Genomic DNA, 111854 nt, shown 5'->3' on the forward strand with positions numbered 1-111854 from the left:
TTTCTCTATGCCCCACCCCGGGTGGTGGGGGTGCCCGCCTTTCGGGGGAGAGACGTCAGATCGCCGAGCGGATCTTCCGGCGCAGCCGGGTGAGCGCCGTGGGGCGGGCCACCAGGCCGAGGGTCTCCAGGCGCTTGCGCTTGAAGTAGCGGGCGTCGAACTCGATGCTCGCCGGCCGCAGCTCCGGGTACGTCTCGGCCTGCATGCAGTAGCCCACCGCCCGGACGAGCCCGCGCAGGTCCACCGCCGTCGGGTGCTCGATGCCGCCGTCCGGCGACAGCCGGGGCAGCAGCGCGTCCACGATCGTGACGGGGATCCGGTTGCTGTTCTCGTACGGCGCCAGCCGGTCGAGCACCAGCTCCGTGCCGTACGCGGCCACCTGCAGCCCGAAGTAGCGCTGCGCGGTCAGCAGCCCGGTCGAGAAGCAGCCCACGACCAGTTCGGGCCGCAGCGCCGCGAAGCACACCTCGGCGGGTACGCTCTCGGCGGCCACCGACAGCCGCACGCCCAGGGGTTCGGCCGCGGCCCGCAGGAGCTGGGCGTGCCGCCGTCCCGCGGCCGGGTGCGGCTTGAAGACGATGTCGGTGTAGCCGCGCGCGGCCAGGGCCTTGAGCATCGTCTCGTGCAGCGCCGCCTCCTCCTCCGGGGTGACGATCTCCAGGGCCGACAGGTACTGGCCGAGGATCATCGCCTGCCCGGGCAGCATGTCGGGGGCGGTGGCGGTGACCTCGTGCACGACCGACATGAACCGCTCGTCCGGCAGGATCGAGGGTGCGACGTCGTACTCGCTGAGCAGCAGCGGGGTCAGGCCCGGCACGAGGTCCAGGTGGAACAGGCGGCCGATGCGGCGGTAGATCTCCGCCGGCAGCGGGTCGCGGGTGGGGCCGTAGCTCATCAGGCCGTCGGAGTAGACGGTGATCGGGCAGTCGCGCACCAGCCCGGCGATGGTCCGGGCCGGGGGCACCGCGATGGACTCCAGCACCAGCTCCTCGACCCCGTCCAGGCCCCAGACGGAGCGGATGAGGCGCTCCATCATCGGCACCTCGATGACGCGGGCGCGCCAGTCGGAGGGGTGCAGCGGCGCGATGAGGTCGTTCCACGAGTGCACCGCGTCGAAGCGCGAGCGCAGCACGGCGAAGCCGGGCGACCTGTCGAGCGGCGCCGTCACCTCGGGGATGGCCGCGTTGTTCGACACGATCAGGACGCGGCGCCCGTCGCCGAAGCGGCCGTCGTCGATGGCGGCGGCCAGCGACATCGCGCCGAACAGCGTCGAGGCGTAGAAGACCTTCACTATGTCTCCTCCCGGTCGCGGCGGACCCGGACGTGCGGGCTGGGCGGCAGGTCGGGCACCAGGGCCCGCAGCGTGGTCTCGCGTTCGACGGACATGCGCGCCACCGACTCCGACACCAGCTCGGCGGGCAGGGCGCGCACCATGTGGGCGCCGCGCTCCTCGAAGCGGGAGCGCAGCGCCGGGGTGAACCGGTCGGCGATCTCCAGGTGGTGGGCGAGCAGCGCGCAGAAGTTCCGCACCGCCTTGGGCAGGAACTCCGGCTCGAGATCCTTGAACACCAGGTCGAACGCGTCGAAGAAGTGCAGCTGGCGCTCGTCGCCGACCTGGGTCAGCGACCCGGACACCAGTCGGCGGTAGAACACTCCGGCCAGCGACACCACCGCGAACGTGGCGGCCTCCCGGTGCAGGCGCCAGATCCACGGCCGGTCCTCGGCGGTGTGCAGGGAGCCGGGGAAGTGCAGCAGGTCGCGAAGGGAGCGCCGGTAGATCCCGGCCCACGCGTACGGGTAGTCGACCATGGTCCGCACGCCGGCGGGCAGGATCACCTCCCGTGGGTCGAGCACCACGCCCCTCCGCGCCATGGGGGCGCGGTGCACGACCCGTTTGCGGCCCTCGACCTGCACGTGGTCGGCGCGTACGAAGTCGCAGCCGAGCCCGTCGATCGCCTCGACGAGCCGTGCCAGGTAGCCCGGGGCGAGCCAGTCGTCGGCGTCCATGAACGTGACATACCGGCCGGAGGCGGCCGACAGGCCCGTGTTGCGGGCGTCGGCCAGCCCGACGGGGGCCGGGTTGCGCAGCATGGTCAGCCCGGGCAGGTCGCGGGTGAAGTCGTCGACGATGTCCGCGGTGGCGTCCGTGGACCCGTCGTTGACGACGATGAACTCGAAGTCGTGCCGGGCGTTGCGGCAGAGCGACGACAGTGTGTCGGCGATGTACTTCTCGCCGTTCAGCACCGGCACGACGACCGAGAGAGTGATCAAGAGTGGTCTCTCCAGAGTGCGGACGAGGTCAGACGGTCACCCGGCGCAGGCGGGCCTTGGGAGCCTCCTCGCCGGGGAAGACGCGCTTGACGCCGTCGCCCATGGCCTGCTCGATGATGCGGATGTCACGGACGAGGTGCTCGAGGCCGGCCGGCTCCAGCGAGGCGGCGTGGTCGGAGCCCCACATGGTGCGGTCGAGCGTGATGTGCCGCTCCACGGTGACCGCGCCGAGCGTGACCGCGGCCAGGGAGATCTGCAGGCCGCGCTCGTGGCCGGAGTAGCCGACGGGCACGCCGTAGCGCTCCTTGAGCGTGGTGATCGTGCGCAGGTTCGCCTCTTCCGGCGGCAGCGGGTACGTGGACGTCGCGTGCATCATGATCAGCTTGTCGGTGCCGAGGATCTCGACGGCCGCGTCGATCTCCGACAGCGTGGACATGCCGGTGGACAGGATGATCGGCTTGCCGGTGGCGGCCAGGACCCGCAGCAGCTCGTGGTCGGCGACGCTGGCCGAGGCCACCTTGTGGACGAGGACGTCCATCTCCTCCAGGAACTCCACGGAGGGAACGTCCCACGGCGAGGCGAACCAGTGCAGGCCGCGCTCGTCGCAGTATTTCGCGATCTGCCGGTACTCGTCGTAACCGAACTCGGTCCGCTCCTTGTACTCCAGGTACGTCATCTCGCCCCACGGCGTCTGCCTGATCTGGCCCTTCTGCTCCTCGGGCACGCAGATCGCGGGGGTGCGCTTCTGGAACTTGACCGCCTGGCAACCGGCCTCGGCCGCCACGTCGATGAGGCGGCGGGCGATGTCGATGTCGCCGTTGTGGTTGATGCCGATCTCGCCGATCACGTACACGGGCTCGCCGTCGCCGACCAGGACGTCGCCGATCGCGACGGGGCCGAGCCTGGGCCGCGTGCGGACCTCGGCCGCGGGCGGCTCGGGCCGGGCGGCCACGACGCGGTCGCACAGCTCGCGCACGGCGCCGGACCCGCCGGCCCTGGTCAGCACGACCCTGGCGGCGGCGCGCACGCGCGGGTGGGCGTCGGGGGTGGCGATGGCCCAGCCGACCTCGGCCATCGGGCCCAGGTCGTTGACGTCGTTGCCGACGTAGGCGACGCGGGCCGGGTCGAGGCCCTCGATGGTCAGCCAGTCGCGCAGCACGGTCCGCTTCTCGGCCAGGCCCTGCAGCACGGGGACGCCGAGCTTGCGGGCGCGGGCGGCCACCACCGGGTTGTGCTCGGTGGACATGACCAGCACCTTCACCCCGGACCGCTTCAGCAGCGCGATGCCCATCCCGTCGGAGCGGCTGACGAGCACCATCTCGCGGCCGTCGGAGTCGACGTAGGCGCGGTCGTCGGTGTGCACGCCGTCGAAGTCGGTGATGACGGCGTCCACGTCGATCGGCTCGGGCTCGTCGATGAACGGGGCGAGCGCGCGCACCAGCTCCAGGTCATCCGGGTTGTCGATCTCGACCGCGTGCTTGGGCGACACCGGCTGGACGGCGACCTGGCCGAAGAAGCGGTGGCCGTGCTCGCGCAGGCCGGAGGTGCGCATGACGTAGAAGGCGCCGTTCTCGCGGAACTCGGGGTCGCGGTCCTGGCGGCGCTGCCGGACGGCGGGGTCGTGGTTGATGCCGCCTCCGGCGGCGGTCCACAGGAACTCGTGCGTCGGCAGCCCCGACACGACCGAGTCGGCCTCCCCGTCCAGCACCTTGCGCACGGCCTCGGACAGGTTCTCCGGGTCGATGAACGCGCTGGTGCACTGCACCAGCACGACGACCTCGGGGTCCTCGCCGAGGACGTCGAGCGCGTGCAGCACCGCCGACTCGCTGGAGGCGGTCGCGCCGCTCAGCTCCTCGGGCCGCTCCACGACGATCGCCCCCGCCTCACGGGCGGTCTCGGCGATGCCCGCGTGGTCGGTGCTGACCACGACCTGGTCCACGAGCTCGGCCCGCCGGGCGGCCCGTACCGCTCGGGTGACCAGCGGGACGCCGCCGACCAGGGCGAGGTTCTTCAGGGGTACGCCCGCCGAACCTCCGCGGGCGGGAACTACGGCCAGGACTCGCAAGATCTGTCTCCTCAGTGCATCGGACTGCACCAGAAGCTAGAGGCCCGGATTGAACGGCCAGCGTCACCATCATTAACTTTCCATGGGGATCCGGTAGAGGAGTTCTGGCCGGCCGACTCCTCCGTATTGCGGGATGCGGGCGGCCACCCCCCGCTCGACCAGGTATTCCAGGTAGCGGCGGGCCGTCACGCGGGACACTCCGATCGCGTCGGCCACGGCTTGGGCGGCCATGCCCTCGGGGCTGTCGCGCAGCTTCGCGGCGACCGTGTCGAGGGTGTCGCGCGCCATGCCCTTCGGCAGCTCTGAGCTGCCCCGAAGGGTGCCGAGGACCCGGTCCACGTCCCCTTGCCCGACGGCAAGGCCCGCCTCGTCCTTGAACCGGGCGTAACGCGTCAGCTTTTCGGAGAGTGTCGCGTAGGTGAACGGTTTGAGCAGGTACTGGGAGATGCCGAGGGAGACCGCGGAGCGCACCATGGCCAGGTCGCGGGCCGAGGTGACGGCGATCACGTCGCACATGAGCCCGCCCGCGCGGATCGCCCGGCACACCTCCAGCCCGTGCATGTCCGGCAGGTACAGGTCGAGCAGGACGAGGTCCACGGGCTTGCCGCGCAGGAACCGCAGGGCAGCGCCGCCGGTCCTGACCACGCCGGCCACCTCGAAGCCCGGGGTCCGCTCGATGTAGATGCGGTTGGCCTCGGCCGTGATCTCCTCGTCCTCCACGACGAGCACGGATATCTTCGCGCCCGATCCCGGCGCCGAGATGGTCATCGCACCCGCTCCGGCACCGGCAGTCGCACGGTGAACACCGAGCCCTTCACGTCGATGGTGCCGCCCAGCCGCCGCACCGCCTGCCCCACCAGCGCCAGCCCCAGCCCGCGCCCGTCGCCCTTGGTGGTCCAGCCCTTCGCGAACGCCTGCGGGTCGGCCAGCCCGGGGCCGTTGTCGGCGACCCTGATGAGGACCGCGCCGCCGCCCGCGCTGAGGTGGACCTCCACCCGGGAGGCCGCCTCGATGGCGTTGTCGATCAGGTTGCCCACGATCGTGACGAGCTCGCGCGGGTCGAGGCCCAGGTCGTCGAGCTCGCTGTCCTGGCTGATCACGAGCTCGGCGCCGCGTTCGGCGGCCTCGGCGCTCTTGCCGAGCAGCAGCGCGGCGAGCACCGGCTCGCGTACCGCGCCGACCACCCGGTCGGTCAGCTCCTGCGCGGCGCGCAGCTCCGCCGTGCCGAGCGCCACGGCCTGTTCGGTACGGCCCAGCTCCACCAGCGTGATGACGGTGTGCAGCCGGTTGGCGGCCTCGTGGGCGGCCGAGCGCAGCGAGTCGGCGAAGTCGCGCTCGGCGTTGAGCTGCCCGGTCAGCGCCTGGAGTTCGGTGTGGTCGCGCACGGTCACGACGGTGCCGAGCCGGCTGGCGGCGCTGTTGACCGCGAGGACGCGGTCGCCGACCAGGTGGACGCGCTCGTCGTCGTCGGCCAGCACCTCCGAGAGGCCGAGTTCGTCCACGTGCCGCCCTTCGGCGTCGGCGGGCAGGCCGAGCAGCATCCTGGCGGCGTCGTTGCAGAGCGTCAGCGTGCCGTCCTTGCCCACCAGCAGCAGGCCCTCCCGGACGGCGTGCAGGACGGCGTCGTGGTGCTCGTGGATGCGGCCCAGCTCCACCGGGCCGAGGCCGTGCGTCTGGCGGCGCAGCCGCGCGGTGACCAGCCAGGTGCCGGCGGCGCCCAGCGAGAGCGCGAGCGCGACGATGAGGCCGCCCCAGGCGAGCTGGTCGCGGACCCTGGCGCTGATCTTGTTGATCGTGATGCCCGCGCTGACCAGCGCCCGGACCCGGCCGTCCGACATGACGGGGGTCACCACCCGCCTGGACTCGCCGAGTGTGCCGGGGTAGGTCTCGGTGAACGTCTCGCCCGCCAGCGCCCGCTCGGTGTGGCCGAGGTAGTGCTTGCCGATCTCGGCGGGGTTCGGGTGGGTGTAGCGGGTGCCGTCGGGTTTCATGATGGTGATGAAGTCGACGCCCGTCTGGTGGCGTACCTGCTCGGCGTACGGCTGCAGCCGTACGGACGGGTTCGGGTCGTCGAGGGCGGCCAGCACGCTGGGCGAGGCGGCCACGCTCACCGCGACGGCCCTGGCCTTGCTGCTCGCCTCGTCGGTGAGCAGCTCGTGCGCCTGCACGAGCGCGAGCACCGCGAGGCCCGCCACCGTGACGGCGACCACGAGCAGCTGCAGGACCAGCATCTGGCCCGCCAGGCTCCAGCGCCGCATCTGACATCTCCCCTGTGAACGAAACTTACTCAATGGTGACCTATGTCACTGTGAGGGGCATACTCGGGCGTCTAGAAGGTCATTCCATCACCGCTGGAGAGCCCCCCATGCGTGATCGCACTCGCTACCTCTATCTGGCCGTCATCGGGGCGGTCCTACTCGGCATCCTGGTCGGATTCGTCTGGCCGGATGTGGGCAAGGAGCTCAAACCGCTCGGCACCGGCTTCGTCGCGCTCATCCAGATGGTGATCGGGCCGATCATCTTCTGCACGATCGTGCTGGGCATCGGCTCGGTACGCCAGGCGGCCAAGGTCGGCAAGGTCGGCGGCCTCGCGCTCGGCTACTTCATCGTCATGTCCACGGTAGCCCTGCTCATCGGCCTGCTGGTCGGCAACGTCATCGACCCGGGTTCGGGGCTGCACCTCAGCGACGCCGCCAAGCAGGCCGCGGAGGCGCAGGCGGCCAAGGGCGGCGAGTCCACCACGGTCGACTTCCTGCTCGGCATCATCCCGAAGACGCTGGTGTCCTCGCTCACCGGCGGCTCGGTGCTGCAGGCGCTGCTCGTGGCGCTGCTGGCCGGGTTCGCGATCCAGGCCATGGGCGCCAAGGGCGAGCCGATCCTGCGCACCATCGAGCACTTCCAGCGGCTGACGTTCCGCATCCTCGCCATGATCATGTGGGCCGCGCCCGTCGGCGCGTTCGGCGCGATCGCCGCGGTCGTCGGGGAGACCGGGCTGGAGGCGCTCAAGAGCCTGGCGATCATCATGGTCGCCTTCTACATCACGTGCCTGCTGTTCGTCGGCGTCGTGCTCGGCTCGATCCTGTGGCTGGTCGCCCGGATCAACCTGTGGTCGCTGCTGAAGTACCTGGGCCGCGAGTTCCTGCTCATCCTGTCCACCTCCTCGTCGGAGACGGCCCTGCCCAGGCTCATCGCCAAGATGGAGCACCTGGGTGTGAGCAAGACCGTGGCCGGCATCACCGTGCCGACCGGCTACTCCTTCAACCTCGACGGCACCGCGATCTACCTGACCATGGCCACGCTGTTCATCGCCGAGGCCACCGGGGCGCCGCTGCAGTTCGGCGAGCAGATCGCGCTGCTGCTGTTCATGATGATCGCCTCCAAGGGCGCCGCGGGCGTGACCGGGGCCGGGCTGGCCACGCTGGCCGGCGGGCTGCAGGCGCACCGTCCCGCGCTGGTCGACGGCGTCGGCCTCATCGTGGGCATCGACCGCTTCATGTCCGAGGCCAGGGCGCTGACTAACTTCGCCGGCAACTCCGTCGCCACCGTGCTGGTCGCCGTCTGGACCGGCGACTTCGACCGGGAGCGCGCGAATGAGGTGCTCGCCGGGAACGCGCCGTTCGACGAGGCCACGCTGCTGGACGAGGACGACGACGACAACCGCCCCGGTCCCGACGAGTCAGGCGACCGGGAGCTGTCGAAGGTCTAGGGCTTGCGGGCGATGCCCGCGTAGCCCAGCCGCGACATGTCCGCGTCGAGGAAGATCGGGATGTCGCGATCGATGTACGGCCACCCGAGCTCCGGCCCGATGCCGTTGGCGAGGTGGCCGGGCGGGATGAACTCGAAGTCACCGAAGAAGGCCGCGATCTCCTTGCCGGGTCGCGGCCTGAACGGCATGTTGGCCCGCTGGTAGAACTCGACCACCCGGTCCGTCAGCGCCGAGTGGGAGTCGCTGCCCACGTGCGAGATGGCCAGATAGCTGCCCGGCGCCATCGCCTCGCGGTAGCCGGCCACGAACGTGCTCGGGTCGTCCTCGTCGGGGATCAGATGCAGGATGAACATCATCAGCACGGCCACCGGCCGCTCGAAGTCCAGGAGCGCGCGCACTTCGGGGTTGGCCAGGATCTCCTTCGGCCGGCGCACGTCGCCCAGCACCATGGCCACCCGCTCCGGGTCGGCCAGCAGGGCCCTGCCGTGCGTGGCCACCACCGGGTCGTTGTCCACGTAGACCACGCGGGCATCGGGGGTGTGGCGGAGCGCGACCTCGTGCACGTTCTCCTGCGCCGGCAGGCCGGAGCCGAGGTCAAGGAACTGCGTGATGCCCTGTTCGCACAGGTAACGCACGAACCGGCCAATGAGCGCCCGGTTCTCCCTGGTGCCTTCACGGGTTTCGGGAACCGCGCTCAGGACCAGCTCGGCCAGATCCCTGTCGGCCTGGAAATTGTCCTTGCCACCCAGGAAGTAGTCGTACATGCGCGCCGCGTTAGGGATGTGAGGGTCGACGCCCTGCGGCGCTTGTTCCGTCATGACACCATGATCTATGACTTGAGCACCGGAAATCTACGAAAAGCGGTCAAACAGCCGGAAGTCTCAACACAAATCGCGCCCCGCCCACACGGTCCTCAACGGTGATCTGGCCCCCATGGGCCACCACGACGTCACGCGCGATGGCCAGGCCCAGACCCGTTCCGCCGGCATCGCGGCTGCGGGCGGCGTCCAGGCGGGTGAAGCGCTGGAAGATGCGCTCGCGATCCTCCTCGGCGATCTCCACGCCGTCGTTCTCGACCGCCAGCAGCGCCGTGTGCTCGCCCTCCCTGCGGACCTCGACCTGGACCGTGTGCTCGGCGTGGCGCTGGGCGTTGTCCAGCAGGTTCGTCAGCACCCTGGCGAGCTGGAGCCGTACGCCCTCGACCACCACCCCCTCGGTCAGTTCCACGTGCACGGGCACCTTGTCGCAGCGCACGGTCAGCTCCTGGCGCACCAACTCGGCGAGGTCCACCCGCTCCTTGGCCACGTCCACCCGGGAGCCGATCCTGGCCAGCAGCAGCAGGTCGGTGATGATGGCCTCCAGGCGGTCGGTGTCGCGCAGCGCGCTGTCCACCAGCGCCTCGACGTCGGTGTCGTCGGGATAGAGCTGGGCGCTCTCCAGCTGGGCGCGCAGGCCCGCGATGGGGGTGCGCAGCTCGTGCGAGGCGTCGGAGGCGAACTGGCGCTGCTGCTGGGCCGAGCGTTCCAGCCGGGCCAGCGTGCCGTTGACGGACCTGGCGAGCTGGGACACCTCGTCCTGGCCCGGCGGCTGCGTGACGCGCCGGCTCAGGTCGCCCGCGTGTACGGCGTCCAGCTCGGCCCGCAGGGTCGCCACCGGCCTCAGCGCGCGCCCCGTGACCAGCCACGTGGCCCACGACGCCAGCCCGATCAGCACCCCGACCTCGATGAACACCACCACTTCCAGGCCGCGGTTGGCCAGCAGGTCGGGTGTGCTGCGGCCCGCGTAGACCACGGGGGAGTCGGCGAACAGGCTCACCCGGACGGCCGTGACGTGGATGCACTCGGTCGGCAGGCAGTTCATCACGCTGACCACCCGGTTCTCGGGCGTGGGGCGGATGTCGCTGAGCGGCGGCAGGTTCCTGGCCGCGTCGCTGCTGGCCAGGATCTGCCCGTTGGGGCCGACGACCTGGATCAGGTCCACCGGCGGGTTGGGCACCGGGATGGCGGCGCCCATGGGCAGCGCGCCGCCGCGCATCTCGTACGCGATCCGCTCGGCCGTGTCCCGGGTGTCGCGGAAGACGCTGGCCGTCATCAGCGATCTGGCGGTGATCACCCCGGCGACGGCCACGGGGATGAGCACGAGGGCGGCTACAGCCGTCGCGATGAGGGTGACGCGTCCGCGCAGGGATCTGGCCCACCAGGGTGGCACCCTGTGAGGTTACCGAGCGTGATTACCGACATTTGCCGCGTTAAGGGAAAGATTCCCCCAACCCCGGGGCCGGATCCGGTCAGCGCTGGATCCAGACCGCGGTGTCCGGCGGGATGGCCCCGTCCTCGGCCAGCGGGCCGCTGGACAGCAGCACCTCGCCGCCCAGGTCGAGCCGCACCGGCTCCTCGCCCGTGTTGAGCACCACGACCAGCCCCGGGTCGCGCTCGATGGCCAGCACGTCCTTGGGGGAGTCGAGCCACGTCACGGTGCCGCCGCCGAGCGCCGGGTGCTCCCTGCGGAGCTTCAGCGCGGCGCGGTAGAGGTTCAGGGTGGAGGCGGGGTCGTGCTCCTGGGCCTCGGCCGACAGCGGCCCCCACGAGGCGGGGATCGGCAGCCAGGGGTCGCGCCAGCCGAAGTCGCCGGAGGCGGTCCACGGGATCGGCACCCGGCAGCCGTCGCGGCTCTCGCCGGTGCGCCGGAAGGCCGGGTCCTGGCGCAGCTCGTCCGGCAGGTCGAGCACCTCGGGCAGGCCCAGCTCCTCGCCGTTGTAGAGGTAGGCCGAGCCGGGCAGGGCCAGCATGAGCACCGTGGCCGCCCGGGCGCGGGCCAGGCCGCCGTGGCGGGTGACGTGGCGGGGCTTGTCGTGGTTCGACAGCACCCACGTGGTGGGCGCGCCGACCAGCTCCGACTCCTTCAGCGCCTTCTCGATGACGGTACGGAACGACTTGGCGTGGAAGTCGGCCATCATGAACTCGAACGAGAACGCCTGGTGCAGCTCGTCGGGCCCGACGTAGCGGGCCAGCCGCTCGGGGGAGGACACCCACGCCTCGGCCACCGCCATCCGGCCGCCGGGGTAGGAGTCGAGGATCGGCCGCCACTCGCGGTAGATCTCGTGCACGCCGTCCTGGTCGAAGTACGGGAGCTGCTCGTCGCCGAGCATCTCGGCCTGGCGGCCCTCCTTCGGCCCCACGTCGGGCAGCCCGGCGGCCTTGATCATGCCGTGCGCCACGTCGACCCTGAAGCCGTCCACGCCCCGGTCGAGCCAGAAGCGCAGGATGTCGCGGAACTCGGCGCGCACGTCCGGGTTCTCCCAGTTGAGGTCCGGCTGCTCGGGGGCGAACAGGTGCAGGTACCACTGCCCGTCCGCCGCCTGCGTCCAGGCGGGGCCGCCGAAGATCGACTCCCAGTCGTTGGGCTCGTCGCGGAAGATGTAGCGGTCGCGCAGCCCGGCCTGGAACCAGGGGTGCCGGTCGGAGGAGTGGTTCGGCACCAGGTCCACGATGACCCTGATGCCCTTGTCGTGGGCGTCGGCGATGAGAGCGTCGAAGTCGGCGAGCGTGCCGAACATGGGGTCCACGTCCCGGTAGTCGGCCACGTCGTAGCCGCCGTCGGCCATGGGGGAGGTGTAGAAGGGGCTCAGCCAGATGGCGTCCACGCCCAGGTCGGCGAGGTAGCCGAGGCGGTCGCGCACGCCGGCGAGGTCGCCCATGCCATCGCCGTCCGCGTCGGCGAAGCTGCGCGGGTAGACCTGGTACACGACGGCGTCACGCCACCAGTCGTCGTTGCCGAGCATGGCTGTCCTTCCCTGGATGCCCGAGATGTCCCGTGAGGTTGTGGTGAAGGATGTCGCGGTCGTTCGGCCGGGGTCAAGCGCAACTTGCGGAAAGTTGCATACGTCACCCTGACCCGCTCGTACTCCTGCCTGAGGCCGCTTGCGGGAGGCGCTTTCGCGGGGTTCGGTGAGGATCACGTAACGCTCTTTCGCAAGTTCTTCCAATTCTTGCAAAGAGCCGCTAACGTCCCGGAAACGTTAGAGCTTTCTTCCGGCGGCGCTCGCGTGGCACCGCCGTTCCTGCGTGACCTCAGGAGGTCCCATGCGCATGCGGGCTCTGGGTGTGGCCGCTCTCGCGACCCTCGCTTTCGCCGCCACGGCGTGCGGCGAATCCCAGCCGGCTTCCCCGTCGGCGTCCCCGGCGGCACCCGGTGCGTCCGCCTCCGCCCCGGCGGCCAAGAGCGGCGGCACGCTCGTGATCTGGGCCGACCCCAGCCGCGTCAAGCCGCTCAAGCCGTTCGCCGACCAGTTCGGCACCGAGAACGGCGTGACCGTCGAGGTGAAGGAGATCAGCAAGGACAACCAGACGACCTTCCTCACCGCCTCCCAGCAGGGCAGCGGCCCCGACATCATGATCGGCGCGCACGACTGGATCGGCAACCTCGTGCAGAACGGCGCCATCGACCCCGTCACCCTGACCGACGAGCAGAAGGCCGCCTTCTCTGCCAAGGCGATGCAGGCCGTGACGTTCAACGGGCAGGTCTACGGCGCCCCGTACGCGGTGGAGAACATCGCCCTGATCCGCAACACCAAGCTCGCCCCCGACGCGCCCGCCTCGATCGAGGACATGATCGCCAAGGGCAAGGAGCTCAAGGCGGCCGGCAAGGTCAAGGAGGTGCTCTGCATCCCCGTCGGCCAGAAGGGCGACGCCTTCCACGTCTACCCGATCTTCGCCTCCGCGGGCGGCGCGCTGTTCGGCGCCACCTCCACCGGCGACCCCGACCCCAAGCAGGTGCTGGTCGGCTCGCCCGACTCGGTCAAGGCGTTCGGCAAGCTCAAGGACCTGGGCGAGAAGGGTGACGGCGCGCTGCGCACGTCGATCACGAACGAGAACTACATCGTGAACTTCGCCGGCGGCAAGTGCGCCTACCTGATCTCCGGCCCGTGGGCGATGAGCGAGGTCAAGAAGGGCGGCATCACGTACGACATCACGGCCGTCCCGTCGTTCAAGGGCGGCAAGCCCGCCACCCCGTTCGTCGGCGTGCAGACGTTCTTCGTGGCCTCCAAGGGCAAGAACAAGGCCCTGGCCCAGGAGTTCGTCGCCAACTACGTGACCAACAAGGACGTCGCGAAGGCGCTCTACGAGGCCGACCCGCGGCCCCCGGCGCTGACCGCCGCCCTCCAGGAGGTCCAGGCGAGCGACCCGGACGCCGTCAAGTTCATGGAGGCGGGCAAGGACGGCCTGCCGATGCCGGCCATCCCCGAGATGGCGGCCATCTGGGAGCCGTTCGGCATCGCCGAGAACGCCGTCGTCAAGGGCGGCGACGCGGCCAAGGCCGCTGCGGCCGCGCAGAAGGCCATCGACGGCTCGCTCAAGCACTGATCATGACCCTCGACGTGCGCGAGGCCCCAAGAAAAGGCGGGGAGCCCAAGGCGGCTCCACGGCCCCGCCGGGAGATCACCACGGCGTTCGTGGTGAGCAGGATCGCGGTGCTGGCCGTGGCCGCCGCGATCCTGCTCTACGCCGCGCCGCCGCTGGTCGCCGCCGAATCATGGGTCTCGCTGGGGCTGCTGGGCGCCGTCAGCGCGGCCATCGCCTACCTCTACCTGACCCGCCGCTTCATCCCGGCCAAGTATCTGGTCCCCGGCACCGTCTTCCTGATCGCGTTCCAGGTGTTCCCCGTGGCCTACACGGTCACCACCGCGTTCACGAACTTCGGCGACGGGCACCGCGGCGACAAGGCCGCCGCCGTCACCGCCATCGAGACCGGCTCGGTGCGCCAGACCCCCGGCTCGCCCGAGTACGCCATGACGGCCGCCCTGCGCGGTGACGAGCTGGTGTTCCTGCTGGTCGACCCCAAGACCAAGCAGGTGCGGCTGGGCGACGCCAAGGGGCTGTCGCCGCTGGCGGGCGCCCAGGTCGGGGTCACCGGCAAGGTGCTGGCGGCCCCAGGGCTGACCGTGCTCAAGACGCCCGAGGCCGCAGCCCGCGGGCAGGAGATCTCCGCGCTGGCCGTGCCGACCGGCGACGGCGTGATCAAGGCGAACGGGCTCAGCCGGGCCGTCGAGGGCAAGGCGGCGCTCGTGTACGACGCCGGCTGCGACTGCGTGCGCGGCAACGGCGACACCTGGACGGCCGACGAGAGCCAGGGCTTCTTCGTCAACGCCAAGGGCGAGCACCTGGCGCAGGGCTGGCAGGTCGGCGTCGGCCTCGACAACTTCGCTCGGGTGCTGACAAATCCGACTATTTCGGGATATTTCGCGGGGGTGTTCGGCTGGAACCTGGTCTTCGCGCTGGCCTCCGTGCTCGGCACGTTCGCGCTCGGCATGTCGGTCGCGCTGGCGCTGCACCACCCGCGGATGCGCGGCACCCGCTTCTACCGGATCGCGCTGATCCTGCCGTACGCGATGCCCGCCTTCGCCATGCTGCTGGTCTGGCGTGACATGTTCAACCGCGACTTCGGCCTGATCAACCAGCTTCTCGGCGCCAACGTCGACTGGCTGGGCGAGACCGGGACCGCCCGGTTCGGGGTGATCCTGGTCAACCTCTGGCTCGGCTTCCCGTACATGTTCCTCGTCACCACCGGCGCGCTGCAGGCCATCCCGCGCGAGCTGACCGAGGCGGCGGCCATCGACGGGGCCACGCCGTGGAAGGCGTTCCGGCGGGTGACGCTGCCGCTGCTGCTGGTGGCGCTCACGCCGCTGCTGATCTCGTCGTTCGCCTACAACTTCAACAACTTCAACGCGATCGCGCTCACCACCGAGGGCGGGCCGTTCCCGGCCGACAACCCGCAGGTGGGCGGCACGGACCTGCTGATCACCTACACCTTCAGGCTGGCGTTCGGGGCGGGCGGGGCGCAGTTCGGCTTCGCCGCGGCGGTCTCGGTGTTCATCTTCACGATCGTGGCCGTCATCTCGGCCGTGGCGTTCCGCCGTACCCGCAAGCAGGAGGAGGTCTACGCGTGAAGCTCGCCCTCAGGCACGTCTTCGTGCTGATCGTGTGCGCGTTCGCGCTCTTCCCGATCCTGTTCGTGGTCTCGGCCGCGATCAACCCCATGGGCACGCTGGCCTCCACCGACCTGCTGCCGACCGGGGCCAGCCTGGCCAACTTCGCCCACCTGCTGACCTCCGACAGCTACCCGTTCGGCCGGTGGTTCTTCAACTCGGTGTTCATCGCGCTGGTGGCGTCGTTCGCGAGCCTGCTGCTGTCGATGCTCGCCGCGTACGCCTTCAGCCGCATGCGCTTCGCGGGCCGCCGGGTCGGGCTGCTGGCGCTGCTGCTCATCCAGATGTTCCCGCAGTTCCTGGCCATCGTGACGATCTTCATGATCTTCACCAGGGTGACCGAGCTGTATCCGGCCTTCGGGTTCAACACCGTGTGGGGGCTGATGCTGCTCTACCTCGGCGGCGCGCTCGGCGTGAACACCTGGCTGATGAAGGGCTTCCTCGACACCGTGCCGAAGGAGCTGGACGAGGCCGCCACCGTGGACGGGGCCACGCACGCGCAGATCTTCTGGCGGGTCATCATGCCGCTGGTCACGCCGATCCTCGCGGTCACGGCGCTGCTGGCGTTCATCGGCACGATGAGCGAGTTCCTCATGGCGAACGTGTTCCTGCGCGACCCCGAGAGCAAGACCCTCGCCGTCGGCATGTACGGGATGATCGCCGGCGACCACCGCAACGCGAACTTCGGCATGTTCGCCGCGGCGACGCTGCTTACCGCGATTCCGACGGTGAGTGTGTTCCTCTGGTTGCAGAAGTACATCGTCTCCGGGCTCACCGCCGGGGCTGTCAAGGGATAGGTGCATTTGCGCTTCATCGGGGAGCCGCATCACGACGGCTCAGCTCTGTACGTCTCCGAGCAGGAGCCCGCACTCGGCTCGCGGGTGACGCTGTGGCTGCGGGCGCCGCTGGCCGCCGGGATCACGGGCGTGCACGTGCGTACCGTGCACGACGGCGAGCCGCGCTACGCCGAGGCGGCGCCGGACCCGTCGCGGCGGGAGGCCGGCGGGTACGGCGGCACGGACGTCTGGTGGCGGGCCGAGATCACCGCGGTCAACCCGGTGACCCCGTACCGGTTCCTGCTCGCCACGCGGGGCGGCCAGGCGTGGCTGACCGCGGCCGGGCTCGTCACCCACGACGTGACCGACGCGGGCGACTTCCGCCTCGTGTGCCATCAGCCGCCGCCCTCCTGGATGTCGGACGCGATCGTCTACCAGATCTTCCCCGACCGCTTCGACCGCTCCCGGCCCATGCGCGACCTGCCCGACTGGGCGCTGCCGCGCGACTGGGACCACGACCCGGTCATCCCCGCCGGCCCCGGCACCGCGGGGCAGTTCTACGGCGGCGACCTCGACGGCGTCGCCCAGCGGCTCGACCACGTCCAGAGCCTCGGCGTGAACACCGTCTACCTGACGCCGATCTTCCCCGCCCGCTCCAACCACCGCTACAACGCCTCCACGTTCGAGCACGTCGATCCTCTGCTCGGCGGCGACGAGGCGCTGCACCGCCTGTCCGGCGCCCTGCACGCCCGCGGCATGCGGCTGCTCGGCGACATCACCACCAACCACTGCGGCGACACCCACGAATGGTTCACCGCGGCCGTCTCCGACGTGAACGCGGTCGAGCGCGAGATGTTCTACTTCGACCCCGACTCCGGCGACTACGAGTCCTGGTGGGGCGTCAAGACGCTGCCCAAGCTCAACTGGGGCAGCGAGCTCGTCCGCGCCCGCATGCGGGCCGTGCTGAAGAAGTGGCTCGGGCCGCTGGACGGCTGGCGCGTGGACGTGGCCAACATGACCGGCAGGCGGGCCGCCGACGACCACAACCACGAGGTCGCCGCCATGCTGCGGGCCGAGCTGGGCCCCGAGGCCGCGTTCATCGCCGAGCACAACCACGACGCCTCCTCCGACCTCGACCGCGACGGCTGGCACGGCACCATGAACTACGGCGGCTTCACCCGCCCCGTCTGGACCTGGCTGCGCGGGCCCGAACTGGACCTCGACCACTTCCTCGGCGTGCCGGGCGGCGTCCCGGCGCGCGACGGGACGGCCGCGCTGGCCACGTTCCGGTCGTTCGCGTCCCACATGTCGTGGCGCTCGCTCGTCCACTCCTGGCAGCTGCTCGACTCGCACGACTCGCCCCGCATCCGCACCGTCACCGGCTCGCGCGAGCGCCACCTGCTCGCGCTCGGCCTGCAGGCCACGCTGCCGGGCACGCCGATGGTGTTCGCGGGCAGCGAGTTCGGCCTGACCGGGGTGAACGGCGAGCACTCCCGTACCCCGATGCCCTGGAACCGGCCCGCGGACCAGGACCTCCCGACGCTGGCGGCCTACCGGGAGCTGTTCGGGCTGCGCCGCGCCGAGCCCGCGCTGCGCCACGGCGGCCTGCGCTGGCTGCACGCCGACGCCGACTGCCTGGTCTTCGCGCGGGAGACGTACGAGGAGTCGATCCTGGTGTGCGTGCGGCGGGCGCCCGGCGCGCCGCTGCGCCTCGGCGTCCACGCGCACGGCCTCTACAACGCCGAGGACGGGGACGTGCTTCCGGGCGACGGACCTTCGGTGCGTCTCTGGCGTCTCGCGCGCTGATCACGCTACCTTGGGCTACCCCCCCCATCCGCTCCAACTCGATAGTGGTGTGCTCGAATGAGGTTGCTGCCCGTAGCCGTCATGGCGGCTGTCCTGCCTGCTTTCTCGCCTGCGGCCTCGGCCCACGCGCTGGCGGGCACCACGTACTACGTGGACTCGAAGTCGGGTAACGACGACGCGGCGGGCACCAGCGCCACCGCGCCGTGGAAGTCCCTTGACAAGGTCAACTCCGCCGACCTCAAGCCGGGCGACGCGGTCAGCTTCAAGCGCGGCAGCTCCTTCACCGGCCCGCTCAAGCTGGAGGCCAACGGCACCGCGGCCAGGCCCATCGTCATCCAGGCGTACGGCACCGGCCCGCTGGCCAGGATCAGCGGCATGGACGACGACTGCGTCGTGCTCAGCGGCGACCACTGGCGCGTCGGCGGCCTGCGGGCCTCCCGCTGCCGCTGGGCCGGCTTCGAGGTCGCCGGCGACAGCAACGAGCTGGCCGGCGTGCAGGCCGACGGCAACATCGCGGGCGTCTACGTCACCCCGTCCGGCTCGCGCAACGTCATCCGCGACAGCGTCCTGACCGACAACAACCGGATGAGCGTCAACGACGAGGGCGGCGACAACGACTCCGGCGCCTTCGGCGTGCTGCTCAACGGCGACGACAACCTCGTGACCGGCAACACCATCACCGGCAGCTACGCCAAGAGCGCCGACTACGGCACCGACGGGGCCGCCGTCGAGATCTTCGACGGCGACCGCAACCGCGTCACCCACAACATCTCCAGGAACAACGAGACGTTCACCGAGCTCGGCGCCCAGAAGGGCAAGACCGCCACCGGCAACGTGTTCGCCTTCAACGTCGTGACCTCCTCCCGCAGCCGCGGCTCGTTCCTCATCACCCGCGGCCCGCGCCACATCGTCGGGCCCGTGAAGGGCACGATCGCCGTCCAGAACTCGGTCTACCTGCCGGCCCGGGACACCATCGGCTGGTCCTGCCACGACGGCTGCGCCCCGTCGATCCTGAAGCTGCGCAACAACGTGATCGTGGTGGGCGGCGAGGCCGGCTGGGAGGACGGCAAGGGGGCCGACGAGGGCGGCAGCGTCTACCAGGGCCGGGTGAACAAGTTCAAGCTGGGGCCGAAGTCGATCGTGGCCGACCCGAAGTTCGTCTCCCGTACCGACCTGCGGCTGCGGCCCGGCTCGCCGGCGCTCGGCCGCGGCCTGACCCTCAACCCCGCGTGGTACGGCGGCAAGGCGCTCGGCAAGGACATGGTCGGCAGGCCCCTGGCCGGCGCGCCCGACGCAGGCGCCTACCAGCGCTGACGCGCCCCTCCTGGCCCTTCCCGCATCGGCGTCGCCCCCTGCGCCGGTGCGGGGACTCCTGGGCCACGTGGCACCGCCATACCCATGGACGCCGGGGGCGCGGTCTGCCGCGCTCCCCATTCCCCCCAAAGGACCGCAACCCCGGACAGTGGGAAAGGCTCCTCCGCCTGGCGAGTGTAAAGATGCAGTGAGTGTAAGCTTGCATGCCATGGAGGAGTCCCGGCGCGAGCGCAAGAAGCGGCAGACCAGGCAGTTGCTCGTCGGCACGGCGCTCAGGCTGTTCGCCGAGCAGGGATACGAGCAGACGACCGTCGCGCAGATCGCCGCCGCGGCCGACGTCGCCACCAAGACGTTCTTCAACTACTTCCCGACCAAGGAAGACGTGCTGTTCGCCGAGGTCCTGGAGTACATGGAGCAGATGGCCGGCGTGGTCGCCGAGCGCGAGCCGTCGGACCGCGTCGCCGACGTGCTGCTCAAGACCTACGACCGGGTCATCGCCCACTACCTGACCAAGGGCCCGCTGGCGGGCGACCGCGAGCTGACGAAGGTCTACGACCACCTGGTCGCGACCGTGCCCTCCATCCAGGCCAAGGCCCTGCACATGATGTTCGGGGTGCAGCGCGAGGTGGCCCGGCACCTGCTGGAGGCCTTCCCCGACGAGCTCGACCCGATCAGCGCCGCGGCGGTGGCGGGGGCGTTCGTGGGCGCGGTCCAGGGGGCGGGCGGCGCCGCCCGCGAGGCCGGCCAGTCCGATGAGGAGATCGTGGCCTCGATGGCCCGCGCCGCCGAGATCGCCATCGGCGGGCTGCGCCCGTTCTAGAGTGGACGGGTGCTTCCAGATCTTCGCCAGCCGCTGGTGCGGCAGCTCGCCGAGTCCGACGTCCCCCGGCGCTACTGGCACCTGGGCGACGAGGACGGGCGGGCCTGGCTGTTCGAGAGCGTCGAGGGCGACGGCCTCGAACAGTGGGCGATCAGGCAGGTGCTGGTGAGCGCCGACCGGACCGCCCGCCGCTACTGGTGGCGCCACCTGCAGGACGAGTACGGCTTCCTCACCGACCAGCCGCTGGAGGTCTGGGAGCTGGCCGAGATCACGGAGCAGGCGTTCGAGGCCGTCTGGGAGGCGAGCGACTGAGGCGTCAGCTGCCGGCGGCCAGCACCGGGTAGAGGTGCTCCAGCTCGCCCGAGAGCCCGGCCTTCGACTGCCGGCTGATGGCGTCGGCCAGCACCTCGTAGGCCCCGGTCTCCAGGGCGTCGAGGGCCTGCGCGACGACCTCCTCGGGGGTGATCTTGGGTCCGGTGACGTGGGCGGCCATGTCGGTGTCGATGTAGCCCGCGTGCACCCCAAGGACGTGGGTGCCCTGCTCCTTCAGCTCCAGCCGCAGGGCGTTGGTCAGGGACCACGCCGCCGCCTTCGACGCGGCGTACCCGCTCGCCTGGGGAAACGTGATGAACGACAGCACCGACAGGACGTTCACCAGCGCCCCGCCGCCGTTGCGGGCCAGGACGGGGGCGAAGGCGCGGCTCATGGACAGCGTGCCGAAGTAGTTGGTGTCCATCTCGGCGCGCGCCGAGTCCAGGTCCGAGCTGCCGGAACGCGAGATGCCGGCGTTGTTGACGAGCAGGTCCACGTCGCCGCAGCGCTCGGCCGCGGCCGCGACGGCGGCCGGGTCGGTGACGTCGAGCTCGATCGGGGTGAGGTTCGTGCCGGTGATCGTGGCGGGGTTCCTGGCGGCCGCGTAGACCGTGCGGGCTCCCCGGTCCAGGAGGGCCTGGGCGAAGGCGGCGCCCAGGCCGCGGTTGGCGCCGGTGACGAGTGCGACGCTGCCGGAGATCTTCATGACGACTGCTCCAAAGGTGTTGTCAGGGACGTTCGAGGATGAGGGCGTTGGCGAGGCCGCCCGCCTCGCACATGGTCTGCAGCGCGTAGCGGGCGCCGCGCTCGGCCATGGCGTGGACCAGGGTCGTGGCGATGCGGGCGCCGCTGGCGCCCAGCGGGTGGCCGAGGGCGATGGCGCCGCCCTTGACGTTGACCTTGGCCGGGTCGGCGCCGGTCTCCTGGAGCCAGGCCAGCACGACGCTCGCGAACGCCTCGTTGACCTCGAACAGGTCGATGTCGGCGAGGCTCAGCCCCGCGCGGCGCAGGACCTTCTCGGTGGCCGGGATGACGCCGGTGAGCATGAGGATCGGGTCCGAGCCGACGACGGCGAAGCTGTGCATGCGGGCCAGGGGCCGCAGGCCCAGGCGGGCCGCCGTCTCCGAGGTGGTGACCAGTACGGCCGCCGCCCCGTCGTTGATCGGGCTGCTGTTGCCCGCGGTCACCGACCAGTCGATCTGCGGGAACCGCTCGGCGTAACCGGGATCGGTGAAGGCGGGCCTGAGCCCGGCCAGGATCTCCGGCGTCGTGCTCGGGCGTACCGACTCGTCCCGGTCGAGGCCGCCGACGGGCGCGAGCTCGCCGGCGAAGGAGGAGGCGGCGGCCTTGCGGTGCGAGCCGGCGGAGAACTCGTCGAGCTGCTCGCGGCTGAGCGACCACTTGGCCGCGATCAGCTCCGCGCTGATGCCCTGCGGCACCAGGCCGCCGGGGAAGCGCGCGGCCAGCGCCGGGCCGAACGGGTCGGCGCCCGCGGGCACGTTCGACCACATCGGCACCCGGCTCATCGACTCCACGCCGCACGCCACCACCAGGTCGTACGCGCCGGACATGACCCCTTGGGCGGCGAAATGCACCGCCTGCTGTGACGAACCGCACTGCCGGTCCACCGTGACCGCGGGCACCGACTCCGGGAGGCCGGCCGCCAGCCAGGCGTTGCGGGTGGTGTTCATGGCCTGCTCGCCCACCTGGTCGACGCAGCCGCCGATCACGTCGTCCACCAGGGACGGGTCCACCCCGCTGCGCTCGATCAGGGTGCGCAGCGTGTGCGCGAGCAGGTCCACCGGGTGGATCGCGGACAGGCCGCCGCCCGGTTTGCCCTTGCCGATCGGAGTACGTACGGCTTGCACGATGACGGCATCACGCACAGCGCCCTCCTCATCAGTTGGAAAACTGAACCCACTCTAAACCCGGTGGGTTTGATTTTCCAACGGACCCCCTTGATCAGGAGGTGGAGCGCGCGAGGCCGTCGATGATCAGCTGGATGGCCGCGTCGAAGGTGCGGCCGATCTCCTCGGGATCGTCCGACATGTGTCCCTCGGTCTCGGCCAGGATGAAACCCGAGACGAACGCGTGCAGGATGTCGCTCGTCCGCCGCAGCTCCGACTCCGGCACCCCCGCCAGCCGCAGGATGCGGTAGAGCGTCTGCCAGACGGGCAGCCGCCGGTCGGCGACGAGCCTCGGATGGGTGTGGACATATCTCCATATGGCGGGGTGTTCTTTCGCGTGCCGGTGATAGTCCAGCGCCAGCGCCATGAGCTGCTCCTCCCACGGGGCGCCGTCGTCCGGCGGGACGTGCATGCGCTCGGCCGTCGTGGCGCAGACCAGCGCCAGCAGCGCGTCCTTGCTCTCCACGTGGTGGTAGAGCGACATCGGGTTGACGTTCAGCTCGGCCGCCAGCTTGCGCATGGACAGCCCGTCCACCCCGCTCTCGTCCATCAGGCGCACCGCCGTGGTGCCGATCTCGTCGAGGGTCAGGGGTGCGCCCCTGCGTGCGCTCACTGCCATACACCGTATGGTAGCGTCAGCCATACGGTGTATGGCTACTCGAAGGGAGCAATCATGGCGGAGATCCCCGCCCCGCAGGGCCTGCCCATCCTCGGCAACACGCTGCAGATTCCCTCTCACTCGCCGATGGAGCACTTCGCCCAGGTCGCCACCCGTTACGACGAGGGCATCTACCGGCTGGAGATCGTCGGCCGCACGGTCGTGGTGGTGTACGACCCCGACCTGGTCGCCGAGGTGTGCGACGAGAGCCGGTTCGTCAAGCGGATCAAGCCGCCGCTGACGATCGTGCGCGACTTCGCCGGTGACGGGCTGTTCACGGCCGACCCGGACGAGCCGGTGTGGGGGCACGCGCACCGCATCCTGATGCCGGCCTTCAGCCAGCGGGCCATGAAGGCCTACTACGGGCAGATGCTCGAGATCGCCGAGCAGCTCGTCGAGTCGTGGGCCGCCCGCCAGGGGGAGGACCTGCCCGTCGCCGACGACATGACCAGGCTGACCCTGGACACGATCTCGCTCACCGGGTTCGGCTACCGGTTCAACTCCTTCGACTCTCCCGAGCTGCACCCGTTCCTGCAGGCCATGGGCGGCGCGCTCACCGAGGCCATGCTGCGCAACCAGCAGCTGCCGTTCGTCACCAAGCTCAAGCGCGGGCGCGAGGAGGCGTACCGGCGCGACATCGCCACCATGCAGTCGCTGGTGGACGACGTGATCACGCAGCGCCGCGCCGAGGGCGTCACCGGCTCCAAGGACCTGCTCGGCCTCATGCTGGAGGCGTCCGACCCGCAGAGCGGCGCCCGCCTGTCCGACGAGAACATCCGCAACCAGGTCCTCACCTTCCTCATCGCCGGCCACGAGACCACCAGCGGCCTGCTCTCCTTCGCCCTCTACAACCTGCTGCGTGAGCCGCACACCCTGGCCCGCGCCTATGAGGAGGTGGACCGGCTGCTGCCGGGCGACGAGCCGCCCACGTACGAGACGATCATGAAGCTCGACGTCATCGCGCGCGTCCTGGAGGAGACCCTGCGGCACTGGTCGCCGATCCCGGGGTTCAGCGTCAGCGCGGTCGAGGACACCACGATCGGCGGCTACCCCATCGCCAGGGACCAGGGCGTCATCGTGCTGCTGCCGGTGCTGCACCGCAGCCCCAAGGCGTGGGAGCGGCCGGACGAGTTCGACATCGACCGCTGGCTGCCGGAGAACAAGCAGAGCCATCACCCCGGGGCGTACAAGCCGTTCGGCAACGGCGAGCGGGCCTGCATCGGCCGCCAGTTCGCGCTGACCGAGGCCAGGCTGGCGCTGGCGATGATCCTGCGGCGGTTCGCGATCTCCGACCCGAGCGTCTACCGCATGAAGATCAAGCAGACCCTCACCCTCAAGCCCGACGGGTTCACGCTCAGGGTCCGCGAGCGGCGGGCGCACGAGCGGACCGTCGTCGTGGCCCAGGAGGTCGAGGAGAGCGCGCAGCAGGAGATCGCCGTCACCGGCGTGCCTCTCACCGTCGCCTACGGCTCCAACCTCGGCACCAGCTCCGACATCGCCGAACGCCTGGCCGAGCGGGCCGGCCGCGCGGGCTTCGCCACGACGCTGACCTCCCTCGACGACATGACGCCGCCGAGCGAGGGCCTGCTGATCGTGGTCGCCTCCTCCTACAACGGCAAGGCCCCCGACAACGCCCAGCGCTTCGACGCGCTGGAGGCGCTGCCCGATCTGTCCGGGGTCCGGCTGGCCGTGCTGGGCTGCGGGAACACGCAGTGGCCCACGTACCAGGAGTTCCCGAAGCGCGCGTACGAGAAGCTGACGGCCGCCGGAGCGGTGCCGCTGATCGAGCGCGGCGAGGCCGACGCGGACGGCGACTTCGACGGCGACGTGACCGCCTGGACGGCCGGGCTGTGGGCGGCGCTGGCCGAGGAGTACTCGGCCTCCACCGAGAGCGCCGGGCCGCGTTACGAGATGGAGGTGCTCAGCGAGGCCGAGGTCAGGCCCTCGGTCGTCTCCTCGCGCGCGTTCCCGCTGACCGTCGTCTCCAACGAGGAGCTGACCTCCGACCCGACCGGCCTCTGGGACTTCTCGACCGAGGCGCCGCGTCCCGGCGTGCGCTCCATCGTGGCCCGGCTGCCCGAAGGAGTCACCTACTCGGCGGGCGACCACGTGGCCGTCTTCGCCAAGAACGACCCCGAGCTGGTGGAGTGGGCGCTGCGCTGCCTGCGCGTCCCCCGCGACCAGGTGGTACGGCTGCGCGCCGCCGGATCCACCCACCTGCCCGTGGACACGGCGGTCACGGCGGGTCTGCTGCTGACCGAGTTCGCCGAGCTGCAGGAGGTGGCCACCAGGTCGGACCTGGAGGCGCTGGCCGCGCACACCGCCTGCCCCTGGACCAGCGGTCAGCTCGCCGAGCTGACCGCGAACTACGCCGACGAGATCCTCGCCAAGCGCGTCTCCCCGCTCACCCTGCTCGACCGCTTCCCCGCGATCGAGCTGCCGCTGCCGGTGTTCCTGGAGATGGCCGGGCCGATCAAGCCGCGCTACTACTCCGTCTCCTCCTCGCCGCTGGCCGACCCCTCGCTCGTACGCCTCACCGTCGGCCTCGTCGAGGGCCCGGCCTGGTCCGGCTCGGGCACCTACCAGGGGATGTGCTCGGCCTACCTCGCCGCCCTCAAGGAGGGCGAGGTGTTCTACGGCTACATCCGCGTGCCCGCGCCGCCGTTCCGGCTGCCGGACGACCCGGCCACGCCGGTGATCCTCATCGGCCCCGGCACCGGCTTCGCGCCGCTGCGGGGCTTCATCGAGGAGCGCCTGCTGGCCGGGGCTCCCGGCCGCGCCGCCGTCTTCACCGGCTCCCGCCATCCCCGGCACGACGAGCTGTACGCGGACGACCTGGCCCGCTGGGGCGTGCCCGCGCACGCCGCGTACTCCGCCGTGCCCGGCCATCCGTACCGGTTCGTCCAGGACGCCGTCGCGGCGCACGCCGAGGAGGTGTGGGAGCTGCTCTCCCAGGGGGCGTACGTGTACGTCTGCGGTGACGGGCTGCGGATGGCTCCCGCGGTGCGGCAGACGCTGCTGGACATCTACCGGTCACGGACGGGGGAGGACGGGGCGGGGTGGCTGGCCGAGCTGGAGTCCTCCGGCCGCTACCAACAGGACGTCTTCGCCTGAACCCCGCCCCCGCCCGCCCCGCCGCCCCTGCCCGCTCCGCGCTCCGGCGGTTCCGCCACCGCCCGCTCCGCGCTCCCGGCCGGTCGGCCCGCCCCGGCGAGCGCGCTGCGGCGCCACGTCCACCGTGCGGAGATCACGGCGGCTGGTCACGGCGGGTGGCCTCCGCCGCGCCGCGTCGGCGGGACGTGGCGCGGTGGGGCTCGGTGCTCTTGTACGGCGGGTGGCGAGGGCGTATTCAAGGGGGTGAGATCGCGTGTCGTGGGGTTGTGATGGATGGCCGGTGCAGGGCGTGAGACCTCGGTCCGGTGGGCGGTTCGGGGTGGTTGGAGGGGCGGGGGAGGGGCGTACCATGACCTGCGGAAACCTGCGACAGCCCTTTATCGACATTCCGGACTTAACGCTGCATGCTGGGATATAACCGCAGCATGCGCGACATATCCGTGGAACATGCTCGAAACTTTTCCACGGCACTGTGAGAGCCTCTGAAAGGGGGCGGCAATGCTGCTGCGACTGAGGGTGTCGCTGCCGGACCGGCCGGGCGGCCTTGGCCAGGTCGCCAAGTCTCTTGGAGCGCTGGGCGCGGACATCCTGCAGGTCACCGTGCTCGAACGCGAGGCCGGACGGGCCGTGGACGATTTCACTGTTTCCTGGCCTGGGCCGGTGACCGCCTCAGAGGCTCGCGATCGATTGTCGGCCATGCCGGGCGTACGGGTGGAGGGCGTCTGGGCGACCAAGGAGGTGCCGGGCTCGGCGCTGGACTATGACCTTCTCATGCACGTCGTGTCCCAGCCCGCCCGGGGATTCGCCGCGCTGGTGGACGCGCTGCCGGGGCTGTGCGGCGCGGAGTGGTCGGTGGCCCTGGCCGACGGTGCCGTACGGCACGCCTCGCTGGCCGCCCCCGAGAAGTTCGAGCTGAACCTGCCGGAACCCCCGCCGCGGGCCGCCACCCTGGACGCCAATGAACTGCGCCTGATGCTGCTGCCGGTGGTGGCGCAGGGGTTGCACCTGGTGGTCGCCAGGGCGGACGGGCCGGTGTTCCACCGCGCCGAGCTGGAGCGCGCCGCCCGCATCGTGGACGTGGTCGCCAAGCTGGCCGCCCGCGCCCGGCCCGGGGCGGCAACCGGCTAGGCGTGGCGGGGCAGGCCGGACACCTCGTGGCCGGCGTGGAACAGGGCCTCCGCTATGAGAGCCCGTACGTGGGAGTCGCGTGCGCTGTACAGCACGCGACGCCCGTCCCTGCGGGTGTCCACCAGTCCCGCCAGCCGGAGCTTGGCGAGGTGCTGCGACACGGACGGGCGGGGCACGCCGATGGCCTCGGCAAGCGAGTTCACATCCTTCTCGCCCGATGACAGCAACCACATCAGCCTCAGCCGGGTGCCGTCGCTGAGCATGCGGAAGGCGTCCACCGCCGCGTTCACCTGAGCGGGAGTGGGTTGCTCTTGCGACTGGTCGGCACCTGAGACGTTTTCGCGTGCGTACATGACTACATATCCTGGTCAAAAGGGTCGAATTGCGCAAGCGAGGAATGCCATGACTGACCACAGAGGCCATACGCCACACGGACATGGACACGGGCATCTCGGAGAGAGCCGCGGGTGGGTCGCCCGGGTAGGGCACGCTGTCGCGGCGCACAATCCGCTCAGCGCCCACACCCACGACAGCGCCGACAAGACCGATGCCGCCCTGGAGACCAGCAGCCGCGGCATGCGCGTGCTGGCCGTCTCGTTCGCCGTCCTGATGGTCACCGCCGCCGTTCAGGCGGTGATCGTCGTGGCCTCCGGGTCGGTGGCGCTGCTCGGCGACACCCTGCACAACGTGGCCGACGCGCTCACCGCCGTCCCGCTGGCGATCGCGTTCTCGCTCGGCCGCCGCGCCGCCAACCGGCGCTTCACCTACGGGTACGGCAGGGCCGAGGACCTCGCGGGCATCGTCATCGTCCTGCTGATCGCCGCCTCGGCGGCCCTGGCCGGATACGAGGCCGTCACCCGGCTGCTGAACCCCCAGGACCTCCGGGCCGTCGGATGGGTGGCCGGGGCGGCGGTGGTCGGGTTCGCGGGGAACGAGTGGGTGGCCCGCTACCGGATCAGGGTGGGCCGGGAGATCGGCTCGGCCGCCCTGGTGGCCGACGGGCTGCACGCCAGGACCGACGGCTTCACCTCGCTGGCCGTCCTCCTGGGCGCGGGCGGCGCCGCGCTCGGCTTCCCCCTGGCGGACCCGATCGTGGGCCTGCTGATCACGTTCGCCATCTGCTTCGTGCTGCGGGACGCCGCCCGCGAGATCTACCACCGGCTCATGGACGCCGTGGACCCCGCCCTCGTGGACCGCGCCGAGAGCATCCTGGGCGCGGTGGACGGGGTGCACCGCGTCGGCTCCGTACGCCTGCGCTGGATCGGCCACGCCCTGCACGCCGAGGTGGAGATCCTGGTAGATCATGACATGTCGGTGGTGGACGCCCACGCGGTGGCGGTGGAGGCCGAGCACCGGCTCATCCACGAACTCCCGCGCCTGAGAGCCGCCACCGTCCACACCGACCCGCACGGCCCCGCGGGCGCCGACCACCACGCCAGCCTGTCCACCCACCGGCCGGGCTGAGCCCGCCGCCGCGCGTCGGGCGACGGGCCCCGGCCACGGAACCCTCCCTTGACCGCACGCCGACCGTGAGGAACGCTGAAGCGGGAGACGATGCCGGGGGCATTACGCGTGAGGCGTCCATTCATCACCTTGCTGTCCGCCAACGCTCTGTCCGTCACCGGAAACGTGCTCTCCATGCTCGCCGTCCCCTGGTTCGTCCTGGAGACCACGGGAAGCGCCGGGCTCACGGGGCTGGCCGCCTTCGCCACCACGTTCCCCATCGTCATCTCCGCCGCGTTCGGCGCCACGCTGGTGGACTGGCTGGGGTTCCGCGGGGCGAGCGTGGTGTCCGACCTGGTGAGCGGGGTGGTCGTCCTCGCCGTTCCGGCGCTGTTCCTGACGACCGGGCTGTCCTATCCGCTCCTGCTGCTCCTGCTGTTCGTACGGTGGCTGGCCGCCACGCCGGGGGAGACCGCGCGCAAGGCCATGCTGCCCGATCTGTCGGCCCTCGGCCGCGTCCGCATCGAGCACGCGACGGCGGCGTACGACGGCGCCAGCCGCGGCGCGACCATGGTGGGCGCCCCGCTCGCCGGCATCCTGATCCTCTGGGCGGGACCGAGCACGCTCCTCATCGTCGACGGCGTCACCTTCCTCCTGTCGGCGGCGCTCATCGCCGGCGGAGTCCCGCGCATCGAGAACGGCGAACGCGAATCCGGCGGCTACATCCGCGACCTGCGCGACGGCCTGGCCTTCCTCTGGCGCGACCGCCTGCAGATGAGCGCCACCAGCATGATCGTGGTCGTCAACATGCTCGACACGGGCGTGACCCAGGTGCTGCTGGCCCTGTACGCCCGCGACGTGGCAGGCGACCCCCGCGCGTTCGGCCTGCTCACCGGCGCGCTCGGGGCGGGCGCCGTGGCGGGGACCATCGTGTACGGGGCCGCCGGCGAACGATTACCCATGAGGCTGACCTACGGAGTGTGCTTCCTCATCGCCGGCGTCCCGCGCGTACTGGTCCTGGCGCTCGGAGCGCCGTTCCCCGTGGCGCTCGCCACGGCCGCGCTGTCCGGGTTCGCGGCCGGCGCGATCAACCCGATCCTCGGCATCCTGCAGTTCGGCCGCATCCCCGCCCCCATGAGAGCGCGGGCGCTCGGCACCATGACGGCCGCCGCGTACGCGGCCATGCCGGCCGGCGGGCTGCTGGCCGGCTCCCTCACCGAGCTGACCAGCTTGCGGACCACGCTCTACGCGTTCACCAGCCTCTACCTGATCACGTCCATCCCGCCGTTCGTCTGCCGGGCCTGGCGGGAGCTGGATCAGTCGTCTACCGCGAAAACGTAGCCAGCAGCGCGGACTCCGTGATCGGGGACTCGTGCGTGCCGGCGACCGTGCACGCGTGCGCCCCGGCTGCCGCGCCCAGCCGTACGCACTCCTCCAGCGACCGGCCGCGCAAGGTGCCGTACAGGAAGCCGGAGACGAACGCGTCGCCCGCGCCGTTGCTGTCGGCCACCGGCCCGGGCAGCGGCGCGGCCGGGAAGGCGCGCACGCCGGAGTCGCGCGTCAGGACGAGGCAGCCGTCGGCCCCGCGCGTGCAGACGACGGTGTGGGCGCGGCCGCGCCCGAGGATGTCGCGCATCGTGGCGGCCGGGTCGGCCAGCGCGGTGGCCGACAGGAACACCAGGTCGGACCGGTAGGCGAAGTCCTTGTGGTAGTCGTTGGCGCCGTCCCAGTCGTGCAGGTCGGTGGAGATCGGCGTGCCGTCGAGGTCGGGGTAGACGTGGCGGCAGAAGTCCATGATCGACAGGTGGACGTGCCGGGCGCGCGTGTTCGCGTACAGCTCGCGCGGCAGCCGCTCGTCCGGCGTGGCCTTCGGGTCGTGGAGCGAGGTGCGGCGGCCGTCCGGATCCACGAGCAGGACGCTGCGCCGGGTGCCCGCCGCGGCGGGCCCGAAGGAGCAGTCGACCTCGCGCAGCGCCTGACGGACCAGGGCGCCCTGCGGGTCGTCGCCGATCAGGTCGGCGAAGGCGACGGCGAGCCCGAGCGCGTGGCAGCCCAGCGCCACGCCCGCGCCGGTGTTGCCGATCCGGTCGACGACGGGGGGCACGTGGTAGGTGTCCCGGTACGGCAGCGGCAGCTCCGGCACGTACACCGTCGAATCGACCCCGGCACCGCCGAGAACCAAGATGTCGTGGGTCACCGGTTGACCAGCGGGCCGGAGCCGGTGGAGCCGCGGACGACGAGCTCCGGCTGGAAGATCAGCTCGACGTGCTTGGCGGGGGCGCCGTTCACCTCTTCGAGCAGCGTCTGCACGGCCGCCGACGCCATCGCGCCGATCGGCTTGCGTACGGTGGTCAGCGGCGGGTCGGTGAACGCGATCAGCGGCGAGTCGTCGAACCCCACCACGGACACCTCTCCCGGCACCGACAGCCCCCGCTCCCGGCAGGCGCGGATCGCGCCCAGCGCCATCAGGTCGCTCGCGCACACGATGCCGGTGCAGCCGCGGGTCAGCAGCTGCGCGGCGGCCGCCTGCCCGCCCTCGACGGAGAACAGCGAGTGGGCGATCAGCTCGTCGACGTCGGTCGCGCCGAGCAGCTGCGCCATGGCCTGCTTGTAGCCCTCGATCTTCCTGATCACCGGCACGAACCTGCGCGGCCCCAGCGCGATCCCGATCCGCTCGTGGCCGAGGTCGACCAGGTGCTGCACGGACAGCCGGGCGGCCATGCGGTCGTCGGGCGAGATGAAGGGCGCGTCGATGTGCTCGCTGTAGCCGTCGACCAGCACGATCGGCAGCCCGCGGTCGGTCAGGCGGGTGTAGCGGTCCATGCGGGCGGTGCTGTCGGCATGGAGCCCGGAGATGAACACGATGCCGCTCACCCCGCGGTCGACCAGCAGCTCGGTGAACTCGTCCTCCGGCGCGCCGCCGGGCAGCTGGGTGCACAGGACCGGCGTGTAGCCGTGCTGGGTCAGCGCCTTCTCGATGGCCTGCGCGAACGCGGGGAAGATCGGGTTGTCCAGCTCCGGCGTCACCAGGCCGACCAGCCCGTTGCTGCGCTGGCGCAGCCGCGGCGGGCGCTCGTAGCCCATGAGGTCGAGCGCGGTCATCACCGCCTGGCGGGTGGCGGCCGAGACGCCGGGTTTGCCGTTGAGCACCCTGCTGACCGTGGCCTCACTCACCCCGGCCTGGGCGGCGATGTCGGCTAGGCGAGCGTGACCGTTCATGCCACTCACTTTACTTTCCACCAGGCCGCCGAATCCCCTGCTCCAGGGACATCCGACGCGATCAGGAGCTCCCCGTCGATCCCGAAGTCCACCGGCGTCGCGGTGAGGTTGACGGCACAGACGTACGGCCCCCTGGAGAACACGAGCGTGCCCTCGGGCGACTCGTGCCAGACGAGGTCCCCGCTGAGCCCGCGCCGCAGCCCCAGCGCCTCCCGGTACAGCTCCAGCGTCGAGCCGGGCGTCCCTTCCTGCGCCTCCACGCTCAGCTCGGCCCACTCGGACGGGATCGGCAGCCACGGGTCCTGCCAGCCGGACTCGCGCGTCCACGGCAGCGGGACGCGGCAGCCGTCCCGGCCGCTGTCGGGGTCGCGCAGCCGCTGCGGGTCCTGGCACACCTCCTCCGGCAGGTCGAGCACCTCGGGCAGGCCCAGCTCCTCGCCCTGGTAGACGTAGACCGAGCCGGGCAGCGCGAGCGTCAGCAGCGCGGCCGCGCGGGCCCTGGCCAGGCCGCCGTAGCGGGTGACGTGCCGCTTGACGTCGTGGTTCGACAGCACCCAGGTGGTCGGGGCGCCCACGGAGCCGGCCGTGGCGAGCGAGGAGTCGATCACCGCCCTGAGCTCGGCGGCGTCCCACGGGGTGAACAGGTAGTGGAAGTTGAACGCCTGGTGCAGCTCGTCCGGGCGGACGTACATCGCCAGCCGCTCGGCCGTCGGCGCCCACGCCTCGGCCACGCCGATGCGCTCGCCGGGATAGGAGTCGAGCACGCGCCGCCACGCGCGGTGGATGTCGTGCACGCCGTCGTTGTCGAAGTACGGCACCGGCTCCTTGCCGATCAGCGTGGTCTGGTTCGGGTGGCCGATGTCGGGCAGGTCGCGCGGCTTGACCATGCCGTGCGCCACGTCCACGCGGAAGCCGTCCACGCCCAGGTCGAGCCAGAACCGCAGGATCGACTCGAACTCGCCGCGCACCTCGTCGTTGTCCCAGTTGAGGTCCGGCTGCGCGGGGTCGAACAGGTGCAGGTACCACTGCCCGTCCTCGACCCGCGTCCACGCCGGGCCGCCGAAGATCGACTCCCAGTCGTTCGGCCGGTCGCGGAAGATGTAACGATCGCGGTGCTCGCCGCGCAACGCCTCCTGGAACCAGGGGTGGGCCGAGGAGGTGTGGTTGGGGACGATGTCCACGATCACCCGCAGGCCGAGGTCGTGCGCCTCGTCGATGAGCGCCTTGGCGTCCGCGAGCGATCCGAACAGCGGGTCGACGTCCCGGTAGTCCGCGACGTCGTACCCGAAGTCGGCCATGGGGGAGGTGTAGAAGGGCGTCAGCCAGATGGCGTCGACGCCGAGCCCGGCCAGGTAGGGCAGGCGATCGCGAACGCCGATCAGGTCACCCACGCCGTCGCCGTCTCCGTCGGCGAAGCTACGCACGTACACCTGGTAAATCGCGGCGTCTCGCCACCATGCGGTCATAGTCTCCCCCTGACGGTCTCGACTATGAAATCCCTTGCCGCAAGTTTACGCAAGCCCTTACATACCCCTCCAATCCGGAAATTTCGGCGTAAGAACCCACAAAGCCCTCGACCGAAACGCCTGCGCAGGAGATTCTTTATGTCAAGGGTGGACATCTAGCGTTAAGGCGCGATGTACTACCTCTTCAATCAGCCCCGTCACAGGTGACACGTGCGCAAGGTGTGGGCCCATGAGCTCGGTCGTTCTCGACAAAGTGTCCAAGGTGTATCCGGGCGACTACCTCGCAGTCGACCGGTTGAGCCTGCGGGCTGAGGACGGCGAGTTCCTCGTCCTCCTCGGACCCTCCGGCTGCGGCAAGTCCACGCTGCTCCGCATGATCGCGGGACTGGAGGAGATCACCGAGGGTGACCTGTGGCTGGACGGCGAGATCGCCAACCATCTGGCCCCGCGCGATCGTGACGTCGCCATGGTGTTCCAGAACGGCGCGCTGTATCCGCACCGGACGGTGCGCGGGAACATCGCCTTTCCCTTGGAGATCGCCAAGTCGGACCCGGCGATGGTGCGCGAGCGGGTGACCGAGCTGTCGAAGGCCTTACACATCGACGAGACGCTGGACCGCCGCCCCGGCACGCTCTCCGGCGGCCAGCGGCAGCGCGTGGCCATGGGGCGGGCCATCGTCCGGCAGCCGAAGCTGTTCCTCATGGACGAGCCGCTGTCGAACCTGGACGCGGGCATGCGCACCGAGCTGCGCATGGAGATCTCGGCGCTGGTCAGGTCGCTCGGCGTCACCACGATCTACGTGACGCACGACCAGGTGGAGGCGCTGACACTCGCCGACCGGATCGCCATCCTGAACCGAGGGGTGCTCCAGGACGTCGGCACCCCCTCCCAGATTTACAACGATCCAGCCACCGCGTTCGTGGCGGCGTTCCTCAACTCCCAGCAGTTGAACCTGTTGTCGGCCACTGTCAGGACGCCGCAGAACCAGTACGTCATGCTCGATTTCGGCCCGCACCAGCTCACGATGCCGTGGAGCGATCCGAGGGCGTACGCGATCTCGCAGCACACCGGCGGGCAGGTGCTGGTGGGCATGCGCCCGGACGGGCTGGCCCCGGTGCAGGAGTCGTACGACGGGCCGTCGTTCTTCGGGCGGGTGCGGGCGCTGGAGTACCACGGGCACGAGTGGCTGGCGTACCTGGCGTGCGGGGTGCCCGCCGTACCGGTGCCGGAGCCGCCGGACCCGCGCCAGCGGAGCAACGGGAACAAGAGCGGCCCGGGGAAGCTGTCGGGGCTGGTACGGCGGATCTTCTCCTCCCAGCGGGAGGAGGAGCACCAGGAGCAGGAGCAGGTCGGCCAGCACCCGAACAGCGGCATCCACCGCCGCTCCGACCTGATCGTCCGCCTGGGCAACCGCCCCGTCTGGCGCACGGGCGACGCCGCCAAGGTCGCGATCGACCTATCCCGCATCATGATCTTCACCCTCGACGGCGCCCGCATCGACCCCCCGCGCCGATAGCCGGCGCCGCGCCGCGGTTCACTGCTGGAGGGTCTGGCTGCGTTCGATGAGGTCCAGCATGCCTTTCTGGATCTGGCGCAGGAAGGCGAGGACCTCGTCGGCGGCCGCGGCGACGGCCGAGTCGGCGGGGGCGACGGCGGGTTCGAGCAGCCGGGCCACGGTGTCGGCGAGGACCTGGTCGGGATCGACGCCGAGGGCGGCGGTGGCCGGGTCGGACAGCGCGGCGCCGAACCCCGTGAGCACGGCGTGCACGGCGTAGGTCAGCTCGGGCAGGGGCCGGTCGTGGCGGATCAGCCCGTGGCGGTGATGGATCGGCATGCCCGCCTCGCACAGGGCGCCGGGTGTGGTGCGGGCGAACAACTCGCGGTCGCCGGCCTGCTGGGTGAGCAGCCGCAGCAGATCGGCGTCGCCGCTCTGCACCCGGCGTGCCAGCGGGAACTTCAGCCCGGTGCGGACCAGCAGCGGGGCCAGGCGGTGCGGCAGCACGGTGGCGGGGTCGGCGCTGACGCGGCTGGTGATCTCGTCCAGGAAGGCCAGCAGTTCGCGGGCGAACAGCCCGAGGATGAGGTCCTCTTTGGCGGGCCAGTACAGGTAGACGGTGCCCTTGCCGACCCCCGCCGCGCGGGCGATCTCGCTGACCGTCACCTTGTGCACGCCATGATCGAGCACCAGCTCCCGCGCGCTGTCCAGGATGCGGGCGGCTTTGCGCGAGTGGCGCTCGATCAGCTGGCTCACGTGGGCTGTCCTCTGCTTTCGGGCTGGGGTCGGGTCACACGGCGGCGACGTCGAAGGTCTTGTTCTTCATGTCCGGGCCGTTCATTATCTTGCCCATGGCCGGCCCGATGACCGGCGTGCGCATGAGGCGCAGCATCGCGCCGCGCATGATCAGTTCCTTGCGGTCGTGCGGCGTGAAGATCCTGCGCATGATCAGCGCGCTGTTCTGCTCGGTCTGGATGAAGGGCCGCATCCGGGCCTCCCAGGCGCGCAGCGCGCCGGGCAGGTCGCCGGGGTGGCGCTGCACCATGGTGCCCAGCAGCTCGCCTCCGGCGATGCCGCTGGAGGCGCCCATGCCCGCGTACAGGGTCACGCACCAGGCGGCGTCGCCGACCAGGACCACCCGGCCGTGGTGCCAGCGCGGCATCTTCACCTGGTTCACCGAGTCGAACAGGGACTCCGGAGCCTGCTCGAACGCCGTGAACAACTTCTCCAGGAGCGGTCCGGCGGGCTGCGGCCCGAACGCGGCGCGGATGGACTCGATCGGCGGGCGGGCGAACTCGGCGTCGATGTCGTCGGTGCGGTAGGAGAACAGCAGGCCCGGCGGGTGGTCGGAGAAGGGGAAGATCCACGCTGAGCGTCCCGGCTCGGCCAGGGTCAGGCCCTGCCCCTGGCCAAGGCCCTCGACCGGCCGGTCCAGCACGGTGGCGCCGATCATGTAGTTCAGCGGGCGCAGGTGCTCCTCGGGGCCGAAGGCCAGCCTGCGTACGGTCGAGCGCATCCCGTCGGCGCCCACCACCAGGTCGAAGCGCTCGGTGACGGTGGCGCCGGAGGCGGTGTCGCGCAGGGTGACCTCCGCCGCGGAGTCGTCCTGGGCGATGCGGGTGGGCACGGTGGAATAGCGGATCTCCACGTCGGCCGGCAGCGCGGAGAACAGCGCCCGCTCGATGTCCCCGCGCAGCACCACCCGTGGCTTGCCTGGCAGGTTGGCCAGGCTCATGCCGGCGGTGTGGCGACCGGCCCGGTTCACCTCGTAGGGGGGAAGCCGCGGAGTGCGGTCGCCGATCGCCTCCAGCGCGCCCAGCCGCTGAGCGGAGGCGAGACCGGTGCCGAACAGCAGGATGAAGTACCCGCCCGAGCGGCGGGCCGGGGCCCGCTCCACCAGCACCGGCTCCCAGCCGACCTGCCGCAGGCGCAGCGCGGTGGCGATGCCCGCGATCCCGAGCCCCACCACCAGCGCACGCCCGACTGCGTCCTTCATTGCCGACTCCCTTTCTGTCGTGTCACCACGACCCTAATAGACAAACTGACCAGATTGGTTCTGTTGGTCAGTTTTTCGGGCCGCAGTCGTAGAGGGTGAGGCCGCCGGTCGCGGGACTTCCTCCATAAGCGGAGGCGGGGACTTCGGCGCAACTCGCCTTGATCCATTGCGAGCGGCTCGTGCTCGACCCGCCCATCATGGAGCCGAAGCCGGATCCCAGTACGAAGCGCAGCTGCCCCGAACCCGTCCAGTCCTTCAGCTGCCGGACGGTCGGGGCGTCGTCGATGCCGATGAAGCCGCCCATGCCGATCACGGTGGCGTCGCTGCCGAGGATGAACGTGGAGGCGAACGTGGCGCCACCCTCGACGGCGAGCTTGATCCGGGCGGAGCCGGAGTTCTTGACGGCATGGTCGAGGATCTTGCGCTGGTCGGAGGTGAGCTCGGCGCCGCCGCCGGGAAAGCCTCCCGGGAAGCCGCCCGCGAGTCCGGATGGCATGTCGCCCGGGCTCCCGCCGGGAAAGCCTTCGGGGAGTTCCATGCCTTCCGGGAGTTCCATGCCTGGCGGGAGCTGCATCCTTCCCGGGAGTTCGCGCCCGCCCGGAGCCGGGCCGGCTCCGCCACCGCCGCCGAAGGGCATGGCCGGCGGCCCCGCGGTGGGGTTGGCGCCGCCCAGCGCCGACGTGGTGCCGGGAACGCTGATCGCCCAGGCCGCGGGCGCCGCCAGCACCGCCAGGACCGCCACGCCGAGGGCGGCGGGCAGCAGCCGTCGCCGGCCGGCGGACAGCAGGAGCAGGACGACCGCCGCCAGCCCGGCCGCACCCACAGGCCACACCAGCCAGCCGTTCCAGAACGGGGCCCGCCCGATCACGGCACAGGCCCAGGCCGCGGTCACAGCGACGGCCCCGGCCCCCAGCGGGAGCGCCCAGCGCGCCCCCGCCCGATGGGCGCGGGCCAGCGCCGTGACGAAGCCCGCGGTGAGGGCGGCGATGGCGGGGGCCAGCTGCGTCGTGTAGTACGGGTGGAAGATCCCCTGCTGCGTGGCGAACACCACGCCGCAGACCACCAGCCAGGTGCCCCACAGCACCCATCCGGCCGCGGCGAGCGGCTCACCGGGCATCGCGACCCCGCGCCGGCGCAGTACGGCGACGGCCAGGGCCAGCGGCAGCGCCACCCCGCACAACGGCAGCAGCCAGCTGATCTGCCCGCCGACCTGCTCGTTGAAGAGCCGCCCCGGACCGGCCGCACCGCCGAAGGAGATGCCGAAGCCGCCCGGGACGCCGCCGCTCCCGCCGCCGAGGACCCGGCCGAGGCCGTTGTAGCCGATGACCAGGTCCCAGGCGCTCCCGTCGGTGCTGCCGCCGACGTACGGACGGTTCCCCGGCCAGAGCGCGACCATCGCGATCCACCACAGGGAGGACACGGCGAGGACCGCGCCCCCGGCCAGCAGCCTGGCCAGCCGGCCGAGCCAGGGGCCGCGCGCGCCGACCAGCCAGGCCGCCGCGAAGGCGGGGATCACCATCCAGGCGGCCAGCATCTTCGTCAGGAAGCCGAGGCCGATCAGGAACCCGGCGGCGCACAACCAGCGCAGGGCGGCCCGGCCGGAATCCGTCCGCAGCGCCCGGGTCAGCGCGTACGCCGCCGCCACCAGCGTCAGCACCAGCAGGGTGTCAGGGTTGTTGTCACGGTTGATCGCCACCGTGATCGGGGTCAGGGTGAGGACCAGCGCGGCCAGCAGCCCCGCCGCCTCGCCCGCCCACAGGCGTACGGTGCGGTGCAGGAGGAACACCGTGGCGACGCCTTCCAGCACCTGGGGCAGGATCAGCGCCCAGCCGTGCAGGCCGAAGAGCTTGGTGCTGAGGACCTGCGGCCACAGCGCCGCCGGCGGCTTGTCGACGGTGATCACGCCGGCCGGGTCGTAGGCGCCGAACAGGAAGTTCGTCCAGCTCTGGCCCATCGACTTCACGGCGGCGGAGTAGTAGCCGTTGCCCCAGCCGAGGGAGCCGAGGGCCCAGCCGTACAGGCCGGTGGCCAGGAGCAGGATCGCCGCCATCGCGGCCGGGGCCGCCCAGCCGGGCAGGCGACGGCCGGCGGCACGCGGCGGCAGTTCGGTGATGTCGGTCATCTGTGCTTCTTCTTCTCCGAAGACGATCAGGGTGTGGGACGGCGGAAGACGGCCAGGCGCAGCGTCACGAAGCGGACGGCGGTGACCAGCACGGACGAGGCGGTGAGCACCAGCGTCTCGGCCGCGGCCGACGCGTCGGGCTGGACCTGGCGGAACAGCAGCACGGCGGCGGAGGTGACGACGTACCCGAGCAGGAAGAGGGCCCCCGCTCCCAGGTGCGCCCGTCCGGCCCCCGTGCCGGACCAGCGGAAGGTGAGGCGGCGGTTGGCCTCGGTGTTGAGCACGGTGAGGACGAGCAGCGACACCAGGTTCGCGATCACGGGCGGCCACCAGGAGCGCAGCAGCCAGTAGAGCAGGGCCTGACCGGCCGTCGAGAGCACGCCGATGGCCACGAAGCAGCCGACCTCCCAGGTGATGCGGGAGCCCGCCCTGGCGGGGGCCAGCACGGCGTCGGGGTGCTCGGCGGCGGGGGCGGGGCGCCGCGGCAACGGAGCCCGTGCGGCGCCCGAAGCCTTCATGCGGGCCACCCGCCACAGCCCGCGCAGGTCGTCCACGGCGGTGCCGACGACGTCGACCCGGGTGTCCACGTCCTCGACCCAGTCGACCGGGACCTCGTGGATGCGCAGCCCGTTGTGCTCGGCGAGCAGCAGCAGTTCGGTGTCGAAGAACCAGGCGTCGTCCTGCGTCCTTTCGAGCAGCGGGCCGAGCACGTCCGTACGGGCGGCCTTGAAGCCGCACTGCGCGTCGCTGAACCGGGCTCCATGGGTGAGCCGGATGATCGCGTTGTAGCAGCGGGAGATCAGCTCGCGGCGCGGCCCGCGCACGGTGCGCGCGCCGGAGGCCAGCCGGCTGCCGATGGCGAGGTCGGAGTGGCCGCTGGCGAGCGGGGCGATCAGCGGCAGCAGCCCGTCCAGGCGCGTGGACAGGTCGACGTCCATGTAGACGACGATGTCGGCCTCGCTCGCGCCCCACACCGTACGCAGTGCGAGCCCGCGCCCCTTCCTGTCGAGGTGGACCACGTCCGTGCCGGGCAGCTCGGCGGCCAGCTCCCGGGCCACCTCCAGCGTCCGGTCACGGCTCGCGTTGTCCGCCACGGTGATCCGCCAGGGGAACGGCATCCGCTCACGGAGGTGCGCGTGGAGGGTGCGCAGGCATCCCGGGAGCGCGCGCTCCTCGTTGTAGACGGGGATGACGATCTCGACCGTGGGATTCGGCAGCTCCGAGCGCTGGAAGTCACGGAGGACGCCCTGGCCGCAGGTGGTGTCGGTCATCGCTGTCCACTTCTCTTCGCAGGGATGTCAGATCGCTCGGTGGGACGGCTCCATCACCGGCGATCGGCACGACGCCGGGCGCGATCCCCGCGCCGGGGCCGTCGTGGTCACCCCTCAAGCCTCGTGGCCCCGCCCCGGGGGAACGTCCGCCTGGAGGAGGGTTCTGAACTGCGGCGATCGCAGTAGACGTGGGCGCGGGCCTACCGCGCCCGCGGTTCCCGGCCGATCAGCGGGGCTGGGGGCGGACCAGGCCGGTCTCGTAGGCGATGATCACCAGTTGGGCGCGGTCGTGCGCCTTGAGCTTGGTCATGGCCCGGTTGACGTGGGTCTTGGCGGTCACCCGGCTGATCCCCAGCAGGTCGGCGATCTCGTCGTTGGTACGCCCGCAGGCGACCAGGGTCATCACCTCCCGTTCGCGCTCGGTGAGCACGGCGAGGTCTTCGGGGACGTGCTGGGCAGAGACGCCGGGGCCGGCCAGGAAGCGGGTGATCAGCCGGCTGGTCGCCGCCGGCGACAGCAGCGCCTCGCCCCTGGCCACCACCCTGATGGCCTCCTGCAGCTCGCCGGCCTCCACGCCCTTGCCGAGGAAGCCGCTGGCGCCCGCCCGCAGCGCGGCGAAGACGTACTCGTCGATCTCGAACGTGGTCAGGACCAGCACCCGGACCCCGGCCATGGCCTCGTCGGAGGTGATCTCCCTCGTCGCGGCCAGACCGTCCATCCCGGGCATGCGGACGTCCATCAGCACCACGTCGGCCATGGTCTCCCGCGCCAGCCGTACGGCGTCGTGACCGTTGGCGGCCTCGCCGACCACGTGCAGGTCGGGTGCCGAGTCGATCAGCACCCGGAACCCCGCGCGGACCAGCGCCTGGTCATCGGCCAGCAGCACGTTGACGGTCATCGCCTGTTCTCCCTGGAGGTGGGCAGCACGGCGTGCACCCGGAACCCGCCGCCGTCCACGGGCCCGGCGAGGAACGTGCCGCCGACCGACAGCGCCCGCTCCCGCATGCCGATCAGGCCGTGACCGAACCCGGGGGAGATCCCGCCGGCACCCCCACGACCGTCGTCGGTCACGGTGACGATCACCTCGTCGGCGGCGTACTCGATCCGCACGGTGGCGGTCGCCCGCGGCACGTGCTTGCTTACGTTGGTCAGCGCCTCCTGGACGATCCGGAACGCGGCGAGGTCCACAGGGGCCGGCAACGGCCTCGGATCGCCGTAGAGCAGCCGGCCCAGCTTCAGCCCGGCGGCGGTGAAGGAGTCGGCCAGCTCCGGCAGCCCCTCCAGCCCCGGCGCGGGCTCGGTCAGGAGCTCGTCGCGGCTGCCCGGCCGGCGCAGCAGCCCCACCGTCGTCCGCAGCTCGTCCAGCGCCTCCTTGCCGGCTTCGCGGACATGGCCCAGCGCCGCGCGGGCCTGCTCGGGCTCGCTCTCCAGCATGTACGCGGCGACCTGCGCCTGCACGTTGATCAGCGCGACGTGGTGGGCGAGAACGTCGTGCAGCTCCCGCGCGATGTGCAGCCGTTCCTCCATCACCCGGCGTTCGGCCTCCTCCTCGCGCGTCTCCTCGGCCCTGCGCGCCCGCTCCTCGATGGCGGCCACGTACGCCCGGCGGCTGCGCATCGAGTCCCCGACGGCGGTGGCCATGCCGATCGCCGCGATCGGCGCCAGCACTTCGGGTGCCAGCCACGCGCTGTCGCCGAACACGATCCTGGCCGCGGCGACCACCAGCGCGGCGAGCCCGCCGCAGATCCACGCGTGCCGGCGCGGGCATCGGGAGGCCACCGTGTACATCGCGATCGCCGACGCCAGGTCCAGCACGCTCCGCGCGCCGTCGATCATGGCATAGGCGGCGAACCCGGTGACCGTGACGGCGAGCACGGCGTGGGGCCACCGCCGCCGGAAGACCAGCGCGCCGCAGACGACCGCGGCCAGCGCGATGTCGTACGTGGTGAGGGGCCGCATCGGGTGGTGCCACTCCGCGCCGGGCGGCGGGGGAGCGCCCGGCGCCAGCAGCGTCATCGCATACACGCACACGGCCAGGACAGTGTCGGCCGCATAGGGCCGGGACAGGAGTTCCCGTCTCAGCCAGGTCACCGTACGCACCTTTCAAACGTTAGGCCTGACCTGGGCGAAGTCCCTCATCCCGTAGTACCCATCCGCTCTACTGCGCCCGCAGTACGCCCGTCGCTCCGCCACTTGACCAATCGGACTGCAGTCCGTATTTTCGATGCAGTAATCGGACCACAGTCCGGAAAGGACGTGAAATCATGAGCAGACTGCTGCACATCTCCGCCTCCCCCCGTGGGGGCGAGTCGATCTCGCTGGGCATCGCGCGGACGTTCGTCGAGGAGTACCGCGCCGCCAGGCCCGGTGCGACGGTCGATCACTTCGACCTGTGGGACGGCACGCTCCCCGAGTTCGGCCCCGCCGCCGCGGGCGCGAAGATGACCGTGTTCGGTGGTGGCACGCCCGAGGGGGAGCAGGCGGAGGCGTGGGCGGCGGCCGTGCGGACGTTCGAGCGCTTCGACTCCTACGACCGATACCTCTTCAGCGTGCCGATGTGGAACGGGGGCGTGCCCTACAAGCTGAAGCAGTTCATCGACGTGGTCAGCCAGCCGGCGATGGTCTTCGGCGTGCACCCGGAGACCGGGTATCGCGGCCTGCTGACCGGCAAGCGCGCCGCCGTCGTCTACACCAGCGCCGTCTGGGGACCCGGCCTGGGGCCGGAGTTCGGCAATGACTTCCAGTCGACGTACTTCGACGACTGGCTCCGCTGGGCCGGCGTCGCCGACATCCAGGAGATCCGCCACCACCCCACGCTGACGGGCTCGTACGAGGCCGAACGCAAGCAGGCCGACGAACGCGCCCGCCGGATCGCCAGGACGTTCTAGCGCTCAGCCGAGACAGGTGTCCGCCGGATGTCTCAGGAGGCGCAGGTCCAGCGGGGCCCGTCCGGGGTGTCCTCCACGAGGATCCCGCCCTCCTGCATCGCCGCCCGCACCGCGTCCGCCACCTCGTACCGCCCCTCCTCGCGCAGCCGGGTGCGGAGCACCAGCAGGGGCTCCACCAGGGAGGGGAGGCTCTGCGAGCGGAGGCGGGCGGTCGAGGCGAGCTCGCCGAGGCGGGCGATGAGCAGCCGCATCAGCTCTCTCGCCTGGTCGACCCCGCCGGCGTCCTCCTCCGTGTCGGCCGCCCACTTGACGATCTCGGCCTCCAGGTCGAGCACCGCCTGGGCCGCCGCCACCAGGTCCGGACGGGCCACCGCCGCCTTGAACAGCTCCTCGCACGTGTGGATCGTCTCCTCCAGCGTCACCTCGGCGGGAGCGGGGTCGGCCGCGGGCGGCGGGGTGACGGCGCCCGTGCCGGGGCCGCCCTCGGCCAGGCGGCGCAGCTCGGCCAGGTCGGTGTGGGTGCCCGTGGGCAGGACCGTGGTGGAGCCGGGCAGGCGGACGGTCAGGCCGCCCCGGCCCGCCACCCGCACCGACTCGGTCTCGAGGTCGATCATCAGGGCGGTGTGCTCGTCGAGGCCCAGGACGGCGGTGCCGGGCGGCAGCTCGCGCTCCATGCGGGACAGCCGGCGCTCGCCCAGATAGCAGTAGCGGGTGTCGTGGGTGCCGCCCTCGGCGTTGTCGAAATGGGGGATCAGCACGGCCCGCAGCCCGAGCGGATCCAGCAGGTCGACGCCCTCGCGCCAATGCGGATCCGCGCCCACCTTGTAGATCTCGTAGACCGGCACGGTGGCCAGGCCCGCCGTGCAGGCGGCGGCCGAGGCCAGCACCGTCACCCCCTCGCGCGCGCGGATCCGGGCACGCAGGTCGCCGGCCACGCCCGAGCCGGCCCACCGGTCGAGCGCGTACGTCGGGCTGCCGGGACCCGAGAAGGCCCAGTCGGCGCCCGTGATCCCGGCCGCCACCTCGACCTCCAGGCCGACGCTGCGCGCGAAGTAGCGGCAGGCGCGGGCGGAGATGTCGGCGGAGTTTTCCTGGAAGGCGTAGGGAGTGTCGAGCAGCACGGCCCGCGCCCCGGCACGCAGCGAACGCGCCGCCGCGCGGTGGATCTCGACCATGGTCGGGCTCGTCTCGCCCGACCCCATCAACACCAGCAAACCCGGCATGGCTGTCGGCCCCTCTCTCGCATGTCATCGACTACATCCGGGCCCGCCACGGCTTTCAAGAGCGTTGCGACAATGCGTCTGAGACGTACTTGCATATAGTTGGCAGTAAGTTGGTGGCGGTGACGGGAAGACACGTGATCCTGGTTGAGACGCTCATGCTACGGGTGGGCACCGACAATCGCTGGTCCTACCGGCATGCCCTCACCCGGCCGCAGCGAGGGGAGAGCCCCGACGAGGCGGCCCGCCGGCTCGGCGGGGTCGCGGCCGAGGACCCCGGGACCGTCGTGCACTCCACGAGCTGGCGATACGAGCCGGACGGCGGGGTCGTCCTGACCTATGCGGTCTGCCCGGACCCGGAGCCGTGGCTGCCCGCGGTCGAGGTGCCCGAGCTGGAGATCGCCAGGGGCGAGGGGCCCGCGACCCCGTCACCTGAGCGCGTCGCCCTGGCCAACGTGGTCGCGCACGCGGTCCGGCACCTGGGCTTCCTCATGGCCGAGGACCCCGTCGTGTCGCGCGTCCTGTCGAGCCATCCCGCGATCGCCCTCGCCCTGGAGCCGGCGGGCGCGCCCGCCTGAGAGGCGGCGGCCCAGCGCCTGCATGGGCCGTTCGACGTATCTGTAGCTGAGCGCGCTGGCGGCCAGCACCACGGTCAGGGCCAGCGCCGCCATCATGAGCTGGTACGCCGGCTCGGCCCGGCGCAGGTCACCGGTGATCGCCACGAAATACTTCAGCAGCGGGTGATGCACCAGGTAGAGCGAGTAGCTGATCAGCCCGAGCCAGGTCAGCACCCTGGGCAGCCGCCGCCCCCGCAGCGCCATCCCCGCCGCGAACGTGGCCCCGGCCAGCACGATCGTCGTCAGCCACACATCAGCCCGCACCCACCACCAGCCGCCCTGGACGGCCCACAGCGGCGCGATCCCCACCAGCGCCGCGGCCACCGCGACCGGCCACAGCCGTCCGTGGCCCCGCTCCCACCGGTGGATGGCCGTCCCCGCGAACATCACCGCCAGCACCGCCACCGCGAGCCACGGCACCCGGCTGCTCAGCGGCAGCAGCGTCAGCGCCATCAGCCCCAGCACGCAGGCCGCGGCCGTGCGCAGGCGTCCCCACACGACGCAGGCCAGCCCGGCCGCGAACATCGCGGCGGAGACGTAGGCGGGCCACCCGCCCGTCAGCACCGCCCCCGACGCCACCAGCCCCACCACCACGGCCCCCGCCGCGAACGACACCGACAGCAGCCCGCTCCGGCCGTGCCCTCCGATCAGGAACAGCGCGGTGACCAGGAGGTAGAAGATCATCTCGTACGACAGCGTCCACATCGTGTCGGCCACGCCGCCCACGTTCACGACGTCGAGCAGCATGGTCGCGTGCGCCGCCACCGCGCTGGCGTCCCTGGGCACCTCCGGCCGCACCGGCACCCACCAGGCCAGGGCCAGCACGAGGACGACCACGCCGAGGTAGAGGGGATAGAGCCGGAAGAACCGGCTGATCCAGAACTTGCGCACGTCGCCGTGGCGTTCCAGGGACGTGGGGATGATGTAGCCGCTGACCAGGAAGAACACGAGGATGCCGTAGATGCCGAGGCTGAACCAGTACGGCCTGAGCTGGGGCAGGAACCACGGCAGCAGGTGCTCGGCCACCACGGCCAGCGCGCCGATCCCCCGGAGCGCGTCCAGCCACGCGAGCCTGGCGGCAGCGGGGACGGGGGTGGTCACGGGCTGGGCGGCGACGGCGGACACCCGGCCAAACCTACCCACGAAGGCTGAAGAGATGCTGGCACCGGAGAACGTCGTGCTCGGGCATCACCGATACGCTAATGATCCCGTGGCGAGAAGGAGGCCCCAGCATGACCGTCGCCGTCCATGTCGGACCCGAGCCGGTGCCCGTGCTCATCGAGGCGGTGCGTCAGGCGGGCGGCAGGGTCGTGCCGCTGGAGGAGGCCGAGGCGATCGTCTTCTTCGGCGGCGGTCCCGCGGAGCTGCGGCCGATGCTCCACGAGGGCATCCGCTGGGTGCAACTGCCGAGCGCGGGCATCGAGCGGTTCGCCGACGCCGGGCTGATCTCCGAGCACCCGGTCTTCACCGCCGCCACCGGCTCCTACGGCCTGCCGGTGGCCGAGCACGCGATGGCCCTGATGCTGGCGGCCGCGCGCCGGCTGTACCGGGCGGCCAGGGTCAAGACGTGGGAGCCGAAGACATCCAGGGAGTTCGCGGGCTCGACGGTCGCGATCGTCGGCTACGGCGGCATCGGGCGGGTGCTCATGCGGATGATGGAGCCGTTCGGCTGCCGGGTCCTGGCGGTCACCGACAGCGGTGAGGCGCCCGGCGCGGACCTCGTGCTGCCGCGCGCCCGCTACCGCGAGGTGCTGCCCGAGGCCGACTACGTGGTCGTCCTGGCGCCGGCCACGCCGGAGACGAGGGGGATGTTCGGGAAGCGGGAGTTCGAGCTCATGCGCGAGGACGCCTGGCTGGTGAACGTCGCCCGAGGCAGCCTCGTCGTGACCGACGAACTGGTGGACGCGCTGCGCGCGGGCCGCATCGGCGGCGCGGCGCTGGACGTCACGGACCCGGAGCCGCTGCCTGACGGGCATCCGCTGTGGAGCCTGGACAACGTGCTCATCACGCCCCACTCCGCCAACCCGCCCTCCTCCTACTGGCGCGGCCTGACCGAACGCGTCACCGCCAACGTGCGGCGCTTCGGCGACGGCGCCCCGCTGGAGGGCGTGGTCTCCCCGACCGAGGGGTTCTGAGGCGTCCCGGAGACGGCTCAGAGGCGGCTCAGCCGAGGTTGAGGCGGGCCCCGTTGCTCAGCCCCGAGTCGTGCACCTCGAGCGCGGCCGGGGCGAGCTCCTTCGGCAGCTCGAACACCAGCGCGCCGGCGAACGACTGGCCCGCCTCGATGCGGATCGGCGTGATCTCCTTGCCGTCCATGTCGAGCAGCTTGGTGCCGCCGTGTAACTCCTTGTCCTCATCCACCAGCTTCTGCTGGCCCGGGTAGAGCACCCTGGCCTCCTGGCCGACGTTGCTGACCCGCACGCCGATCTGGCACGTGCGGGTCTGCGCGGACTTCACGGGCTTGGGGCACTTCGTGCTGGTGACGGCGAAGCGCAGCTTGCCGTCCTGCACGGGCCCGTCCTCGCCGGCCGACGAGGGCCGCAGCACCCAGATCAGCACGAGGATCAGCCCCACCACCAGCACGAACGCGATGATCAAGGCGGTCATGCAGCCCGCGAACACACCCCGCTTGGGCTTGGCGGGCGGATAGCCCGGCAACGGCCCCTGGCCGGTGGCGGAGGGGTGGGGCATCGGCCCCTGCCCGGTCTGGTGGTGGGGGACCGGCCCGGTGAGATCCGGGTGCGGCCCCCGCGGGCCCATCCCGGTCTGCGGCACGGGACCGGTCCGCTCGGGGTGGGGCGCCGGCGGCTGCTGCGGCACCCGGCCGACGCCGGGCGTGGGCCCGGTCCGCTCGGCAGGCGGCGGCTGCATCATGCCGGGCTTGGGCCCCGTGCGCTCGGCAGGTGGCATCTGACCCGGTTTGGGCCCCGTGCGTTCGGCGGGCGGCGGCTGCATCATGCCGGGCTTGGGGCCGGTGCGCTCGGCGGGCGGCACGTGGCTCGCCGCCCTCGGCGTCGGGCCGGTGCGTTCGGCGGGCGGCTGCGGCTGCGGCTGCGGCCCGCGGGGCTCGGCGTGCGGGCCGCGACCCTCGGGCCGGCGGGGCGGGCGACCCGCGCCCGTACGGTCGGGCGGCATCATCGGGAAGTCCGACGGGTTCCACGAGTTGGTCAGGTGCTTGGTGGCGGCGAGCTGCGCCGCGGGCTCGTCGGCCGCCCCCACCAGCTCCAGCAGCAGCTGCTTGGCCGCGGGCCGGCGCGCCGGGTCGGGGTGGATGGCCGCGGCCACCAGCCGGTCCAGCGGCGCGGGCAGCCCCCGCAGGTCGGGCGGCGCGCTGCGGGCCCGGGCCGCCATCACGTACGCGTCACCCTCGCCGAACGGATGCCCGCCCAGCCCCGCGTAGGCGATCAGCGACCCCCAGGCGAACACGTCGCCCGCCGGGCTGGTGCGCCCCTCGAAGACCTGCTCGGGAGCGATCCATCCGGGCGTGCCCATCACCATGCCGGCGTTCGTGTGCCGGGAGCTGACGTGCGTCGAGCGCGCCAGCCCGAAGTCGATCACCCGGGGCCCGGCCAGCGTCAGCATCACGTTGGCCGGCTTGAGGTCGCGGTGCACCAGCCCGGCCGCGTGGATCGCGGTCAGCGCGGCGGCCACGCCGACGGCCGCGGAGTGCAGCACCGACGGCGACAGCGCGCCGTGCTCGATCAGGTGGTCCTCTAGCGAGATGCCGTCGATGTACTCGGTGACGAGGTAGAGGACGCCGCGGTCCTCGCCGTGGTCGAGCACGCGCGCCGTGCAGAACGAGGCCACCTTGCGCGCGTTGGACACCTCTTCGTGGAAACGCGCCCGGTAGACCGGGTCGGCCGTGTAGTCGCGCCGGATCGCCTTGAGCGCCACCCGCTGCCCGTCGGCCGCCTTGGCGAGGTAGACCACGCCCATGCCACCGGAGCCGAGACGGCTGACCAGCTCATAGGGGCCGATCGCCGGCGGATCTTCCGGCTCCAGCGGAGTGCCTGCGGAGCGCCCCAACGTAGCCGTCCTCTCGCCGTCGTCATCCCGTCTCAATCCGAACCGTTCCTCCGCCCGGCACGTCATTTTGTACCCAAGACTCTAACGGAGGAAGTGCCTGCCCGGTGGCGACTAGTTCTGAGCAGGAGAGGGAGCGCCGTGGATGCGCAAGGGGCGCATCGTCACCCGCAGGCGCGAGAGGTTGAGACTGTGGGGGAGCGGGCGGTGCGGGGACAGCAGCCGCCCGACCGGCTTGGGGCGGGCGGCGCGGACGATGCCGGCCAGGAAGGCGGTGCCGACCGCGAGCGTGAGGTGCACGCCGTCGCAGCCCGGTCTGGCCCACCACTCGTTCGCCGCGGTGCCGTCCAGCCAGATCTCGGGGGCGAAGGTGTTCGCGTACGGCAGGCGCGAGCTGCGCTGGTGCGCGGCGATCGGCACGAGCACGGTGGTGCCGGCGGGCAGGGTGGTGCCGTACCAGTCGGTCCTGGTGGCGGTGACCCGCGACAGCGCCGGCACCGGCGGCCACAGGCGCAGCCCTTCGCGCAGGCAGGCCCGCAGGTAGTCGGCGTCGCGGCGGGCCGACTTGCGCTGGGCCGGGTGGGCGGCCAGCAGCGCAAGCGTCTGCATCAGCCCCGCCGACATCACGCCGAGGCCCATCAGCCAGAACGCCGCCTGCATGAGCCCGCGCGAGCGGCCCACCCCCGGCCTCTCCGCGATCAGGCCGGCCAGGCTGCCGGGTTCGGCGCGGCGCAGGTGGTCGAGGATGCGGGCGTCGTAGCGGCCCGAGAGCAGGTCCTGGCGCCGCCTGTCGCGCCACCTGCCGGCCCGCGTGAGGTCCGTCAGCAGGCGGGTGAGCTCCACGTCGTCGGCCGCGCCGTCGCCGTAGACGCAGCGCCTGGCCACCCGCTGCCACCGGGCGTTGAGCCGGTCGTGGTCGACCACGCCGGAGGTGAGCTCCCCGGCCTCCTCCCTGGCGATGTCGATGAACGTCGGGCGCAGCACGTCCGTCGGCAGGCCGAAGGGGCGTTGCTCGACGCCCTGCGCGAATTCGCCCTCCTCCGACAGCACGCGCAGGGCGTCCCGCTTGGAGATGATCAGCAGCGCGGGGCCGCGCAGGCCGCGCACGAGGACGGGGCGGCCGCCGTACCTGGCCTCGAGCTCGGCCAGCAGCGCGCGGGAGCGCAGCGGGTCGCGCCCACGCGTCAGATGCGGCAAGCCCGGCGGGACGATCGTGGCGGCCAGGCGCAGGCTCTCCAGCACGGTGGCCCGGGGGAGGTCCCTAGGCACGCGCGGCCTTCCGTGCTCCGACCGGCGCCCGCGGGTCCGTGGCCATGCGGGCGCTGACCTTTCGGCCCGCGGGCGCCTCCTGGGTGGCCGGAGCAGGAAGGAAGTCCATATGCCGATGTGATCTCCCGTGGCGCCGCGTTCGCAATCAGGGGTCTCGGCCACCGGAACACTTCCGGGCTGAGGCCGCGGAGATGTTCCGATGGCCGGAACGCCTACGCGCCGAGGAGGGCCGCCGAGATGGCCTGGGCGGCGCCGCGTACGGAGATGCCGAGCTTGGCGAGCGGCACAGCGCCCACGGGGGCGGCCACGCCGAGGGACATGCAGATCCGGCCGCCCGGGCCGAACACCGGCGCCGCCACGCACGCCACGCCCTCGGTGAACTCCTCCTGCGAGTACGCCACGCCGTGCCGGCGGACCTGGGCCAGCTCGCGTTCGAGCCCGCCCAGCGTGGTGATGGTGCGGCGCGTCATCCGCTCGAACGAGCCGCGCGCCAGCAGCTCCTGGCGCAGCCTCGGGTCGAAGGCCAGCAGCGCCTTGCCGGTCGCCGTGCAGTGGAGCGGCGCGCGGTCCATGCCGTCGGAGCGGGAGTCGACGCGGTTGTGGCCGTAGAGGCGCTCGACGTAGCGGGCCTCCAAGCCGGAGGGGACCGCCAGGTTGACCGTCTGCCTGGTGGCCTCGTACAGGTAGAGCAGGTAAGGAAGCACGACCTTGCGGGTGCCCGGCACGCGGGCCCGGGTGATGCCGGCCATCGTCTCCAGCAGCTCGCCCGGCAGGTAGCCGTTGCCCACCCGCCTGGCCAGCTCGCGCGAGCACAGCACGCCCAGGATGCGGTGGGCGGTCGACTTGGGCAGGCCCGTGCTGCGGCACAGCTGCGAGAGGCTGACCGGGTGGGAGGCGGCGCCGAGCGCCAGCAGGATGTCGATGCCCCGCTCCAGGCTGCCCGGCTGGGCCACGGGGCGGTCGTCCGCCATCCTCTGCACTTGGCGGACCAGTTCCGTCGGCATTGATGTCCTTTCGCTCTCCGGAGAGCGAAAGGGGCTTCCCGGGGGCTGCGGTTGTCCTGTCCTTGGCGTACCCGGCTGCCGCCCGTTAACGCAGGCTGATGATCTCGGCGTACACGGAAACGGCCACTTCACCGGGCGTTCTGGCACCTATGTCCAGACCCGCCGGAACCCGTACGCGCTCGCCTCCCTCCACGCGCGCCAGCACCGCCGTGCCGCGCCTGCGGCTGGCGATCAGCCCGACGTACGGGACGCCCTTGGCCAGCGCGTCACGCAGGATCGGCTCCTCGCCGACCCCGTGCGAGGCCACCAGGACGGCGTCGGCGCCGGCGGCGACCCCGGGGCCGGTCTCGATCTGGTACCCCAGCGCCTGGCCGACGGCGGCGAAGGCCCGGCCGATGGGGCTGTCGCCGTACACGTGGATCAGCACGGGAGGCAGCACGGCCTCCAGGAAGATCTCCAGCGTGCCGCCGGACAGGCACGGCTGGCCCACGGCGATCAGGCCCTCCTCCTCGTGCGGCTCGCCCGCCTCCGGCGTGATCCGCAGCAGCGTGGTCCGTGCCGCGCGCCGGAGTTCGAGCAGCCGCAGGCCCTGCGCCCGGACGGTGTCGGTGGCGCAGACCCCGCCGACGAACCCCTCGATCGTCCCGTCCGGCAGCACCAGCGCGCGGTCGCCCGCCTTCGCGCTGGTCGGCCGCTGCGCCCGCACGACCGTGGCCAGCACGTACGGCTCCCGCCCCGACCGCAGCCGCGCGACCCGGGCGTCCAGGTCGGCGGCCGGGCGCGGCCGGGACGTCGGCATGCCGAGAAATTCGCTCATGCGCCCTCCTTCGTCGGACGCATGAGCGAGATTCGGCTGTGTCTGATTGTTCGCTCGCTGCGCTCACTCACGGGATGGCCAGGTCCGTGCGGAACGGGTCGCCGTTGACGACGCGCCAGACGTTCGCCGGGGTGAGCGGCATGTCGGCGTGCCGCACACCGTACGGCTTGAGCGCGTCCACCACGGCGTTGACCACGGCCGCGGGAGAGCCGACGGTGGCCGACTCGCCCACGCCCTTGGCCCCGATCGGGTGCGTCGGCGAGGGCGTCACGGTCTCGCCCAGCTCCCACGACGGGCACTCCATCGAGGTCGGCAGCAGGTAGTCCATGAACGACGCCCCCAGGTGGTTGCCGTCCTCGTCGAACGCCATCACCTGCATGAGCGCCATCCCCACCCCGTCGGCCAGCCCGCCGTGGATCTGCCCCTCGACGATCATGGGGTTGATCCGCACGCCGCAGTCGTCCACCGCCACGAACCTGCGCACCTTCACCTGCCCCGTCCCCGGATCGACGTCGACGACGCAGATGTAGGCGCCGAACGGGTAGGTGAGGTTGGGCGGGTTGTAGACGGTGGCCGCGTCCAGGTGGCCCTCGACGCCTTCCGGCAGCTCCAGGTTGGAGTGCGCGGCCAGCGCGATCTCGGCCATCGACTTGCCGGCGGACGGGTCGCCCACCACCGACCACCTGCCGTCGGCCCACTCCAGGTCGTCCGGCGCGGCCTCCAGCATGGCCGCCGCCACGATCTTGGCGCGGTCGCGCACCTTCCTGGCCACGATGGCGGTGGCCGCGCCCGAGACGGGGGTGGAGCGCGAGCCGTACGTGCCCAGCCCGAACGGCGTCTGGTCGGTGTCGCCGTGCACCACCTCGACGTCGTCGGCCGGGATGCCCAGCTCCTGCCCGACGATCTGGGCGAACGTGGTCTCGTGCCCCTGGCCCTGCGACTGGCACGAGACCCGCAGCACGGCCTTGCCCGTCGGGTGCACGCGCAGCTCGGCGCCGTCGGCCATGCCCAGGCCGAGGATGTCCATGTGCTTGCGCGGGCCCGCCCCGACGGCCTCGGTGAAGAAGCTGACGCCGATGCCCATCAGCTCGCCCCTGGCCCGCTTGTCGGCCTGCTCGGCGCGGAGCTTGTCGTAGCCGGCCATGTCCATGGCCAGGCGCAGCGCCCTGGGGTAGTCGCCGGAGTCGTACTCCCAGCCGGTGGGGGAGTGGTAGGGGAACTGCTCGGGTCTGAGCAGGTTGCGCATCCGCAGCTCGGCCGGGTCGAGGTCCAGCTCGGCGGCCAGTACGTCGATCATGCGCTCTACCAGGTAGACGGCCTCGGTGACGCGGAAGGAGCAGGCGTAGGCGACGCCGCCGGGGGCCTTGTTCGTGTAGACGCCGGTGACCTCGCAGTGGGCGGCCTCGATGTCGTACGAGCCGGAGAAGACGTGGAAGAACCCGGCCGGGAACTTGGTCGGCTGGGCCGTGCCGTTGAACGCGCCGTGGTCGGCCAGCACCTTGACCCTGATCGCCTGGATCCTGCCGTCACGCGTCGCCGCCACTTCGCCGCGCATGTGGTAGTCGCGGGCGAAGGCGGTGCTCATGAGGTTCTCGGAGCGGTCCTCCATCCATTTGACCGGCTTGCCGGTGACGATCGAGCCGACGATCGCGCACACGTAGCCGGGATATATCCCGACTTTTCCGCCAAAACCGCCGCCGATGTCCGGGGAGATCACCCGGATCTTGTGCTCGGGCAGCCCGGCCACCATCGCGTACAGCGTCCGGTGGGCGTGCGGCGCCTGCGTGGGGCACCAGACGGTCAGCTTGCCGGTGACTCTGTCGAAGTCCGCGAGCGCGCCGCACGTCTCCAGCGGCGCCGGGTGCACGCGCGGGTAGAGCAGGTCCTGGGCGACCGTCACCTCCGCCTGCTCGAAGAGGGCGTCGGTGCGGGCGCGGTCGCCGGCCTCCCAGTCGAAGATGTGGTTGCCGGTACGCCCTTCGAGATCGTCCCGGATGACCGGCGCGTCCTCGTCGAGGGCCCTCCTGGCGTCGATGACCGCGTCGAGGGGGTCGTACTCGACGTCGATGAGCTCCAGCGCGTCGCGGGCCGAGTAGGCGTCCTCGGCCACCACGAACGCGACCTCCTGGCCCTGGAAGCGCACCTTGTCCGTGGCCAGCACCGCCTGGGTGTCCTGCGAGAGCGTCGGCATCCAGGCGAGGCCGAGCCCGGCCAGGGTCTGCCCGGTGATGACGGCCTTGACCTTCGGGTGGGCCTCGGCGGCGCTCGTGTCGATGGAGACGATCCTGGCGTGGGCGTGCGGGCTGCGCAGCACGGCGCCGTACAGCATGCCGGGCAGCCGTACGTCGTCGGTGTAGTTGCCGCGGCCCCTGATGAAGCGGGCGTCCTCCTTGCGGTGCATGCGTCCGTAGCTCATGATTTCGCCTCCGTCGCGGACTCGGCGACATTCAGACTCGCCTGCGCAGCCCAGCGGATCGATCGGACGATGTTCTCGTAGCCGGTGCAGCGGCAGAGCTGGCCGGAGATCGCCTCGCGGATCTGGCCCTCGTCGGGGTCGGGCACGCGGTCGAGCAGCGCGCGTGCGGTGAGCAGCATGCCGGGCGTGCAGAACCCGCACTGCAGCCCGTGGCACTCCACGAACCCCTTCTGCACCGCGTCCAGCTCCCCGTCCCGTTCCAGGCCCTCCACGGTGGTGACCTCGTGGCCGTCGGCCATCACCGCCAGCACCGTGCACGACTTGACCGGCACGCCGTCGAGCCGCACCGTGCAGACCCCGCAGTTGGAGGTGTCGCAGCCCCAGTGGGTGCCGGTCAGGCCCAGCTCGTCGCGCAGGAAGTGCACGAGGAGCAGCCTGGGCTCGACCTCTCTGGTGTACGGCTGCCCGTTCACCGAGACCGTGATGCGCATGTCAGATCCTCCCTGCGGCTCTGACCAGCGCGCGCCGGGTCAGCTCGGCGGCCAGGTGGCGCTTGTAGTCGGCGGGGCCGCGCTGGTCGGCGTGGGGGTCGCAGTGCTCGGCGGCGATCCTTCCCGCCTCCGCGAACGCCTCCCCGCCGGGCGGCCTGCCTTCGAGGTAGCTCTCGGCCTCGGGGGCGCAGAAGTGCTCGGCGCCGACCGCGGTCAGCCCGATGCCCGCCCGCGCGATCACGCCGTCCCGGACGGTGACGACCGCTCCGGCCGCGGCCACCGGCCAGTCGCCCACGCGCCGCTCGACCTTCTCGTACGCGCTGCCCGTGCCCGCCGTGACCGGCACGCGCAGCTGCACCAGCAGCTCGCCCGGCCCGACGGCGGTCTCGTACGGGCCGTGGTGGAAGTCCCTGATCGGCACGGTACGCTGACCGCCCGCGCCCTGGATGACCGCCCGCGCCCGCAGCGCCGAGAACACGGCGGACAAATCCTCGGAAGGGTCGCCCTGGCACAGCGACCCGCCAACGGTCCCCCGATTTCTCACTATCGGGTCGGCAATAACTCGCTCCGCATCCCGAAATATCGGGAAAAGGTCGGTGGCGGTGGTGCTGTCCAGCAGCTCTGTGTGGCGTACGAGCGCGCCAATGGCCAGTTCGTCACCCTCGACGGCGATCCGCCCCAGCTCGGCCAGCCCGTTGATGTCGATCAACGCCTCCGGCTGGGCCAGGCGCAGCTTCATCATCGGGATGAGGCTGTGCCCACCTGCGACGATCCTGGCCTCGGGGCCGTAGCGCGCCAGCAGTTCGAGCGCGTGCGGCACGCTGTCCGCTCTCTCGTATTCGAATCTCGCGGGAACCTGCATGACTGCACATTGCTGGCACCGATTTGTCCCGACAATCCGCAAATAAGGGATTCCTTAATGCGCGCCGGAGAACTATGAAGGGGGAATGACACTCAGCCAGCTCGGGGCGTTCGTTTTCGTCGCGCGTCTGGGATCTGTCAAGGCGGCGGCACGGGCGCTGGGCGTGAGCGAGCCCGCCGTCTCCCAGTCACTGGCCCAGCTCCGCAGGCACCTCGGCGACCCGCTGCTGACCCGTAGCGGCGACCGGATGGTGCTGACCGAGGGCGGGCGGCGGCTGCTCGGGATCGCCGCCCAGATCGTCGCGCTCGGCGCGGAGGCGGTCGCCGCCGTCCAGCCGGGCCGAGTCGGGCTGCACGTGGTCATGGACGCCGGGCTCGCCGAGTACGTGGCCGGGCCGCTCGTCTGCCTCTTCACGCAGCGCAAGTCGGTGGACGCCACCACCGGCGTGGCCGCCACGGCCGAGATCCCGCTCCTGTTGTCCAGCCGCCTGGCCGACGTCGCGCTCGGGGCCCAGGTGAGCGGCGAGGGCCTGGTGAGCCGCCCGGTCCTGCGCTGCCGCCTCATCGTGGTCGGCTCGCCGCGCGGCCGCCGCGACCAGTGGCTGGTCGGCCCCTCCGGGACGGACCCCCTGAGCGACACGAGCCGGTTGCTGCGGCTGCTGCGGGTCCCGGAGTCCCAGGTACGGGTCTTCGCGAACCAGACAGCCGCCTGGAAGGCCGCCGCCGAGGGCTCCGGCCTGGCGCCCGCCACGGCCCACCTGGTGGCGTCCCAGTTACGCAGGGGCGAACTGGTGGCCGTCGAGACCGCCGCCACCCCGCTGGCCGCGTACTGGTACGCCACGACCCTGGAACCGCCGAACCGGTCGGTTGCCGCGGGCACGTTCCTGGACTTCCTCACCACCCCGGCCGCCACCCAGGTCATGCGCACCCCGGACGACGGCATCCCCCGCAGCCGCTTCCGCCCCCCGATCCACGTGTCGATCTGGAGCTGAGGCCTACTGGAGCCTTCGCCGCGCTCAGCGCAGGGCCGCGGCCTCCGAGGCGAGCTTCTCCACGCGGCCCCAGTCGCCGGTGGCCAGCGCGTCGGCCGGGGTCAGCCAGGTGCCGCCGACACAGCCCACGTTCGGCAGCGCGAGATAGTCGGCCGCCGTGTTCACCCGGATCCCGCCCGTCGGGCAGAAGCGCACGTCCGGCAGCGGCCCGGCCAGCGCTTTGAGGTAGGGGACGCCGCCCGCGGCCTCGGCGGGGAAGAACTTCAGCTCCTTGACCCCCCGCTCGACCAGCGCCATCACCTCGGACACGGTGGCCGCCCCCGGCAGGTACGGGACGCCGCTCGAATCCATCGCCTCGACCAGCGACAGGGTCGTCCCCGGCGAGACCAGGAACCGAGCCCCGGCGGCCACCGACGCCGCGATGTCCTCCGAGCTGCGGATGGTCCCCGCGCCCACGGTCGCCTCGGGCACCTCGGCCGCGATCCGGGCGATGGCCTCGCGCGCGGCCGGGGTCCGCAGGGTCACCTCGATGGCCGGCAGGCCGCCGGCGACCAGCGCCCTGGCCATCGGCACGGCGCTCTCCACGTCGTCGATCACCACGACGGGGATCACCGGGGCGAGATCGAGCAGGCTCATGGGTTCTTCTTCTCCTCGTCGGCCCGTTGACGGCCGTCTAGTCACGTACAGGTCCGCCCAGACACGTCCGCACGGTCATCCCACCAGTTCCCGGCGGGCGCGCTGGGCCAGCCAGGCCGCCGCGCCCGTCAGCGCCGGCTGCGGGGCGACGATCAGCGCGGTGCCGATGGCCTCCAGGTAGTGGGCCATGTCCGGATTTTCGGCGAAGCGGGTCCGGAAGCTGCTGGTGCGCACGCGTTCCACGATACGGGGGAGCACTCCGCCGCCCAGATACACCCCGCCCCTCGCGCCGAGGGTCAGGGCCACGTTCCCGGCGAAGCTGCCCAGCATCCCGCAGAACACCTCCACCGTCTCCGCGCACAGCGAGTCGTCCAGCCGGGCCACGATGTCCGAGGCGGTCAGGTCGGGGGCGGCGACGCCGTTCACCTGGGCCAGCGCCCGGTGCAGCCGGACCAGCCCGGGCCCGGACAGCACGTGCTCGGCCACCACGTGCGGCAACCCCTGCGACTGCAGGACCTGGACGATCTCCAGCTCCCGCCGGTCCACCACCGGCACCGTGACGTGCCCGCCCTCGCCCGGGATCGGCGTCCAGCCGTGCTCCACGGGCACCAGCCCGCCCACGCCGAGGCCGGTCCCCGGCCCCAGCACGGCCTTGACCCCGTGCCCCGGCTCCGGGCCGCCCAGCGAGACCAGGTCGTCGCCCTCCAGGTGCGGCAGCGACACCGCCAGCGCCTCGAAGTCGTTGAGCAGCGCCGCGTACGGCACGCCGAGATCCCGTACGGACCCGGCCCACGCGGAGTTCGTGAGGCGGTAGCGGTCGCCGTCGATCGGCCCGGCCAGGGCCAGGCACGCCGCCCCCGGTCGCACTCCGCCCGCGTGCTCCGCGAGATAGGCGGCTACGGCTTCGGGGAGGGTCGGGTAGTCGGACCCCGCCAGGACCGCGACGTTGGCCGGCCGCGCTCCCGACGAGGTGACCAGGCCGAACCGGGCGTTGGTCCCGCCGATGTCGGCGACCAGCCACGGAAGGTCAAAGGCACTCACCACATACCTCCGGCGTCCAGGGCGGCGTCAAGATCGCTCGCCATGAACCGAAGGATCCCACGAACGCTCTCGCCGTCCCAGACGGGACGGCGAGCCATCGACTTCTGAACCGTCACCTCGCCAGCCCGGCGTGCTGGGCGCCGACCGGGGCGCCCGTCTCCAGGTGCGAGGCGCCGGCCTCGGCGAGGAAGCCCAGGCCGGGGCCGTGGTCGGGCGACTCGGCGCCGCTGAGGCCGAAGATCCCGGCGCCCTGCTCCGCGTGGCCCGCCATCCGGCGGAAGGCCGCGAACAGCTCGCGCCCGGTCCCCACCCACTGCGCGTCGCTCAGCGGGCGGCCCTCCGGCAGGCGGCGGGACAGCTCCTCGGCGGGCACCTGCAGCTCCAGCGTCCCCGCCGTCGAGTCCAGCCTGATCATGTCGCCGTCCCGCACCAGGGCGATCGGCCCGCCGTCGGCGGCCTCGGGCGACAGGTGGATGGCCGCGGGCACCTTCCCGGACGCGCCGGACATGCGGCCGTCCGTGACGATCGCGACCCGCTGACCCCTGTCGAGCAGCACGGCCAGCGGCGGCGTGAGCTTGTGCAGCTCGGGCATGCCGTTCGCGCTCGGACCCTGGTAGCGGATGACCGCCACGAAGTCCTGCCCGTCCAGCTCGCCCGCCTCGAACGCCCGCAGCAGCTCCAGCTGGTCGTCGAACACCTTCGCCGGCGCCTCGATCACCAGGTGCTCCTGCTTGACCGCCGAGACCTTGGAGACGGCCCGGCCCAGGTTGCCCGACAGCATGTGGATCCCGCCGTCCGCCGAGAACGGCTCCGCGACCGGCCGCAGCACGTCCAGGTCGGAGCTGCCGCCGGTGACCGGCGCCCACACCAGCTCGCCGTCCACCAGCTCGGGAGCCTCGCGGTAGCGGTCGAGGCCGTGTCCGGCCACGGTCATGACGTCCCCGTGCAGCAGGCCCTCGTCCAGCAGGTCGCCGATGAGGACCTGCATGCCGCCGGCGTCGCGGAAGTGGTTCACGTCCGCCTGGCCGTTCGGGTAGATCTTGGTGAGGGACGGCACGACCCGCGACAGGCGGGCGAAGTCGTCCCAGGTCAGCACGATGCCCGCGGCGGCGGCCATGGCGACCAGGTGGATCGTGTGGTTCGTGGACCCGCCGGTGGCCAGCAGGGCGACGCAGGCGTTCACGATGGCCTTCTCGTCGACCAGCTCGCCGATCGGCGTGTACTCCGAGCCGTGCGCGGTGATCTCCACCGCGCGGCGCCCGGCCGCCTCGGTGAGGGCGTGGCGCAGCTCGGTGTGCGGGTTGACGAAGGTCGAGCCGGGCAGGTGCAGGCCCATGACCTCCATCAGCGCCTGGTTGGAGTTGGCGGTGCCGTAGAAGGTGCAGGTGCCGGGGGAGTGGTACGACTTCGCCTCGGCGTCGAGCAGCTCGTCGCGGCCCACCTTGCCCTCGGCGAAGAGCTGGCGGGTGCGCGCCTTGACCTTGTTCGGCAGGCCCGAGGTCATCGGCCCGGCCGGGACGAAGATCGCGGGCAGGTGCCCGAAGTGCAGCGCCCCGATGAACAGGCCGGGCACGATCTTGTCGCACACGCCCAGCAGCAGCGACGCGTCGAACATGTCGTGCGACAGCGCGATCGCCGCGGCCATCGCGATCACGTCGCGGCTGTAGAGGGACAGCTCCATGCCGGGCCGTCCCTGCGTGATGCCGTCACACATCGCGGGCACGCCGCCCGCCACCTGCGCCACGCCGCCGGCCTTGCGCACCGCGGCCTTCAGCTCCGGCGGGTACGTCTCGTACGGCTGGTGCGCCGAGAGCATGTCGTTGTAACTCGTCACGATGGCCACGCCCGGCTTGGCGGCGCCGCGCAGCGTGAGCTTGTCGTCGGCGGGCGCGCCGGCGAAGCCGTGCGCCAGGTTCGCGCAGCCGAGGTGGGCGCGGGCCGGGCCCTTCGCCCTGGCGGCCTCGCCGTCGCGCCGGATGCGCGCCAGGTACGCGGCCCGGCTGGTGGCGCTCCGCTCGGCGATGCGGTCGGTGACGTCCTGGATGACGGGGTTCACGGTGCCTCCTTCGTCGGGTCCATGAACCCGGAATCGATTGTTCACACGTCCTCCTCGTGCCACTCGCGACCGCTGCGGCCGAGCAGTTCGTGGGCTCCGGCGGGACCGGTGGTCCCGGCGGGGTAGGGCTCGGGCAGGGCTCCGGACGACTCCCAGGTCGACAGGATCGGGTCGATCCAGCGCCAGGCCGCCTCCACCTCGTCACGCCGCATGAACAGCGTCGGGTTCCCGGCCAGCACGTCCGTCAGCAGCCGCTCGTACGCCTCCGGCACCCGCGCCGTGAACGTCTTGCCGAAGCTCAGCGACATCGGCACCGGCTTCAGCGTCACCTCGCCCGCGCCCGGCTCCTTGGCCATGATGTGCAGCTCGATGCCCTCTTCCGGCTGCAGGCGCAGCACCAGGCGGTTCGGCGTGCCACCGGGGAAGATGGAGTGCGGCACGTCCTTGAACTGCACCACGATCTCCGACCTGCGGTACGGCATCCGCTTGCCGGTCCGCAGGTAGAACGGCACCCCCGCCCATCGCCAGTTCTTGATCTCGGCCCGGATCGCGGTGAACGTCTCCACGCGCCGCGAGGCGTCCGTCGGCGGCGTGGAGGCGGGCTCGTCGAGGTAGCCCGGCATCCCGTCGGCCTCGGTGTACTGGCCCCGCACGGTGAAGCGGTCGACCTCCGTGCCCGTGATCGGGCGCAGCGCCTGCAGGACCTTGACCTTCTCGTCGCGGATGGCCTCACGGTCGTTGCGGGCCGGCGGCTCCATCGCGGTCAGCGTGAGGAGCTGGAGCAGGTGGTTCTGCACCATGTCGCGCAGCGCGCCCGCGTGGTCGTAGTAGCCGCGCCGGCCCGGCGTGCCGACGGTCTCGGCGGCGGTGATCTGGACGTGGTCGATCCACAGGGAGTTCCAGATCGGCTCGAGGAAGGCGTTGGCGAAGCGCAGGACCAGCAGGTTCTGGACGGTCTCCTTGCCCAGGTAGTGGTCGATGCGGAAGATCTGGCGCTCGTCGAAGATCGCGCCGACCTCGTCGTTGATCCGCTGCGCGCTCGGCAGGTCGTGGCCCAGCGGCTTCTCCAGCACCACGCGCGAGAGCGGCGTGACCAGCCCGGCCTCCTCCAGCTCGCGGCAGAAGGGGCCGAACGTCCGGGGCGGGCTGGCCAGGTAGAAGACCCGGTCGCGCTGCTCGTGCCCGGCCAGCAGCCGGCTCAGCGCCCCCCAGCCCGACTTGTCGGCGCCCCCGACGTCGACCGACACGTGGTGCAGGCGGCCGAGGAAGCGCTGCCACATGGCGGGGTCGTCGATCGGGACCTGGTCGCGTACCTCGGCGTCCACCTTGCCGCGGAAGTCGGCGTCGGTCAGGCCGCCCCTGGACATGGCGATGACGCGGGTCTCCGGGGAGAGCCGGCCGTCCCTGTCGCTGTGGTAGAGCGCCGGGAGCAGTTTGCGCATGGACAAGTCGCCGGTGCCGCCGAAGACGACGAGGTCGGCGGTGTGGGCGGGGCTGGTTGTCGACACGGGGGACACGGTTGCGGGCTCCGATGATCTACCAAGCAGGGACAGAACGGACACTAACGAGAGTTTGGGTCCCACACAAGCGGAGTTTTGGCATTTGAGATAAAAAAGTCTGGACTTTTCATGACCTAACCCCATGTGATTCACTTAGCCGATGCCTCGACGTACCGCCGCGACCCTCGCCACCAGTGGTGAGGTGCTCCGCCTCATCCGCACCGGAGAGGCCGCGACGCGGGCCGACCTGGGCCGGGTGACCGGCCTGTCGCGCCCCGCCGTGCAGCTGCGCGTGGGTGAGCTGCTGGAACGCGGCCTGGTCGTGGAGCGCGACGACGCCCCGTCCACGGGCGGGCGGCCGCCGGTCCGGCTGGAGTTCAACGCCACGGGCGGCGTGGTGCTGGTGGCGGCGCTCGGCGCCAGCCGCACCCGGGTGGCCGTCTGCGACCTGGCCGGGCGGGAGCTGGCCGGGCGCGAGTTCGCGATGGACGTGGAGCAGGGGCCCGACGTCGTGCTCCCGGTGATCATGGATTCCTGGGACGAGCTGCTCGGCGACCGGCCCCGCTCGATGCTCAGAGGCGTCGGGATGGGCGTGCCGGCCACGGTCGAGTTCGCGCAGGGACGCGCCGAGAGCGCCCGCGTGATGGCCTCGTGGACCGGCGTGGTGATCCCGCCGATCATCCGCGAGCGCTTCCCCGTCCCCGTGCTCGTGGACAACGACGTCAACGTGCTGGCCATCGGCGAGCACCGCGGCGCCTACCCCGACCTGGACGACCTGATGTTCGTGAAGATCTCGACGCGGATCGGCGCGGGCGTGATCGCCGGGGGCGGCATCCTGCGCGGCGCGCTGGGCGCGGCAGGCGAGATCGGGCACATCCCCGTGCTCGACGGCGGCGACGTGCTGTGCCGCTGCGGCAACACCGGCTGCGTCGACTCCGTGGCCAGCGGCACCGCGCTGCTGCGCGACCTGCGGGCCCAGGGCAAGGACGTCAAGACGATCGCCGACGTGACCGCGCTGGTGCGCGCCGGCGACGCCGAGACGATGGCCACGGTGCGCGAGGCCGGCCGCCGGATCGGCGAGGTGCTGGCCGGGGCGGTCAACATCCTCAACCCGTCGGTGGTGGTGCTGGGCGGCGACGTGGCCGAGGCGTTCGGTCCGCTGGTGTCGAGCATCCGCGAGGTCGTCTACCGCCGCTCCACGGCCCTGGCCACCCGGCGGCTGCGCATCGAGCCGAGCCGGCTGGGGGCGGGCGCGGGCATCAGCGGGTGCGCGGTGATGGTGCTCGACCACGTGCTCTCGCCGGACGCCGTGGACGAGACCATGACGATCTCGGCCCTGCGCCGCGAGCGCGTCGCCGCCCCGTAACGTCAGAGGTCCCAGCGGGGGACGTCGCTCTCCCGTACGAGCCCGTCCGCGCCGAACACCAGATGGCGGTCGAGGTCGGCGGCGAACCAGCGGTCGTGCGTGACCGCCAGCACCGTCCCCTCGAACCCCGCGAGCCCCTGCTGGAGCGCTTCCGCGCTGGCCAGGTCCAGGTTGTCCGTCGGCTCGTCGAGCAGCAGCAGCGTCGCCCCCGACAGCTCCAGCAGCAGGATCTGCAGCCGGGCCTGCTGCCCGCCCGACAGCGTCTCGAACGGCTGCCCGCCCGCCGGCGCCAGCTCGTAGCGGGCCAGCGCCGCCATCGCCTCGTTGCGGGTCAGCGCGTACTCCCGCATCACCACGTCGGCGGCGGCCCGTCCGGCCAGGTCGGGCCGCGCGTGGGTCTGGGTGAAATGCCCGGCTGACACCCTGGCGCCCAGGCGGGCCACACCGGTGTGCGCGATCGGCTCGCCCGCCAGCAGGCGCAGGAAGTGGGACTTGCCGGTGCCGTTCCGGCCCAGCACGCCGACCCGCTCGCCGTACCGGACCTCGGTGGAGAACGGCCGCAGCAGCCCGGTGAGCTCCAGGTCCTCGCAGGTCACCGCCCGCTTCCCGGTGCGCCCGCCGCGCAGCCGCATCCGGACGTTCTGCTCCTTCGGCGCCCGCTGCGGCGGCCCCGCCCGCTCGAACCGCTCCAGCCTCGTGACCGCCGACTGGTACGCCCCCGCCAGCGCGTCGTTGTTCGCCGAGCGCTGGCGCAGCGTGTGGACCAGCCGGCGCAGCCTGGCCCGCTCGTCCTCCCAGCGACGGCGCAGCTCGTCGAGGCGCTCCCTGCGGCGCCTGCGGGCCTCGGCGTACGTCGCGAACCCGCCGCCGTGCACCCACACCCCGCGCCCCTCCACCGTGACGATCCGGTCGGCGGCCTCGGCCAGCAGCTGCCGGTCGTGCGAGACGAGCAGCACCGTCTTGGCCGAGCCCCTGATCGCCCGCTCCAGCCACTGCTTGGCCCGCACGTCCAGGTAGTTGTCGGGCTCGTCCAGCAGCAGCACCTCGTCCGGCCCGCGCAGCAGCGCCTCCAGCATGAGCCGCTTCTGCTCCCCGCCCGACAGCGTGCCCAGCTCCCTGTCCTTGACCCGCTCGTACGGCAGCCCCAGAGCCTCGGTGGCGCACACGTCCCACACCACCTCCAGCTCGTAGCCGCCCGCGTCGGCATAGTCGGCGATGGCCTGGGCGTAGGCGAGCTGGGCGGGCTCGTCGTCGTTCCGGGCGATCGTCGCCCCGGCCACCTCCAGCGCGGCGGCGGCGTCGCGGACGCGCCGCGGGGCGACGTTGAGCAGCAGGTCGTGCACGGTGCCGGCGCCGAGGAACTGCCGCATCACCCCGATCCCGCCGCTGCTCGCGACGCGGCCGTCGGAGGGGGCCAGCTCGCCCGCGATCAGCCGCAGCAGCGTGGTCTTGCCCGCGCCGTTCGGCCCGACGAGCGCCGCCTTGGCGCCGGCGCCCACTTTGAAGGACGTCTCGAGCAGCAGCGGCCGCCCGTCCGGCAGCAGGTACGTCAGCCCGCTCACCTCGATGTGCCCCATGACGGCCACCTCCACTCGATCGTCGTTCGACCAACTAGACCATCGATCCGGTCACTAGAACAACGTATTATCTCCGGGTGGGAACCGTGTGGTCGCGCCCCCAGAAGGCGCCGAGGCAGACGCTGACGCTCGACCGGATCGTGGCCGAGGCGGTCGCGCTGCTCGACGAGGAAGGCGTGGGCCGGCTGACCATGCGCCGCCTGGCCGAGCGGCTCGACACCGGCTCGACCACGCTCTACTGGCACGTCAAGACCAAGGACGACGTCCTCGACCTGGCCCTGGACGCCGTCTTCGGGGAGGTGCGCCGGCCGGCGGGCGGCTCCGGGTGGCAGGAGGCCGTACGCGAGCTCATCGGAGGCTGGCGCGCGGCCCTGCTGCGGCACCCGTGGTCGGCCACCATCCTCGACCGCCCGCTCATGGGCCCGAACGCGCTGGAGCGTACCGAGTTCCTCTACGCGACCCTGGCCGCCGCCGGATTCGCCGCCCCCAAACCCGCCGCGTACAGCCTGTCCAACTACGTCATGGGCTCGGTCGTCATGCAGGTGACCTGGCAGGACCGCGACCGGGACGACACCGGCGAGTTCCTCAGGGAACGCGCCGACCGCTATCCGGCCCTCGCCGAGCACGGGCTCGACCACGCGTGGGACGCCACGTTCGACGAGGGCCTCGGCTACCTGCTGGACGGCATGGAGCAGTCCCGCAGACGCGAAGGCGGCCGGCTCGGGTGAGCCGGCCGCCTTCGGGGGATCGTCAGTCCTCGCGGGCCTGCTTCGGGAGCATCAGGCCGACCGCGAACGTCGCGGCGATCATCCCGGCCGCCACCCACAGCGTGATCGTGACGCTCCCGGTGCCGAAGTAGAGGGTGCCCAGCAGGGCCAGGCCCAGCGCCCCGCCCACCTGCTGGAGCGCAGTCAGCGCGCCGGAGGCGGAGCCGGTCTCCTGGGGCTCGACGGCGGCCATCACGATGCTGAAGTACGGGCTCATGATCAGCCCGCTGCCCAGCCCGGCCACCGCCAGCGCCGGGGCGAGCTGCCACGGCGAGACCCCGGGGGAGGCGACGGCGATCACACCGGTCACGCCGAGCCCCATGACGATCGCGCCGGCCAGCAGCACCTTGCGGCCGTGCCTGCGGGCGGCCTGCGCGACGCCCATGCCCGCGATCATGCCCAGCGACGAGGGCACGCTGGTCAGCGCCGCCTTGAGCGGGGAGTAGCCCAGGCCGAGCTGGGTGTAGAGGCCGATCACGAGGAAGAACCCGGTGAAGGCGGCGAAGTAGATCGTGCCGGTCGCCATGCCCGAGACGAACGCCCGCTTGCCGAACAGGCTGGGCGCCACCAGCGGGTCGCCGCCGCGCCGGGCCCTGCGCTTCTCGTAGGCCGCGAAGACCGCGAACACCGCCGCGGAGGTCGCCATCATCGCGAACGCCCACGCCGGCCAGCCGCTCTCGCGCCCCTGGACCAGCGGGAAGACCATGAGAACGGTGCCCGCGGAGGCCAGCACGGCGCCCGGCAGATCGAGCCGCACGCCCTTGACCGGGCGGGAGGCGGGCAGGAAGCGCAGGGCGGCCAGCGCGGCGGCGGCCCCGATCGGCAGGTTGATCAGGAAGATCAGCCGCCAGTCGACACCGGTCAGCGCGCCCGCCAGGATCGGCCCGCCCACCGCGGACAGCCCCATGACCGGCCCGAACATCCCCATCGCGACCGCCAGCTCCTTGGGCGGGAACATCTCCTTCATCAGCCCCATGCCCTGGGGGATCATCGCCGCCCCGAACAGCCCCTGCACGACCCTGGCCGCGATGATCGTCTCGGGGGAGGCGGCCAGGGCGCACAGCAGCGACCCGACGGTGAACCCGACGACGCCGATGAGGAACATGCGCTTGCGCCCCACGATGTCCCCGAGCCGCCCGCCGGTAAGCAGGCCCGCGGTCATGGCGAGGGTGTAGGCCGCGCCGAGCCACTGGATCAGGGAGTCGCCGCCGCCCAGGTCGGCCCGCATCGTCGGGCCGGCGACGTTGGTGACGGTCGCGTCGAGCAGCTCCATCACCGAACCGGCGAGGACCACCGCGAGCGCGGGCCAGCGCCACTTGTAGGGGGCGGGGGTGGCGGGCGTCTGCGCGGGGCGGGTGTCGAGGATGGTCATCCACGGCCTCCTGAATCGGAACGGCTTGTTCTGTTCCAGAATAGCAGAACGGAATGCTTCATTCCACAACGAAGCCGAGATTCTTGCGGGGGAGGGGGTTGCCACGGAGCCGGTCAAGAGCGCGCGCCGTCACGGCGAGCAACCCGTGAGCCTTCACGACCGGCCATGACGGGCGGAAACGGGCGTCGGCGCGTGCGGCCCACCGTGCGCAGCCGTAAAGGACGGGCTTGAAGACCGCGGCGTGCACGGCCGTAGAAGAGATTTAGCGCTTTCTGGGGTGGCGCGTCTGGCCGGGCGGAACATGCGTGCGCGGCGGCGTGGCGGCGGTGGGAGGCGGCGTGGCGGACGAGCGGGTCGGCTGCACCGCTGGGGAGGCCGTGGCCGGCTCGGGTGTGGGCGTACGGGAAACCGAGGCGAGGGTCGGCCGCGTGGAGTTCGTCCGCCGCGGGGTCGGGCGCGCCGAGAGCGCCCGCTTCGGAGTGGGGCGGCGATGCACGGCGGAGGAGGGGTGCGCCGGGGACGCGGAAGGGCCGAGGGAGGTGGGCGCGGGGCCGAGGGCGGTGGGGGCGGTGCGGAGGCGGGATTCGGTGGCGACCGGGATGGAGCCGTCACGGGCGCCGGGGCCGGTGCGGTGCCAGTCGACCGCGTCCAGCCGCCTGGCGGTGGACGCCCCGCCCACCAGAATCCCCGCCGAGGCCAGCATGAGCGTGCCGACCAGCGCGCCGGCAATCATCAGTATCCGCCCTCGCCGCCCGCCCTCGTCGGCGAACGGTTCGGGCTCCGATGATCGTTCCGTGCCGGTCACGCCTCAAATGCTAGAGAGGTGCCGCCGATGCCAGGGCCGATCCGGACAAATCGGAGAGTTAATTGTGATCATCAACAGGAGCACAGCAGCCCGCGCAGCGCCGTCTCCAGGCACAGGCCGGAGCGGGCCGGGGTCGGCCACGGGAAGCGGATCAGCGCCTCGTCCACCCGTACGGTCGCCCCGAACCGGTCCAGCTCCCACAGCCACACCTCGCCGGCCTCCTCGCCGAGCTGCCGGGACACGCCCGCGGTGAGCTGCGCCCGGTGCGAGGCGTTGACGTGCGAGAGCACCCGCTCGGCCGTCTCCGCCAGCGGGTCCGGCACCGCGCCCAGGTAGTCGTCGGCGTCCAGCAGCCCCGACTCCTGCCCGGTCAGGTACACGACCTGCCCCACGTCCAGCCGCAGCAGCCGGGGCGCGGAGCGCTCCCCGAACCGCTCGAGCGCGTCGAACAGGCTCTCGTCGGCGCTGTGGGCGGCCACCGCGACCGCCGCGCCCCGTGCCTCGCTCTCCGGCACGGCCTCCGCCCACCCCTGCACCTCGAGCAGCCCGCGCGGATGGGTGGCCTCACCCAGTTGCCGCATCGCCGTCAGGTTCACCGCCACGACGGCGTCCTCGCGCAGGGGGTGCAGCGGCTCGCCGGGCAGCACCAGGAGCACGGGCCGGCCGCGCTCGTCCACGCCTCCCCGGGCCGGCGAGGGCGCTCCGTCGACGGACAGCTTGGCGACGTTCGCGGTCGCGGCGAGGGTGCGGACCCGCTCGGGGATCGGCAGCATGGGCCCTCCGTTTCAATGATAGGTTAGGCTTCCCTAAGTAAGGATTACCTAATCACATTGAGGTGAACGTGCGCTACACCGGTCCCAAGGTGCGACTGTCTCGTCGCGCGGGCGTCCCGCTGACCAGGAAAGCCGTCCGCTACTTCGAGCAGCGCCCCTATCCGCCGGGCGAGCACGGCCGCAAGACCAACCGCCGCAGCACCGGCGACTACGGGCTGCGGCTGATGGAGAAGCAGAAGCTGCGCTGGTACTACGACGTGTCGGAGCGGCAGCTGCGCCGCTACTGGGACCTCGCCGTCCGCAAGTCGGGCGCGTCCGGCGCCGAGCTGGTCACGCTGCTGGAGAGCCGCCTGGCCTCGCTCGTGCTGCGCGCCGGGCTGGCGCCGTCCATCTACGCGGCACGCCAGTACGTCAACCACGGCCACATCGCCGTGGACGGCCGCAAGGTGGACATCCCCAGCTACCTGGTCAAGCCCGGGCAGGTGGTCACGGTGCGGGAGCGCTCCCGCAGGATGCAGCCGTTCGTGGCCGCCGCCGAAGGCGTGTACGCCGACGAGCGCACCGCGGCCTACCTCTCCGTGGATCACGCCAATTTGACGTTCACGCTGGTGAACCGCCCCGAACGCGAGCAGATCGTGGTCCCCGTGGAGGAGCAACTCGTCGTGGAGTTCTATTCTCGTTAGCCGTGAGCGAACCGGTAGAGCGTCATGCGAGTTGGTTAGAGCTGTTCTTCGACCTGGTGGTCGTCGTGGCGGTGGCGCAGCTGGCCCACCGGCTGGAGCACCCCACGTGGGAGAACGTCGCGTTGTTCGCGGTGCTCTACTACGCCGTGTGGAGCGTGTGGACGACACTGACGCTCTATTCGAACGCCGAGGCCGATCGCACCCGCACCCGCGGCATGCTGATCGGCATGTTCGGCATCGCGGTGATGGCCGCGGCCGCGCCCGACGTGGCGCACGTGCTGAAGGAGACCGGCGACACGCATGACGGCTGGTTCATCGCCGCCTACATCACCTGCAGGGTCGGCGCCTCGCAGACCCTGCAGCGCGCCGGCACGATCCTGACGGCGTGGCCGGCGGCCCAGCTCGGCGCGGGCCTGATCCCGTGGTTCGCCTCCATCGGCGTCCAAGGCCCGGCGCGCTACTTCCTGTGGGGGCTGGGCGCCGTACTCGACCTGATCTTCTCCGTGCTCCAGAGCCGCAGGCCGGAGCGCCTGATCAAGGAGATGCAGCACCAGGCCCTGCGGCAGGCGCAGCGGCTGGAGCAGCGTGACCGGCGGAGGGGCGACGGGCCGGTGGTGCGCCCGGCGGCGCGGGTCAAGGCCGCCGTGCTCGATCCCGCTCATCTCGGGGAGCGGCTCGGCCTGTTCGTGATCATCGTGCTCGGTGAGGCCGTCATGCAGGTCGTGATGGCCTCCTCCGGGCATTCCTGGGACCTGCAGCTCGGTCTGGCGGCGGTGGCCGGGTTCGGGCTGATCGTCTCGCTGTGGTGGCTGACCCTGCAGTACGGCGTGAGCGCGGTGCCGGGCGCGGCCGAGCGGGGGCTGCGCGCGTATGTGGCGCTGCCCGCGCACTTCGCGATGACCGCGGGCATCACCGCGACCGCGGCCGGGCTCGGCGCGGTCGCCGCGGACCCGGCCTCGCACCCGCACGGCGGCATCGGCTGGGTGCTGGCCGCCGGTCTGGCCGTCTACTTCGCCGCCTCCGCCGTGCTCGGCGTGGCGAGCGGCGCCGAGCGGCGGTGGATCTGGGGATGGGCCCTGCCGTCCGTGGCCGCGCCCCTGGCGGTGGGCGCGGTGTCCGGGTTCGTCGAGGGCTGGGCCGTGGTCGCGCTGCTGCTGGTCGTCGCCCTGTGGCGGGTCGCCTACCGGCACCGCGGCGGCACGGCCCAGGAGGGCTCAGTCCAGCCGGCGTAGCTCGGCGACCTCCTTGCGCAGCTCGGCCAGCTCGTCGAGGATCCGCTGGGTGTGCTCGCTGGTGTCCTCCAGCACCGCGCGCTCCTCGGCGCGTTCCTCGGCGCTCTCCTCGTCCATGGCGCTGACGACCACGGCCATGAAGAGGTTCAGGATCACGAACGTGCAGATCAGGATGAAGATGGTGAAGAAGACCCAGGCCGACGGATGGCGGGTCATCACCTCCCTGGCGATGTTGCCCCAGTCGTCGCCGGTCATCGTCTGGTAGAGGGTGAACAGCGAGGTCGGCAGGCTGCCGAAGCGCTCGGGGGAGGTGCTCCCGTAGAGCTTGGTGGCCATGACGGCGGCCACGTAGAGCACCAGGCCGAGCAGTACCACGATCGAGCTCATCCCCGGCATGGCGCGCAGCAGCGCCGAGACGACGCGGCGCAGGCTCGGCACGACCGACAGCAGCCGCAGGGCACGCAGGATGCGCAGCGAGCGCAGCACGGACAGGCCGCCCGTGGCGGGCATGAAGGCGATGAGGACGATCGCGGCGTCGAAGACGTTCCACGGGTCGCGGAGGAACCTGGAGCGTTCGACGTAGATCTTGGCGATCAGCTCGACGGCGAAGACGTACAGCGCGATGTGGTCGACCACGGTGAGCAGGTGGCCGAAGCGCGCGACCACCGCGGGGAAGGTCTCGAGACCCAGCGTGGCCGCGTTGAGCAGGATGACGCCGACGATGAACCGCTGGAAGCTTTCGCGGGCGAGGAAGGCGGCGGTGCGTTCACGCACGGGGGCAGGCTCCTAAAGGGCTTGGTCATGTGCCCCACCATGATGGCGCAACATGATCAAGCCGATGTCTGTGGTATAAAAACGCACCTGAGCGACGAATGGTGAGGGCGCCGAGCGAGCATGTCCTATCCGAACTACGGTCCCTCCTACTACGGGCCGCCACCCCAGACCCACCCCCAGGGCACCGCCATCCTGGTGCTGGGCATCCTGAGCCTGGTGGTCTGCACGTTCATCGGCCCCTTCGCCTGGTCGATGGGCAACAGGGCGCTGCGCGAGATCGACGAGAGCGGCTACTACTACGAGAACCGCGGCATGGTGCAGGCCGGGCGCATCTGCGGCATCGTCAGCTCGGTCCTGATGATGATCACCCTCGGCTTCGTCGTCCTAATGTTCGGGCTCATGCTGGTCACCGGGGCCCTTTCCAGCTAGCAGGTCGCCCAGGCCCGACTCCAGCAGGTCGAAGGCCCGCTCCGCCTGAGCCCGCAGGCCGGGCTCGATGCTCTCCCAGTCCTCGCCCGCGAGGAGCCGGCGGATCGAGTAGTCGCCGAGCAGTCGCGTCGTGTTGAGAAGGTGGGAGGCCACCAGCCGCGGCGTCAGGTCGTCGGGGTCGGCCTCGAGCTCGTCGGCCAGCGCCTGCGCCAGCACGCGCTCCCGCTCCTCGCCGATCTCGCGGAGCTTGGCGCCCAGCGAGGGGGCCTCGTCGACGATCCTGGCGAACAGGTCGACTCCCGCGTTGAGCCCGTAGCGCCAGTGGCGGGTGTCGAGCGCGTCGAGGAAGTCGCGGCGGAACGCCCGCACCACGCTCTCCCCGGGCCCCCGCTCGCGCAGCACGCGCGGGGCCAGGTCGACGGCCACCTCCTGCCGGTCGGCGAAGAGGTCCTCCTTGGTGCTGAAGTAGTTGAACACCGTGTTGACCGACACGTCGGCGGCCCGCGCCACCTCGGCCACGGTCACGTTGTCGAACCCCTTGGCCATGAACAGCCCCATCGCGACGTCCGCAATGCGCTGCCTGGTCTCGCGCTTCTTCCGCTCCCGCAGCCCCTCTTGCATGCCTCCATCGTACCAAGTTTGCAGTGACCTCAAAATTGTGGTTACTCTAATTTTGGAGGCGATGAAATGATCAGGACTTCAGGTCTGAGCAAGACCTTCGACGGCGGCACAGAGGCCGTCAAAGGCGTCGACCTATCGGTCGGGCCCGGCGAGATCGTCGGGTTCCTCGGTCCGAACGGCGCCGGCAAGACCACGACCATGCGCATGCTGACCACGCTGCTGCGCCCCACGTCCGGCACCGCCACGGTGGCCGGCCACGACCTGCTCGGCGACGCGAAGGAGGTGCGCAGGCGCATCGGCTACGTCTCCCAGACCGGCGGGACGTCGCCGGCCTCGCCGCTGATGGGCGAGCTCGTGCTCCAGGGCATGCTGTACGGCCTGAACCGGGCGACGGCCGAGGCCAGGACGCGGGAGGCGCTGGAGCGGCTCGAACTCGCGGGCCTGGAGTCGAAGCCCGGCGCCGCGCTGTCCGGCGGGCAGCGCCGCCGCTTCGACATCGCGTTCGCCCTGCTGCACGACCCGGTCCTGCTCTTCCTCGACGAGCCCACGACGGGCCTCGACCCGCAGAGCCGGGCCAACCTGTGGGACCACATCCGCTCGCTGCGCGGCGAGCGGGGCATGACGGTCTTCCTCACCACCCACTACCTGGACGAGGCCGACGCGCTCTGCGACCGGATAGTGATCATCGACCACGGCCGGATCGTGGCCGAGGGCGCCCCGGCCGAGCTGAAGACCGGCGGGCGCACGCTCGACGAGGTGTTCCTGGACATCACCGGAAGGTCCCTGCGCGAGGAGGCGGGCGTCTGATGCTGCGTGACACCTGGGTGCTGTTCCGCCACGGCGTGCGCGTCACGCTCCAGCAGAAGGTCGGCATGGTCTTCGGCGCGATCCAGCCGCTGCTCTTCCTGGTGCTGTTCGGGCCCATCTTCACCACGTTCGGCACGTGGGAGACGCTCGTCCCCGGCCTCATCATCCAGCTCGGGCTCATGAGCATGGGGCTCGCCGGGTTCGGGGTGGTGTTCGAGAAGCGCTCCGGCGTGCTGGAGCGCATGCGCGTCACCCCGGCCAGCCGGCTGGCGCTGCTGCTCGGGCGCGTGCTCAACAACGCGCTCACCATGACGATCCAGACGCTGCTGCTCCTGGTGGTCGCCTTCGCCTTCGGCCTGCGGGCTCCCGCGCCGGGGCTGGCGGCCGGGTTCGTGCTGGTGATCGTGCTCGGGAGCAGTCTGGCCGCGCTGTCGTACGCCATCGCGCTGACGATGAACGAGCACCTGTTCGCGCCCGTGATGTCCACGGCGGTGATCCCGCTGGTCCTGCTGTCCGGCTCGTTCCTGCCGATGTCGATGGCGCCGGGCTGGCTCGACGCCATCTCGCACATCAGCCCGTTCAGGTACACGCTGGAGGCGCTGCGCGACCTGTTCGAGGGGCACTACCTGACGGGCACCGTGGGCCTGGGAGTGGCCGTGACGGTGGTGTTCGCCGCGGTCAGCCTCACGGTCGGGACCCGGGTCTTCAACCGGGAGAACGCCTGAGAGCGCCGTTCAGGCCGCGTTCCTGGCGCGCCGCCGCAGCGCGGCGATGATCCCCGCCGGGTCCACGTTCCCGTAGCCGTAGTCGTAGTCGAAGCCCACCTCGCTGCGGTCCTCGGCGGTGCGCCGCAGCAGCGCCCGCAGCTGGGTGGGCGACAGCCGGGTCGACGGCCACAGGGTGCGGACGGCGGCGACGAGCCCGGCGGCCACCGGCGTCGCCGCGGAGGTGCCCGAGTCGGGCTCGTCGTCGCCGAACGCCTTGGACCCGGAGAAGTGGGTGTAGGCGCAGAAGTCGGGCTTGCGGGCGGTCAGCCGCCCGGGGCCCTGCGAGGAGTAGCCCACCCGCTCCCCGTTGATGTCGACGCCGCCGACGGACAGGGCCTTCGGGTGGGAGTTGGCCCCGACGATGGGCCGGTTGGGGTAGACGCACCGGCCGTCGGGGCACTGGGTGCCGCAGTTGCCCGCCGCGAACAGCACGTCCGCGCCCGCCCGGTCGAGCTCGGCCACCATCAGGTTGAACGGGTGGGCGGCGTTGTCGGAGTAGTTGCCCGGATGCCCGACGGGGAAGTCCCACTCGGGGGAGAACGAGCCCCACGAGTTGCTCACCACCAGCGCCCTGGTCTCGGCGGGCTGGGCGGCGAGCACGCTGCGCAGGTGCGCGAACGCCGACACCGCGTCCGACAGCAGCCCGTCCAGCGCCGAGCCGCCGGGCCGGGTGGACAGCAGGACCGGGATGTCGATCAGCGACGCCTGGGGAGCGGCGATGAGCGTGTCGAACGCGCACATCGTCCCGTGATCGACCTCGAACTCGCCCGCCTTGCCCGACACGCCCTGCGGGCTCCAGGACCGCTCGGCGTCCAGCGTGACGCCCCTGCCGAGCTGCCTGGCGGTGTGGGCCGCGTTGATCCCGGTGTCGAGCACGGCCAGCGCCACCCCGCTGCCGTCGAGACCCTCGGCGCTCAGTCCCGGCACGTTCAGCAGCCGCTCCACGTCGTGCCAGGTGCCGACCGGCGGGTCGCCCCCGCACGTGCGCGTGGTCGCGATCACCGGGTCGGCGAAGACGCCGACCACGTCGGGCCTCAGCGCGGGCAGCAGTGTGACCCTGGAGGCCAGCTCGTCGTCCGAGATGGTGCCGCGCACCAGCACGGAGGCGTCCTCGGCGGCCAGCGAGAAGTCGAGCGGCTGGTTGAGCGAGAGGGGGTCGCCCCCGGCGATCGGGACGGGCCGCGCGACCGCCACGGGGACGTACGCGGTGTCGAGCTCGACCCCGGGCAGCCCGTCGGCCACGTCGGCCGTGGTGGCGCTCTGATCCGGGTCGGCGACGGCCGCGACCAGATCGGGGGAGGGGCGGAGCTGGATCAGGACCCGCATGTGTCACCACCGAATCTCGTGGAGGGAATGAACTCCCCAAGATTCCTCCATTCATCGCCCCGGCGTCCAGCGCCTTTCAAGGGTTTGACCTGCGCAAATACCCTAATTAGTGCGAACCGGATGACATTTCTTCCGGGGCGTCAGGCTTCCGTGTTCCCGGTCTGTTCACTACGGTGTCGAATCATGACGCTCCAGGCGCAGATGCCGGTCGACGACGGAGAAAAAGCTCACTGGCTGGCGGTGCGGCCGAGGCTCGTCCTCGCCAGCGCCTTCATGCTGTTCCTCGAGCTGGCGCTGATCCGGTGGACCGGGTCCAACATCGTCCACCTCAGCTATTTCACCAACTTCGTGCTGCTCGGCTCGTTCCTGGGCATCGGGCTCGGCTTCCTGCGCGTGGGGCGGTCGCGGCGGCAGCCGTACTACTCGCCCGTCGTGCTGGCCGTCCTGGTCGCCGTCGTCCTGACGTTCCCCGTGACCGTCGACAGGAACACCGAGGGCGTCCTGTACTGGACGAGCCTGTCCACCAGCGGCCCGCCCGCGTGGCTGATCCTGCCGGTGATCTTCGCCGCCGCCGCGCTGGTGCTCATGGGCCCCGCCGAGCTCGTCGGGCGCTGTTTCCCCGAGCTGCCGCGCCTGGAGGCCTACCGCTACGACCTGATCGGCAGCCTCAGCGGGATCGCCGCGTTCACGGCGCTGTCGTTCCTGAGCGCGCCGCCGGTGTTCTGGGGGCTGGTCGCGGCCATCTGCTACGGGCTGCTGCTCATGCCCCGGCCGCGCTCGCTCTACCTCGGCCTGGTGACCGTGCCCTCGCTGGCCGTGGTGGGGCTGCTGCTGATGGAGACGCTGACCGCCGGGGCCATCTGGTCGCCGTACTACAAGGTGACCGCGCGCCAGCTCACCCAGCTCGGCGTGCCCGTCACCGACATCTCCGTGAACGGCATCCCGCACCAGCAGGCCGTGCCCGCCGCCGCCCGGCTGCAGTGGGAGGCCCAGTACGGCCTGCCGTACGAGCGGACCAGCAAGCCGCCCAAGGACGTGCTCATCGTCGGCGCGGGCAGCGGCACCGACGTGGCCATCGCGCTGTCCAAGGGCGCCAACCGGGTGGACGCCGTGGAGATCGACCCCAAGCTGCGCGAGCTGGGCGGCTCGGTCCACCCCGACAAGCCGTACGACGACCCGCGCGTCACCACCCACATCACCGACGGGCGGGCCTTCCTCGAGCGCACGGGCGACAAGTACGACCTGATCCTCTTCGCCCTGCCCGACTCGCTCACCCTCGTCTCCGGGGCGAGCTCGCTGCGCCTGGAGAGCTACCTGTTCACCGAGGAGGCCATGAAGGCCGCCCGCGCCCACCTCAAGCCGGGCGGCACCTTCTCGATGTACAACTACTACCGGGAGAGCTGGCTGGTCGACCGCCTCGCCTCCACCATGCAGAGCGCCTTCGGCCACAAGCCGTGCGTCGACGTCGTCAGCACCGCCGGCCAGCAGGCCGTCATCACGGCGGGCGTGACGGCCGACGCGCAGCGCTGCGCGTCGGAGTGGCCCGGCGCCGCCCCCGGCACCCCGCAGCCCGCCAACGACGACCGGCCGTTCCTCTACCTCAAGGACGCCACGATCCCGCCGATCTACATCATCACGCTCGGCCTGATCCTCATCGTCAGCCTCTTCGCCGTCCGCGTCGTCGCCGGGCCCTACGAGCGGATGCGGCCGTACGCGGACCTGTTCCTGCTCGGCGTGGCGTTCATGCTGCTGGAGACGAAGAGCGTGACCGGGTTCGCGCTGCTGTTCGGCACCACGTGGGTGGTCAACGCGATCGTCTTCGCCGGCGTCCTGGTCGCGGTCCTCGCCGCCGTCGAGGTCACCCGCCACTTCCGCACCCCGCCGCTGCCCGTCATGTACGGCGTGCTGCTCGCGGGCCTGCTGCTGTCCTGGCTGGTGCCGAACTCGTGGCTGCTGTCCCTGCCGGTGCCCCTGCGCGCGGTGGCGGCCGTGGTGGTGGCGTTCCTGCCGATCTTCGCCGCGAACGTCGTCTTCGCCAAGCGCTTCGCCGAGACGGCCGACGCGACCACTTCCTTCGGCGCGAACCTGCTGGGGGCCATGGTGGGTGGCTGCCTGGAGTACGCGGCGCTGGTGATCGGGTACAAGGGGCTGCTGATCGTGGCGGCGGTGCTCTACATCGGGGCGATGGTGCTGCTGCCCCGGAAGTCGGTCACCGCCTGACGGCCGGGGCGGCGGGGGGATTCCCCGCCGCCGGTGCCGTGGGTTACAGGCCGCAGAGCTCGTCGAGGGACTTGGCGCCCTTCTGGGTGTTCCTGGTCGGCGTCTGCGTGGGCGCCGCCGCCTGGCGCGTACGGGTCGGCGTGGCCGAGGACGTGACGCTCGGGGACGCGCTCACGTTGGCCGTCTGGGCCTGGCGGGCGGGCCGGCCGGAGTCGGCGATCGCCTTCCTGGAGGCCACGCGGATCTTCGCCCAGTCGGGCCGGCCCGAGTAGAACTCCGGCGGCACGAACTGCAGGCTCGTGATCCGGGCGTCCTTGACCTTGACGGCCAGCTCCACCAGCGGCTGCACCAGGTGCTGCGGGATGTTGGTCTGGGCCAGCCGCTTGGCCGCGCCGGCGATCCTGGTGAAGTTGGTGAGGATCACGGTGGGGGTGGCCTGCTGGGCGAAGGCGCCGATGACGCAGCGCTGGCGGGCCATGCGGGAGAAGTCGTCGCTGTTGACCCGGGAGCGGCCGTACCAGAGGGCCTGCTCGCCCGACAGCTTCCGGTAGCCCGCCTTGATGGTGCCCGCCGTGCCGAAGTGGCCGCCCCACTTGACGTCCTGCTCGACCCGGATCTTGAGGCCGCCGATGGCGTCGACGAGGTCCGCGAAGCCGTACATGTTCATCAGCATGTAGTAGTCGATCTTGAGGTTCAGCGTGTAGCCGATGGCGTCCATCAGCGCCCGGGGGCCCTTGTTCTTGCCGCCCATGAGCTGCGGGTTGTCGTTGGCGTACTGCCAGACCTCGTTGAGCAGGCCGCCGTTGGGGAGCTCGGCCATGTAGCCGTTCGGGAACTGCTTGTGCAGCGGCGAGGTCGGCGGGAATCGCACGTGCTGCAGGTTGCGCGGCAGGCTGAACAGGACGGTGTTGCCCGTCTTGAGGTCGATGCTGGCCACGTTCATGCTGTCGGTGCGCACGCCGGTGCGGTTGCCGGCCGCGTCGCCGCCGATCAGCAGGAAGTTCACGCGATCCTTGCCGCCCCACGGGTCCTCGCCTTCCTTGACCGGGGCGGGGGCCTCGGGGTCGGGTGCCGAGGGGAAGATCTGCTTGATCGCTTCCCGCGCGGTCAGCACGTAGTTGGCGGTCAGGGCGAACGGCGACATCACCGCCACGCACAGCACCCCGACGACGATGCCGGTCAGCACCTGGCCCTGCTGGTTGAGGCGGTTGGGCCCGAGCGCGACGTACGAGGTCACCAGCACCGCGAACCACATCAGCGCGAGGACCGAGGCCACGACGACCACGGTCATCATCATCCCGTCGCCGGCGAACGCGGTGAGGTTCTGCATGTTCCGGGTCAGCCCGAAGGCCAGGGCCGCAAGGAGCAGCACCGCGTACACGCTGAGGAGGATCAGCCCGGTACGGCGGCGCCCGGCGCGCAGATGTGCGGCGCCGGGCGCGATGGCGGACAAAGCGGTCCACCCGAGTACTGATCCGGTCGTCAGGGGCTTGGCGAAGCGAGGGGAGGAGGAGCCAGGGCGCGGACGGCGAACGGGCCGCCGTTTCTTGTTGCCCCCTGGCACGGTTTCTGCCCCATCGCGATTGCTCACACCCGGCTCCTTACACGCCTACCAGGCAAAACTGTCGTTGCCCCCCGTTGGGCACAAGATTGCCAGGATTCTAGTCCCCATATCTGGACATCAGAGACATGTGCCCAAGCTGAGATGAACACTACGTGCACGATGGGCCGCGTTTATGGGGTTTTGGGTAGGTCGTAATTTTTTCAGGAGACGGTCGAGGACGGCGCCATCCAGGTGTTGCACTGGTACGTCTTGTCCCGCTCCCAGCCCTGCCGGAACCACCGGTTGTTGTTGGCGGGCGTGCCGTGGTCGCGCGGCCACCCCGGATAGTCGCCCACCTGGGCGTAGAACGAGAACAGGCGGCTGCGCAGGGACGTGCTCACCGGGTACGTCGCCGCCACCGACCGCATCCACATGGCGCCGAAGCAGGTCGCCTGCAGCTCGAGCCGCCTGCTGAGCGCCAGCTTGCCGCTCTGGCCGGAGGAGTCGAGGGTGGCGCTCCACCAGGAGTCCATCAGGCCGGTGATGTTCTGGATGTGGTGGCCGTACTCGTGGGCCATCATGCTGATGATGCCGCCGTGCCACTGGATGATCTGGCCGTACCCGCGGGCGTTGCCGTTGCCCCGGGACATGGCCGAGGTGGAGGCGTAGATCGTGTTGTTGCGCGGGCAGTAGTACGGCACCATGCTCCCGGCCGACGGATAGTCGCCGCACGCGCCCCGGCCCCGCTTGGCGGCGATGGCGTAGTTGGGCGCGCTGAACTGGATGCCCTGCTTCTCCAGGATCGGCCCCCAGGCCCGGTCCATGCACTTGCCGGTCTTCAGGATCAGCGCCTTGAGCTGACTGTGGTTGAAGATGTCGGCGCTCCCGCCGGAGCAGCTCAGCCTGGGCAGCGAGCCCGCCCGGTACATGGTGTTGCTCTTCAGGCTCGTGTTCAGCGTCACCTTGGGAGGCTGCGTCGGGGTCGTCTCCGGCTCCTGGGTCTCCTCCTGGGTGGGCTGCTGCGTCGGCGAGTCGGACTCCGTCGGGGTCGGCTGCCGCGTGCGGGTCGGGAACGGGTCGCTGGTGGCGCGCTCCGAAGGCTCGTACGTCGGGATCGCGACCGGTGTCGTCGTCTCCGACCTCGACGCGCTCTTGAACAGCGCCGACGCGATGACGATCAGCACGAACAGCGCGGCGATCCCCCCGAGCACGCCGCCGATCACGCCGAAGACGCCCATGCCGGACTTCCTGCGCTGCGGCGGCCCCCACTGCGCCGGCGGCAAAGGGGGTGGCGGCGGAGGCGGGGGCGGCGGTTGCCGGTATTGCTGCTGCTGCCCGTAGGGTGGCGGCGGTGGCGGGTACTGCGGGCCGCCCTGGGGATAGGCCTGCTGCGGGTAGGCGGGCCCCTGAGGGTGGGGCGGCGCCTGCTGGTACGGGTTCCCCTGCGGAGGCGGTCCCGGGGGCGGGGGCGGCGGTGGGGGAGGCGGCGGAGGCGTCGGGTACGGTTGCCGGCTCGGCGGCTGCGGCTGGCGGTAGTTCGGCGGCGGCCACGGCAATGAGGGAGGCCTCTGTGGCTGCCCTGGCCCCTGTGGCGGGGGTGGATAATGCCCGTTCCCTGTCACCGTGTCTCCCCGTTCGCCCGGTTGTCTGGAATCGATGGCTTTGCGCCGCGACTTGCCGGACCCTTGCCAAATTTGGGGCAAAAGCATACTCATTTCTCACCCGTCACGGATGTAGCAGTGATCGGTTACGGTCCGAAATCATTCGAGGTGATCTCGGTTATCTCCCGGTCCGCGCGGCGGGCGTTGCCCTAGCTTCTTTGGCATGAATCTCCAGCAGCTCCGCTATGTGGTCGCGACTGCGGAGCACCGCACCATGACCGACGCGGCAAGATCGCTTTACATCGCGCAGCCTGCGCTGTCCCGCGCGATCCGCGATCTGGAGCGGGAGCTCGGTATGACGCTCTTCGCTCGTTCAGGCCGTGGCGTGGTCGTCACCGCGCAGGGCCGTCGCGTGGTCAAGCTGGCGAGGGAGGCACTCGATGCCGTTCACGAGATCGAGGGCCTGGCCAACCACAGCGGCGTCACGGAAGCGGAGCTCCGCATCGCGTCCACGCCCAGCCTCGAACCCGGCCTGGCCGGGCGGCTGCTCCCGGCTTATGCGGCCGAGCATCCGGGAGTACGCGTGCACATCGTTCGCTGCGACGGCAGAGACGGCGTCGTCAGCGCCATCAGAGATCAGCGGGCCGACCTCGGGCTCACCGATCTCCCGGTCCCCACGGACCTGATCACCCATCCGCTCGAGCGCCAGGAGATCGTGCTGATCTCCCCGCCCGGGCTCGACCTGCCCAACCCGGTGCCGATGGGCAAGCTGCACGGCATGCGCCTGGCGCTGCCGGCCCGCGGCAGCATGCGGCGCAGGGAACTGGACGCGATGTTCGGCAAGTACTCGGTGAGCCCCGTGGTCGTGCTCGAAACCGACGAGCGCAACGGCTGGCTCAACGCGGTACGCGCGGGCCAGGCGTCGTTGCTCTGGTACCGCGGCCTGGCGGAACAGGCCAGTCGCGCGGGCCTGATCGTGCGCTCGCTCGAACCCGCCGTGCGGCGCGTCATCGCCGTCGTGCACGCCCGCCGCCGCCTGCCGCTGATCGCCCAGGACTTCCTGTCCACGGCGGAAAAGGGGACAGCGGCCTGACCCGATTAGGAACGATCCAGAGTTAACCAACCCCCTAGCGAGAGACCGGCAACCGCACCACGGCCCGCAGTCCAGGCGCGGCGTCCTCCAGGACGACCGTGCCGCCGTGCGCACGCACGGTCTCGCGTACGATCGCCAGCCCCAGCCCGGCGCCGCCCTCATCACGGCTGCGCCCGGAGTCCAGCCTGGTGAACCGGTTGAAGACGCGCTCGCGATCCTGCTCAGGGATGCCGGGCCCGTCGTCGGTCACCGTCAGCACTCCGTCCGCGGTCAAGGCCACCTCGACCTTGGAAGAGGTGTGGCGTACCGCGTTGTCCATCAGGTTCGTCAGCACCCGGCTCAGGTCGAGGGCGTCTCCGCGCACCACGACCGGGTCGCACACCGTCAGGCGCGCCTCGGCGTACCTGTCGACGGTCTGGCGGACCACCTCGTCCAGCTCGACGGGTTCCCGCCTGGCGGGCACGCCGCCGCGCTCGTCCAGCCTGGCCAGCGCCAGCAGGTCCTCGGCCAGCCTGGACAGCCGCATCGTGTCCTCCAGGACGCCCTCGGCGGTCTCCCGCCAGTCCTGACCCTCCGGATGTCCCAGCGCGACCTCGAGCTGCAGCCTGATGCTGGCCAGCGGGCTGCGCAGCTCGTGCGCCGCGTCGGAGACCAGCGCCCGCTGGCGCTGCTCGGCCTCCTCCAGCCTGGCCAGCATGCCGTTGAGCGTGGTGGCCAGCGAGTACACCTCGTCACGCGACTGCGGCACCGGCAGCCGGCGCGACCTGGCCGTGTGCGTGATGTCCGCCGCGCCCCTGCGCAGGGCCGCGATCGGGCGCAGCGTACGGCCGATCATGAGCCAGCTCGCCACCGCGAGCAGCACGATCAGCGCGGGCGTGCCCACCAGCAGCACCCGTCCGGCCGTGACCAGGCTGGTCTGGATCTCGCTGATGGGCCGGGCCGCGATGACGGTCTGCCCGCGGTCCGCGCTGAGCACGATCACCCGCAGGAACCCGGGGACCGCGTACGGCCGCCCGTCCAGGAGCGTGGCCTGCCCCCGCTTGAGCACCTTGTCCCGGGCCTTGGCGTCCAGCAGCGGGACCAGCCGGTCGGTGCCGTACGTCACGTGCGTGATGCGCCCGCCGGCGTCGATGACCTGCACGATCGTGCCGTCGTGCGTGGTGATCGGGCTGGTCAGCGTCCCGGCGTCGGCCGCCACGCGCACGGCCTGCGCCGTCTGCCTGGTGGACTCGTCCACCGTGTCCATCAGCGCCCGCTCGAGCACGCTGACCAGCACCGACGCCGACACGGCCAGCGCCAGCGCGAGCACCGCGGCGGCCGCCACCGTGAGCCTGAACCGCAGCCCCTGCCGCCGCCACCAGACGAGCGGGGAGTCAGCCACCGTCGCCCGCCAGCCGGTAGCCCGCGCCGCGCACGGTCTGGAGCGCGTTCCTGCCGAACGGGGCGTCGATCTTGCGCCGCAGGTAGCCGACGTACACCTCGACCACGTTCGGGTCGGTGTCGAAGGTGTCCCAGACGTGCTCCAGGATCTCCGCCTTCGACACGACCTCGTCCCGCCGCCGGATCAGGTACTCCAGCAGCGCGAACTCCCTCGGCGTCAGCTCGATCGAGCTCCCGTCCCGCTCGACCCTGCGCCGGGCCGGGTCGAGCGACAGGTCGCCTGCCACCAGCACCGACGGCCGCCGCCCCGCGTCGCGCCGCAGCAGCGCCCGCAGCCTGGCCACCAGCACCACGTACGAGAACGGCTTGGTCAGGTAGTCGTCGGCGCCCAGGTCGAGCCCGTCGGCCATGTCGTATTCGCCGTCCTTGGCCGACAGCATGAGGATCGGCACCCAGTTCTCCTCCGCGCGCAGCTGCTTGCACACGTTGTAGCCCGAGAGCCTGGGCAGCATGATGTCGAGCACCACGATGTCGTAGTCACCCTGCCTGGCCGCGTGCAGGCCCTCCTCGCCGTCGTGGGCGAGGTCCACGGCGAACCCCTCAGCCTGGAGCCCCCGCTGGAGCGCGGCGGCCATCCGCCGCTCGTCCTCGACGACAAGTACTCTCATGTGGCAATTCTCCTGTTCCCGGCCTGAGACAACGCTGAGAAGGCTGAGAGCCGTCTCAGACAGTCTCAGGTCCGCCTAAGGATGCATCACGCAGGCTCTGAACATCGACATACCGTTAAGGAGTGAGATGCGCAGAGGCACGTTCGTGAGGTGGGGAGTCCCGATCGCGGCGGCGGCCGTGATCGGAGCCGCGATCGGCGCCGGCCCCGTCATAGCCGCGGTGAGCGGCGACCCCGTGCTGCCGGAGCGGTCGGCACAGCAGCTGCTGGCCGACGCCGTGGCGGCGACCGGCAAGGAAGGCGGCATCGCGCCGATGTCCGGCACGGTGCAGCAGACGGCCTCGCTCGGCCTGCCGGCGCTGCCGCAGACCGGCGAGGCGTCGCCGCTGAGCCTGCTGTCCGGTTCGCACGAGGTGAAGGTCTGGTACGGCGGCGACGACAAGGTCCGGGTGGCCCTGCCGACCCAGCTGAACGAGACCAACCTGATCGTGAACGGCGACACGGGCTGGTACTGGGAGAGCGCCACCAACACGGCCACCAAGCTGACCATCAAGGCGGAGACCGGGCAGGACAAGCGCGCTCTGCCCACGCCGCGGCCGACCGACGTGACGCCGCAGCAGGTGGCCGAGCACCTGCTGGCCAACGTCGACCAGCACACGGCGGTCCGCGTGATCAACACCGCCCAGGTGGCGGGCCGGCCGGTCTACCAGCTCGTGCTGGCGCCCAAGGACGCGGGCTCGCTGGTCCAGGAGATCCGCATCGCGCTCGACGGCGAGACGTACGTCCCGCTGCAGGTGCAGGTCTACGCCAAGGGGTCGGCCGAGCCGGCGTTCCAGGTCGGGTTCACGCAGGTGACGTTCACGCCGCCGGCGGCCGAGAACTTCACCTTCACCCCGCCCGCGGGCGCCAAGGTGGAGGAGAAGACCCTCGGGGCCGGCATGGACCAGGACGTGGCGGCGGATCGCGCCGAGCACGCCAAGGACGTCGCGGAGCGGGCGAAGGTCGTGGGGCAGGGCTGGACGACCGTGGCGGTCGTGCCGTTCTCGCTGTCGGACCTGAAGACCGCGACGCCGTCGGACGGTCGCGAAGGCCGCGGCCCTGGCGCGGGTGCCGACCCGAGCGCGCTGATCGACAGCGTGCTGAAGTCCGCCACCCCGGTGAGCGGCACGTGGGGCTCCGGCAAGCTGATCAAGACCAAGCTCGTCACCGCCCTGCTGACCGACGACGGCCGCCTCCTGGTCGGCGCGGTCACCCCGGAGGAGATCACCAAGGCGGCGGGCACCAAGTGACCACCGTCACGCAGGAAGCAGGGGCGCCCTCCGGGGCGGCCCTGCCCCCGGGGGTGAGCGCGGGGGAGTTCGCGATCGTCACGGAGGGCCTGACCAAGCGCTTCCGCGGCGGCCAGGTCGCCGTGGACACGCTGGACCTGGCCGTGCCGCGCGGCTCGGTGTTCGGCTTCCTGGGGCCGAACGGCTCGGGCAAGACCACCACGATCCGCATGCTGCTCGGCCTGGTCGCGCCGACGTCGGGCGGGTACTCCGTGCTCGGCCTGCCCCAGGCCCAGGCCCTGCCCAAGGTGGGGGCGCTGGTCGAGGGGCCGGCCTTCTACCCGTACCTGTCGGGCGCGGCCAATCTGATGCGCTTCGACTCCGCCGACCCGACCGCGCCCCGCGCGAGCGCGAAGCGGCGCATCGCCGAGGCGCTCGACCGCGTGGGCCTGTCGGCCGCGGCCGCCAAACGCTTCCGCAACTACTCGCTCGGCATGCGCCAGCGCCTGGCCATCGCCGCTGCCCTGCTGGGGCCGCGCGAGCTGCTCATCCTGGACGAGCCCACCAACGGGCTCGACCCGCAGGGCACGCGCGAGGTCCGCGCGCTGGTCAAGGAGATCGCAGCCGACGGCACCACGGTCTTCGTCTCCTCCCACCTGCTGGCGGAGGTGGAGCAGATGTGCACGCACGCCGCGATCATGCGTACCGGCAAGCTCGTGGCGCAGGGCACGATCGCCTCGCTGAACGGCGGGCTCGTGACGCGCGTCCGGGTGGAGACACCGGACGTGGCGGACGCCGCGCGGGTGCTCGGCACGCTCGGCCTCGCCGACGTGCTGACCTCGGGCGGCGAGGTCACGGCGGAGCTCGGCGGCCACGCGCCGGAGCGCGTCAACGCCGCGCTGGTGGGGGAAGGCGTGGCCGTTCGCGGGCTGGCCGTGGTGCGGCCGAGCCTGGAGGACGTGTTCGTGGGACTGACAGGGGAGGGCTTCGATGTCGACGGCTAAGTCGACGGCTGAGACGGCGACCGCTGAGACGGCGACCGCTGAGACGGCGACCGCTGAGACGGCGGGGACCCGGGGGTCCGCCGTCGGGACCACGGGGGCAGAGGCCCAGGAGGAGCGCCGCACGCCCGGGCTGGTGCCCGTCGCGGAGTCCATGCGCACCACCGAACGCCGCCCGCCGGAGCCGTCCGCTTCCGCACCCGCCCCTGCGGCGGGGAGGGCGTGGGCGTTCTGGCGGCTGCTCGGCTCCGAGCTGGGCCTGACGTTCCGCAGGCCGCGCAACCTGACGATGCTGGCCGTGCTCGGCGTCGTGCCGATCGTCATCGGCGTGGCGCTGCGGCTCGTGGCCTCCGAGGAGGGGATGGGCGGACTCGTCCAGGACGTCGTGGGCAACAGCCTGATGCTGACGTTCGTGTCGTTCTCGTTCCTGGTGCTGCTGCTGATGCCGGTCGCCGTCAGCGTCGTGGCCGGCGACTCGATCGCGGGCGAGGCCGGCGCGGGGACCCTGCGCTACCTGCTGGCCGCCCCTGCGGGGCGCACCCGGCTGCTGCTGGTCAAATACCTCAACGCGGTCGTCTTCGCGTACGCGGTCACCGCGGTGGTGGCCCTGACGGCGCTGGTGACGGGCCTGATCCTCTTCCCGGCCGGGGACGTGACACTGCTGTCCGGCAGCACGATCTCGATGGCCGACGGGCTGCTGCGCATCCTCATCGCCGTCGGGTACGTCGGCGCCGGGATGGCCGCCCTGGCCGCGGTCGCGGTGGCGCTGTCGACGTTCACCGAGGTGTCCATCGGGGCCATCGCGGCCACCATGGTGCTGGTCATCGTCTGCCAGGTGCTCCGGGCGATCCCCGAGCTGGGCTCGATCACGCCCTACCTGCTGCCGTCCAAGTTCACGAACTTCGACGCCGTGCTGCGCAGCCCGATCGACTTCGGGAGCCTGCGGGACGGGCTGCTGGCGTTCGGGGCGTACATCGTGCTGTTCGGCTCGATCGCCTGGGCGCGCTTCTCCGGCAAGGACATCACCTCCTGACAGCGGCAGCGCCCCGACCGCGGACGGCCGGGGCGCGGGACGCCGGAACGTCAGGCGGCGGGACGGCGGCGCAGGCCGAGCGCGCCGATCACGACGCCGATGACGCCCACCACGAGGCCGGCGCCGCCGAGCAGGCGGGCGGTGCCGTCGGAGGCCGACGCGGCCGCCACCGGCGTCACCGAGGGAGCGGCGGCGGCCGGAGCGGCCGAGGCCGGCGCCGAGGCCATGCCGTGCTCGTCGCCCCCGCTCGCGGGGACCAGCTTGAGCGTCGGGGCGGGGTGCTCCGCCTCGGTCCCGTCCGTCTTGGGCGCGTCCGACCAGTCCACGACCTCACCCTTGGAGTAGGTCTGCTTCGTCGGGAACACCAGCGAGTCCGTGTCCTTGGGCAACTGCCCCATGGACACCTCGAACTCCTGGAACTCGCCCGGGTTGATCTTGCCGCCGGACCACACGATCTTGGTCACGGCCTCTTCGAGGTCGCCGTACTCGGTCTTGACCGGCTTGGGCAGCTTGCCCTGCGTGACCTTGACGTCCCAGCCCGGCAGGGGCTTGACCGACACGAACGCCAGCGGATGGTCGACGGGGAAGGAGACCTCGATCTTGGTGGTCGAGGCGTCGTCGCGCTCGTTCGGCACCCGGAACGCGACCTTGGTGAATCCGCCCTGCTCGGCGGTGCCCGGCTGGATGGAGACGTGGGCCAGGGCCGGGATGGCGAGGCCGACGGTGAGGGCGGTGGCGGCGGCGAGCACGGTCGCCGCACGGCGTGCGAAGGACATGCGGGAACTCCACTTGGTGAACGGGGATGAACAAGGGGTGTCAGACGGTCAGGCGGGAAGTGGAGGACCACGCCTGGCCACGCTGTGCCGGAACTCCGGCTGGAGCGGGACGACCCTCGCCCGGACGATCGGCGCGGCGGGCCGCGCGAACAGCGGCACGGCGACCGCCGGGAGCAGCAGGAGACGGCGGCCGACGAGGCGCAGCAGCGACCAGAGCACGACCTCGCCGCGCGCCAGCCACAGGCCCGTGATCAGCGTGGCCGTCACGTGCGTGAGCAGCATGCCGGTGTTGACCGCCAGGCCGCCCTGGCCGTGGCCGTGCGCCGCGGCCCCCAGCTCGAACAGGCCGCGCATGGAGAAGTAGGCGGCGCCGTCGCCCGCGAACAGCTCGTGCAGCGCCAGCTGCGCCCCCACCAGCACGACGTTGATCGTCGCCGCGGAGCGCTCCTTGCCGCACAGCGCCAGCCCCAGTGCGGACACGCCCGCGAGCCCCAATCCGGCGACCCACGGAGCGGGCGCCGAACCGCCGCCCAGCACGTGCGCGAAGGCGGCGAGAGCCACGCAGACGGCGGCGAAGGCGGCCGTCCGCGCGAGTCTGAGGGGAAGGTGCGCACGCATGGGTGTGCCCCATGCTCTCACGGGGCAGTGAGTCATGAGACCCGAAGTCCGAAGCCGCACAGTGGCTGGTCCAAAACGGGCATTTAGGGCTAGGGTCGTGCCGACCGCGTTGACATTGAGGTGAGAACGTTGCGGCACTTGGGTGGTTTCCTCATCGGGCTGGTGGTGACGGCGGCCGTGCTGGCGGGCGGTGGCTGGGCCGTCCAGCAGGCCATCGGCAACGCCGCGGCCACGCCACCGGACAACCAGAAGATGTGGATCGCGCTGGGCGCGATGGCCGCCGTCGGGCTGGTCGTCGGGCTGGTGGTGGCGGGCCGGATCTCGCCCTTGGCGACGTTCGTGCCGTCGCTGGTCCTGCTGGCCTGGACGGTCGTGTACGCACTCGACGTGAACAGGGCGATCTCCCTCATTCCGAGCGCCCCGTCGGTCAACCAGATCATTCTGGACGCCGGTCTCGGCGCCAAGACCCTGCTCACGTCGGGCGTGTTCGCGCTGCTCGGCGTGGCGCTGTTCATCCCCGTCCTGATGCCGTCGCGCTGGTCGCGCCAGTACGACGACGTCGACGAGGACTACGAGGCCACGCCGGAGGGCAGCTACTACTGAGTTGTCCCTACTGGGCCGTCCCCGTGTAGAGGCGGGTCACCACGTCCTCGATGCTCGACTGGCCGGGAGACGTCGCCATCAGGTCGTCGAGCGTGCCGTCGAACGCCAGCCGCCCGTGGTCGATCACCATGACCCGGCGGCACAGGCGCTCGATGTCGCCGAGGTCGTGCGTGGTCAGCAGCACGGTCGTGCCGCGCTCGGCGTTGACCCGCTGCAGGAACTCCCTGATGCCGGCCTTGCTGACCACGTCCAGCCCGATCGTCGGCTCGTCGAGCACCAGCACGTCGGGCGCGTGCAGCAGCGCCGCCGCGAGGTCGCCCCGCATGCGCTGGCCCAGGCTGAGCTGGCGCACCGGCGTGCGCATGAACTCGCCCAGGTCGAGCGTCCCGGTCAGCTCGTCGAGCCGCGACCTGAACGTGGCCCGGTCCACCCGGTACAGGTGGCGGATCAGCTCGAAGCTGTCGACGAGCGGCAGGTCCCACCACAGCGTTGTCCGCTGCCCGAACACCACCCCGATCCGCCGCGCCAGCGACGTGCGCCGGCGCGACGGGTCGAGCCCGGCCACCCGGACCCGGCCGGACGTCGGTGTCAGGATGCCGCAGAGCATCTTGATGGTGGTGGACTTGCCGGCCCCGTTGGGCCCGAGGTAGCCGACGAACTCTCCCGGCGACACGGTGAACGACAGGTCGCTCACGGCGTGGACGACATTCCTCTTGATCTTGAACGAGCGTCCGGCCCTCTCAAGTTCGATCATCCTCAACTCCCCGTGGATCGGTAGTGCCTGATGCCCTGCCGCCAGGCCAGCCCGGCCAGCAGGGCGAGGACCAGCGCGGCGACCGGCGCGGAGAACCGCAGGAACTCCGGCGTGCCGAAGGGGTCGTCCCTGCCCAGCACGTACAGGCCGGGCTGCCAGTTGACGAAGGCCAGCGGGAGCACGTACGTCACGCCCCTGACCAGGTCGCGGCCGTAGATGCTGAGCGGGTACTGGTTGAGCTGGGCGCTGCCGTAGGTGAAGGCGTTGGACACCTCGGGGGCGTCGGTCAGCACGAACTGGATCGCGCCGCCGAGCGTCCAGATCGCCCCGAAGATGATGATCCCGCTGACCAGCATGACGGGGATCATCCAGGCGCGCCGCCAGTCGAGGTCGAGCGCGGCGACGCCGTAGCCGAGCACGACGCACGCCTGCAGGATCCGGCCCACCCTGGCGGGCACGAACCGGTCGGTGGCGAGCTGGATCCACGGGCTGACCGGCCTGATCAGGAACGTGTCGAGGGTGCCCGCCTTGATGTGCTGGCTGATCCGGTCGATGTTGCTGACGAACGTGTCGCAGATGGCGAACGACACGCCGGCGGCGCCGTACAGGAAGAGGACCTCGTCGCGGGAGAAGCCCGCGAGCGTGGCCGTGTTGGCGAAGACGATCAGGATCACGGCGACGTCCACCGCGGCGGTGAGGGCGCCGAACAGGGTCATCAGCGCGAACGACACCGGGTACGCCGCCGCGGCCCGGGTCCAGGTCCACAGCAGCAGGAAGTAGGTCCTAACCACCCTGGATCACCACCTTGCGGCGGACCGCCATGGTGGCGAGCGCGCCCAGCCCGAGCAGGATCGCCGCCCAGAGCGATTGGAAGGCGAGCGTCTCCAGGACCGGGGCCTTGCCCAGGTAGAGATCGGTCGGGAGCTGGACCATGGCCGCCCAGGGCATCACCATGACCAGGTCGCCGAACCAGCCGGGGAACAGGTGCAGCGGCACGAGCATCCCGGAGAAGAACGTCGTCAGGAGCATCGACACGACCGCGACGCCGCGGTCGTCGAGGAGCCAGCAGACCGACAGCGCCACCAGGTAGCGCCAGCCGAAGCCGACCACCACCGCGACGGCGAAGCCGGCCAGGAACGCCAGCCACTGCCCCGGCCCGGCGGGGACCGTGATGCCGAACACCACCGCGCCGACCAGCATGGGCGGGATGCCGCGGACCAGGAACAGGTACGCGGCCCTGCCCAGGTCCTCGGCCAGCGTCCAGAGCTGGAGCGAGGCGGGCCGGACCAGGTCGAGCGCGATGTCGCCGCTGCGGATGCGCTCGGGGATGCCGAGCCCGCCCCCGAACAGCTGCAACGGGCCGATGAACGCCTGGGTGATGAAGCAGAACGTGACGGCGTCGGTCACGTCGTAGCCGCCCAGCCCGGGGCGGGCCTGCCAGAGCGCGATGAGGATGTAGGCGCGAAGGATGCCGAAGACGCTGTTGGTGAAAGCGCCGGCGATCGCGCCCCAGACGTAGGTGGCGTGCTTGCGGAAGCCGTACCGGACGAGCCGGGCATATAGGGGTATGGTTTTGCACCTCCGGAGCGTGAGGACACGGTGACCAACCGTGTACGGACCCGCGCACGGGTCTGCCGATGGCAAGCATGGAATTATCCGTTGCGGGCCGTGGGCCCCGCAACGCAATTAATCGTTCAACGGTCGGCGAGACGGTAGACGAAGCGCAGGCCCGACCAGGTGTCGTCGATCGCGGCCACCTTGTTGTCCACCAGGCCCATGGACAGGCCGTAGTCGCGGACGGGGTTCTCCGAGAGGTCCGTGGGCACCTTGCTCGCGCGTTTCGGCCAGCAGACCCACAGGCCGCCGCTCTTCGCCAGCAGGGCCAGGGCGGATGGGAACGCCCCGTGAAGGGCGGCCGAGTCGGGGCAGAAGACCAGTATGACGTCGTACGGCCCGCCGGCCGGGGTCCGATGCACCTCGGCGTCGGGCTCGCCCAGGTCGAGGCCGTCGGGGGCATCGATGGCGAGGACCTGGTGCCCAGGCTTGACGCCGAGCTTGCGCGGCAGCGGTGTGCCCGAGTATCCAGCCATGGAGGACAGCGTGTCACAGCGCCGAAATATCCAGGTAAGAGATGAGATACTTACTGGCCGGTAGAAGGATCTTCATTCGGGGAAGGAGATTCATCGGAGGGCCGATATGCAGATCGACCGGGACGTGCTCCCCGACTATCCCTTGAGCTGGCAAGCGCGCGCCCTGACCAGTCTGATGTGGGGCACCCTGAAGCCGGCGTCCACAGTGCTGATGCGCCATCCGCTGGCCCTGGCCTGCGCGGCTCGGCTCGGAGAACTCGGGGGCCTGGTGACCGTGCCCCAGCCCGAACACGTGGCGATCGTGCCCGCGGAGTTCTCGGCGTGCGGTGGCGAGTGGGTGCACGGCAGGCCGGGGCTCGACGAGGGCAAGGCGGTGCTCTACTTCCACGGCGGCGGCTACTTCTCGTGCTCGCCGCGTACCCATCGGTCCATCACCTGGCGGCTGTCGGTGACGGCCCGGCGGCCCGTGCTGGCGCTCGACTACCGGCAGGGGCCCGTGCACACGCTGGCGGACTCGCTGACCGACGCGCTGGACGCGTACGACTGCCTGCTGCGGCGCGGCCACGCGCCCGGGGACGTCATCCTGGCGGGGGACTCCGCTGGGGGCCACCTCACGCTGGCCACGCTGCTGGCGCTGCGGGACCGGGGGCTGCCGATGCCCGGCGCGGCGATCTGCCTGTCGCCGTGGGCCGACCTGACCGATATCCCGCGAAACGCGAACCGCTGGCAGGACCCCATGCTCCCGGCCGGGCGGGTGCGCTGGCTGGCCCGCCGGTGGACCTCGGGCCTCGACCCGAGCGACCCGCTGGTCTCCCCGGTGCTCGGGGACTTCACGGGGCTGCCGCCGCTCATGATCGTGACCGGCTCGACCGAGGTGCTGCGGGACGAGGCCAGACGGGTGGCCGAGCGGGCGCGCCAGGCCGGGGTGCCGGTACGGTACGAAGAATGGAACCGGATGCCGCACGTCTTCCCGATCCTGGCGGACGTGCTGCCCGAGGCGCGGCTGGCCTTCCGGCACATGGCGTACTTCCTGCGAGCCGTGGCCGCCCGCCGGGCGTCCAGAGGCGACATCGCGGCGGCGTGAGTTTTCGGCACTGCCCTTTTCGAGGTTCCCGGCGTACGCTGACAGCTTGGAGAACGTGTAAGGTTAGGTATACCTAACCTGAAGTCAGGGGGCTGTGCATGACCGAGAAGCCCACGGATCACCATCGTGGCGTCGTCCTGCGGACCGAGTGGATCTCGCGGCACATGGTCCGCGTCGTGGTCGGGGGCGACGGGCTGGCCGACTTCGCCACCACCGGCCTGACGGACCACTACGTCAAGCTGGTCTTCCCCTACGAAGGCGTCGAATACCCCACCCCGTTCAGCGTGAAGACCTGCCGCGAGACGATGCCGCGCGAGCTCTGGCCGCGGCTGCGGACCTACACCGTACGCGCCTGGGACCCCGACAGCCGCGAGCTGACCCTCGACTTCGTGGTGCACGGCGACGAGGGCCTGGCCGGCCCGTGGGCCGCCCAGGCCGCTCCCGGGGACGTCGTGCTCATGCTCGGCCCCGGCGGCGGCTACGCGCCCGACCCCGAGGCCGACTGGCACCTCCTGATCGGCGACGAGAGCGCGCTGCCGGCCATCGGGGCCGCGCTGGAGGGCCTGCCGGAGGGCGCGCGGGCGCACGTACTGGTCGAGGTGGACGCGCCCGAGGACGAGCAGAAGCTCGAGACGGCCGCCGACGCCCGCGTCGCGTGGCTCTACCGGAGCGGCCGTCCCGTGGGCGAGAAGCTCGTGGCGGCGGTGCGGACGCTGGAGTTCCCCGAAGGAAACGTGCACGCGTTCGTGCACGGCGAGGCCGGCTTCGTTAAGGAGCTGCGCCGTCACCTGCGCGTCGAACGGGGCATCGGGCTGGACCGGCTGTCCATCTCCGGATACTGGCGCTCGGGGGCCGACGACGAGGCGTGGCGTGAGATGAAGCGCGACTGGAACCGTCAGGTCGAGGCCGAGGAGGAGTCCGCGATCGCCTCCTAGGCTCCCCAGGCACGCCAGGGCCGAAACACCACTTCAGACCGCTGAATCCCAGCACTTACTGACCTCAGAGGAACGAACGCCTTACCTGCAATACCCCTTATGACAGACATGCGGAAAGCCTCCGCGGATCCGGCCACAGTGTGCTTTGCCGAGTCCCGGATCAGAGAGGCGAAACCCGTATGGCGCGTGGTGCTGGCGACATGCCTCCTGGCGTGCGGCCGCTTACGGTGGGCGACCCGGTCATCATCGGCCGATACCTGCTCCTCGGCCGCCTCGGCACGGGCGGGATGGGAGTGGTGTATCTGGCCGAACACCCTCGGGGTGGCCTGGTCGCGCTCAAGACGCCGCATGCGGTGCATCTCAACGATGCCACCTTACGCGCGCGCTTCGCCGAGGAAGTGACTTTCTCGCGAAGACTGGTGCCGTTCTGCACGGCGGCGGTCCTGGAGGACGGCGCCGACAAGGACCGCCCGTACCTGGTCACCGAGTACATCCCGGGTCCGGCGCTCTCCCAGGTCGTCGCGGCCAAGGGGCCGCTCACGCCCGATCTCGCGTACGGCGCGGCGCTCGGCGTGGCCGCCGCGCTGGTGGCGGTGCACGAGGCAGGGCTGGTGCACCGGGATCTCAAGCCCGGCAACGTGCTGCTGTCCACGCGGGGGCCGCGCGTCATCGACTTCGGGATCGCCCGCGACGTCGACACGCTGGCCGCGCACACGCAGGCCGGGCAGGTCATGGGGAGCCCTGGATGGGTGGCTCCCGAGCGGCTGACGGGTGGCCCGGCGCTGCCCGCGTCGGATGTGTTCGCGTGGGGGTGCGTGGTGGCGTTCGCGGCCACGGGGCACCACCCGTTCGGGAGCGGGGAGGCGGATGTGCTGACCCGGCGCATCCTGTTCGACCCGCCGCGCGTCGCGGGCGTGCCCGCCATGCTGCGGCCCGCCGTCGAGGCGGCGCTGGCCAAGGATCCCGCCGACCGGCCCACGTCCGCCGACCTGCTCCGGGCGCTGCTGGCCGCCGGGGGCGTCGGCGAGCCGTGGGATCTGCGGCAGGCGGTGGACGGGGTGCTGGAGGAGATCTGGACGCCCGTGCCCTATCCGCCCGGCGGCGGGCGGGTACGTCTCGCCTCTTCGACCGGCGAGTCCGGGACGCCGGAGGGGGCTGTGGAGCGTTCCCGTACGCGCAGGCGCCGGGCCAAGGCCGGGGCGCATCTGTCGCACGCCAGCTTCGCCGCCCTGGCCACGGTGTCCATCGCGGCCCTCACGGTGATCGCGGCGGGCGGCGACGGCACGAGCGTCGGGGGTGGCTCGCTGCTGCCGGGCGACCCGCCGATCGTGCGCTCTTACGGCAGCGCGGACTCGACCGTCCGCCCCTCGTCCACGCCCGCCGTCACCCTCCCGCCGACGAAGTCCGCCGCCCCGCCCACCCCGGCGAGCACGCCCACGACGTCCGTCCCGCACGCCCGTACCAAGACGCCGCTGACGGTGCGCAGCCCGTCGCCCGGCCGGCAGGACACGTTCGGACCGGCCAACAGCAGCGGGCCGGGCGGCGAGGACCCCGCCGACTGCGCGAGCCCGGTGCGCAGGCGCGGCAACGCGGTCAGGAGGGACTGCCCGCAGCCGTCGCAGTCGATCAGCACGATCCCGCAGGACGGGCCCGGCGAGTCGCCGGACCCGTCCGTGTCCGTCCCGGAGACGCCGACGGCTACCGGATCTTAGACAGGTCGATCAGGTAGAGGTCGTCCTTGAGGGGGTAGCTGAGCATCCTGCCGGTCGAATCCATGGACGGCAGCCTGATGGAACTGCCCTCCCCGGGGATGCGCAGGTCGCCCGACTTGCCGGTGTCCAGGTCGTAGAGTCCCACGCCCTCCGGCCTCCCCACGCCGTAGACCGAGACGTAGAAGCGGTCCTGGACCGGCTGGTACGCGGAGTGCACGGAGCCGGGCACGTTCTTCTGCGACGAGCCGTCCCGGTGCCGGAAGAAGGTCGTGCCGTCCGCGGCCGTGCCCAGGCAGATGGTCACGCCGCAGAGACGCAGCTGTTCGCCCGGCTGGGTGACGGCCGTCCGGGTCTCGCCGGTCTCCACGTTCTGGATCCGGGAGTACGGCATGCCGCGGGGCTCGCCTCCGCTCCCCGGCGCGCCGATCCACGGCCAGGCCAGCAGATGCATCCCGGCGCCACCCTGGACCGGCTCCACCGTCCCGCCCCCGAGGGGAACGGTGAAGACCCCACCGGTGTACAGCGAGAAAACGATCTTGTCGTTGACCACGGCCAGCTTGTCGATTCCGCTGCCGTCGTCGGCCGTGTCGAGGCGCTGGTCGGCGACGATCTTCGGGGTGCCGCCGTCCAGCGGCACCGTCCAGAGGTGCGCGACGGAGTCCTTCGTCCCGCTCCACCAGGCCACCTGGCCGCCGCCCACGGCGAAGCCGTTGCCGAAGCCCACCGTGTCCTCGGAAGCCGGGACGTCGGCGATCTTGCGTGGCGTGCCGGAGCCGAGGTCGTAGGCGTAGATGGCGTTGATCGATCCGGATTCGCCTCCCTGGGCCTCCATGAGCAGCGTACGGTCGTCGACGAACGTCTGCGGTCGCCACGGCACCCCGTCGGGGGACTTCGCCGAGACCTTCCGCACCGCCTCCGGCCAGACCTTCTCCACCTGTTCGGCCGGCGCCTCGGTGTTTTGCCCGCTGGCGGGGACGGCCGTGATGGTGTCGCCGCCGCGCAGCACGGCCGTGGCCCCGGCCCCGACCAGCACGACCGCCGCGGCGGCCAGCGCGATCCGGGCGCGCTGCCTCCTGCGCCGGTGGATCCGCTCCAGACGCTGGGGCAGCAGGGCAGGCAGGCCCGGCGCCTGCTCGGCGGCGTGGCCGAGCGTCCTGCGCAGCGTCTCCTCAATCTCGGTCATCGTACGTTCTCCCTGGTCATCGGCTTACTCGGGAGGCCCGCGCGCAGTTTGTCGAGCGCGCGGGAGGCCTGGCTGCGTACCGTGCCGCGGGAGATCCCGAGCACGGTGGCGATCTCGGCGTCGTCGAGCTGCTCGTAGTAGCGCAGCACCAGCACCGCGCGCTGCTTGCGCGGCAGCCCGGCCAGCGCCTGCCACATCCTGCGCTCGTCACCGCTGGGCAGCAGGTCGTGGTGCTCGCCTTCCGGCAGGTCCCAGGCGAGCAGCTCACGCCTGCGCAACCGCCAGGTGGCGATGTGCAGCCTGGCCATGGTGGTGCGCGCGTAACTCTCCGGGTTCTCCTTCAGCCGCAGCCGGGACCAGGCGCCGCGCAGCTTCAGCAGCGCCTCCTGGACCAGGTCGGCCGCGTCGTGCGGATTGCCGGCCAGCACATAGCCGTAGCGCAGCAGCGCGTCACCGCGTTCGGCGACGAACTCCGCGAAACGGGGATCACCTTCCAACAGTCCTCGCCCTTCGTCGTTCCTTCACCTCCGAGAGGAACAAGGTGCGAAAACTGTTGCACGCCACGCCTGGGGCGACGTGCACGGCGGGCTACGCTCGGAGGTGGATCAACTCTTCTGTGAAAGAGGATCATCATGAGTACGAGAACGTTCCCGCTCACGCTGCGCGTCACGGTGAGCGGGGCGACGCCGGACGAGATCAGGGAGAAGGCCGTGGCCCGGGCGCTCAGCTTCTTCGGTCTTGGCGCCGAGCTGGACGTCATCAGCGCCGAGGCCGAGCCCGACGCGGAGGCGGAGGGCCGCTACCGCGCCACCGTGCTCTTCCGGAAGGTCGCCTGACGAACCGGGGGCTCGTGATCCGGCGGCGTGCGTGCGGCGAATATACGGTGATTGCCAGTCGATGACAGGAGGCGTGCGATGACACGTTGGCGCCGGTTCGTGCTCACCCTGACCGTCGCGATGTTCACCGTGGTCGCGGCGGCATCGGCCGCGGCCGCCGGCATCCAGGGCAGCGGCCTGAACTGATCACCGCCACGCGAACCTCGACGCCCGAGGCGGACGAGCCGGCGATCCGTTCCCACGGAGATCGACACCGCGCGGCCGTCCGCGCCGGCGAGTCCGTCGCCGAAGTCCTCCGGCCACTGACGGGAGGCGAACGCGAGGAAGGTCACGAGGATCTCGTCGATGCCGTCCACGGCCAGGTCGGCGGGGATCGGCATGACGGCTCGCCGGCCGCGCATTCGTGCGTAGTCCTGCTCGATCAGTTGCAAGTACCGGCGCTGATCCGTGCGCCAAGTTCAAACACGGTTACGCGATCGCCCCGTTACTTGACGACCTGGAAGATGAACGGCGCGACCAGGCCAAGGAGAGCCAATGCCTCGGTGAGGACGAAGCCGAGGAGCATGTTCTGGCGGATCAATCCGTAGGCTTCGGGCTGCCGTGCGATGGCCTGCACGCCTTGACCGAAGATGATGCCGACCCCGACTCCGGGGCCTATGGCAGCAAGGCCGTAGCCATCTGTATTACCGGAGCCCGCAGTCGATGGGTGACGGCACAGCCGGACTTCGGCCCCGAGCTAACGACCTGCGGCCCACGGCATCAGCTCGGCGACGATGCTCTTGCTCCACGGCCGGACGAGAGAGCGCAGCTCCTCGCAGGGCTCGGCGCCGAGCGCGGTGTACGGTGCCATCCCCATCCGGTCGGTCGCCTCTTCGATCTCCTCGCGCCATCCGCGCCCTTCCTCGGTGAGAGATCCCTCGAAGAGCCAGCCACGCTCCTCCAGCCCCTGTACGGCGGCAGCCCAGTCGGCCTCGGGCCACCCTCGCGTGCTTCGGAGCACCTCGGACGTGACGGCGCCGGTGGCCGCGTGGGTGACCAGGGCTTCGATGCCGCTCAGGCCGGCGGCCAGGAGGGCGGCGAGATGGCCGTCGCCGCGGTACTCGCGCAGCAGGGTCTGGGCGTGCCAGAGCACCAGGTGGGGAGCCTCGGGCCAGGGCAGTGCCGCGTGCGCGGCGTACAGGGGCCGCCCGCTGAGCTCTCCCGCGACGGTCTCCGCCGCCCGGCGGGCCAGCGCTGCCGCCCGCGCCATCTCCGGGGAGTCCACGGCATCGCCCAGCACGCGGCGCAGCGTGGCGTCGGCCGATGCGAGCCGGGCGGCCAGGATGTCGGACGGCGAGGCGATCTGCCAGGCGGCCGGGATCGCCTGCCGTACGAGATCGGGGTTGAAGTTGTAGAAGGTCGCGATCACCGTCGCGGCGGGCACCGGACCGAGAGCGGCGGCTCGGGAGGCGAAGTATCCCATCCGGCCGCTCAGCCCGAGCTTCTCGTAGGCGGCGCTCGCCTCGGGGGAGAAGTAGATCATGCCGTGCAACGGCTCCAGGGTGCGCCAGGTCCGGCGTTCCAGCGTCATGCTGGGAAAGATACCGACCAGTCGGTATAAGTGTCCACAACTCTTGGATCAGAGAGGGGCTGGATCAGCGAAGCCATGCGTATAAGGCTCCTGATACCGAGATGACACAGGCAAGGACGAACATGACCAGGGAAATCGGCGTGGTGAACGTGCGGTGAGGATTGCGTTGCACGAGACGGAGCGAGTCCATGTTCAGGGTCGCAGCCAGCCGATCCTGAATCTCCGCTATCGGCTGCAAGGCCAATCGGGCAAGACCGCGGCTGCGCCAGCCCGCAAGTGCCGCTGCGACAGAGACCAGAGCCGCTACGAGCCCGACAGCGCCGGCTACGGCGTCGAGCTTCGCCTGGAGAGCGGCGACGTAGGCGGCGGAATTCACAGCGGTCGATACGAGGTAGAAGTTGAGGACCTGGAGCCCTTGGCTGATGCGGTACTCATACCAGCGTGTGGCATGTTCGAGGGCGGCCACGAGCGACTCGTGATCATTTGGCCCGGGTGGCGGCGGGATCGGGGCGATGCGGCGGCCGGGGATCCACTGGGTGATCGCGGTCCGGACAGAGGAGATCGTCTTGCCCACCAAACCCTCCGTTGAAGGTCAGCCCACTTCTCCAATGACAGCACACCACCCCATGAAAAGGGCTTTGCCGTGCGGCGTCGAATGAAAGTGGGCCGCGCCAGTGCTGGGGGAGACTGGCGCGGCCCGTTTCGCCGGGGAACCGCCGCATGCCCGGAGGGCGGTCCGGCGAGATCAGTGGGCGAACTGCTCCTCTTCCGTCGACCCCCGGAGCGCGGTCGTCGAGGAGTCAGGTGCCACGGCCGTGCTGATCAGGTCGAAGTACCCGGTGCCGACCTCGCGCTGGTGCCTGGTCGCGGTGTAGCCGCGCGACTCGGCGGCGAACTCGGCCTCCTGCAGCTCCACGTACGCCGTCATGCCGTCCGCGGCGTACCCCTGGGCCAGGTCGAACATGCCGTAGTTCAGCGAGTGGAACCCGGCGAGCGTGATGAACTGGAACTTGTACCCCATGTGTCCCAGCTCCCGCTGGAACTTGGCGATGGTGGAGTCGTCCAGGTGCTGCTTCCAGTTGAACGACGGTGAGCAGTTGTAGGCGAGCATCTTGTCCGGGTACGCCGCCTTGATGGCCTCGGCGAACTCGCGGGCCACGTCCAGGTCGGGCGTGCTGGTCTCCATCCAGAGCAGGTCCGAGTACGGCGCGTACGCCAGCCCGCGGGCGATGCACGCCCCCAGCCCGTTCCTGACCCGGTAGAAGCCCTCCGGGGTGCGCTCGCCGGTGGTGAACGCCTGGTCGCGCGGGTCCACGTCGCTGGTCAGGAGCGTCGCGGCCTGTGCGTCGGTCCGCGCGATGATCAGCGAGGGGACTCCGGCGACGTCCGCGGCGAGGCGGGCGGCGGTCAGGGTCTTGATGTGCTGGCCGGTCGGGATGAGCACCTTGCCGCCCAGGTGGCCGCACTTCTTCTCGGAGGCGAGCTGGTCCTCCCAGTGCACGCCCGCGGCGCCGGCCGCGATCATGCCCTTCATCAGCTCGAACGCGTTCAGCACCCCGCCGAACCCGGCCTCGGCGTCCGCCACGATCGGCGCGAGCCAGTGCGGGGCGTCGGTGTCGCCTTCCGACCAGGTGATCTGGTCGGCGCGCAGCAGCGCGTTGTTGAGGCGGCGCACGACGGCGGGCACGGAGTTGGCCGGGTACAGGCTCTGGTCCGGGTACGTCTGCCCGCCCAGGTTCGCGTCCGCGGCGACCTGCCAGCCGGACAGGTAGATCGCCTTCAGTCCCGCCTTCACCTGCTGGACGGCCTGGTTGCCGGTCAGCGCGCCGAGGGCGTTGACGTAGTCGTCGGTGTTCAGCAGGTCCCACAGCCGGCCGGCGCCGAGCCGGGCCAGCGTGTGCTCCTCCTGGACGCTGCCGCGCAATCTGATCACGTCTTCGGCGCCGTACGTGCGCTCGACGCCCTCCCAGCGAGGGTCGTTGTCCCATTCGTCCTGCAGCTGCTCAGCAGCTCCCTTGAGGCGATCGATCATTGTTCACTCCCTTGTCGTCCCCTGGGGCTCACAGCCGAGTGTGTGCCCTGGGAGGGGCCGCCCATAGTCATCAGTCGAGAGAAGAACGACGAAAATTTCCAGGCCATACATTACTGGCGGGTATTCAACAGTGAAGAAATCGATAGTTTTCCTGTTGGCCTAGACCAATCCGAGCGACACGGCAGTCTGGCTCCGACCTGTTCAGGAGACTAGAAAATGGGCCGAATTTCTGTCTAAGATGCCGACATGGTGCCCTTGCTCGGCGAAGAACCGCTGTCTTTGACGCAGGAGCTTGACCTGATCGCGTTCGGCCAGCGCCTCCGGCACCTGCGCAAACAGCGCGGCCTCACCCTGTCCGACCTGGGCTCGCGCGTCGGCAGGGCGCCGAGCCAGCTGTCGCTGCTGGAGAACGGCAAGCGCGAGCCCAAGCTCTCGCTGCTCAAGGGGCTGGCCACCGCGCTGGGCGTGCCCATCGAGGAGCTGCTGCGCCGCCAGCCGCCCAACCGCCGTGCCCAGCTGGAGATCGCGCTGGAGGAGGCGCAGCGCGACCCCATCTACGCCGGGCTCGGGCTGCCCCGGCTGAAGGTCTCCGCCCGCGTCCCGAACGACGTGCTCGAACACCTCCTCGGCCTGTACGGCGAGCTGCGCGCCCGGCAGGCCCGCGGCACCGCCACCCCGGAGGAGGCCAGGGCCGCCAACGCCGAGCTGCGGCGCAGGCAGCGCGAGGTCGGCAACTACTTCGGGGAGATCGAGGAGGCCGCCGCCAAGGCGCTGGCCGCGGTCGGCTACCGTACGGGCGCGCTGTCGCAGAGCATGATCCAGAGCCTGGTCACGCACTTCGGCTACACCGTGCACACCGCGCAGGACCTGCCGCGATCCGTACGTTCCATCACCGACCTCCGCAACCGCCGCATCTACGTCAAGCACGAGCAGCTCGGCATGCACACCCCGCGCACGATCCTGCTCCAGACGCTCGGCCATCTCGCGCTCGGCCACGACAAGCCGCGCGACTTCGCCGACTTCCTGCGCCAGCGCACCGAGGCGAACTACTTCGCCGCCGCCGTCCTCGTCCCCGAGAAGGCCGCCGCGCTCTACCTCCAGGAGGCCAAGGCCGACCGGGCGCTGTCGGTGGAGGACCTGCGGGACGTGTTCGCGGTGTCGTACGAGATGGCCGCCCACCGCTTCACCAACCTCGCCACCCACCACCTGGGTCTCGTCTGCCACTTCGTGCGCAACGACGCCGGGGGCACCATCTACAAGGCGTACGAGAACGACGGCATCGTCTTCCCGGCCGACGAGCAGGGGGCCATCGAGGGGCAGCGGATGTGCCTGCAGTGGTCGGGGCGGCAGGTGTTCGCCTCGCCCGACCGGTTCTCGGTGTACTACCAGTATTCCGACTCGCCCACCGGGACCTATTTCTGCGTGGCGCACGTGGATCCGTCGCGGGAGCGGGACTTCGCCATCACGCTGGGGGTGCCGTACAAGGAGTCGCGCTGGTTCAGGGGCCGGGAGACCACCAGCCGCACCAAGTCCAACTGCCCCAACGGCGACTGCTGCCGCCGCCCGCCCGCCGAGCTGTCCGAGCGCTGGGAGGGCTACGCCTGGCCGTCCGCCCGCGCCAACTCCCACGTCCTGGCCGCGCTGCCGCCGGGGTCGTTCCCCGGGGTGGACGAGGCTGACGTGTACACGTTCCTGGAGCGTCACGCCGCCACCGCATAATCTGAAATGTGGGGATACGGGGGGAGGGGTCGCATGCTGCCTGAAGTGCGAGGATGGTTGCGGCACCGTACTTCGTCCGCTGAGGACTGGCCGCTCCGGGACCTGAAGGCCGCCAAGGGGGAGACCACGGTGAGCGTGGTGCTCCCCGCCCGCGACGAGCGGGAGACCGTGGGGCAGATCGTCGGCGTGATCCGGCGCGAGCTGGACGGGCTCGTCGACGAGATCGTGGTGATCGACTCGCGTTCCTCCGACGACACCGCGCTGGTGGCGCGGCGCGCGGGGGCCTGCGTGCACGCGCAGGACGAGATCCTGCCGCAGCTCAAGCCGATGGACGGCAAGGGCGAGGCGCTGTGGAAGTCCCTCGCCGTGACCTCGGGGGATGTGCTGGTGTTCGTGGACGCCGACATCCGGAAATTTCGTGCTTCTCTGGTATTCGGCCTGCTCGGGCCGCTGTTCGCGGACCCCACCGTGGTCTACACGAAGGGTTGCTATGACCGGCCCTTGCACGGCACCGCCAACGGCGGCGGCCGCGTCACGGAGCTGGTGGCCCGCCCGCTCATCAACCTCCACTGGCCGCACCTGGCCGGTTTCGTCCAGCCCCTGGCCGGGGAGTACGCCGGCCGCCGCTCGGCCCTGGAACGCGTGCCGTTCCTGACCGGTTACGGCGTGGAGCTGGGGCTGCTGATCGACCTGCTCGAACTCGCCGGGCTGGACGCGTTCGCGCAGGTGGACCTGGGCTCGCGCGAGCACGCCCCGCAGTCGACCGAGGCGCTCGGGAGGATGGCGTCCCAGATCATGCTGGCCGCCTGGTCACGCCTGCTGCGTCAGGGCAAGATCGAGACCTGCCACGAGCCGTCCGTCCGGCTGGCACAGTTCCGGAGGGGGCCGGACGGGCACGACATCCTGCTCCGCGACATCGGGATCGGCGAGCGCCCGCCCATGATCACCGTAGCTCCGTGAACATGATCACCGTAGCTCCGTGAACACGATCACCGTGACTCCTTCAAACCCGACGTGACGAACGCGGCGATCTGGTCGCGCATGGCCTCGTGGTCGTCCGCCGCGTCGCCCAGGATGATGCGCCCGAGCTGGCGCATCATCGAGGGGAACAGCGCCAGCCCGGTCATCATGAACAGCGTCCGGGCCACCTCCGGCGACGGCTCCACGCCCAGACCCTCCGCCAGCGAGGCCGTCTTGCGGCGGCAGCGCTCCACCCGTACCTCCTGCCCGGCCGGCAGCCCTTCCTGGTCCCGGTAGTTGAGCGCCTCCCACATCAGCAGCCGCACCAGCTCGGGATGTGAGTGGTAGTAGTCCGTCAGCCGGGCCACGTAGTCACCGGGATCGGCGCCCGGGAGGGAGATCTGCGTCGTCAGGTCGTCGAGCGCCTCCTTGATGACCTCGTCGAACAGCTTCTCCTTGCTGCCGAAATGCCCGTAGATGCGCTCTTTGTTGACGCCGGCGCGCTCGGCGATGCGATCCACGCGGGCGCCGGCCACGCCGTACGCGGCGAACTCCTCCCGTGCGGCCTCCAGCAGGGCGGCGCGCGTGGCGGTGGTCGAGACCTTGGGTGCCATGCCGCCCATGATATCCACCAACCAGTTGGTTGCAATCCAACTGAACGGTTGACATCCAACTAGTTGGTTGGCTACCGTCCCGACACATGACGACCACCATTTCCCCCGCGCCGCACGACCTCGCGGCGACCTCGCCGGCCGGCTTGCCGTTCGGACGCACGCTGGCAGCCTTGACCCTCACCGCCGTGCTGGTCAGCGGCCAGCTGTACATCGTGATCCCGCTCCTGCACGACATGGCCACCGGCTGGGGCGCCTCGGCCGGCGGCCTGACCTGGCTGGTGACCGCGTTCGGCATCGGGTACGGAGCCGGTTTCCTGATCTTCGGCCCGCTGTCCGACCGGTACGGGCGCCGCCGGATGCTGATGATCGGACTGCCCCTGGCCGCGCTCACCTCGGCGGCGGTGGCGTTGAGCCCGAACCCGGAAGTGGCGCTGGCGTTGCGGGCGGTGCAGGGGCTGGCGGTGGCGATGTTCCCGCCCGCGGCCCTGGCGTACCTGGCGGAACGGGTCGAGCCGCGCCGCCGGGTGGGCGCGATCGCGGCGATCACCGGCGCGTTCCTCGCCTCGGCCGTGCTGCTCCAGGTCGCCGCCCAGCTGCTGGTGGACGTGATCGGCTGGCGCGGGCTGTTCCTGCTGTCGGCGGCCGGGTTCGTGCTGGCATTCCTGGGCGTGCGGGCCGTCACGCTGCCCGACCTGCCGCGTGAGGGTGGTGGCTCGCCGCTGTCGGTCTACCGGGCGGTGCCGGGCCTGCTGTTCCACCGCGTCCTCGGCCTCCGGTACGTGGCCACGGTCATGCTGATGGCGGGCTTCGTGGCCGTTTACACCGGTCTGCAGATCTACGGCGTGACCTCGTCCTCCGAACTCCTCGCGCTCCGCGCGGCGGGGCTCCCGTCGATCGTCCTGGTGCCGCTGCTCATGCCCTGGCTGGCCCGGATCCAGGCGCTGATCAGGGCGGCGGCGTTCCTGGCGGCCGGAGCCCTCGCCCTCGCCTCTGTCGGCCTCACCGGGACGGCCGCGCTGGTGCTGCTGCTGGCCGTCTACGTCGCCGCCATCACCGGCGGCCTGCCCAGCCTGAACGAGGCGATCTCCGCCGGCGCCGGACCGGCCCGGGGGACGGCGCTGTCGCTGTTCTCCTTCGCGCTCGCGGTCGGCGGCAGCGTCGGCCCGCAGCTGGCCGCCGCGTTCGGGGGATTCACCCCACTCCTGTACGGCCTCGCGATCGGCATGGTGCTGGCGGCCCTGGCCACACTGTTCTCCGGGGTATTCCACCGCGTAGCTACTGACCGGTAAGGTGTTCTGTTACCACCGGTAACATCGGGTCGAGGAGAGTGCGCACATGACCGGCTTCTGCCCGGAGCCCAGCGACGACGTGGTCGAGGTACGCGACTGGGTGCACGCGTTCGCCCGCGACGTGATCCGCCCGGCGGGCGCCGAATGGGACGAACGCGAGGAAACCCCCTGGCCGGTCATCCAGGAGGCGGCCAAGATCGGCCTCTACTCCCTCGACTTCTTCGCCACCCAGTGGTTCGAGGACAGCGGGCTCGCGCTGCCCGTGGCGTTCGAGGAGATCTTCTGGGGTGACGCGGGCATCGGCCTGGCCATCGTCGGCACCGGCCTGGCCGCCGCCGCTCTCGCCGCGAACGGCACCCCCGACCAGATGGGGGAGTGGCTGCCGCAGATGTTCGGCACGGAGAACGACGTCAAGCTGGGCGCCTTCTGCGCCTCCGAGCCCGACGCCGGCTCGGACGTCGGCGCCATCCGCACCCGCGCCGTCCATGGCGGCGGCGACTGGGTGCTGGACGGCGTCAAGACCTGGGCCACGAACGGCGGCATCGCGAACGTCCACGTGGTCGTCGCCTCGGTCGACCCCTCACTCGGCACCCGGGGCCAGGCGTCCTTCGTCATCCCGCCCGGCACCCCCGGGCTGTCCATGGGCCAGAAGTTCCGCAAGCACGGGATCCGCGCCTCCCACACGGCCGAGGTGATCCTGGACGGCGTCCGCGTACCGGGCTCCTGCCTGCTCGGCGGCAAGGAGAAGCTGGACGCCCGGCTGTCCCGCGTACGCAACGGGGAGCGGGCGGGGGAGCAGGCGGCGATGCGCACGTTCGAGACCACCCGCCCGTCGGTCGCCGCCATGGCCGTCGGGATCGCGCGGGCGGCCTTCGAGTACGCCAGGGACTACGCCCGCGAGCGGGAGCAGTTCGGCCGCAAGATCGGCGAGAACCAGGCGATCGCCTTCCTCCTCGCCGAGATGGCCACCCGGGTGGACATGGCCCGCCTGCTGACCTGGCGGGCCGCCTGGATGGCCCGCAACGGCAGGCAGTTCTCGCAGGCGGAGGGCTCGATGTCGAAGCTGGTGGCGGGGGAGACGGCGGTGTGGGTGACGGAGCAGGCGATCCAGATCCTGGGCGGCGCCGGATACACCAGGGAGCACCCGGTGGAGCGCTTCCACCGGGACGCCAAGATCTACACCATCTTCGAGGGCACGTCGGAGATCCAGCGCCTGATCATCGGCCGCGCCGTCACCGGCCTGCCGGTCCGCTGAATGCCGAGGGCCTTGAACACACAGACCCTGTCATGGTGGTCGGTGATGCTTGAGGACGTGCTTCGGCCTCCGGCGGCGGTTACTGGCACGCCCTCGCTGCAGGGGCAATGATCGTTCTCGACGTCATTGCGCAGTGGGCGGCGAGCGCGTCCTGGGGAGATCGTCTTCAGACCAGTCGTGCCGGCCACCATGCTCTGGCTCCTGCGGACCGTATCTCGCTGACGACGCTGCGATCCGGGAGGACGAGCGTGAAACTGAGACGTGGACAGCAGGAAAGTCCGGGAAATGACCGGCGCATGCCCTGGTGACGACGACTGCGCCTTGTGACGCTGACTGCAATCGCTCTGGCGAATTCACGGGGAGACTCGATGCAGACAGCAGGAAAATCCCGGAAAGTACGGCCCACAGCCCGAGTCCTGGCGACGGCGACCGCGTTGGCGGCAGCTATGGCGACCACCATCTCACCGGCATCGGCTGCCGCAGGTGGCGCCCCGGCAGCCACTCGGCTCGCGCGTCCGGCCGGTGTCAGTGTCTGCCTGGGGCTATGGGCCGCGTACAACGCCATTCTGCTCAGGCACCTGGGGGACGGTTGCAGCCCAGCGGGCACGTACCACATCCACGTCTGGGGCGGTGGCCGCGACATGAACTATCCCACCTACACCTATAACCGCAGCACCCTCAGGGAATTCTCCTATACATGGCCGGTGCCCGCAGGCACCAACATCTGCGCGGAGCTCTGGTACCACAAGCCCGGCGGCGGCTATGAGAGCTGGGGCCTTCCCTGCGAAACGATGTGACTTCCCGCAAGGCCATTCCGCCGTCACCGCCACCACGATGGCGATGACGGCGGGATGCACTCGAAGCTGACCGGCCCGAGCCGGCGCGGGTCGAGCGTGTCCTTGTGCTGGTTCCGCCGCTTGCTGCTGGTGTGGAGCCTGGTGGCGCGGGCCTGCCGCTGCCACCGCGGCGACCGGTCGCGGTAGGAGATCAGCGCCGGGCGGGACGACACCGATCGGTAGCGGTAGTCCTGGTCCGCGAGACGTTACGTCACCCACTCCGACATACGCGCGCCGATCGACAGGCCCTGGAAGTCGGGCAGCACCACGAGCCTGTGCTCCATCTTCGGGTTCCGCACGCGCGGGTTTTGGAAATGCCGGTACGCCAGGAACGCCACCGGGGCACCGTCGACGCACAGCAGCCCGGACCTCGCGGGCGAGCGTGGGCCGGGTTGAACCGTCCTCTACGCGAACGAGGCTGCGGCAGTCCTGCTCGGCGAGCGCCTCGACCAGCCGGCCCGGCCACAGCGCGCGGGCGAGCGTGGTCTTCCCGGCACCGGAAGCGCCGACGAGCAGGCCGACGTTCCACCGGCGTTCCTCGACCGGCAGGTGCGCTGACCAGGTATTCGTGAGCGCGTCTTCCAGCGGCACGTCGAACATGCCCTGTAACTGAAGGAGACGGCCGGTTCGGCGTACAGGGGTGGCGAGCGTGATGTCCGCACGTACGACGATCTCCCTTCTGGAACGATCGAGTCATCGGGTTCCCAGCGTCGGAGTTGCCGGAGCATCATCAGCCCATGGCCGAGAAGAACACGAAGCGGTGGTCCGAACGGTGAAGCCTTCATCGATCATCGTGGCCGTGCTGGTGCTTGTGACGGTCCCAACGTTGGTGTGGATGCTCGGCCCTGGTGCCACGTGGGTGCTGGAGCACATCGACCATGTCACGGTCTTCGCAGAGGACAAGGATCGGGCCGCCGCACTGGCGGCGATCCGCGGCAATGTCCTGGCCGTGGCCACCGGCTTGGCGGCGATGCTCGCGGTGTTCTACACCGCGCGTAACGCCGACACCGCCCGCCGCACTTTCCAGCTCGGCGAGCGCGGGCACGACACCGACCGCTTCAGCAAGGCGGTCGAGCAGCTCGGCAGCGGCCAGGCCCCGGTCCGGCTCGGCGGCCTGTACGCCCTCGAACAACTCGCGCAGAACAACCCAGCGCTGCGCCAGACCATCGTGGACGTCATCTGCGCCTACCTCCGCATGCCGTGGACGCCGCCGGACGCCAAGGATCGGCACCAGCAGGTCCGCGCCGCCCAGCGCGCTGCCCGCACCCCGGCTTCGGGCCGTGCTCAGGCGCGGGCAGGCCGGGACCCGGACGAGGAACGACAGGTCCGGCTCACCGCCCAGCGCCTCCTTACCGACCACCTGCGCTGCTACCAACGCCGCTGGTGGCAGCGCCGCACCGCCGTCAACCAGCGCTACTGGCCCGGCATCAGCCTCGATCTCACTGGCGCCGTGCTCATCTCTCTCGAGCTGAGCTGCTGCCGTATGCATCGGGCGCACTTCAGCGAGGCGCTCTTCACCGGCGACGCCGACTTCATGGGGGCGACTTTCACCGGCGACGCCTGGTTCAACGGAGCGATCTTCACCGGCACCGTCAGGTTCAACACAACGACCTTCACCCGCTTGGCCGACTTCAAAGAGGCCCGGTTCACCGGTATCCACGCCTACTTCAATGGAGCGACCTTCACCGGCGAGGCCAGGTTCAATGGAGCGACCTTCACGAGCCACGCCGACTTCGATGGAGCGACCTTCGCCAACTACAGCCGCTTCGATGGGACGGCCTTCACTGGTGGTGCCCAGTTCACCCAAGCGGCCTTCGTTGAAAACCCCGGGTTCAACCACACGCGGAACTCGCGCATCTACGTGGCGAATGCGCGGGTGGCCGGGCGAGAATGGCGAACAGCCTCGAACGTGGTGACCGGCCCCACCGGGGAAGTGCTGAAGCCAACCCATCCGCCCGACGACGGCGCCAAGGACGAGCACGCAGGTGGAGGACCAACCGCCTCGTCATAGCGGGGCGTGAACCATTGGGCTACATGAGGGCTCGGACGGAGTGGCCTTCCCCGGTGAGCCGTTCGAGGAGTTCGACCTTGCTCGGCCTCGGACTCGCAGGTGACGACGACGCCCCACACGGTCGGCCGCGACTATCTTGGGTTGGCGGCCTTGTCTAGCAGGTCAAAGCGAGATGATCTTCGTTTCGCGTGGGACAAGTTGACCGCCTCTTCCAGCATGTTGCGCAGACCGGGCGCGGGGTCTCGACGGCGTAAGCGTGCAGTTCCGCGCGCTGCCCTGGCTGCAGCCCAAGGGTCTCAAGCTCAACAACAGCCTCGCCGCCGCCCATGAACTCATCCTCAAGCGTCACGGCGACCAGATTCCCGCCGATCAGGCCATGCGCGACATCGCGGCCGCCGCCCTTCGGGCCGGGCACAGGTCGGGATCTGCACGAGTATCGCCAATCCTGGCTGACCCACCATGGCGAGCAGGGCACGTCCCTTTCGAGATCATCTTGTCGTAGCGGTCCGGTACGCTCTCCGCCGATCACCTTCGCGCGAGAGGCTGCCGATGTTCCGTGTCCTGGCCATCCTGGCGGCCACCGCGCCGACCTTCTTATCCATCCTGATGCTCCGCAGCTTCGGCTGGTTCGGCCACGAGCCGCCACAACCGGATCCGTTGGAGCTCGCGATCGGGGTGGCCTACGGCTACGCCACCGACTACCTGCCGGTCCTGCTGGCGTTCCTCGCGCTCTGGGCGCCGCGATGGCTTCCCAAGGTCGGCGCGATCGCGGCGGCCTTGGCGTTGGTGCTCACCGTGTCGACCCTCGTGGTCTCTGGAACCGGCGGCTTCGGCCCGCAGTTCGGCTCCATACTGGCCTGCCAGGCGATCGCCGTCGTCGCTCTCCTGCGGACCCGCCCGGAGCAGCGGGTGCCATGGCCACGGGCGGTCATCTGGAGCGCGGTCGTGCTGCTCGCGCTCGGCCAGACCCTGGCCAGGAACACCCCCACCGGCGACTTCGGCTGCTACGCGGACATGAAGGGGACATGGGCGCTGGCCTTCTACCACCTCGACACCGCCCACGCCCTCTACTACTGGGTCTCGATCGCCGCGATCGGTGCCGTGCTCTCCGGGTACCGGGCTGCACCGCTCTGCGGCCTGGTGCTGCTGGTGCCCGCACTGCTCCAGCCCGCCGCCTGGCTCCTGTCCAACGCGCCGCACAACTGCTCCAGCCCTCTGGAGCTGTTCGACTGGCCGTACCTGATCGCGGGGGTGCTGGCATCGACCTCCCGCGCTCGCCTGCTCGACCGGATCTAGCCGATGTTCAGTCTCTTGGCCATCCTGGCCGCAGCCGCGCCGAGCCTCCTGTACTCCCTGCATCCCGGCACCTTCTGCGGCTGGGCTCCGGCCACGTGGCCCGAGCCGACCCCGTTGCGCGTGGCGATCTGGGACACCGCCTTGTGGACGGTCCCAGTGCTGCCGGCGGTGCTGGCGTTGCTCGCCATCTGGGCACCACGACGGTTTCCGGTGCTCGGCGCGATCACCGCGACGGTGTCGCTGGCGATCAACGCGCCCACGCTCGTCATCCCCTACACGACCCCGTGCGGCCCGCAGCTCTCCCCCTGGACGTCACTCTCATGCCAGGCGGTCGTGGTCGTAGCCCTCCTGCTGGCGCGCGGGGAACGGCGGGCGCCCATGCCCCGGCTGCGGGCGGTCTGCTGGACGGGGATCGTGCTCATCCCATTCGCCAGGATCGCACTGGCGGTGCTCATCTCCACCTACTCCGGCAGCCTCCCCGGCTGCTTCGCGCAGCTCGAAGGTCCGTGGGCGGAGGTCGCCGGCCACCTGTCCAGAGCCACGGGCTCGGGCATCCTGATCAGCATGGCCGCGATCGGCGCGGTGCTCGGGGGCGGCGTGGCGGGGCCGGTCCTCTCAGTCGTGCTGCTCGTCTTCGCGCTCTTCGAACCGATCGCCCAGCTTGCGACCTCTGCGCCGCACGACTGCTCCACCGTCCTTGGGCTGGTCGGCTGGCCCCACCTCGTCGCCGCGGGGCTGGCCCTGGCCACCCGGCTGCGCTCAGCCGGCGAGTCCTAGCAGCAACGCCGTTCCGTTGGATTTCCGGCCGGAGCTACGGGGACCCCAGCAAGCAGCCACCGTCTTCTCAGGGAAGGCGGTGGAGCCTGGAGCCG

The 111854-nt window shown here is 71.2% G+C and carries 102 protein-coding genes; 42 read left to right on the plus strand and 60 right to left on the minus strand.

What is annotated here, in order from left to right:
* Window positions 1–55: 55 nt before the first annotated feature.
* The 5 genes from ACWEPL_RS22945 to ACWEPL_RS22965 form a co-directional block, all read right to left on the minus strand.
* Entirely contained in the window at window positions 56–1291 is a 1236-nt protein-coding gene (locus ACWEPL_RS22945) for a polysialyltransferase family glycosyltransferase (protein WP_350726837.1), read from the minus strand.
* Window positions 1291–2271, minus strand: coding sequence for a glycosyltransferase family 2 protein (locus tag ACWEPL_RS22950; protein WP_452437401.1), 981 nt, complete (start codon window positions 2269–2271; stop codon window positions 1291–1293). The genes ACWEPL_RS22945 and ACWEPL_RS22950 overlap by 1 nt, the downstream gene beginning before the upstream one ends.
* A gap of 28 nt (window positions 2272–2299) precedes the next feature.
* Window positions 2300–4336: an N-acetylneuraminate synthase family protein gene (locus ACWEPL_RS22955; RefSeq protein ID WP_452437402.1), complete on the minus strand. Its 2037-nt coding sequence runs from the start codon at window positions 4334–4336 to the stop codon at window positions 2300–2302.
* 72 nt (window positions 4337–4408) lie between these two features.
* Window positions 4409–5104, minus strand: coding sequence for a response regulator (locus tag ACWEPL_RS22960; RefSeq protein WP_452437403.1), 696 nt, complete (start codon window positions 5102–5104; stop codon window positions 4409–4411).
* Window positions 5101–6594: a sensor histidine kinase gene (locus ACWEPL_RS22965; protein WP_452437404.1), complete on the minus strand. Its 1494-nt coding sequence runs from the start codon at window positions 6592–6594 to the stop codon at window positions 5101–5103. The genes ACWEPL_RS22960 and ACWEPL_RS22965 overlap by 4 nt, the downstream gene beginning before the upstream one ends.
* Window positions 6595–6701: 107 nt before the next feature.
* Here ACWEPL_RS22965 and ACWEPL_RS22970 point away from each other — a divergent pair, with 107 nt between their 5' ends.
* Window positions 6702–8042, plus strand: a complete 1341-nt coding sequence (locus ACWEPL_RS22970) for a cation:dicarboxylate symporter family transporter (RefSeq protein ID WP_363964260.1) — start codon at window positions 6702–6704, stop codon at window positions 8040–8042.
* On the opposite strand, the gene ACWEPL_RS22975 is transcribed toward ACWEPL_RS22970, so the two are convergent.
* The 3 genes from ACWEPL_RS22975 to ACWEPL_RS22985 all read right to left on the minus strand — a co-directional run bounded on the left by ACWEPL_RS22975 (window position 8039) and on the right by ACWEPL_RS22985 (window position 11823).
* Window positions 8039–8860 (minus strand): SAM-dependent methyltransferase, encoded by an 822-nt coding sequence (locus ACWEPL_RS22975; protein ID WP_363964262.1) that lies wholly within the window; start codon window positions 8858–8860, stop codon window positions 8039–8041. The two genes, ACWEPL_RS22970 and ACWEPL_RS22975, sit on opposite strands and share 4 nt — an antisense overlap.
* 46 nt (window positions 8861–8906) lie before the next feature.
* Complete coding sequence (locus tag ACWEPL_RS22980; protein ID WP_363964264.1) at window positions 8907–10250, minus strand: sensor histidine kinase; 1344 nt, start codon at window positions 10248–10250, stop codon at window positions 8907–8909.
* Window positions 10251–10329: 79 nt separating this feature from the next.
* Window positions 10330–11823: a glycoside hydrolase family 13 protein gene (locus tag ACWEPL_RS22985; protein WP_452437405.1), complete on the minus strand. Its 1494-nt coding sequence runs from the start codon at window positions 11821–11823 to the stop codon at window positions 10330–10332.
* Window positions 11824–12124: 301 nt separating this feature from the next.
* Here ACWEPL_RS22985 and ACWEPL_RS22990 point away from each other — a divergent pair, with 301 nt between their 5' ends.
* The 7 genes from ACWEPL_RS22990 to ACWEPL_RS23020 all read left to right on the plus strand — a co-directional run bounded on the left by ACWEPL_RS22990 (window position 12125) and on the right by ACWEPL_RS23020 (window position 20055).
* The gene (locus ACWEPL_RS22990) at window positions 12125–13405 is read left to right on the plus strand and encodes a sugar ABC transporter substrate-binding protein (protein WP_363964268.1); all 1281 of its coding nucleotides are present in this window, start codon (window positions 12125–12127) and stop codon (window positions 13403–13405) included.
* Between the two features lie 2 nt (window positions 13406–13407).
* Window positions 13408–14988 carry an ABC transporter permease subunit gene (locus tag ACWEPL_RS22995; RefSeq protein WP_350726856.1) on the plus strand — a complete coding sequence of 527 codons (1581 nt, stop codon included), beginning with the start codon at window positions 13408–13410 and terminating at the stop codon, window positions 14986–14988.
* Window positions 14985–15824, plus strand: coding sequence for a sugar ABC transporter permease (locus ACWEPL_RS23000; RefSeq protein ID WP_319714304.1), 840 nt, complete (start codon window positions 14985–14987; stop codon window positions 15822–15824). The genes ACWEPL_RS22995 and ACWEPL_RS23000 overlap by 4 nt, the downstream gene beginning before the upstream one ends.
* Window positions 15825–17609 carry a glycoside hydrolase family 13 protein gene (locus ACWEPL_RS23005; RefSeq protein ID WP_452437406.1) on the plus strand — a complete coding sequence of 595 codons (1785 nt, stop codon included), beginning with the start codon at window positions 15825–15827 and terminating at the stop codon, window positions 17607–17609.
* Between the two features lie 57 nt (window positions 17610–17666).
* Window positions 17667–18923 carry a right-handed parallel beta-helix repeat-containing protein gene (locus tag ACWEPL_RS23010; protein WP_452437407.1) on the plus strand — a complete coding sequence of 419 codons (1257 nt, stop codon included), beginning with the start codon at window positions 17667–17669 and terminating at the stop codon, window positions 18921–18923.
* 208 nt (window positions 18924–19131) lie between these two features.
* Window positions 19132–19743, plus strand: coding sequence for a TetR family transcriptional regulator (locus tag ACWEPL_RS23015; RefSeq protein ID WP_363964276.1), 612 nt, complete (start codon window positions 19132–19134; stop codon window positions 19741–19743).
* A 9-nt stretch (window positions 19744–19752) separates the two neighbouring features.
* On the plus strand, window positions 19753–20055 hold the full coding sequence (locus ACWEPL_RS23020; protein ID WP_355192318.1) for a hypothetical protein: 303 nt from the start codon (window positions 19753–19755) through the stop codon (window positions 20053–20055).
* 4 nt (window positions 20056–20059) lie between these two features.
* Here the strand turns inward: ACWEPL_RS23020 and ACWEPL_RS23025 are convergent, their stop codons facing one another.
* The 3 genes from ACWEPL_RS23025 to ACWEPL_RS23035 all read right to left on the minus strand — a co-directional run bounded on the left by ACWEPL_RS23025 (window position 20060) and on the right by ACWEPL_RS23035 (window position 22581).
* Window positions 20060–20761: an SDR family oxidoreductase gene (locus tag ACWEPL_RS23025; protein ID WP_452437408.1), complete on the minus strand. Its 702-nt coding sequence runs from the start codon at window positions 20759–20761 to the stop codon at window positions 20060–20062.
* 22 nt (window positions 20762–20783) lie between these two features.
* Window positions 20784–21941 carry a thiolase family protein gene (locus ACWEPL_RS23030; RefSeq protein WP_452437409.1) on the minus strand — a complete coding sequence of 386 codons (1158 nt, stop codon included), beginning with the start codon at window positions 21939–21941 and terminating at the stop codon, window positions 20784–20786.
* A 76-nt stretch (window positions 21942–22017) separates the two neighbouring features.
* Entirely contained in the window at window positions 22018–22581 is a 564-nt protein-coding gene (locus ACWEPL_RS23035; RefSeq protein WP_350726865.1) for a TetR/AcrR family transcriptional regulator, read from the minus strand.
* A 54-nt stretch (window positions 22582–22635) separates the two neighbouring features.
* Here ACWEPL_RS23035 and ACWEPL_RS23040 point away from each other — a divergent pair, with 54 nt between their 5' ends.
* On the plus strand, window positions 22636–25734 hold the full coding sequence (locus tag ACWEPL_RS23040) for a bifunctional cytochrome P450/NADPH--P450 reductase (protein ID WP_452437410.1): 3099 nt from the start codon (window positions 22636–22638) through the stop codon (window positions 25732–25734).
* A 498-nt stretch (window positions 25735–26232) separates the two neighbouring features.
* Window positions 26233–26862: an ACT domain-containing protein gene (locus tag ACWEPL_RS23045; RefSeq protein ID WP_350726867.1), complete on the plus strand. Its 630-nt coding sequence runs from the start codon at window positions 26233–26235 to the stop codon at window positions 26860–26862.
* Here ACWEPL_RS23045 and ACWEPL_RS23050 read toward each other — a convergent pair.
* Entirely contained in the window at window positions 26859–27215 is a 357-nt protein-coding gene (locus ACWEPL_RS23050; protein WP_363964283.1) for an ArsR/SmtB family transcription factor, read from the minus strand. The two genes, ACWEPL_RS23045 and ACWEPL_RS23050, sit on opposite strands and share 4 nt — an antisense overlap.
* Window positions 27216–27264: 49 nt before the next feature.
* Between ACWEPL_RS23050 and ACWEPL_RS23055 the strand changes: the two genes are divergently transcribed.
* Window positions 27265–28326, plus strand: coding sequence for a cation diffusion facilitator family transporter (locus ACWEPL_RS23055; RefSeq protein ID WP_452437411.1), 1062 nt, complete (start codon window positions 27265–27267; stop codon window positions 28324–28326).
* 108 nt (window positions 28327–28434) lie between these two features.
* A complete protein-coding gene (locus ACWEPL_RS23060) occupies window positions 28435–29646 on the plus strand; it encodes an MFS transporter (RefSeq protein WP_363964287.1) in 1212 nt (403 codons plus the stop codon).
* Here the strand turns inward: ACWEPL_RS23060 and ACWEPL_RS23065 are convergent.
* From ACWEPL_RS23065 to ACWEPL_RS23075, 3 genes are read right to left on the minus strand one after another with little or no spacing between them, the layout of a single operon-like run.
* Window positions 29630–30502 carry a carbohydrate kinase family protein gene (locus ACWEPL_RS23065; protein ID WP_452437412.1) on the minus strand — a complete coding sequence of 291 codons (873 nt, stop codon included), beginning with the start codon at window positions 30500–30502 and terminating at the stop codon, window positions 29630–29632. The two genes, ACWEPL_RS23060 and ACWEPL_RS23065, sit on opposite strands and share 17 nt — an antisense overlap.
* A complete protein-coding gene (locus ACWEPL_RS23070; protein WP_363964291.1) occupies window positions 30499–31524 on the minus strand; it encodes a LacI family DNA-binding transcriptional regulator in 1026 nt (341 codons plus the stop codon). Before ACWEPL_RS23070 ends, ACWEPL_RS23065 begins: the two co-directional genes overlap by 4 nt.
* Window positions 31525–31529: 5 nt before the next feature.
* Window positions 31530–32990 carry a glycoside hydrolase family 13 protein gene (locus ACWEPL_RS23075; protein WP_452437413.1) on the minus strand — a complete coding sequence of 487 codons (1461 nt, stop codon included), beginning with the start codon at window positions 32988–32990 and terminating at the stop codon, window positions 31530–31532.
* A gap of 229 nt (window positions 32991–33219) precedes the next feature.
* On the opposite strand from ACWEPL_RS23075, the gene ACWEPL_RS23080 reads away from it, so the two are divergent.
* Window positions 33220–34506, plus strand: coding sequence for an ABC transporter ATP-binding protein (locus tag ACWEPL_RS23080; protein WP_363964295.1), 1287 nt, complete (start codon window positions 33220–33222; stop codon window positions 34504–34506).
* A gap of 18 nt (window positions 34507–34524) precedes the next feature.
* On the opposite strand, the gene ACWEPL_RS23085 is transcribed toward ACWEPL_RS23080, so the two are convergent.
* The 6 genes from ACWEPL_RS23085 to ACWEPL_RS23110 all read right to left on the minus strand — a co-directional run bounded on the left by ACWEPL_RS23085 (window position 34525) and on the right by ACWEPL_RS23110 (window position 41965).
* Window positions 34525–35241 carry a TetR/AcrR family transcriptional regulator gene (locus ACWEPL_RS23085; RefSeq protein WP_363964297.1) on the minus strand — a complete coding sequence of 239 codons (717 nt, stop codon included), beginning with the start codon at window positions 35239–35241 and terminating at the stop codon, window positions 34525–34527.
* Window positions 35242–35275: 34 nt separating this feature from the next.
* Window positions 35276–36481, minus strand: coding sequence for an FAD-dependent monooxygenase (locus ACWEPL_RS23090; RefSeq protein WP_452437414.1), 1206 nt, complete (start codon window positions 36479–36481; stop codon window positions 35276–35278).
* Window positions 36482–36548: 67 nt separating this feature from the next.
* Window positions 36549–38603 (minus strand): glycosyltransferase family 39 protein, encoded by a 2055-nt coding sequence (locus tag ACWEPL_RS23095; RefSeq protein WP_452437415.1) that lies wholly within the window; start codon window positions 38601–38603, stop codon window positions 36549–36551.
* 26 nt (window positions 38604–38629) lie between these two features.
* On the minus strand, window positions 38630–39874 hold the full coding sequence (locus tag ACWEPL_RS23100; RefSeq protein WP_363964303.1) for a bifunctional glycosyltransferase family 2/GtrA family protein: 1245 nt from the start codon (window positions 39872–39874) through the stop codon (window positions 38630–38632).
* 226 nt (window positions 39875–40100) lie between these two features.
* Complete coding sequence (locus tag ACWEPL_RS23105; protein ID WP_350726879.1) at window positions 40101–40772, minus strand: response regulator transcription factor; 672 nt, start codon at window positions 40770–40772, stop codon at window positions 40101–40103.
* Window positions 40769–41965 carry a sensor histidine kinase gene (locus tag ACWEPL_RS23110; protein ID WP_452437416.1) on the minus strand — a complete coding sequence of 399 codons (1197 nt, stop codon included), beginning with the start codon at window positions 41963–41965 and terminating at the stop codon, window positions 40769–40771. Before ACWEPL_RS23110 ends, ACWEPL_RS23105 begins: the two co-directional genes overlap by 4 nt.
* Before the next feature lie 173 nt (window positions 41966–42138).
* Here ACWEPL_RS23110 and ACWEPL_RS23115 point away from each other — a divergent pair, with 173 nt between their 5' ends.
* Window positions 42139–42762, plus strand: a complete 624-nt coding sequence (locus ACWEPL_RS23115; RefSeq protein ID WP_452437417.1) for an FMN-dependent NADH-azoreductase — start codon at window positions 42139–42141, stop codon at window positions 42760–42762.
* A 32-nt stretch (window positions 42763–42794) separates the two neighbouring features.
* On the opposite strand, the gene ACWEPL_RS23120 is transcribed toward ACWEPL_RS23115, so the two are convergent.
* On the minus strand, window positions 42795–43985 hold the full coding sequence (locus ACWEPL_RS23120) for a hypothetical protein (RefSeq protein ID WP_452437418.1): 1191 nt from the start codon (window positions 43983–43985) through the stop codon (window positions 42795–42797).
* 425 nt (window positions 43986–44410) lie between these two features.
* Window positions 44411–45724 (minus strand): acyltransferase family protein, encoded by a 1314-nt coding sequence (locus ACWEPL_RS23125; RefSeq protein ID WP_452437419.1) that lies wholly within the window; start codon window positions 45722–45724, stop codon window positions 44411–44413.
* Between the two features lie 107 nt (window positions 45725–45831).
* Here ACWEPL_RS23125 and ACWEPL_RS23130 point away from each other — a divergent pair, with 107 nt between their 5' ends.
* The gene (locus tag ACWEPL_RS23130; RefSeq protein WP_452437420.1) at window positions 45832–46734 is read left to right on the plus strand and encodes a D-isomer specific 2-hydroxyacid dehydrogenase family protein; all 903 of its coding nucleotides are present in this window, start codon (window positions 45832–45834) and stop codon (window positions 46732–46734) included.
* 28 nt (window positions 46735–46762) lie between these two features.
* Here ACWEPL_RS23130 and ACWEPL_RS23135 read toward each other — a convergent pair whose 3' ends face one another.
* From ACWEPL_RS23135 to ACWEPL_RS23165, 7 genes are all read right to left on the minus strand, one after another.
* On the minus strand, window positions 46763–48625 hold the full coding sequence (locus tag ACWEPL_RS23135; protein ID WP_452437421.1) for a protein kinase domain-containing protein: 1863 nt from the start codon (window positions 48623–48625) through the stop codon (window positions 46763–46765).
* Between the two features lie 111 nt (window positions 48626–48736).
* Window positions 48737–49891 (minus strand): cytochrome P450, encoded by a 1155-nt coding sequence (locus ACWEPL_RS23140; RefSeq protein WP_452437422.1) that lies wholly within the window; start codon window positions 49889–49891, stop codon window positions 48737–48739.
* A gap of 212 nt (window positions 49892–50103) precedes the next feature.
* Entirely contained in the window at window positions 50104–50862 is a 759-nt protein-coding gene (locus tag ACWEPL_RS23145; RefSeq protein ID WP_350726887.1) for an IclR family transcriptional regulator, read from the minus strand.
* Window positions 50863–50980: 118 nt separating this feature from the next.
* Entirely contained in the window at window positions 50981–51712 is a 732-nt protein-coding gene (locus ACWEPL_RS23150; protein WP_452437423.1) for an XdhC family protein, read from the minus strand.
* Window positions 51713–51779: 67 nt separating this feature from the next.
* Window positions 51780–54128, minus strand: coding sequence for an aerobic carbon-monoxide dehydrogenase large subunit (locus ACWEPL_RS23155; protein ID WP_363964321.1), 2349 nt, complete (start codon window positions 54126–54128; stop codon window positions 51780–51782).
* The gene (locus ACWEPL_RS23160) at window positions 54125–54619 is read right to left on the minus strand and encodes a (2Fe-2S)-binding protein (RefSeq protein WP_350726890.1); all 495 of its coding nucleotides are present in this window, start codon (window positions 54617–54619) and stop codon (window positions 54125–54127) included. The genes ACWEPL_RS23155 and ACWEPL_RS23160 overlap by 4 nt, the downstream gene beginning before the upstream one ends.
* Window position 54620: 1 nt before the next feature.
* The gene (locus ACWEPL_RS23165; protein ID WP_397369902.1) at window positions 54621–55481 is read right to left on the minus strand and encodes an FAD binding domain-containing protein; all 861 of its coding nucleotides are present in this window, start codon (window positions 55479–55481) and stop codon (window positions 54621–54623) included.
* Between the two features lie 85 nt (window positions 55482–55566).
* On the opposite strand from ACWEPL_RS23165, the gene ACWEPL_RS23170 reads away from it, so the two are divergent.
* Window positions 55567–56472: a LysR family transcriptional regulator gene (locus ACWEPL_RS23170; protein WP_452437424.1), complete on the plus strand. Its 906-nt coding sequence runs from the start codon at window positions 55567–55569 to the stop codon at window positions 56470–56472.
* A gap of 24 nt (window positions 56473–56496) precedes the next feature.
* Here the strand turns inward: ACWEPL_RS23170 and eda are convergent, their stop codons facing one another.
* From eda to zwf, 4 genes are all read right to left on the minus strand, one after another.
* Window positions 56497–57108 carry a bifunctional 4-hydroxy-2-oxoglutarate aldolase/2-dehydro-3-deoxy-phosphogluconate aldolase gene (gene eda, locus ACWEPL_RS23175; protein WP_452437425.1) on the minus strand — a complete coding sequence of 204 codons (612 nt, stop codon included), beginning with the start codon at window positions 57106–57108 and terminating at the stop codon, window positions 56497–56499.
* 75 nt (window positions 57109–57183) lie between these two features.
* Window positions 57184–58149 (minus strand): glucokinase, encoded by a 966-nt coding sequence (gene glk / locus ACWEPL_RS23180; RefSeq protein WP_363964330.1) that lies wholly within the window; start codon window positions 58147–58149, stop codon window positions 57184–57186.
* Window positions 58150–58261: 112 nt separating this feature from the next.
* Entirely contained in the window at window positions 58262–60205 is a 1944-nt protein-coding gene (gene edd / locus ACWEPL_RS23185) for a phosphogluconate dehydratase (RefSeq protein WP_452437426.1), read from the minus strand.
* Window positions 60206–60246: 41 nt separating this feature from the next.
* Window positions 60247–61713: a glucose-6-phosphate dehydrogenase gene (zwf, locus tag ACWEPL_RS23190; RefSeq protein WP_363964334.1), complete on the minus strand. Its 1467-nt coding sequence runs from the start codon at window positions 61711–61713 to the stop codon at window positions 60247–60249.
* 151 nt (window positions 61714–61864) lie between these two features.
* On the opposite strand from zwf, the gene ACWEPL_RS23195 reads away from it, so the two are divergent.
* Complete coding sequence (locus tag ACWEPL_RS23195; RefSeq protein WP_357736598.1) at window positions 61865–63070, plus strand: ROK family transcriptional regulator; 1206 nt, start codon at window positions 61865–61867, stop codon at window positions 63068–63070.
* A gap of 2 nt (window positions 63071–63072) precedes the next feature.
* On the opposite strand, the gene ACWEPL_RS23200 is transcribed toward ACWEPL_RS23195, so the two are convergent.
* Window positions 63073–64647, minus strand: a complete 1575-nt coding sequence (locus ACWEPL_RS23200; RefSeq protein ID WP_363964336.1) for an ABC-F family ATP-binding cassette domain-containing protein — start codon at window positions 64645–64647, stop codon at window positions 63073–63075.
* 77 nt (window positions 64648–64724) lie between these two features.
* Here ACWEPL_RS23200 and ACWEPL_RS23205 point away from each other — a divergent pair, with 77 nt between their 5' ends.
* Window positions 64725–65375 carry a TetR/AcrR family transcriptional regulator gene (locus ACWEPL_RS23205; protein ID WP_452437427.1) on the plus strand — a complete coding sequence of 217 codons (651 nt, stop codon included), beginning with the start codon at window positions 64725–64727 and terminating at the stop codon, window positions 65373–65375.
* 22 nt (window positions 65376–65397) lie between these two features.
* Here ACWEPL_RS23205 and ACWEPL_RS23210 read toward each other — a convergent pair whose 3' ends face one another.
* The 3 genes from ACWEPL_RS23210 to ACWEPL_RS23220 form a co-directional block, all read right to left on the minus strand.
* A complete protein-coding gene (locus tag ACWEPL_RS23210; RefSeq protein ID WP_363964340.1) occupies window positions 65398–66786 on the minus strand; it encodes an MFS transporter in 1389 nt (462 codons plus the stop codon).
* A gap of 262 nt (window positions 66787–67048) precedes the next feature.
* Window positions 67049–67591 (minus strand): hypothetical protein, encoded by a 543-nt coding sequence (locus ACWEPL_RS23215; RefSeq protein WP_452437428.1) that lies wholly within the window; start codon window positions 67589–67591, stop codon window positions 67049–67051.
* Window positions 67592–67662: 71 nt separating this feature from the next.
* A complete protein-coding gene (locus tag ACWEPL_RS23220) occupies window positions 67663–68364 on the minus strand; it encodes a DUF2470 domain-containing protein (RefSeq protein WP_452437429.1) in 702 nt (233 codons plus the stop codon).
* A gap of 68 nt (window positions 68365–68432) precedes the next feature.
* On the opposite strand from ACWEPL_RS23220, the gene rpsD reads away from it, so the two are divergent.
* Both rpsD and ACWEPL_RS23230 read left to right on the plus strand, forming a co-directional pair.
* Window positions 68433–69047, plus strand: a complete 615-nt coding sequence (rpsD, locus tag ACWEPL_RS23225; RefSeq protein WP_363965049.1) for a 30S ribosomal protein S4 — start codon at window positions 68433–68435, stop codon at window positions 69045–69047.
* A 2-nt stretch (window positions 69048–69049) separates the two neighbouring features.
* Window positions 69050–70279, plus strand: a complete 1230-nt coding sequence (locus tag ACWEPL_RS23230) for a low temperature requirement protein A (RefSeq protein WP_363964344.1) — start codon at window positions 69050–69052, stop codon at window positions 70277–70279.
* On the opposite strand, the gene ACWEPL_RS23235 is transcribed toward ACWEPL_RS23230, so the two are convergent.
* Window positions 70262–71053 carry an ion transporter gene (locus ACWEPL_RS23235; RefSeq protein ID WP_350740755.1) on the minus strand — a complete coding sequence of 264 codons (792 nt, stop codon included), beginning with the start codon at window positions 71051–71053 and terminating at the stop codon, window positions 70262–70264. The two genes, ACWEPL_RS23230 and ACWEPL_RS23235, sit on opposite strands and share 18 nt — an antisense overlap.
* Window positions 71054–71173: 120 nt before the next feature.
* On the opposite strand from ACWEPL_RS23235, the gene ACWEPL_RS23240 reads away from it, so the two are divergent.
* Window positions 71174–71482 carry a DUF4190 domain-containing protein gene (locus ACWEPL_RS23240; RefSeq protein ID WP_363964346.1) on the plus strand — a complete coding sequence of 103 codons (309 nt, stop codon included), beginning with the start codon at window positions 71174–71176 and terminating at the stop codon, window positions 71480–71482.
* Here ACWEPL_RS23240 and ACWEPL_RS23245 read toward each other — a convergent pair.
* Window positions 71438–72103, minus strand: coding sequence for a TetR/AcrR family transcriptional regulator (locus tag ACWEPL_RS23245; protein WP_452437430.1), 666 nt, complete (start codon window positions 72101–72103; stop codon window positions 71438–71440). The genes ACWEPL_RS23240 and ACWEPL_RS23245 overlap by 45 nt on opposite strands.
* A gap of 66 nt (window positions 72104–72169) precedes the next feature.
* Between ACWEPL_RS23245 and ACWEPL_RS23250 the strand changes: the two genes are divergently transcribed.
* Complete coding sequence (locus ACWEPL_RS23250; RefSeq protein ID WP_452437431.1) at window positions 72170–72910, plus strand: ABC transporter ATP-binding protein; 741 nt, start codon at window positions 72170–72172, stop codon at window positions 72908–72910.
* Entirely contained in the window at window positions 72910–73635 is a 726-nt protein-coding gene (locus tag ACWEPL_RS23255; RefSeq protein WP_449971304.1) for an ABC transporter permease, read from the plus strand. The genes ACWEPL_RS23250 and ACWEPL_RS23255 overlap by 1 nt, the downstream gene beginning before the upstream one ends.
* Before the next feature lie 9 nt (window positions 73636–73644).
* Here the strand turns inward: ACWEPL_RS23255 and ACWEPL_RS23260 are convergent, their stop codons facing one another.
* Entirely contained in the window at window positions 73645–75003 is a 1359-nt protein-coding gene (locus ACWEPL_RS23260) for a S8 family peptidase (RefSeq protein ID WP_363964354.1), read from the minus strand.
* A gap of 183 nt (window positions 75004–75186) precedes the next feature.
* Here ACWEPL_RS23260 and ACWEPL_RS23265 point away from each other — a divergent pair, with 183 nt between their 5' ends.
* Window positions 75187–77223, plus strand: coding sequence for a spermine/spermidine synthase domain-containing protein (locus tag ACWEPL_RS23265; RefSeq protein ID WP_355192399.1), 2037 nt, complete (start codon window positions 75187–75189; stop codon window positions 77221–77223).
* A gap of 43 nt (window positions 77224–77266) precedes the next feature.
* Here ACWEPL_RS23265 and ACWEPL_RS23270 read toward each other — a convergent pair whose 3' ends face one another.
* Entirely contained in the window at window positions 77267–78676 is a 1410-nt protein-coding gene (locus ACWEPL_RS23270; protein ID WP_363964357.1) for an LCP family protein, read from the minus strand.
* Window positions 78677–78987: 311 nt separating this feature from the next.
* Window positions 78988–80004 carry a neutral zinc metallopeptidase gene (locus tag ACWEPL_RS23275; RefSeq protein WP_452437432.1) on the minus strand — a complete coding sequence of 339 codons (1017 nt, stop codon included), beginning with the start codon at window positions 80002–80004 and terminating at the stop codon, window positions 78988–78990.
* Between the two features lie 586 nt (window positions 80005–80590).
* Here ACWEPL_RS23275 and ACWEPL_RS23280 point away from each other — a divergent pair.
* A complete protein-coding gene (locus tag ACWEPL_RS23280; protein WP_363964361.1) occupies window positions 80591–81460 on the plus strand; it encodes a LysR family transcriptional regulator in 870 nt (289 codons plus the stop codon).
* Between the two features lie 34 nt (window positions 81461–81494).
* On the opposite strand, the gene ACWEPL_RS23285 is transcribed toward ACWEPL_RS23280, so the two are convergent.
* Entirely contained in the window at window positions 81495–82841 is a 1347-nt protein-coding gene (locus ACWEPL_RS23285; protein WP_350740773.1) for a sensor histidine kinase, read from the minus strand.
* Window positions 82834–83508 (minus strand): response regulator transcription factor, encoded by a 675-nt coding sequence (locus tag ACWEPL_RS23290; RefSeq protein ID WP_350740775.1) that lies wholly within the window; start codon window positions 83506–83508, stop codon window positions 82834–82836. The genes ACWEPL_RS23285 and ACWEPL_RS23290 overlap by 8 nt, the downstream gene beginning before the upstream one ends.
* Window positions 83509–83635: 127 nt before the next feature.
* Between ACWEPL_RS23290 and ACWEPL_RS23295 the strand changes: the two genes are divergently transcribed.
* From ACWEPL_RS23295 to ACWEPL_RS23305, 3 genes are read left to right on the plus strand one after another with little or no spacing between them, the layout of a single operon-like run.
* Window positions 83636–84796, plus strand: a complete 1161-nt coding sequence (locus ACWEPL_RS23295) for a LolA family protein (protein ID WP_452437433.1) — start codon at window positions 83636–83638, stop codon at window positions 84794–84796.
* A complete protein-coding gene (locus ACWEPL_RS23300) occupies window positions 84793–85779 on the plus strand; it encodes an ABC transporter ATP-binding protein (protein WP_363964367.1) in 987 nt (328 codons plus the stop codon). The genes ACWEPL_RS23295 and ACWEPL_RS23300 overlap by 4 nt, the downstream gene beginning before the upstream one ends.
* Window positions 85766–86809 (plus strand): ABC transporter permease, encoded by a 1044-nt coding sequence (locus tag ACWEPL_RS23305; RefSeq protein WP_452437434.1) that lies wholly within the window; start codon window positions 85766–85768, stop codon window positions 86807–86809. Before ACWEPL_RS23300 ends, ACWEPL_RS23305 begins: the two co-directional genes overlap by 14 nt.
* 50 nt (window positions 86810–86859) lie before the next feature.
* Here the strand turns inward: ACWEPL_RS23305 and ACWEPL_RS23310 are convergent, their stop codons facing one another.
* Both ACWEPL_RS23310 and ACWEPL_RS23315 read right to left on the minus strand, forming a co-directional pair.
* Window positions 86860–87585 (minus strand): YcnI family copper-binding membrane protein, encoded by a 726-nt coding sequence (locus tag ACWEPL_RS23310; RefSeq protein WP_363964371.1) that lies wholly within the window; start codon window positions 87583–87585, stop codon window positions 86860–86862.
* A gap of 48 nt (window positions 87586–87633) precedes the next feature.
* The gene (locus tag ACWEPL_RS23315; protein ID WP_452437435.1) at window positions 87634–88203 is read right to left on the minus strand and encodes an MFS transporter; all 570 of its coding nucleotides are present in this window, start codon (window positions 88201–88203) and stop codon (window positions 87634–87636) included.
* 120 nt (window positions 88204–88323) lie between these two features.
* On the opposite strand from ACWEPL_RS23315, the gene ACWEPL_RS23320 reads away from it, so the two are divergent.
* Window positions 88324–88806: a hypothetical protein gene (locus tag ACWEPL_RS23320; RefSeq protein ID WP_363964375.1), complete on the plus strand. Its 483-nt coding sequence runs from the start codon at window positions 88324–88326 to the stop codon at window positions 88804–88806.
* Window positions 88807–88813: 7 nt separating this feature from the next.
* On the opposite strand, the gene ACWEPL_RS23325 is transcribed toward ACWEPL_RS23320, so the two are convergent.
* The 4 genes from ACWEPL_RS23325 to ACWEPL_RS23340 are packed head-to-tail and all read right to left on the minus strand — an operon-like array spanning window position 88814 to window position 91650.
* Entirely contained in the window at window positions 88814–89560 is a 747-nt protein-coding gene (locus ACWEPL_RS23325) for an ABC transporter ATP-binding protein (RefSeq protein WP_363964377.1), read from the minus strand.
* A gap of 2 nt (window positions 89561–89562) precedes the next feature.
* A complete protein-coding gene (locus tag ACWEPL_RS23330; protein WP_452437436.1) occupies window positions 89563–90351 on the minus strand; it encodes an ABC transporter permease in 789 nt (262 codons plus the stop codon).
* Window positions 90344–91204, minus strand: a complete 861-nt coding sequence (locus tag ACWEPL_RS23335) for an ABC transporter permease (protein WP_452437437.1) — start codon at window positions 91202–91204, stop codon at window positions 90344–90346. The genes ACWEPL_RS23330 and ACWEPL_RS23335 overlap by 8 nt, the downstream gene beginning before the upstream one ends.
* A gap of 50 nt (window positions 91205–91254) precedes the next feature.
* Window positions 91255–91650, minus strand: a complete 396-nt coding sequence (locus ACWEPL_RS23340) for a hypothetical protein (protein ID WP_350740795.1) — start codon at window positions 91648–91650, stop codon at window positions 91255–91257.
* A gap of 106 nt (window positions 91651–91756) precedes the next feature.
* Between ACWEPL_RS23340 and ACWEPL_RS23345 the strand changes: the two genes are divergently transcribed.
* The 3 genes from ACWEPL_RS23345 (at window position 91757) to ACWEPL_RS23355 (ending at window position 95381) form a co-directional block, all read left to right on the plus strand.
* The gene (locus tag ACWEPL_RS23345) at window positions 91757–92734 is read left to right on the plus strand and encodes an alpha/beta hydrolase (protein ID WP_363964383.1); all 978 of its coding nucleotides are present in this window, start codon (window positions 91757–91759) and stop codon (window positions 92732–92734) included.
* A gap of 98 nt (window positions 92735–92832) precedes the next feature.
* A complete protein-coding gene (locus ACWEPL_RS23350) occupies window positions 92833–93669 on the plus strand; it encodes a siderophore-interacting protein (protein ID WP_363964385.1) in 837 nt (278 codons plus the stop codon).
* A 212-nt stretch (window positions 93670–93881) separates the two neighbouring features.
* On the plus strand, window positions 93882–95381 hold the full coding sequence (locus ACWEPL_RS23355; protein WP_452437438.1) for a protein kinase domain-containing protein: 1500 nt from the start codon (window positions 93882–93884) through the stop codon (window positions 95379–95381).
* Here ACWEPL_RS23355 and ACWEPL_RS23360 read toward each other — a convergent pair.
* Together ACWEPL_RS23360 and ACWEPL_RS23365 are read right to left on the minus strand one after the other, a co-directional pair.
* Window positions 95368–96564 (minus strand): TolB-like translocation protein, encoded by a 1197-nt coding sequence (locus ACWEPL_RS23360; RefSeq protein ID WP_363964389.1) that lies wholly within the window; start codon window positions 96562–96564, stop codon window positions 95368–95370. The genes ACWEPL_RS23355 and ACWEPL_RS23360 overlap by 14 nt on opposite strands.
* Entirely contained in the window at window positions 96561–97061 is a 501-nt protein-coding gene (locus ACWEPL_RS23365) for a SigE family RNA polymerase sigma factor (RefSeq protein WP_363964391.1), read from the minus strand. Before ACWEPL_RS23365 ends, ACWEPL_RS23360 begins: the two co-directional genes overlap by 4 nt.
* Before the next feature lie 135 nt (window positions 97062–97196).
* Here ACWEPL_RS23365 and ACWEPL_RS23370 point away from each other — a divergent pair, with 135 nt between their 5' ends.
* The gene (locus tag ACWEPL_RS23370) at window positions 97197–97400 is read left to right on the plus strand and encodes a hypothetical protein (RefSeq protein ID WP_363964393.1); all 204 of its coding nucleotides are present in this window, start codon (window positions 97197–97199) and stop codon (window positions 97398–97400) included.
* Here the strand turns inward: ACWEPL_RS23370 and ACWEPL_RS23375 are convergent.
* From ACWEPL_RS23375 to aceA, 5 genes are all read right to left on the minus strand, one after another.
* Window positions 97364–97831 (minus strand): hypothetical protein, encoded by a 468-nt coding sequence (locus ACWEPL_RS23375; protein WP_452437439.1) that lies wholly within the window; start codon window positions 97829–97831, stop codon window positions 97364–97366. The two genes, ACWEPL_RS23370 and ACWEPL_RS23375, sit on opposite strands and share 37 nt — an antisense overlap.
* 53 nt (window positions 97832–97884) lie before the next feature.
* Window positions 97885–98118, minus strand: coding sequence for an ATP synthase F0 subunit C (gene atpE, locus ACWEPL_RS23380; protein WP_452437450.1), 234 nt, complete (start codon window positions 98116–98118; stop codon window positions 97885–97887).
* 18 nt (window positions 98119–98136) lie between these two features.
* Window positions 98137–98970, minus strand: coding sequence for an SCO6745 family protein (locus ACWEPL_RS23385; protein WP_350740812.1), 834 nt, complete (start codon window positions 98968–98970; stop codon window positions 98137–98139).
* Window positions 98971–99034: 64 nt separating this feature from the next.
* On the minus strand, window positions 99035–99544 hold the full coding sequence (locus ACWEPL_RS23390; RefSeq protein WP_452437440.1) for a hypothetical protein: 510 nt from the start codon (window positions 99542–99544) through the stop codon (window positions 99035–99037).
* A gap of 171 nt (window positions 99545–99715) precedes the next feature.
* Window positions 99716–101002 (minus strand): isocitrate lyase, encoded by a 1287-nt coding sequence (gene aceA / locus ACWEPL_RS23395; RefSeq protein WP_355192433.1) that lies wholly within the window; start codon window positions 101000–101002, stop codon window positions 99716–99718.
* Window positions 101003–101248: 246 nt separating this feature from the next.
* On the opposite strand from aceA, the gene ACWEPL_RS23400 reads away from it, so the two are divergent.
* A complete protein-coding gene (locus ACWEPL_RS23400) occupies window positions 101249–102721 on the plus strand; it encodes a helix-turn-helix domain-containing protein (RefSeq protein ID WP_452437441.1) in 1473 nt (490 codons plus the stop codon).
* 33 nt (window positions 102722–102754) lie between these two features.
* Window positions 102755–103681 carry a glucosyl-3-phosphoglycerate synthase gene (locus ACWEPL_RS23405; RefSeq protein WP_350740818.1) on the plus strand — a complete coding sequence of 309 codons (927 nt, stop codon included), beginning with the start codon at window positions 102755–102757 and terminating at the stop codon, window positions 103679–103681.
* Window positions 103682–103710: 29 nt separating this feature from the next.
* Here the strand turns inward: ACWEPL_RS23405 and ACWEPL_RS23410 are convergent, their stop codons facing one another.
* Window positions 103711–104295, minus strand: coding sequence for a TetR/AcrR family transcriptional regulator (locus tag ACWEPL_RS23410; protein WP_355192437.1), 585 nt, complete (start codon window positions 104293–104295; stop codon window positions 103711–103713).
* An 86-nt stretch (window positions 104296–104381) separates the two neighbouring features.
* Here ACWEPL_RS23410 and ACWEPL_RS23415 point away from each other — a divergent pair, with 86 nt between their 5' ends.
* The 3 genes from ACWEPL_RS23415 (at window position 104382) to ACWEPL_RS23425 (ending at window position 107636) form a co-directional block, all read left to right on the plus strand.
* A complete protein-coding gene (locus ACWEPL_RS23415; RefSeq protein WP_452437442.1) occupies window positions 104382–105584 on the plus strand; it encodes an MFS transporter in 1203 nt (400 codons plus the stop codon).
* 46 nt (window positions 105585–105630) lie between these two features.
* Window positions 105631–106839 (plus strand): acyl-CoA dehydrogenase family protein, encoded by a 1209-nt coding sequence (locus ACWEPL_RS23420; protein WP_452437443.1) that lies wholly within the window; start codon window positions 105631–105633, stop codon window positions 106837–106839.
* A 446-nt stretch (window positions 106840–107285) separates the two neighbouring features.
* Window positions 107286–107636 carry a hypothetical protein gene (locus ACWEPL_RS23425; RefSeq protein ID WP_355192443.1) on the plus strand — a complete coding sequence of 117 codons (351 nt, stop codon included), beginning with the start codon at window positions 107286–107288 and terminating at the stop codon, window positions 107634–107636.
* Between the two features lie 23 nt (window positions 107637–107659).
* On the opposite strand, the gene ACWEPL_RS23430 is transcribed toward ACWEPL_RS23425, so the two are convergent.
* Window positions 107660–107848 (minus strand): hypothetical protein, encoded by a 189-nt coding sequence (locus ACWEPL_RS23430; protein ID WP_452437444.1) that lies wholly within the window; start codon window positions 107846–107848, stop codon window positions 107660–107662.
* Between the two features lie 620 nt (window positions 107849–108468).
* On the opposite strand from ACWEPL_RS23430, the gene ACWEPL_RS23435 reads away from it, so the two are divergent.
* The 4 genes from ACWEPL_RS23435 (at window position 108469) to ACWEPL_RS23450 (ending at window position 111759) form a co-directional block, all read left to right on the plus strand.
* On the plus strand, window positions 108469–109686 hold the full coding sequence (locus ACWEPL_RS23435) for a pentapeptide repeat-containing protein (RefSeq protein ID WP_452437445.1): 1218 nt from the start codon (window positions 108469–108471) through the stop codon (window positions 109684–109686).
* A gap of 256 nt (window positions 109687–109942) precedes the next feature.
* The gene (locus ACWEPL_RS23440) at window positions 109943–110188 is read left to right on the plus strand and encodes a hypothetical protein (protein ID WP_452437446.1); all 246 of its coding nucleotides are present in this window, start codon (window positions 109943–109945) and stop codon (window positions 110186–110188) included.
* Between the two features lie 47 nt (window positions 110189–110235).
* A complete protein-coding gene (locus tag ACWEPL_RS23445; protein WP_363964408.1) occupies window positions 110236–110982 on the plus strand; it encodes a hypothetical protein in 747 nt (248 codons plus the stop codon).
* Window positions 110983–110985: 3 nt separating this feature from the next.
* Window positions 110986–111759, plus strand: a complete 774-nt coding sequence (locus ACWEPL_RS23450) for a hypothetical protein (protein ID WP_452437447.1) — start codon at window positions 110986–110988, stop codon at window positions 111757–111759.
* The last annotated feature ends 95 nt before the right edge of the window (window positions 111760–111854 follow it).

It is taken from the genome of Nonomuraea sp. NPDC004186 (genome assembly GCF_053603495.1).

What these genes read in the sequence shown, in the direction of transcription:
- ACWEPL_RS23295 (WP_452437433.1), top strand. Translation starts at nt 83,636, where the DNA reads ATGCGCAGAGGCACGTTCGTGAGGTGGGGAGTCCCGATCGCGGCGGCG.
- ACWEPL_RS23170 (WP_452437424.1), top strand. Translation starts at nt 55,567, where the DNA reads ATGACACTCAGCCAGCTCGGGGCGTTCGTTTTCGTCGCGCGTCTGGGA.
- ACWEPL_RS23040 (WP_452437410.1), top strand. Translation starts at nt 22,636, where the DNA reads ATGGCGGAGATCCCCGCCCCGCAGGGCCTGCCCATCCTCGGCAACACG.
- ACWEPL_RS22965 (WP_452437404.1), bottom strand. Translation starts at nt 6,594, where the DNA reads ATGCGGCGCTGGAGCCTGGCGGGCCAGATGCTGGTCCTGCAGCTGCTC.
- ACWEPL_RS23220 (WP_452437429.1), bottom strand. Translation starts at nt 68,364, where the DNA reads ATGCTGCCGATCCCCGAGCGGGTCCGCACCCTCGCCGCGACCGCGAAC.
- ACWEPL_RS23090 (WP_452437414.1), bottom strand. Translation starts at nt 36,481, where the DNA reads ATGAAGGACGCAGTCGGGCGTGCGCTGGTGGTGGGGCTCGGGATCGCG.
- ACWEPL_RS23045 (WP_350726867.1), top strand. Translation starts at nt 26,233, where the DNA reads ATGCTGCTGCGACTGAGGGTGTCGCTGCCGGACCGGCCGGGCGGCCTT.
- ACWEPL_RS23315 (WP_452437435.1), bottom strand. Translation starts at nt 88,203, where the DNA reads ATGCGTGCGCACCTTCCCCTCAGACTCGCGCGGACGGCCGCCTTCGCC.
- ACWEPL_RS23115 (WP_452437417.1), top strand. Translation starts at nt 42,139, where the DNA reads ATGAGCAGACTGCTGCACATCTCCGCCTCCCCCCGTGGGGGCGAGTCG.
- ACWEPL_RS23050 (WP_363964283.1), bottom strand. Translation starts at nt 27,215, where the DNA reads ATGTACGCACGCGAAAACGTCTCAGGTGCCGACCAGTCGCAAGAGCAA.
- ACWEPL_RS23100 (WP_363964303.1), bottom strand. Translation starts at nt 39,874, where the DNA reads ATGACCGACACCACCTGCGGCCAGGGCGTCCTCCGTGACTTCCAGCGC.
- ACWEPL_RS23445 (WP_363964408.1), top strand. Translation starts at nt 110,236, where the DNA reads ATGTTCCGTGTCCTGGCCATCCTGGCGGCCACCGCGCCGACCTTCTTA.
- ACWEPL_RS23095 (WP_452437415.1), bottom strand. Translation starts at nt 38,603, where the DNA reads ATGACCGACATCACCGAACTGCCGCCGCGTGCCGCCGGCCGTCGCCTG.
- ACWEPL_RS23410 (WP_355192437.1), bottom strand. Translation starts at nt 104,295, where the DNA reads ATGGCACCCAAGGTCTCGACCACCGCCACGCGCGCCGCCCTGCTGGAG.
- ACWEPL_RS23200 (WP_363964336.1), bottom strand. Translation starts at nt 64,647, where the DNA reads ATGGGGCACATCGAGGTGAGCGGGCTGACGTACCTGCTGCCGGACGGG.
- ACWEPL_RS23025 (WP_452437408.1), bottom strand. Translation starts at nt 20,761, where the DNA reads ATGAAGATCTCCGGCAGCGTCGCACTCGTCACCGGCGCCAACCGCGGC.
- ACWEPL_RS23250 (WP_452437431.1), top strand. Translation starts at nt 72,170, where the DNA reads ATGATCAGGACTTCAGGTCTGAGCAAGACCTTCGACGGCGGCACAGAG.
- ACWEPL_RS23340 (WP_350740795.1), bottom strand. Translation starts at nt 91,650, where the DNA reads ATGGCTGGATACTCGGGCACACCGCTGCCGCGCAAGCTCGGCGTCAAG.
- ACWEPL_RS23070 (WP_363964291.1), bottom strand. Translation starts at nt 31,524, where the DNA reads ATGAACGGTCACGCTCGCCTAGCCGACATCGCCGCCCAGGCCGGGGTG.
- ACWEPL_RS23035 (WP_350726865.1), bottom strand. Translation starts at nt 22,581, where the DNA reads ATGGCAGTGAGCGCACGCAGGGGCGCACCCCTGACCCTCGACGAGATC.
- ACWEPL_RS23010 (WP_452437407.1), top strand. Translation starts at nt 17,667, where the DNA reads ATGAGGTTGCTGCCCGTAGCCGTCATGGCGGCTGTCCTGCCTGCTTTC.
- ACWEPL_RS23400 (WP_452437441.1), top strand. Translation starts at nt 101,249, where the DNA reads ATGGTGCCCTTGCTCGGCGAAGAACCGCTGTCTTTGACGCAGGAGCTT.
- ACWEPL_RS22990 (WP_363964268.1), top strand. Translation starts at nt 12,125, where the DNA reads ATGCGCATGCGGGCTCTGGGTGTGGCCGCTCTCGCGACCCTCGCTTTC.
- ACWEPL_RS23105 (WP_350726879.1), bottom strand. Translation starts at nt 40,772, where the DNA reads ATGACCGTCAACGTGCTGCTGGCCGATGACCAGGCGCTGGTCCGCGCG.
- ACWEPL_RS23280 (WP_363964361.1), top strand. Translation starts at nt 80,591, where the DNA reads ATGAATCTCCAGCAGCTCCGCTATGTGGTCGCGACTGCGGAGCACCGC.
- ACWEPL_RS23360 (WP_363964389.1), bottom strand. Translation starts at nt 96,564, where the DNA reads ATGACCGAGATTGAGGAGACGCTGCGCAGGACGCTCGGCCACGCCGCC.
- ACWEPL_RS23305 (WP_452437434.1), top strand. Translation starts at nt 85,766, where the DNA reads ATGTCGACGGCTAAGTCGACGGCTGAGACGGCGACCGCTGAGACGGCG.
- ACWEPL_RS22995 (WP_350726856.1), top strand. Translation starts at nt 13,408, where the DNA reads ATGACCCTCGACGTGCGCGAGGCCCCAAGAAAAGGCGGGGAGCCCAAG.
- ACWEPL_RS23420 (WP_452437443.1), top strand. Translation starts at nt 105,631, where the DNA reads ATGACCGGCTTCTGCCCGGAGCCCAGCGACGACGTGGTCGAGGTACGC.
- ACWEPL_RS22985 (WP_452437405.1), bottom strand. Translation starts at nt 11,823, where the DNA reads ATGCTCGGCAACGACGACTGGTGGCGTGACGCCGTCGTGTACCAGGTC.
- ACWEPL_RS23165 (WP_397369902.1), bottom strand. Translation starts at nt 55,481, where the DNA reads ATGCAGGTTCCCGCGAGATTCGAATACGAGAGAGCGGACAGCGTGCCG.
- ACWEPL_RS23370 (WP_363964393.1), top strand. Translation starts at nt 97,197, where the DNA reads ATGAGTACGAGAACGTTCCCGCTCACGCTGCGCGTCACGGTGAGCGGG.
- ACWEPL_RS23425 (WP_355192443.1), top strand. Translation starts at nt 107,286, where the DNA reads ATGGCGACCACCATCTCACCGGCATCGGCTGCCGCAGGTGGCGCCCCG.
- ACWEPL_RS23310 (WP_363964371.1), bottom strand. Translation starts at nt 87,585, where the DNA reads ATGTCCTTCGCACGCCGTGCGGCGACCGTGCTCGCCGCCGCCACCGCC.
- ACWEPL_RS23345 (WP_363964383.1), top strand. Translation starts at nt 91,757, where the DNA reads ATGCAGATCGACCGGGACGTGCTCCCCGACTATCCCTTGAGCTGGCAA.
- ACWEPL_RS23210 (WP_363964340.1), bottom strand. Translation starts at nt 66,786, where the DNA reads ATGACCATCCTCGACACCCGCCCCGCGCAGACGCCCGCCACCCCCGCC.
- ACWEPL_RS23145 (WP_350726887.1), bottom strand. Translation starts at nt 50,862, where the DNA reads ATGGCGGACGACCGCCCCGTGGCCCAGCCGGGCAGCCTGGAGCGGGGC.
- eda (WP_452437425.1), bottom strand. Translation starts at nt 57,108, where the DNA reads ATGAGCCTGCTCGATCTCGCCCCGGTGATCCCCGTCGTGGTGATCGAC.
- ACWEPL_RS23015 (WP_363964276.1), top strand. Translation starts at nt 19,132, where the DNA reads ATGGAGGAGTCCCGGCGCGAGCGCAAGAAGCGGCAGACCAGGCAGTTG.
- ACWEPL_RS23155 (WP_363964321.1), bottom strand. Translation starts at nt 54,128, where the DNA reads ATGAGCTACGGACGCATGCACCGCAAGGAGGACGCCCGCTTCATCAGG.
- ACWEPL_RS23350 (WP_363964385.1), top strand. Translation starts at nt 92,833, where the DNA reads ATGACCGAGAAGCCCACGGATCACCATCGTGGCGTCGTCCTGCGGACC.
- ACWEPL_RS23265 (WP_355192399.1), top strand. Translation starts at nt 75,187, where the DNA reads ATGACGCTCCAGGCGCAGATGCCGGTCGACGACGGAGAAAAAGCTCAC.
- ACWEPL_RS23240 (WP_363964346.1), top strand. Translation starts at nt 71,174, where the DNA reads ATGTCCTATCCGAACTACGGTCCCTCCTACTACGGGCCGCCACCCCAG.
- ACWEPL_RS23160 (WP_350726890.1), bottom strand. Translation starts at nt 54,619, where the DNA reads ATGCGCATCACGGTCTCGGTGAACGGGCAGCCGTACACCAGAGAGGTC.
- ACWEPL_RS23290 (WP_350740775.1), bottom strand. Translation starts at nt 83,508, where the DNA reads ATGAGAGTACTTGTCGTCGAGGACGAGCGGCGGATGGCCGCCGCGCTC.
- ACWEPL_RS23255 (WP_449971304.1), top strand. Translation starts at nt 72,910, where the DNA reads ATGCTGCGTGACACCTGGGTGCTGTTCCGCCACGGCGTGCGCGTCACG.
- ACWEPL_RS23415 (WP_452437442.1), top strand. Translation starts at nt 104,382, where the DNA reads ATGACGACCACCATTTCCCCCGCGCCGCACGACCTCGCGGCGACCTCG.
- ACWEPL_RS23450 (WP_452437447.1), top strand. Translation starts at nt 110,986, where the DNA reads ATGTTCAGTCTCTTGGCCATCCTGGCCGCAGCCGCGCCGAGCCTCCTG.
- ACWEPL_RS23325 (WP_363964377.1), bottom strand. Translation starts at nt 89,560, where the DNA reads ATGATCGAACTTGAGAGGGCCGGACGCTCGTTCAAGATCAAGAGGAAT.
- ACWEPL_RS23275 (WP_452437432.1), bottom strand. Translation starts at nt 80,004, where the DNA reads ATGGGCGTCTTCGGCGTGATCGGCGGCGTGCTCGGGGGGATCGCCGCG.
- aceA (WP_355192433.1), bottom strand. Translation starts at nt 101,002, where the DNA reads ATGATCGATCGCCTCAAGGGAGCTGCTGAGCAGCTGCAGGACGAATGG.
- ACWEPL_RS22960 (WP_452437403.1), bottom strand. Translation starts at nt 5,104, where the DNA reads ATGACCATCTCGGCGCCGGGATCGGGCGCGAAGATATCCGTGCTCGTC.
- ACWEPL_RS23245 (WP_452437430.1), bottom strand. Translation starts at nt 72,103, where the DNA reads ATGCAAGAGGGGCTGCGGGAGCGGAAGAAGCGCGAGACCAGGCAGCGC.
- ACWEPL_RS23055 (WP_452437411.1), top strand. Translation starts at nt 27,265, where the DNA reads ATGACTGACCACAGAGGCCATACGCCACACGGACATGGACACGGGCAT.
- ACWEPL_RS23150 (WP_452437423.1), bottom strand. Translation starts at nt 51,712, where the DNA reads ATGAGCGAATTTCTCGGCATGCCGACGTCCCGGCCGCGCCCGGCCGCC.
- ACWEPL_RS23385 (WP_350740812.1), bottom strand. Translation starts at nt 98,970, where the DNA reads ATGACGCTGGAACGCCGGACCTGGCGCACCCTGGAGCCGTTGCACGGC.
- ACWEPL_RS23260 (WP_363964354.1), bottom strand. Translation starts at nt 75,003, where the DNA reads ATGCGGGTCCTGATCCAGCTCCGCCCCTCCCCCGATCTGGTCGCGGCC.
- ACWEPL_RS23075 (WP_452437413.1), bottom strand. Translation starts at nt 32,990, where the DNA reads ATGACCGCATGGTGGCGAGACGCCGCGATTTACCAGGTGTACGTGCGT.
- ACWEPL_RS23130 (WP_452437420.1), top strand. Translation starts at nt 45,832, where the DNA reads ATGACCGTCGCCGTCCATGTCGGACCCGAGCCGGTGCCCGTGCTCATC.
- ACWEPL_RS23120 (WP_452437418.1), bottom strand. Translation starts at nt 43,985, where the DNA reads ATGCCGGGTTTGCTGGTGTTGATGGGGTCGGGCGAGACGAGCCCGACC.
- ACWEPL_RS23405 (WP_350740818.1), top strand. Translation starts at nt 102,755, where the DNA reads ATGCTGCCTGAAGTGCGAGGATGGTTGCGGCACCGTACTTCGTCCGCT.
- ACWEPL_RS22975 (WP_363964262.1), bottom strand. Translation starts at nt 8,860, where the DNA reads ATGACGGAACAAGCGCCGCAGGGCGTCGACCCTCACATCCCTAACGCG.
- ACWEPL_RS23080 (WP_363964295.1), top strand. Translation starts at nt 33,220, where the DNA reads ATGAGCTCGGTCGTTCTCGACAAAGTGTCCAAGGTGTATCCGGGCGAC.
- ACWEPL_RS22970 (WP_363964260.1), top strand. Translation starts at nt 6,702, where the DNA reads ATGCGTGATCGCACTCGCTACCTCTATCTGGCCGTCATCGGGGCGGTC.
- ACWEPL_RS23195 (WP_357736598.1), top strand. Translation starts at nt 61,865, where the DNA reads ATGCCTCGACGTACCGCCGCGACCCTCGCCACCAGTGGTGAGGTGCTC.